Below are 115,343 nucleotides of genomic sequence, written 5' to 3'. Positions count from 1 at the left end.
CTAATCAACTCTGGAATTTCGCGATGAAAAAATTCCCGGAATACTGCATTCGCTGCTGCCGCAACTACAAAAAGAATAATAGCAATAAGACCGTTCCTGTTAAACTTATAATCAAATAGAAAGATGGGAATGCTAAAAAGCGCAACGATCAGAGACAATTCACTTTTGGTCAGCAAGAAATAAATAATCAATATTCCCAATGCAACCTTAAAAAATGTAAAAAAATACGAAGAAATATTTTCATTGTGCTTGGATAAAAAATTGAAGGACTTGATGTTTTTTATATTAAATTTAAAAGAATTCATCAAAAAAAAGTCGATTTAAATTCACTTGGCTCTTTTTACTTTTTCCTTTGCTCTGCTGCAATTATATTAAAACATCAACCCCAAAAAACTACCCCTCAACAATTTCAATAAAAACGGTCCATTAATTTTTGAAAGAATTTTATATTATCTATGGTGAATAGGCTCGGCAAAACTTGTTTCTCTGGTAATCCTAGAATTTGAAAAGTAGTCTTTTATGCTGGTATTCAAATTATAAGCACCAAGCCCTTCCTGATATTGAGCACCGACTTTTATGATTACGGAATCATTAAGTATTTTAACATCGTAGATCCGCTCGAGCATTCCATCATCGTGAACTAGAGTTGCAAATTTTTGTTTCGAGCGATTTCCCTCATTTTTAGGTGAAGATATAGTGAAGTAACGATTGTTTTGGTCAGCGATAATTAAATAGCTGAAATCATCGCAACCGGTCAAGCCATCATCATCAGAAGCACCCATTTCAAAATTCGTGACCGGAAAAATTAAAAAATCTTCCTTTTGATCATTTTGAAATGCAAACTTTCGATCCGCATCTATTTTATAAATATTTTGACCAAAAACAATAATCCATTTTCCTTTAAATTTGATCTTTACAAAATTAGATTTTAAACAATAATCCTTACTATTTCCAATGTTATAAATTTGTTTGCTCTTTGCTAAAATTTTCACTTTTGAAATTTCATTTACTTCAATTTGACCTGTTTCCACTAAATTTTCATCGAAAACAGACAACGTTCCTTTTAATAAAATTCCTTCTTTCGAATAACTTTCAAATACAATTTTTGAACTCGAAATTTCTTTTTGAGGATTTTTTATTGAATCAGTTTTTATTTTTGAAATCTCCGCCTTTGTATCATCCTTTTTATTTTCACAACTGATGATGAAGAGGAATAATAAAAGACTAAAAAAATTAATAAAACTTCTTTTTACCATTTTCATCCTATTTCAAAACATCGACCTCCAAAGAACTGTCCCCGAAAATTTTAATAAGCGCTTTTGTGTAATCTTCCTTCGTTGCAAAGTTTGGATTATCCATGAATTTTTGAGGATTTACTGTGAACAAAGGAAACCAGGTGCTCGAAATTTGAATCTGGATTTTATGTCCTTTTTTGAACGTGTGCATTACATCCTGCAATTTGAAATTCACCGCGGTTTTTTGATTTGGAACCAAAGCTTCCGGTTTTTCTCTTGAATTTCTGAATCGTGCAGGCATAATTTCGCTTCGAACCATTTGATGATAGTTTCCATAAAGCACACCGTCTTTTTTCTCTTTTGGTACAAAATCTTCCGGGTAAATATCGATCAGTTTTACCGCGAAATCTGCATCAGTAGAAGTTGATGCGATATTTAATTTCGCCATGATTTCTCCACCGAAAGTCATATCTTCAGTTAAAGCGTCTGTTGTAAAAGTAACGACATCTGGTCTTCCTTCAGAAAATCGTTGGTCTTCGCTCATGTAATTTCTTGGGGTAAATCCATTGAATTCTTTCAAGTTCACTGAACTCAAAACCGGGTTCGAAGGATCGCTGTAATATTCAGAAAAATCATCGGCAGCCGTATTTTTTAAAGTCCCATCAGCCAGATAAAAACTCACTTTCTTCGCGTTTTTTGGTGGATATTGCGCGAACTCCTTCCAAACATCAGTTCCTGTATCAAACATCACCGCTTCCGGAATTCCTGCATCAGTTTTTGTATCTCCTTTTAAATAATGATTAAAGAATTTAGTTTCCAGGTTTTTCTGGTAGTAAGTCGCGATACTGTCGCCGAAATAAATATCGTTATGAAATGCTTTTCCGGTTTCTCTTCCCCAGGCTCCGTGAGAAAAAGGTCCCATCACAATCGTGTTTTTTGCTTTCGGACTGGTTTTTTCAATCGTTTTATAAATATTTAAAGGTCCTGAAAGATCTTCAGCATCGAACCAACCACCAACAGTCATTACGGCATGTTTTACATTTTTTAGATGAGGTAATAAACTTCTCTTTTGCCAGAATTCATCATAGTTCGTGTGCTCCATAATTTCCGTCATGAAGAAATTATTTTTATAATATTTTTCGTAACCGTCTTTCAAAGTTCCCATATCTCTGTAGAATTTCAAACCGTCTTCTGAAGTAGGTTTGATGAAAGTGTCCATATACCAACCTTCTTTTTCAGCCTTCGTTTTCTGAATTCCAAACACAGGAAAAGTCCGGAAATATCCCAGCATAAATTTACCATTGTGCAGAAAGTCATCATTCCAAAAATCAGAAATTGGCGCTTGTGGAGAAGAGGCGACCAAACTTGGATGATCCGATAAAATTCCTGCAGCCGTATAAAATCCCGGATATGAAGTTCCGTACTGACCGACTTTTTTATTGTTGTTGTCTACATTTTTAATGAGCCAATCGATCGTGTCATATGTATCGGTACTTTCGTCCACATCTTTATTAGATTTGTGTTCTACTTGCGGCGTCATATTCGTCCAGCTTCCTTCGCTCATAAATCTGCCCCGAACATCCTGATAAACGAAAATATATTCATCCTGCATCAAATATTTATTCGGTCCCAAAGATTTTGGAAATTCAGTTTCTCCATAAGGTGCTATGCTGTAACAAGTCCTTTGCATTAAAAAAGGCAGTTTTTTATTTTTCGAAATATCCTTTGGAGTATAAATAGAAGTGAAGAGTTTCACGCCATCGCGCATGGTGATATAAACTTCTTTTTTGTTGTAATTTTCTTTTACAAAAGTATTGTCTGGTTTGTTTTGACCGAACGTAAAGATCATTAAGAAAACAAAAGTAATTTGAAAGTATTTTTTCATAGAAATAATTTTGAACGAATTTATAAAATAAAAAACAGAAATTTGAACTTAAAATTAGATTCATGGAATTATTTGAGAACATTGCTGATCCAACACTTAACCTTCTGCCACAAGATGGAACTGTGAATTATTACGGTAAAATTTTGGAGGAGGACAAAGCAAATCAATTTTACGATCATCTTTTTAAAACCGTTGAATGGCGCAATGATGAAGCCATAATTTTCGGTAAAAAAATCATTACAAAAAGAAAAGTGGCATGGTACGGCGATCAAACTTTCGAATACACCTATTCCAAAACAACAAAAAAAGCGCTTCCCTGGACGAAAGAACTTTTGCATCTTAAAATATTAACGGAAGAAAAAACAGGCGAAAAATATAATTCCTGTCTGCTGAATTTATACCATGATGGGAATGAAGGAATGGCTTATCACAGCGACGGCGAAAAGGATCTTAAAAATAATGGTGCGATCGCCTCTTTAAGTTTTGGTGCCGAAAGAAAATTTTCCTTCAAACATAAAACGACAAAAGAAAAAATAGATATCTACTTAGCAAACGGAAGTCTATTAGTAATGAAAGACCAAACCCAGAAGTTCTGGCTGCATCGCCTTCCACCCACAAAAAAGATCTTTACGCCGAGGATCAATTTAACCTTCCGAACGATTGAAATATCTTAAACATCAACGGAATTTGAATACGCCCTAAATAGGAGGAAATCGCACCAACTTCTTAAATTTTAAGAAAAGTTTATCATTTGTAAAGATCTAAGCGGAGATATTATTATTAAATTTGAGATTATAATTTTTAACATTAAACAAATTCAACTATGAAAAAAACAATTGCAATGGCTGCATTGGCACTTGCTGTGTCATTCGGTTCTATCTCCTGTAAAAAGAAAGTTTCAGATGCAGAGCTTCAAACTCAGGCTACAACGGTTGTAACATCTAATCCTAACGCGACGGTAGAAGTAAAAGACGGAACTGCCCATTTAAGTGGAACTTTCGCTGATCAGGCTGCTAAAGATAATATGATCGCCAGTTTAAAAGCGATTCCGGGAATTAAAGATGTTATGGATATGGCAACAATTGCCGCTCCCGTTGTCGTAGAAACTGCTTCTGCAGTGGATCCTGTGGTGCAGCAAAAAGTTACGGATGCTGTTAAAGATTTCCCTTCTGTAAAGGTAGAGGTTGTGAATGGTGAATTAACATTAACCGGAAACGTATCTTCAGCACAGGCAAGACAGATCAAAATGTCTGTTGATGCCTTAAACGCAGGGAAAGTAAATTATAATTACATCGTTAAATAATTAAAAATGAGTACATTACAAGATAAATATGCAGGAGTAATTTCTGCAGCACAATCTGCCGGAGTTTCAAATCTTCAGGTAAATGAGCAGGATGGGATTCTTTATGTTTCCGGACATGCTAATTCTACAGCCGCGAAAGATGCTGTTTGGAACGCTTTAGGATCGATCGATTCTACGTATTCTGCTTCCGATATTAATGTAGATGTTCAGGTGGCGGGTCTGGCTTCCGGAGCTTCTTTAAAAGTTGTTACCGAAGATTCTAATCTTAACATCAGACAAACGCCTTCTACAGACGGTGCTATTGTTGGTAAAGCGGCGAAAGGCGAATCTGTTACTTTAGTAGAGCAGACTTCCGATGACTGGTGGAAAGTAAAAACTGCCGATGGTGAAGAAGGTTACGCCTATTCAAGATATTTGCAGGCTTAATTTTACGTCTTAAATAATACAGAACCTCTGATTTTTCAGGGGTTTTTTTATGGGCCATCCCGACAAAAAACTTTCGTTTTCTGTCGGGACCGCGCTTTCCGTTGCAATCTTTTTGCCTTACGTTCCCAACGCTAAAAAGGATTTTCACTACAATCGCTTGTCCGGGATTGCGTTTTAAAACTTAATTATTGCATCAAGAAAAATTTCAAGGAAAATAATAAACAGTAGAATTCGGATATTTAGCGTTAAATAGTTTTAGGTCTAGCAAGTACAATTCCCGGCTAAGTGTTTCCTAAAAAAACATATATTTGTAAATCTTACAAAAATCTACATATGAAAGGTCAAAATAAACTGTTTATCTTCATCATCATTGCCTTAATTTTAGGCGTAATTATGGGTGGCGTCGTGCATCTTCAATATCCCGACAATTCTCAGGAATTTGCAAATAACATTAAACTTTTAGGTACCATATTTATTCGTTTGGTGCAAATGATCATTGCTCCTTTAGTTTTTACCACGCTGGTTGTAGGAATTGCAAAGATGAGCGATATGAAAATGATTGGTAGAGTAGGATCGAAAGCAATGCTTTGGTTTATTACCGCTTCTTTAGTTTCCCTGTTTATCGGATTAATTTTCGTGAACTGGTTAGAACCGGGACATGTAACGCAACTTCCAATTCAGGACGCTTCTTCTGCGGACGAATTGCTTAAAACATCAAAAGGATTTTCTTTAGAAGATTTTGTAAAACATATTATTCCAAAAAGTTTATTCGAAGCTTTTGCTACGAATGAGGTTCTTCAAATTGTAGTTTTCTCCATCATGTTCGGTGTTGCCTTAGCAAATATGGGCGAGGAATATACCAAACCGATCATTAAAGCTTTCGATATTTGTGCCCACGCTATTTTAAAAATGGTAGGTTATATTATGTGGTTCGCGCCCTTCGGAGTTTTAGGAGCAATCGCTGCAGTGGTCGCTACCAACGGTTTCGAAATTTTCAAAGTCTATGCGATCTATCTGCGTGATTTCTTCTTTGCCCTAGGTGTGTTATGGCTCGTACTCTGTATCGTTGGATACATGATTTTAGGAAACCGTTTATTCGAATTACTAAGAAGAATAAAAGAACCTTTATTGATCGCGTTTTCCACAACAAGTTCCGAAGCGGTTTTCCCGAAGCTGGTTGAAGAGCTGGAAAGATTTGGCTGTAATAATAGAATTGTCTCTTTTATTTTACCACTCGGATATTCCTTTAACCTCGACGGAAGTATGATGTACATGACTTTTGCTTCTATATTCATTGCCCAGATCTACGGAATCGACATGACGATCGGACAACAAATTACAATGCTTTTAGTCCTTATGTTAACCTCAAAAGGAATCGCCGGAGTTCCAAGAGCCAGTTTGGTTATTATCGTAGCAACCTGTACTATGTTCGGCATTCCACCCGAAGGAATTGCTCTGATCCTTCCGATCGATCATTTCTGTGATATGGGTAGAAGTATGACGAATGTTTTAGGAAATGCTTTAGCTACTTCTTCTGTTTCTAAATGGGAAGGTCAGCTGGAAAATCATGGCGGAGATATGTAACTTCTCTTCAAAATCAAATATTAAGCATAAAAAATCCCGCAATATCGCGGGATTTGTACTTTAAAAAGTCTATAGTTATTTCAGAGACTTCATTGCATCTTCAGAAGCTGTTAAATGTGCTTCTAAAGTTGGAACTATTTTCATAGCAAATGCTTTCAAATCACCTGTTCCTTCTGCTGCTTCTTTTTTGAATTCAGCGATATCTTTTTTGTGATCGCTCACCATCATATCGGTATACGCTTTATCGAAATCCATTCCTTTCTTCATTTTTAAATCATCAACCATTTTTTGCTGATCAGCATCCAGTTGAGTTGGTAGCATATATTTTGAAGTTGAAGCCCAGCTTTTAAGTTCATCATTCGCTTTCATATGATCTTCTTTGATCATTTTTCCTAAAGCTTTCACTTTTGCACTTGTCCCGTTCATTTCGGCATATTCACCCAACATCACTTCCATCATTCCGCCTTTTGCTGCTGCGTCTGTAAACATTTTGTCTTGATCGGTCAACATTGCAGCAGTTCCAGACATTGCAGTTGAGTCTGCTGGCATCATACTGGAATCGGTTGGAGCAACCATGTTTAAACTATCCGTAGAATTATCTACAACAGTTGTTTCGTTCTTTTTACAAGCTACCAAAGCAGCAACCATAAGAATGGTAAGAATTGATTTTTTCATAATAATAAAATTTTTAAGGTTGATTATAATTCTCAAAATGTTTGAGACAGAGTTAGTTGAGCAATTTTTTTGCCAAAAGAGACATTCAATACATTATTTGTCCTCCCTTGAAAACAGAATGCTTTAAATTGATCTCCATTTTTGAGCTTTATTATTTCCAATTATAAAATAAATTGTCTGCGAATTTCAACTACAACGGACTTTATCAAAATAATATCTTCCGGAAAAAATAAGCATCTTCTTTTACTGTTTTTAATCCAGTAAAAGATAATTTTTTTAGAAATGAAAAGAATACATGAACTTTATCAATAGCTTTTATTGATTCTAAATAGCAAAAGTTTCTGTAAATTTGCAGTTCAATTTATTATAAAGAATTATGTTGACGAAAGAAAAAGTTCAGGCCTTTTTAAAGGAGATAGAAGTTGATGATTTAGTACACAATTTTCAGGTGATGGGAAATGATGTTTATATAGATATGACCGCTCATTCACCCGCAATGCACGAAAAGAAAAAACTCGAAGCTGCGATGAAACAGGCTTTTGCCTCGGAATTTGGCGAAGAAGTGGTTTTAAAATTAAAAATTGCTTCACCGGAACCTTCAGAAGTTCAGATGAGTCAGATCAAAGGAAAACAAATCAAAGGAATCCAAAATATCATCGCCATTGCTTCCGGAAAAGGGGGCGTTGGTAAATCAACAGTTGCGGCAAATCTGGCGGTAACGTTGGCGAATATGGGCTTCAAGGTTGGCATTTTAGATGCTGATATTTATGGACCTTCAATCCCAACAATGTTTGATACGGTTGGCGAAAAACCGGTTTCCGTAGAAGTTGATGGCAAGAGTTTAATGAAGCCTGTAGAAAATTACGGAGTCAAAATGTTGTCGATCGGATATTTCTCCGGTGCAAATCAAGCCGTAGTTTGGCGTGGTCCAATGGCTTCGAAAGCACTAAATCAAATGATCCGCGACGCAGCTTGGGGAGAACTTGATTTCCTTTTAGTCGATCTGCCTCCGGGAACTGGTGATATTCATTTGTCTATCATTCAGGAAGTTCCGGTTACAGGAGCTGTAATTGTAAGTACGCCTCAACATATCGCGCTTGCCGATGTAAGAAAAGGAATTGCAATGTTCCAGATGGAAAGCATCAACATTCCTGTACTAGGTTTAATTGAAAATATGTCGTACTTTACTCCAGAAGAATTACCAGATAATAAATATTATATTTTCGGTAATCAAGGCGCACAATTTTTAGCAGAAGATCTTGGAATCCCTGTTTTAGGTGAAATTCCAATTATTCAGAGCATCCGTGAAGCTGGCGATGTTGGCAGACCCGCTGTTTTGCAAAAAGGTTCTCTAATCGAAGAGATCTACATTAAAACTGCCCAGAATATGATTGAGAGTCTGGTAGAAAGAAACAAATTACTTCCACCTACAGAAGCAGTTAAGATCACGACAATGGCAGGTTGCTCCTCGAAAAAATAGCTAAAAAAGACAAGTTGAAAAAAAATTATATTTCCAAACGATCAAGAATAGCAGAATACAACAATGAAAACAGACATAATGCACGAAGAAACCGTAACAAAAGTGATGGCTGCGCTGGAAAGTATTCGTCCGTTTTTGAATAAAGACGGCGGTGATATCGAGTTGATCGATGTGATAGACAATATTGTATCCGTTAAACTTCAGGGAAACTGTAATGGTTGTCCTATGAGTTTTTCTACCATGAAACTTGGAGTTGAAAATACCATCAAGCAATTCGCACCAGAAATTATAGGTGTTGTTGAGGTGGAATAAGAACAAAAAATCACCATCAAATAATATTAGCAATTCATTTTTTTGAATTGCTTTTTTTTACCTCGATCCTTATAAAGGCTGCTCTAAATTAAAATAGTGCGGCAAATAAGAAAAGTTTTAAATTTAAATTGATATTTTAGCGGATTAAATTTTACAGAATATGATTGCCATTGTTGACGGCGGCTCCACGAAATGTGACTGGGTTATCCTCGAAAGTTCCGGGAAGATCCATTTGAAAACCACGACTTTGGGATTCAATCCAAATATCATTAATCCTGATTTTATCCTGCAGGAAATTGACAGAAATCCAGAACTTTTCTTTCTGAAAAACCATATAGAAAAAGTTTTCTTTTACGGTTCAGGTTGTGGCACGCCCGATAATGCGGAAAAGGTGAAAAAAGAGTTTGTGAAAACTTTTCCTCACGCCGAGATTAACATTAAAGAAGATATGACTGCTGCTGCGTACGCTGCTTACAACGGCAAGCCGGCAATTGTTTGTATTTTGGGTACAGGTTCTAATTCCTGTTTTTTTGATGGAGAAAAAATTAGGATCGATTTACCCTCACTGGGTTTTCTGATCGGCGACGAAGGCAGTGGAAGCGCTTTGGGAAAACACCTTTTACGAAGGTTTTTCATGAAGAAATTACCGCAGGATTTAGAAAAGGATTTTAAGGATACTTACAATCTCACCATCGAAGAAGCTATTCGAAGCATGTATCACAATCCCAGAGCCAATGCGTATTTGGGAGAATTCAATAAATTTATTGCAGAACGGAAAAAGCATCCGTATTTTCAGAATATGGTTTTCGATGAATTGAAGAATTTCCTTGATTATCAGGTGCTTCCTTATCCTGAAGCCGGCGAAGTTGAAATTAATTTCATCGGATACATCGCTTTTATCTACGAAGATATTTTAAGATCCGCCGCGGCAGAACTCAATTTGAAAATTGGAAAAGTGGTGCAGAAACCCATCGAAAGTCTTGTAGATTATCACAAAAAATATATTTTGGATTAAAATTTAATTCAAAATAATCATCAGCAAAGTATAAAAGCTCATCCAGCTTTACACTTGCAAACAAAAAGAAAAATATGTCAAGTAAAACGAACAGAGACGAAAAAAACTTTAATCAGGCAGCACTCGATTATCATAGTGTTGAGCCAAAAGGTAAGATAGAAGTCATTCCATCAAAACCCCATTCTTCACAAAGAGACCTGTCTTTAGCGTATTCGCCGGGTGTAGCGATTCCATGTCTGGAAATTGAAAGAGATCCCAAATTAGCGTACGAATACACAGGAAAAGGAAATTTAGTGGCAGTAATTTCTAACGGAACAGCTGTTTTAGGATTAGGAAATATTGGTGCAGAAGCTTCCAAACCAGTAATGGAAGGAAAAGGACTTTTGTTCAAGATTTTTGCAGATATCAATGTTTTCGATATCGAAATTAACGAAACGGATCCTGATAAATTCATTCAGATCGTAAAAGGGATCGCGCCGACTTTTGGTGGAATCAACCTGGAAGATATTAAAGCACCCGAAGCATTCTATATTGAAAAGAAACTAAAAGAAGAGCTCAATATTCCTTTAATGCACGATGATCAGCACGGAACTGCAATTATTTCTGCAGCAGCGTTGATCAATGCTTTAGAAATTGCCGGTAAAAAAATTGATGAGGTAAAAGTGGTCGTTAATGGCGCCGGAGCTGCAGCAATCGCCTGTACAAAATTATATTTAGAGCTTGGATTAAAAAAAGAAAACGTTTTGATGTGCGATTCCAAAGGCATCATCAATCATAAAAGAGAAAATCTGACGCCGGAAAAACTCGATTTCATTGCCAATACCGACATGGAGACTTTAGCAGAAGCTTTGAAAGGTGCTGATGTTTTTATCGGACTTTCCAAAGCCGACGTGATGACTGCAGAAATGCTTTTGACAATGGCGGAAAATCCTGTCGTTTTTGGCTTAGCAAATCCAAATCCGGAAATTGAATACGAACTCGCGATGGAAACCCGCCCAGATACGATTATGGCAACAGGAAGAAGCGATTATCCTAATCAGGTCAACAACGTTCTCGGCTTTCCTTATATTTTCCGTGGTGCGCTCGATGTTCAGGCGACCGGAATTAACGAAGAGATGAAACTCGCAGCCGTGAAAGCAATTGCTGATCTGGCGAAAGAGCCCGTTCCGGAAGCTGTGATTCTGGCTTACAATCTTAAAAATTTAAATTTTAGCAGAGAATATTTTATACCGAAACCTTTCGATAACCGTTTGATCACCAAAGTTTCTATTGCAGTTGCAAAAGCAGCGATGGAAAGTGGGATCGCCGGAAAACCGATCGAAAATTTCGAAGATTACGAAAATGCTTTACTCGACAGAATGGGTCGTGACGAAAAATTGATCCGCATGATGCAGAACAGAGCGCGTTCTAATCCAAAAAGAGTCACTCTTGGAAATGCAGAGGAATATAATGTCCTGAAAGCTGCTCAAATCCTTTATGAAGAAGGAATCGCGCAACCGATCTTGTTAGGAGAGAAGAAATATGTTCTGGAGCAAATGAAGAAATTCGGTATCGAGATCGATGTTCCAATTGTTGATCCTATGGATGATGATCAGGAAGAAAACCGCGTTTTATACAGAGAAACGCTTTGGAAATTACGCCAGCGAAAAGGCATGAACGAGTATAAAGCTAAACGGTACGTGCGTCAGAGAGATTATTTTGGTCCTTTGATGTTGCATCATGGAGATACTGATGCTCTGATCGTCGGTTTCTCAAAAAATTATTCTTCTACTCTAAAACCTATTTTAAAGATCATTGAAAAGGAGAAAGGTGTAGAAAAAATTTCTTCCATGATGATGATCATGACCGGAAAGAAACCTTTGTTCTTTGCAGACACTTCTATCAACCAAAATCCCACTTCGGAAGATTTGGTAGAGATCGCAAGAATGTCGGAAATGACGGTGAAATCTTTCGCCATAGAACCCAGAATTGCCATGCTTTCCTTCGAGAATTTCTCCGGGATCTCCGAAACTTCCAAAAAAGTAGCGAAGGCAGTTTATATTCTTCATGAAAAATTTCCGAATATGATCGTTGATGGGGAAATTCAGCCGGATTTCGCTTTAAATGCTGATCATCTTTCCGATTATCCTTTCTCTAAACTAGGAACAACGCCAGCAAATGTATTTGTTTTTCCAAATTTAGAAAGTGCTAATATTTCCTATAAGATCATTCGCGGTTTAAAAGTAGCGCAGGTTGTAGGTCCAATTTTAATGGGTCTTAAAAAACCCGTTCACGTTGTACAAATGCGTGCAAGCGTTGATGAGATCGTGAATTTAGCAACGATCGCTGTTTTAGATGCACAGAGAAGAGAAAAGGATTAGTTTAAAATTAAAACTTAAATATTATTCAGCGATTCTTTTCTGATTGTAATGATGTTGCTCAAATACGCGAATCATAATCATAAATAAACGCACTATTTATTACAAAAACAGTCTGAAAAGACTGTTTTTTTTGTTCATTCAAATTATTAACTTTGGCACTTTCAAAAAAACACTAAAAATGATTTATTCACTCAAAGGAATCGTTCAGGAACTTAATCCAACTTCTGTCATCGTCGATGTAAGCGGAGTGGGTTATTTTGTAGGCATTAGTTTGCAGACTTCAGAAAAGTTGTTGCTGGGAAAACCTACGTTTCTAAATATCCAGCAGATTATTCGGGAAGACGCCCATTTGCTTTTCGGTTTTAACACAATTTTAGAAAAAGAAATGTTTAATCTGTTAATAAGTGTTAATGGAGTAGGACCTGTTTCTGCCATCATTATGCTCTCATCTTTGAGCTTAGAGGAGATTGCTTCCGGCATCCTTTCCAACAACAGTTTAATGCTCCAAAAGGTGAAAGGAATTGGCACAAAAACCGCCGAAAGAGTTATTGTAGATCTGCGGGATAAAGTGCAGAAATTCAAAGATTCTGAAGAAAATATTTCTACATTTGCAAATAATAAAATCAAAGAAGAATCGTTATCTGCTTTAGAAGTTTTGGGCATCCCAAAAAAGATGAGCGAGAAGATTGCGGACCGTATTTTAAAGCAAAATCCGGAGTTTTCTGTCGAAGAGTTAGTGAAGCAAATCTTAAAAAACATTTAACATTTGGAGAAGAATAATTTTTTTCAGCATAAATTTTTAGTTTTAATATTTCTGTGTTTTTCCGCTACGGGCATTTTTGCGCAGGTAATTCCACAAGACAGTACATCGGTAAGAGAAGATTATGCTCTTCCGGATCCTACCCGATATGAAGCGTTTTATGATGTTTCCAGCGGCATGTATTTCCTGTATCCCAAGATCGGAAATTTGGTAGTCGGCAATCCAGTTTCTATGACATCTGCCGAGTATAATCAGTATATGCTTAACAATCAGTTAAGTGCTTATTATAATGAAAAATCTTCAACTAATAATTTAGGATATCGCAGGGATCAAAGTGATGCGGTTAAAAAAGGATTGTTGCCCAGCGTCAATATAAAAAACAAACTTTTCGAATCGATCTTTGGTGGTAATAAAATTGAAATTATTCCCCAAGGTTTCGCCTCTTTCGATATTGGTGGACTTTATCAAAAAATCGATAATCCTTTAATTTTACCTCAAAACAGAACCAGTTTTGCCATTGATATTCAACAGAGAATTCAACTTGGATTACTCGGTAAAGTCGGGGAAAATTTACAACTGAAAGCCAACTACGACACTCAAAGCGGTTTCGCTTTCGAGAACAGAATGAACTTGGTTTGGCAGGCAAAAGGAACGTGGAAAGATTTGCAAAGCAAAGGTTTAGCAGATAAAACCACGGGTGGTGAAGATAAAATCATCAAAAGAGTAGAATTCGGAAATGTAAATATGCCGCTTTCTACGAGTTTAATTCGAGGTTCAGAATCTTTGTTCGGTTTAAAGACAGAATTCCAGCTCGGAAAAACAACGGGAACCTTGGTATTCTCTCAGCAACAGGGCGAATCCCGAAATATTATCGCTCAGGGTGGCGGTATAATGAACACCTTCAAATTAAATGCGATCGATTATGAAGATAATCAGCATTATTATATCGGACATTATTTCTTAGATAATTACGATAAAGCTTTACTGAATTACCCACAAATTAATTCCAGAATCAGCATTACCAGAATTGAAGCCTGGGTTTTAGATCAAGGCTCCGGGAATCTTCAGGATCAGAAAGGGATTTTAGGGATTCGTGATTTGGGTGAAGGACCTTCCGGATATCCAGATAATTCTCAAAATGGACTTTACCAGGGAATTGTAAATTTAGGAACTGGAATTCGGGATGTAAATACGACATACAATGCAATCAACGGACAGTCGTTCCCGAATGCAAATGGTTCACCTGAAACTTATACAGATGGCGAACAGTTTATCTTCAACAGGAAAGCACGGAAATTAAATCAAAACGAATTTACTTACAATCCGCAACTCGGTTACATCTCTCTTAATCAACGTTTGAATGATAATCAGCTTTTATCGGTTGCCTATACTTTTACTTTGAATGGAGACAATAAAGTGTATAAAGTCGGAGAATTTTCTGAAGAAAGTCCGGTCTTAATTACGAAATTGTTGAAATCTAATATTAAAACCACCACTACAACGCCGATGTGGGATTTGATGATGAAAAATATTTATTCATTAAATTCCAATCAGATCAATAGCGACGGTTTTTTACTGAATGTTTATTTACGTGATCCAACGAATGGGAAAGTAAATTACTTACCAAATACACCAGTTCAGGATATCAACCTGCTGAAATTATTCAACTGGGACCGGTTGAATATGAATAACGATTTACAACAAAACGGAACTACAACGGGAGATGGGATTTTCGACTTTGTGCCTGGAATTACGATCGATCCGGAAAATGGGAAGATCATCTTCACCAAAGCAAAACCTTTCGGCGCCTATTTACAGAACGTTTTAGGCAGCAGCGACCCGAAATTTGTATTTAATGAATTATACGATAAGTTTAAAAATGTAGCTTCAGAAAACAGATTGGCTTTAGGATATACGCTTGAAGGTCGTTTTAAAGGTTCTCAGGGAACCGGGATTTCTTTAGGAGCCATCAATGTTCCACAAGGTTCTGTGAAAGTAACTGCGAATGGCGTTCAACTTCAGGAAGGCATCGATTATACCGTAGATTATATGCTGGGTACGGTAAATATCATCAATGAAACTGTGAAACAGTCGGGTCAGGCGATTAATATTTCCCTGGAGAATCAACTAACATTCAATACGCAGCGAAAAAGATTTTTAGGTTTAAATTTAGAAAGACGATTCAATGAACATTTAACGATCGGCGGGACGGTTGTGAATTATGCGGAAACTCCTTTAACCCAGAAAGTAAATTTCGGGCAGGAAGCCGTAAATAATACAATGGCTGGCTTCAATATTTTATACAATAACGAATTGCCCTTCCTTACAAGATTAACTGATAAAATTCCACTGATTAATACAGAAGCACCTTCGAACTTGAGTTTTATGGCAGAAGGAGCTTATCTAATTCCGGGACAAAGTAATGGGATCGGAAACCAGTCTTATATTGATGATTTCGAGCAAACGACTTCGAAAATTTCTTTAAAAGAACCTGCCATGTGGAGTCTGGCTTCAAAACCAGAAAAAAATCCGGAACCTTATTTTGCCAACGCTAATTTAAATGATGATCTGGCGTTCGGAAACGGTAGAGGTCTAATGACCTGGTATAATATTGATCCAAGATTTTACGGGATTGGCGGTAAAGCGCCGAACGGAATTGATGCACTCGCAGTTTCTAATCATGCTTCCAGAAGAGTTCAGACGAAAGAACTATACAATTCCCGTGATTTCGTTGCCGGCGAACAGTTGTTCACCAACACGTTTGACATTAGTTATTTCCCTAATGAAAGAGGGCCTTACAACGTAAATCCAAACAGCGAATCCACTCAGGATCGATGGGCTGGTTTAATGCGGCCCATCTCCGTGTCCAATTTTATTAATTCGAATATCGAATATGTAGAATTCTGGATGATGGATCCTTATGCAGATGGGAATACTTTGGGAGCAAATCCTAAATTATTGCTTCAGTTAGGAAACGTGAGCGAAGATGTTTTAAAAGATGGAAAACTGCAGTATGAAAATGGTTTGCCAACACCAAACGTTCCTGCAAATACAACGACTACAAATTGGGGTGATCAACCAAACCAGTTTCCAATTCTATATGCTTTTTCTACGGAAAATGAAGAAAGAACTGCGCAGGATTTAGGATATGATGGTTTAGGTGCGGAAGGTGAAGCGGCGAAATTTGGTACAAACTTTATTAATCCTGTGAAAAATGTTGAGGATCCTGCCTCTGATGATTTTGTGTTCTACCTTTCTGATCAATTTCAGGGAACACAGGCTTCTTCTTTAACTGAACGATATAAATATTTCCGTGGTCCGGAAGGGAATTCTCAAAGCAATACGCTGGAAGTTGCTACTCAAACGCCGGATGCTGAAGATGTAAACAGAGATTACAATTTAGATCAAAATGAGAATTACACGCAATACACCATCAATCTTGATAAATCAAGCCTTGCTTTAGGTCAGAAGTTTATTGTTGATGAAAAGGAAGTTGATGTGAAATTCCAAAACGGACAAGCCGGGAAAAATAAGTGGTATTTATTCCGTGTCCCTGTTACTCAATTCGATCAGGGTGCAAATGAAGGAGGCGTAAAAGATCTCTCGATCTTGAATAACGTAAGGTTTGCAAGAATGCTTTTAACTGGTTTTGATCAGGCTTCAACAATTCGTTTTGGAACTTTGGATCTGGTTAGAAGTGACTGGAGAAAATACACCAAAGATATCGCGACAAACATTACAGATACCGAAGGAGTAAATCCTGTAGATAACCAGTTCGTTGACGTTGGAAGCGTGAATTTAGAAGAAAACGGATTAAGCCAGCCACCTTACGTTCTTCCTCCGGGGATCGAAAGACAGGTGTTGAGTGGAAACGCTGGTGCACAAAGACAAAATGAGGCTTCTCTTTATATCAAAACAGCGCCGATCGAAGCAAAAACTTCAAAAGGGGTTTTCAAAAATGTAGCTTTAGATATGCGTCGTTACAAAAATTTAGAACTTTTTGTACATGCTGAAGATGTAAGACAGGGCGCACAAAGCACCGGTATCGATAAGGATGCAAAATTCTTTATCCGTTTCGGAAGTGATGCTACCGATAATTATTACGAATACGAAACTTCTTTAAAATATACGCCAAGAAATGCAACCTCACCTTTGGAGATTTGGCCTTCTGAAAATACAGTGAATCTGGAAATTCAGAACTTTGTAGATGCAAAATTAAGAAGGGATCAAAATTCGGCGGTCGTGATCGATCAGCGAACCGAAGATCCGGAATATGCGACCCTGGATCCAGACAAAAAGATCTTTATTAGAGGTCGCCCTAGTTTAGGAAATGTAACGACCATTATGTTGGGTGTTCGAAATAAAGATGCAGTGAAGTCCAAAGATCTGGTTCTTTGGGTGAATGAGATCCGTCTTTCGGAAATTGAAAATAAAGGCGGTTATGCCGGAAACGCGAGTGTGAATTTCAACCTGGGTGATTTTGCTTTGGTTAACGCAAACGCTTCTGTATCTACTATTGGATTTGGTGGAATTACAGAAAAACCTGCCGAAAGATCCCAGTCTGCACTTTCTGCTTTCAGCATCAACACGACCGTAAATGTTGATAAATTTTTACCTGAAAAAATTGGGATGAAGATTCCTGTGAACTATTCTTACACTCAAACAATTGAAGATCCGAAGTATAATCCGTTGGATAACGATGTCACTTTCGATCAGGCTTCGAATAAAGAGGAACTGAAAACAGTTGCCAGAACTTACACGCAACAGAGAAGTTTAGGCGTTGTAAACATGCGCAAGGAGAGAATGAATCCGAACAGAAAACCTAAATTTTACGATATTGAAAATGTTTCGCTGACGACCGTTTACAACGACGATTATTACCGGGATGTTTACACCAAGAAAAATTACCGCCAATATTTGCGGGGTTACGCTGATTACAACTATTCTTTCAAACCTTTTGTTCTGCGTCCTTTCAATAAGTTAGTGAGCGACACGGCGAAATCTTACAAATATTTAAGATGGATCAAAGAGATTAATTTTAATCCGGTGCCGACAAGAGTTTCTTTCCGTACAGAGATTGACCGTAATTATAACGAACTGGAATTTAGAAATATTGAGGCGATCCTTAATGGAAATGGAGGTCAGGATTTTGATGTCATTAAAAACAGAAATTTCTACTTTGGCTGGCAATATGCGCTTGGATTCAACTTCACGAAATCTTTAAAACTGGAAATTAATTCAGCCATGCGAACGCTGAATGATAATTTGAATGTATATGATATGAACAGTAAATCCATCTTCGAAAACCCTTTACGGGCAGGAAGACCGGTTTTATACAATCACAGAGTTCAGCTTAATTATAAGTTCCCTTTTGAATATTTGCCTTATCTGGATTTTGTTAATGCAGAATTGGGTTACGGCTTTACCTATAACTGGAATGCGAGAAGTACCGTGCAAACCAATTTTGTAAATCCCGATACGAACCAATCTGAAAGTTTAGGAAACATTGGTCAAAACACCAATAATATTGTGGCAACGGCTGCAGTAGATGTTCCGAAATTCTTCAGCAAGTTTAAATATTTCCAAAAGATCAATACCACGATGCAGAAACGCAAACAGGAAATTGATTCCCTGAACAATGTATATAATCTGGCTTGGCAGAAAAAGGGCAAGAAGAAAAGTTTTAAAAGCTATAAATTCAAAAATAAACTGAGTCCAATTCAGGGAGTTGCATATGCTTTAACTTCCATTAAACAGATCGATGTTTCTTATAACGAAAACAACGGAACTGTTCTCCCGGGCTTGCTTTCTGCACCAAACTGGTATGGTTACGGACAAACTTTGGGCGGGCCAACTGCAGGTTTCCTTTTAGGTTCGCAGGCAGATATCCGCAGAACGATCATCGAAAATGGTTGGGTCTCTAGTTCCAATTATATGAACGATCCGTATTCCCAAATGAAGAATCAAAACTTTTTGGCGAATGTTCAGGTCGCTCCGATCAACGAATTCCGAATTGATATTAATTTCCTGAAAAATTACAACAGTAATTTTATACAGGGTGGTTACAATGTAGATGCAGATCCAACGAGAGACGGTTTCCAAAACTCCTTCGGTACTGATCTGATCAGCTATTCCAAAACAACGTGGACTTTTAATACTGCCTTTAAAGACGGAAAAAGTATTTACGATACGATGTACGAAAATGCGAAAGAGATCTTTGTACAATCCGGCGGTTCTTACAACGAAACTGACTTCAGAAATGGTCGTGGTTTAGCCGATGCTTACGTTTTAATACCGGCATTCCAGGCGGCCGTTGAAGGCAGATCTGTGAATGGAAGACTTTCGGATCCTAAAAAATCCGGCTTTCCGCTTCCAAACTGGAGAGTGACTTATTCCGGTCTGAAAAACATTCCATTGATCAACAGTCAGTTTTCTAAGTTTGATATTCTTCACGGTTATACTTCAACGTACACTGCGACGGGAATACAGTCGAGTGTTGACTTTTATAACAAAAATAACAATCCAACCGCACCTCAGTTCGATACCTTCGAGAATAAATTTAATCCTTACACCTTCTCTCAGGTTGGATATGTGGAAGCTTTTGCACCACTGATCGGGGCCGATGTTACGATGAGAAATAATATGCAGTTCCGTGCGCAGTACAATCGCGACAGATTGTTTATGCTCGGTTTGGTGAATCAAACATTAACAGAAGATGCCGGAAATGAATACATTGTTGGTTTCGGATATATTCTGAAAGACTTAAAAATGAAAATGAATTTCAAAGGAAAATCAACAACCATTAAAAGTGATTTAAATATTCGTGGCGATTTCTCTTTAAGAGATAGCCAGACCAGAATTACCAATATTCTGCAGAATGATTCGCAGATCACGGGCGGACAAAGAATGATGAGCTTTAAATTTTCTGCAGACTATAACATGTCACAGAATTTTAATCTTCGTTTTTTCTACGATCAACTTATGACGAAATATAAGATTTCTACCGCCTTTCCACTTTCTACGATCAGGGCAGGTTTAACGGCAACGTTTACTTTCGCTGGAAGCGGTGGTTTTTAAAAAAACACTTTAAATAATTTAATGATAAAGTCCCTCTCCTTTCTGGAGAGGGATTTTGGGTAAGGAGAATTAGGGTGAAGATTAAAATTAAATCGTTAATTTTGCGTCTTCATTAATTTATACTATGAATCAAGATATCGATAACGACGACGATGTGTTCACAGGAAAGGATCATACTCCTTTGCGGGAAGATGCTTTCGACAAATCTGCCGACGAAAAAATAGAAATCATCAAACACCATTTTCACCAGATCATGGAAACTTTGGGTCTGGATATGGAAGATGATTCCCTGAAAGATTCGCCAAAACGCGTTGCAAAAATGTATGTGAATGAGATCTTCGGCGGTTTGCTTCCCGAAAATAAACCCGGTATTTCTACCTTTTCAAATAAATACAAATACCGGCAAATGTTGGTAGAAAAAGATATAACGGTTTATTCTTTTTGCGAACATCATTTCCTGCCAATCATTGGGAAAGCGCATGTTGCTTACATCTCCAACGGCAGCGTTATTGGACTTTCGAAAATTAACAGGTTGGTTGATTACTACGCAAAACGTCCGCAAGTTCAGGAAAGGTTGACGATGCAGATCGTTGATGCTCTAAAATCTGCGCTTGGAACTACCGATGTTGCCTGTATTATTGATGCGAAACACTTATGTGTAAATTGTCGTGGAATAAAAGACACGTCAAGTTCAACCATTACAGCAGAGCTCAGCGGGATTTTCCGCACAAATCCAATTACCCGTCAGGAATTCCTTCATTATGTCGGAAGTCACGCGAAACTGGATTAAAAGTGTTGTTCTTAATGAGCGATTCTTTTCTTAATTTTTGTCACAATCTCAATATTATCAAATGCAACTCAAACTATATAACTCCCTTTCCGGCGAAAAAGAAATCTTCAAACCCATTCACGAAAACAGCGTTGGAATGTATGTTTGTGGACCCACCGTTTACAGCAATGTTCATCTGGGGAATGTGCGTACTTTTATGTCTTTCGATTTTATTTACAGAACGTTGATCCATTTGGGATACAAGGTTCGTTACGTTCGAAATATTACGGATGCCGGACATTTAACCGATGATGGCGACGTAAATAACGACCGTTTTGTAAAACAGTCCCGACTGGAAAAGTTAGAACCCATGGAGATCGTGCAAAAATACACGGTAGATTTTCACAAGGTTTTAGAAACTTTTAATCTTCTTCCCCCAACCATTGAGCCAACTGCGACCGGACATATTGTAGAGCAAATAGAATTGACTCAAAAATTAATCGATAAAGGTTTTGCCTACGAAAGTAATGGCTCTGTTTATTTTGATGTTTTGCATTACAACGATTTGGGTATGAATTACGGCGAACTTTCCCGCAGAAATGTAGAGGAGCTTTTTGCCAACACAAGAGATTTAGACGGTCAGTCTGAAAAGAAAAATCCACAGGATTTCGCGCTTTGGAAAGCCGCTTCAAACGCACATATTATGCGTTGGAATTCTCCCTGGGGCGAAGGTTTTCCCGGTTGGCATTTGGAATGTACCGCGATGTCGACCAAATATTTAGGAGAAAAATTCGATATTCACGGTGGTGGAATGGATCTGAAATTTCCGCACCACGAATGTGAAGTTGCTCAGGGAAAAGCCTGTAATGGGACCGAACCCGTAAATTACTGGCTTCATGCGAACATGTTGACCATGAATGGGCAGCGAATGAGTAAATCCACCGGAAATTATATTCTGCCGATGGAACTTGTTTCCGGAAGCAATGATTTTTTTGAGAAACCATTTCATTCTTCTATTGTGCGTTTCAATTTTATGCAGGCTCATTATAGAAGTGTTTTAGATATTTCTAATGAAGCCATGGTCGCAAGTGAAAAAGGATACCAGCGGTTGATGGAAGCGTTTAAATTACTTTCTAATACCGATTTTTCCACTGCTGAAGTTTCCAGTTTTGATGTAAAAGCCTGGAGAGAAAAATGCTATGCTGCGTTGACAGACGATTTCAATTCACCGATATTGATCGCGCATCTTTTCGAGGCCGTTAATTTTATCTTTAAATTAAAAGATGGAAAAGAAACTGTTTCTTCTGACGATTTGGCGGAATTACATAAACTCATGAGTGGTTTTATATTCGATGTGTTAGGTTTACAAAATGTCGAAGAAAATAATAATGAAAAACTTGATAAGACGTTACAGGTTTTAATTGAATTACGAAATCAAGCCCGTAAATCAAAAAATTTCGACCTTTCAGATCAGATCCGTGATCGTTTGCTCGCAGAAGGAATTGAGTTAAAAGATGGAAGAGAAGGAACGAGTTATTCGATTTCGTGAAAATTAAAGTAATCGCTAAATACGTGCTAAAAATTTAAAAGTAACACGTATTTAAAATTCATTTCTTAAATTAAAGAACCATGAGTACAAAATTAACTTTAACAATAGAAAAGTCAGTTATTGAAAAAGCAAAAAAGTATGCTCGTACCCGAGAGAGAAGCCTTTCTGACCTAATTGAAAACTATCTTAAAGCACTGACCAAAGAAGAACCAAAAGATCAGGAAGAATTAACACCAGTGGTTGTATCTCTGAAAGGTTCGTTTAAAATGCCAGACGATTTTGATTATAGAAAGGAATTGACGGAGCAGTTATCTGAAAAACATGTATAATGAATACAGTTTTAATTGATACGGACGTTATTCTTGATTTCTTTTTTGATAGAAAACCCTTACCCTTCTCAGAAGATGCGTCGCAAATCCTTAGTTTATGCGAGAATGGGACTGTAAAAGGTTACGTAACTTCGGTAATGATCAGCAATATTTACTATATTTTAAGAAAGTCTTCTAAACATTATAAAATTATTGAGAGTTTAAAAATGCTTATGAATATAGTTATGTCGCGATCATCGATAAGCAAACTGTTTTAAACGCTTTAAATTCAGATTTTAATGATTTTGAAGACGCTTTGCAAAACTTTTCGGCAATAAATGAAAGTAACATTGAACTTATTATCACAAGAAATTTAAAAGATTACAAAACAAGTAGTTTGGCAGTGATGACTCCCGAGAATTATCTTAAAACATTCAGATAAATTAGCAAAATAGCGTTGCACAAATATTCAACCTCTCATAAATAACTTTTATGAGAGGTTTTTTAATTTTATGAAAAATTAATTCCTCTGAATTAAGGATTTTCAGCATACCTAAAATTTATCTCTGCAATTATCTGTAAATCAGTAATTAAACCTAAAAAATTTACATTAAATTTAATACTGAAAATAGAAAATTTGATCATATTTTTCCTAAATTGCAAATTCAAACGGTAAACTTATGAAACTGTATTTTAGAATTAATTTCAGAACTAAAATGGGAGAGAAACTCCAGCTTTTAGTCATGGAAGAAGGAAGTGAAGATAAATACCACTTTTTAAATTATAACGAGAACGGAAACTGGGATGCAGAAGTCGACTTCTTTTCTAAATCCATCACCTATAAATACCAATTGGTGAACGACGGTGGAACTGTTCTGGATGAAGAATTTTCTGTTCACGAATTAAGTTTTTCCCACAACTACAAAGAATTCTGCATTTATGATGTCTGGAATAAAAAGAATTTCCCTGAAAATTATCTCAATAATAAGATTCTTAAAAATAAATTAAGCGGCTTTAAACCGGAGAAAATGTCGGTTTTGAAAAAGCATACGCATTTATTTCGTCTAGAAGCACCGATTTATCATCCCAACTGGAAAATCGTTTTGCTTGGAAATAGCGAAGCCTTAGGAAACTGGGAATATTTGAAAGCAGTGCAAATGGCGCAAACAGATTTTGGTATTTGGGAAGCTGCTCTCGAATTGCCTGCTGATCAACTTACTCAATACAAATACGGATTATTAAATACCGATTCGGGAGAAGTTTTTGATATTGAATATGGTGACAACCGCTGGGCCTTACCGAATCCCGAAAAGAATATTTTGCAGATAAAAGCGGATCATTTTTTCAAATTCAAATCTTTTGAAATGTATCACGCAGCTGGTGTTGCGATTCCGGTTTTTGCTTTAAGATCTGAAAGCGGTTTCGGCGTCGGTGAATTTCCAGATCTAAAAGTTTTAGCCGATTGGGCAAAACAAACCAACCTTTCAGTTTTGCAGATCTTGCCTATTAATGATACTACTGCAAATTATACCTGGACCGATTCTTATCCTTACGCCGCGATTTCGGTGTATGCACTTCATCCGCAGTATTTATCGATCGATCAATTAGAATATTCTTTGCCGAAAGATTTAGTAAAAGATTTCAATGCAAAAAAATTAGAACTCAACGATTTAAGTTTGATTGACTATGAGCAAATGATTTCCGGAAAATGGAAATACATAAAAGCAATTTTCGATCTTAATAAAGAGAAGATTTTGAAAGACCGCAATTTCAAGAAATTCATGAAAGATAATGAAGAGTGGCTTCTTCCATATTCCGCTTTTTGTGTACAGCGCGACAAGTACAAAACGCCGAATTTCAACGACTGGAAAACACACAAAAAATATATCGCCGGAAAGATTGCACCTTTTTTCAGTGTAAAAAGTAAAGATTATGATACGACTATACTTCATGCCTGGGTTCAGTATCAACTTCATTTACAATTGAAAGACGCGATCGATTATACACATCAGCTGGGAGTTTCTGTAAAAGGAGATCTTCCCATTGGAATTTATCGTTATTCCGTAGAAGCCTGGACGGAACCGGAACTTTTTGGAATGGATTTCCAGGCTGGAGCGCCACCCGATCAGTTTACCGATTTAGGACAGAACTGGGAATTTCCCACTTATAATTGGGAAGCCATGAAGAAAGATGGTTATCGCTGGTGGAAAAACCGTTTCAAAGCTTTAGAGCAGTATTTTGACGCGATGAGAATTGATCATATCCTCGGTTTTTTTAGGATCTGGAGAATGCCAATGAGCGCGACTCAAGGAATTTTAGGATATTTTTATCCCGCAATTCCGGTGCGATTGGAAGAATTCCAGGCCAGAAATATCCCTTTTAATGAAGATCGATATTGCAAACCTTTTATCAATGATCAAATTCTTTGGGACTATTTTGGAGATGAAAGAGATGCGATCCACAATCAGTTCATGAACAATCATTTTAATGGAATGTATTCCTTTAAAGAAGAATTTGATACGCAAAGAAAACTCTCGGATCATTTTAAGCAAACCCCGATCGGTTGGGCAGAAGAACAGTTAATTTCTTTGTGCGCAAATGTACTTTTCTTACCGGAAGAAACTGAAAACGGTGACATAGTTTATCATCCAAGGTTTAATATTAATAAAACCAAATCTTTCCAATATCTTTCTGACTGGGAACAGAAAGCAGTTTCTGATCTGTATGTAGATTACTTCTTCAAGCGGCAAGATGGACTTTGGTATCAGAAAGCCATGGAGAAACTGCCCGTGATTTTAAATTCAACCGACATGCTGATTTGTGGTGAAGATCTGGGATTGGTTCCGGATTCTGTTCCACAAGTAATGGATCGATTGGGAATCACAGCTTTGAAAGTTCAAAGAATGCCTTCCGAGAATATTCCTTGGTATAACCCGAAAAACGCAGGATATTTGAATGTGGTTACGGCAAGTTCCCACGACAGTTCAACGTTGCGCCAGTGGTGGCATGAAGACCGAACTTTAACTCAGGAATATTTTAACAAACAGCTTGGTCAATCGGGAACTGCACCCTGGAATTTAGAACCGCAACTCGCGGAGATCATTATGAAGCAACATCTTTATAATGATGCGATGTTGACGATTTTCCCAATTCAGGAATTTTTGGCCACAGATTTTGAATTAAGCAATGCAAATATCGATGAAGAAAGAATTAACAATCCCGCGGTTTTTCCACATTACTGGAGATATAGGATGCATTTAAATGTAGAAGATCTTTTAAAGAAGGACGATTTTAATCAAAAAATCAGCGGTTGGGTCAAAGATTCAAACAGAATTTAAAAAGAAATAAAAATATTTTTAGAATAATCTGTAAAAAATTATCAAATTTTAAGGTTTGATAATCAGTGATTTATCTTACTGAGAAGAGAAGTTGAAATTTTGGTTTTAACTTCTCTTTTTTTTTTGCATCAAATAAGGTAGCGAGGCTTGTAAAACCTTTGTTTAAAAGGACTTAACTGAATTCTATTTAAAATGGTGGCATGCTTTTCTAATAGTAAAATGTAATTAACAAAAGCAAATTTATATAAAATGAAAAAAATACTTTTTGGATTATCGGTGTTTTTATCAGCATTGATTTCCGCGCAGAATTATCCGGATTATTATCCGAGCAATACAAATAACAATACTAATAATGGTTATTATGGCGACGAAGAAGATTCCTTCTATTTTCCTGATGATTATTATTACGAATATCCTTCCGATTATTATACCAACGATTTTTATCAAAGTTCTTACAATGATTACAGAAGCAGTATTTACGATGTGAACTGGAACCGTTTATTTAGAACATACAGATTAGCACCGTGGCAGATTGATCAGATTATGAGGTTAAATGACAGCTATTCTTCTTACAATTCATGGAGTTCTTATTATAGATATAATCCAGACCGTTGGTATTACGACCGATTTTACGCTTTAGAAAGAATTTTGGGGCCACGGGTTTTTGTTATCTTCCAGAACAATTATTATAATGGATACAATCCTGTAGTTTACTATCAAAATTACAGAAGACAGCACTACGTTACCAATATTTACGTTGTCCCAAGATACCGAAACATTAATGTTAACAGATATAGAGTAGATAGAACGCAATATCATCAAACCAATCCAAGAACTGAAATAGGTTTCACAAATACTCCAAGAACGGGGAATGGAAACTGGCAAAATAATTCTTCGAACGGTGGTTTTAGAAATGATGCGGCATTGCCCAGCAGCTCCAATAATAATGGATTTAGAAATGATGCGAACTTGCCTAATAACAGTAATGGCGGTTTTCGGTCAGAAAATAAAGTACAGAATCAAAACCTACCACAGAACAGAAATAATGGAATAAGAAATAATTCCGGAATAAGAACAGAAACTACCGCGCCAAGAAATAATGGAAACATTAGAAATAATGACGCGGGAATAAGAAATACGAGTCCGCAGCAGAAAATAGATCGTAATTCAGGTTCTCAAAGGAAGCAGGCTCCAGCAACCAGAAGTATAAATTCTTCCGGACAGAGATTTACCTCTCAGTAATGTTAGTTTTATAGTTAATAATGAAGAAGAGCAGTTGTCAGAAACTGCTCTTTTTTTTCTAAAAATTGGAAGGTAAGTTGGTAGAATTTATGATGAACAGACTAAAAGTAAAAAGTAGAAATTTTACCATTAATTTATTTTAACAAAAATTTATAATTCCTCTGTTTAACTAAGGTGTAAATAATTTATCAAAACATCAAATAACAACAAAATAATAAAAATGAAAAATTTAATTTTAAGCACAGCTTTCTTAGCGATAGGAACATTTGCAATGGCTCAACAAAACAGAGCAAATATGCAACAAAAAGATCCCGCAAAAATGGAGCAGAAAAGAGCAGACAAGATGAAAATGATGCAGACCGAATTAAATCTTTCTACGACGCAAGTTGCACAGATCACAGAATTACAGAATAAAAAGATGGCAGAAAGAAAGCAGAATGCACCGCAAATGCAGGCGCAGAGAAAAGCCAGAATGGATATGATGAAATCTAAAAATGATCAATGGAATACAGAGATGAAACAGATTTTGACTCCAGATCAGTACCAAAAATGGGAAGCTAAAAAACACGATAAAATGCAGAACAGACATCATAAAATGCAAAATCATCAAATGATGAAAACATCTGCGAAAAACTAGTTCATAATTTTAATTTTTTTTAAGGTGAGCGGAAAATTTATTTTCCGCTTTTTTTGTACGCTAACTGCGAATTATATATATTTGGACAAAACAAATTTATGATATCGAACGGAATTGATGATTTTCTTAATAATCACATAGTAGAAAACCAATATGCCGACCGATATAATTTTTAATTAATAGTGATTCAGAAAGTGGAATCTTTTCCTTTGAAAAACAGCTATTTATTTTGCAACCATAATTACTAATTCTTTTTCCTTCAGGAATTGATGAATGAGTTTTCCATTTCAAATCCTGTCAATTAATCCATTCAATATGAAGCATTTTTATTCTCTTTTATTCTTAATTTTTTCTTTTTTATTTTCCGCTCAAAAGTACAGTGTTGCTGCGATTCCCGAAAATCTTCTCGAAAATGCAAATGCCGTCATCAGAGAACATTCTGAAGAATATGTTTTGAAGTCTGTTAATGATATGACCGTGAAGGAAACTCATGCCGTTACCATTTTAAGCGCGGCCGGAGATCGGTATTCAACTGTTTTCATCCCGTATAATCCTACAACCAAAGTCAGTAATATAAAAGTCGAACTCTTTGACGCCGCCGGAAAATTGACCACAACCTACAGTAAAAAAGACTTTTCTGATTATACCAACAATCCAAGCGCAGGTTTATATGTGGATGACCGCATTTTGGTGCTTCGAACGATCTCTTCAAAATATCCCTTCACCATTAAATCAACTTATGAGACTAATACTTCTAACACCATTTATTTGAGTCAGTTCTCGCCTTTTAATTCTTATCGGGTCGCTTTAGAAAAAAGCGATTTAAGCATCACCAACAATTCCGGAATTACGATCAGAAAAAAAATTAACAATAAACCCTTAGGCAGTGTTACAAATTCTGAAGATGGAAATGTGTGGAAATATTCCTACCAAAATATTGCAGCCTTAACCGAAGAAGATTTAGCGCCGAGTTTAGAATATATGATCCCCAGCGTAGAGTTTTCTCCCGAAAAATTTTCACTTGCCGGACGACAGGGCGATCTTACCGACTGGAACAGTTTTGGAAAATGGTATTACAGCCAACTGATCAATCCTGTTTCTGAAATTACACCGGAAATTGCTGCCGAAGTTGCTGCGCTTAATTTAAAAGGAACAACTTCTGAAAAAGTCAAAATCCTGTATCAATACATGCAGAACAAAACCCGTTATGTTCTTATCGCAATGGGAATCGGCGGTTGGCAACCTATGCCGGCTTCAGAGGTGAGCAAAAAAGGATATGGCGATTGTAAAGCTTTAACGAACTATATGCGGACATTGCTTTCTGCGGCAGGAATTCCATCTTATTTTGCCGTAATTTATAATGATGATTCCGTGATCAGTTTTGATAAAGATTTTCCCAAACTCGCAGGGAATCACGCTATTTTAATGGTTCCTACAGAAAAAGATCCGATATGGCTCGAAAATACCTCGCAGCGAATCGCTTTCAATCATCTTTCTTACACCTCACATAATAGGAATGTCTTAGCATTCAACGAAAATGGCGTTAAAATTATTGACACTCCGACCTACAAACCCGAAGAAAGTAAAGAAATTTTGGTTGCTAAAATAAAACTCGCAGAAGACGGAACAATAAGTTCTGAGGCAAATTTTGAATTCAGCGGTGGACAATACGATACCAATTTACGACTCTTCAGTTTGAAGAATGACGAAATTCAGGAAGCATTAAAAAACAGACATTACAATTTACAGATCGACCATGTGAATATTCAAAACTTAGTGAACAATAGAGATGACGCGAAGATCGGATATAATGTGAGTTTAAAAGCGAAAGGTTTTTCTAAAAAACTTGGCGACGATCTCTTTTTTCCAGTGATGCCTTTTTATCAATCGGTCATGCTTTCCACCAATAATGACCGGAAGCTTCCCTTCGAAACTACTTTTCCGTTTCAGGATGATTACGAAATTGAATTTTCAGCTCCCGATGGATATCATTTCGCAGATTTACCGGCGTCCTCCGATTTCGCAACAGAATTTGGCTCCTATTCTATCAATTATAAACTGAATGATAATAAATTGTTGGTGCACCGGATTTTAACCATCAAAAAAGGAATGTATCCGAAAGAAAAATTTCAGGAATATGTGGAATTTCGGAAAAAGACCGCTAACAAAGACAATACTAAAGTTTTAATATCAAAAATATAATGAAAAAAATTCTACTCTCTCTTTCCCTGCTTTTATTTGGCTTCATTCATTCTCAACATAAATTCATGGAGGTTCCTAAACTTTCAGAAGAAGATTTAAAAAGTACCAAATCCGCCAAAGATGCCGATGCACCCGCTGAAGTTTTGTATCGTTCGATTCATTTTCTTATTGATTACAATGGTTATTTAACACAAGAGATCGTGGAACGCGTAAAGATTTATAAGAAAGACAATGCCGATGAATATCTGGATCATAAGATCGGAGTGTACGATAATAAAAATGGATCGCGGGAAACTTTAAGCAACCTGAAAGCTTTTACTTCAAACTACGAGAATGGTAAAATAGTAACTACTAATGTAGAAAAGGATGAGAAGTATAAATCAAAAGAAGAGAAAAATTATACCATTACTAAATTTGCTTATGCCAATGTAAGAGATGGTTCCGTTGTAGAATATTCCTACACGCTTTTTAGTCCATTTTTAAGTTCTACACCCCGAGTTTTGATCGAAGATGAAATCCCGGTGAGATATGTGGAATTTGTTTTCGATACGCCAAAACCTTTGGCATATTCCATTAATTATAAAGGAAGTTTAACGCCAAATCACCGGAATACAGACACTAAAGTAATGTATGGAAACGATTATCAAACCTATCGTTTTGCTTACGAAGATGTGCCTGCTTTTAAAGATGAAAAATATGTGCTGAATAACGACAATTATAAAACCGGAATCAAGGCAGAATTAAATTCTACAATGATCAATGACGAATTTAAATCCTATTCGCTTTCCTGGAAAGATATTCAGAAAAGACTTTATGATCATGATGATTTTGGATTACAGTTAAAGAAACAGAATATTGTGAAGAATCTCCTTCCGGCAGAGATTTTAGCGCTACCAACAACAATGGAAAAAGCAGAAGCGATACTCACTTTCGTCCAGAAAAATTACACCTGGAATAAAGAAGATGATGTTTTTACAGATGAAGGAGTAAGAAATTTAATTTCTACGAAAGTTGGTAATACCGCAGAAATTAATCTGCTCCTTACCATGCTTCTGAGAAGTGCCGATATCGAGGCTAATCCAATCGTACTTTCTACCGTAAAAAGAGGAATGTTACTTGCGTACAATCCGTCTATTACACAACTTAATTATGTGTTGAGCACTTTTGAAGATAACAGCAAAGTCTATTTATTAGATGGAACTTCTAAAATGTCGAAAATCAATATGATCGCACCACGAGCCTTAAATTATTATGGAGTAGTGATGAAGAAAGATGACGCGAAACAAATGGATATCTTTTATCCGGACGTAAGTAAAACCTCTCTTAATATAGATGCTAAAATGAATGCAGATGGAACTTTCGAAGGTCATTTTGCAGATCGGGACACCAAATTATATGCAATGATGGTTAATGAATCTTATGTTGATGATAAAGATAAATATGCCCAGTCTTACAAAGATCTTTATAAATTTCCTTATTCAAATGTGAAACAGGGCGTTCAGGAAAATAATGATTTTGAGACGAGTTTCGATTTTTCGTCTGATACTTTTGCAGACGTAATTGGAAGTAAGCTGGTCTTTAATCCACTTTTGTTTTTGTATTCTCAAAGTCATAATTTCGATCAATCAGAACCAAGAAGAGCGCCACTCGAATTTTATTCCGCTTATGACCGTGTTAAAAAAGTGACGGTTACGATTCCTGACAATTACGTTTTCGATAATGTACCGAAATCTAAAAAATTCAGAACCGATGATAATGCTTTGCAGTACACTTATCTCGTGACACAGGCAGGTAATAAACTCACGGTGGAAACTACCGTTCAGGTTGATGATTCGGTTTTTCCAAAAGAATATTATCCCGCCTTCAAACAGATTTTCGATAACATTACAAAGCTGGAAGCACAAGTGGTAACCGCGGTTAAGAAATAATTGTACAACACAATATCAATAACTTAAAAATCCTGTCTCAGTATCGAGACAGGATTTTTTTAAACGTAAATGATCTTGGTCTCAATGACTTTCTTTCCTAATTTCTCCAGCACCGATTGGTATTCATTCAGCTGAAGCTGGTGTTTTTCTTTTTCTTCACCCGTTTTAAAATCGATAATAATAAAGCCATTTCCTGTATCGATCATTCGGTCTGGCCTGTAAATTTTTGAATCGCCGTTTTCGGAGATCATAATGTCTTTTTCGTTGATTACCTTCTGATCTTCAATAAAATATCGGGAATAATCGGCGTTTTTAATGATGCTGTAAAGGCGTTCACTCACCTCCAGTTTTTCTTCTGCCGTTAATGTTCCCTCCAGAAGATAAGATGCAAGCGTTTTTTCCACATCTTTTTCTGAATTAATGTGCGCTAAAATTTCGTGCGTAAAAATCCCAATTCGCACTTTCTCCACGCGGTTTTGGTAACTTTTAGAGGGAGTTGCTATTTTTATTGCTTCCAGATCTGCTTTCTTTTCCGTCTTAAAATTGATGGGTTTTGTAAGCAGTTCCGCCGTTTTTTCTTTTCGCTGCTTTTTCAAATGTTCCGCAGAAATCTCATACAAATCAAAAGAAGGTAAGTCTTCGCCCTGTTCATTTTTTGGAATTCCCGGTTCTAAAAAGTCATAGATCTCCAGATTATTTTTGGTTTTATTGGGCTTTTCAATATAAAAGAAGAGTTGTTCCACGGCTCGCGTCGTAGCAACGTATTGAAGACAGAAACGGTCTATTTTATTTTGATAGATATTTTCCTGATTGAATTTTTCCATCTCACTATCATAAACTTCCAGTTCTTTTGCGAACGCATTTACATTCACCGCCGACAATCCGTTTTCAGCATCAATATCTAACCAGTTGCTGAATTTTCCGTCTTTATGTGCATTTTGCATGGGTAAAAAAACAACCGGAAATTCCAGGCCTTTTGCTTTGTGAATCGTCATCAACTTCACCGCATCCAAATTATCAGACGCTTGAATTGTTTTCGCATTTCCTTCTTCATCCCAAAATCTTAGAAAATCTTTCAGCGTTGAACCTGTATTTTGGGAGTAGGCGTAAAGCATCTCCAGATAATTTAAAAGGAAATCGGTTTCTTTATTTTGTACAGAAAATTCCTGTAAATAATTTTCGATAAAATTATAAAGATTGAGCTGAAGCAAGTGTTTGTTTTTGAGCTGAATGCCATATTTTGCTTCTATGAAATCTTCCATTTCAGATTTATTGGCAAGCTCGAGAAGTTCCATCATATCGGCGGTAAAATCCTCAATATCAATTCGTCCCAGAACTTTTAAATAGTAAAGCATCTTCACCGGAAACTGAAAATTCTTTGGGTTTTGCTCCCAACGCAGATATTCCGTAAGTGCGCGTAAAGTTGAAGATAAATTCAAAGTAAGACCCGATTCCGAAATGGATTTTATAAATTCTTCTTTGCCTTGATAGTTGACTTTTAAACTCCCTAACAATTGCGAAAAACTGAAAATATCAAAATTCCCCCGACAAAGAATAGTCACATCCGAAAGTGAAAAACCATGATCAATACAGGATTGAAGATCGGTTCGCATTTTTTCGGCGACTTCTTCGTAAAAAACAGACTTGGTGGCATTCTCAATTAAATTAATGCGCACTCTTCCTTCCAGTTTCGATTCCGCAAGTTGTTGTGAACCTTTTCCAAAGATCTCTTTATGCTCTTCCAAAGTATGATCAGAAAAATAGAGGTAGAGTTTATTATTGAAATCCACAATATTTTTCGCACTTCGCCAGTTGCTTCCTAAATTTTCTAATTCAGCAAGAACTAGTGATATTTCTTTTTGATTGATGATATCGAGCATAAGTTTTGAATCACCGCCCCGAAATCGGTAAATGCTCTGTTTGGGATCGCCAACTAAAGTAAAACTCATTTCATTTGAGGAAATCGCGTGATCTCTCAAAGGAATAAAATTTTGCCACTGCAGAAAGGAAGTATCCTGAAATTCATCAAAGAAATAATGGGCGAACTTGGTTCCCACTTTCTCATAAATAAATGATGATGGTTCTTCGCGCAGATTTTCGTGGATGAGAATATTAAATTTGCTGAGCAAAACCAGGTCGTTTTCCGCTTCTATTTCCGCGAGTTTATCCTGAATATCTTTGTTAACTTTTAAAGGTAAAATCGCTTGAAGAATTTTTTCTTTTTTCTGAGAAAGAATATAGTTGATGATAATTTTCAGTCTGTTTTCCAGCAAATAATCCAGAATCTCTAAAATTTCGCTTTCTCTGTTCTTACTTGTGGCAGATGCTCCGGCTCTAAATTTATTAATGGCTGATTCCTCATTAGCAGGAAAAGGAAAATCTTTTCTCTCGGATTTGTAAAATTTCAGCGATTCGAAGAAGAACTTTGCAATGCTGTTGCTGTTTCCACCCGCGAAATCGCCTGTTTGCAGATTTTTTTCCTGAAAGAGTTGCACAGCGCTTTCGAGCAGTTCAATACTTTCGTTTTTTAGATTCTTTAGATCTTCGCGAAGATTGGTCTTTGATTTTTCATAAACTTCCCAGTCAAAATTCTTGTTTTCGTGAAGGCGGAAATAATGCTTATCCTGAACATATTCTTTCGCTGAATCGTATAAAGTTTTGTTGAGGTTGACGCGGTCGTTATTATCTAAACTGTAATTAACAAAATCCATAAATGCTCCGGAAACAGCATTGTTTTCCCCAATATCTTCCAGCATTTTATCCACCGCTTCCATAAGGAAAGGTTCTGGATTTATCTCGAGATTAAAGTTTTGGGCGAGACCCAATTCATAGGAAAAGCTGCGAACCAAACGCGCGTTAAACTTATCAATGGTCCCAATATTTAAAGTGGAGTAGTGGTGAAGCACATAATCCAAAATCTTTTTAGCCCGGTAATGAAGGTCGGGTAAAGAGATCGCAAACCCTTGATTTTTGAGCTTTATCTGAATGTTGATCAGATCCTGATTCGTTGCGTAAGAGTCTGCAGAAAAATCTTTTAACCATTCGATAATCCGCTGCTTCATTTCATTTGCTGCCTTATTGGTAAATGTTAGAGCCAGAATATTTCGGATCTTGTCGGGTTGCGAGGGATGTTTTAAACAAATCGCTAAGAGATTCTGTACCAGCGCATACGTTTTTCCGGAACCCGCTGAAGCATTGATGACGGTATAATTTTTTTGCATCGTAAGAATTAAATTGACTTTAAATGTACCAAATAATTTGTCATTTAGAAAAAAAAACTTACTTTTGCAATCCAAAATGAGATGTAAATTATGTTAATAATCCCAGTAAAAGATGGTGAATCCATCGACAGAGCCTTAAAAAAATATAAAAGGAAATTTGACAAAACAGGAACTATCAGAGCTCTTAGAAGTCGTCAACAATTCAACAAACCGTCTGTCGTTAAACGACAGTCCAATGTTAAAGCTGCTCACAAACAAAGACTTTTGAGCAAGGAAGAACAGGCGTAAGTCAAAATTTTCTTAGCAAAATACTTAAATCACTTTTCAAATAGTTATATTTGAAGAGTGATTTTTTGTTGATATATGATGATAGAAAGATTTTTGGAATATATTTCGGTAGAAAAGCGGTACTCTCCGCATACCTTAACGAGCTACAAAAAAGATTTGGAGGATTTTTCTGTTTTTCTTCTTAAAACAGAAGCGCACCAAAATTATCATCAGGTCGATAAAAAGATCGTTCGGAATTTTATGGTAGCACTTACCGAAAAAGAAATTTCTAAACGCTCCATTAACCGCAAACTCTCTTCTCTACGGAGTTTCTATTTATTTTTATTGAAAGTTGGCCAGGTCCAGGTCTCCCCTTTAGAAAATATTCAGTCCCTAAAATTTTACGCAGAAAAGCAAATTCCTTTTTCCGAAGAGGAAATGAATAATCAGCAGCTTGAGGAATTTCATCCAAAGAAAGGAAGTTTTTTAAAGGAATTAATTATCGATACGCTTTATCAGACAGGAATCCGGCGTGCAGAACTGGTGAATTTGCTTTTTGAAAATGTCGATTTCAGTAAAATGGAAATTAAAGTGATCGGAAAAGGCAACAAGGCGAGGATCATTCCGATCGCGGAAAAACTCGGGCTCGAATTTCAAAAATATTTGCTCGAAAGGAAGCCACTGAAAGAGTGGGAGATGTACTTTTTCATCAATGCTAAAGGCAAAAAACTGAATGATAAGTTTGTGTACTCTGCCGTTAATTCCTACCTTAGTCTTGTAACTTCGAAGAAGAAAAAGAGCCCCCATATTTTAAGACACAGTTTCGCAACGCACGTCTTAGAGCATGGGGCTGAAATTTCTAAAGTGAAGAAGTTAATGGGTCATTCGTCGCTGGCTTCCACACAAGTTTATACGAATGCCAATATTGAACAATTAAAAAAAGTTTTTAACAACGCTCATCCTCGAGCTAAAAAAAAGTAGATTTATGAAAATTTCAGTACAGTCAATGGGATTGACACCACACGCGCCGCTTGAAGAGCATATTGAAAAAAAATTAGGTAAACTTGAAAATTATTATGACAAGATCGTAGAATGCAAAGTTTTTCTAAAAGTAGAGAACAAATCTGATAAAGAAAATAAGACGGTAGAGATTTTATTGGCCGTTCCGGGTGATGATTTGGTCGTAAAAAAGACCACAGCGAGTTTTGAAGAGAGTTTAGATCTGTGTGCTGAAGTAGCTAAAAAGCTGTTAATCAAGAAAAAAGAATTGGCTTAGAAAAAAATATTAAAATATCTTTAAAATAACTTGCAGATTTCAAAAAAACTCACTTATATTTGCACTCGCAAAAAGAGATAAGTAGTTCTTTAAAATCTTTGCCTCCGTAGCTCAGCTGGCTAGAGCAGCTGATTTGTAATCAGCAGGTCGTGGGTTCGAGTCCCTCTGGAGGCTCATGTAAAAAATAAAAATTGGGGAGGTTCCAGAGTGGCCAAATGGATCAGACTGTAACTCTGCTGTCTTACGACTTCGTAGGTTCGAATCCTACTCTCCCCACATTTTTTATTATTATTAGTTTTTGCGAACTTGTAAATTTATTGTAGATTTGCAAACCGTTTACCAACAGTTTTTGGAAACAAAAATGCGGAAGTAGCTCAGTTGGTAGAGCGTCAGCCTTCCAAGCTGAATGTCGCGAGTTCGACCCTCGTCTTCCGCTCTCTAAAATCACAACCAACATACCGGCTTGTGATTTTTTTTTAATATTTTCGCCGACTTAGCTCAGGGGTAGAGCGTTTCCTTGGTAAGGAAGAGGTCGTGAGTTCAAATCTCATAGTTGGCTCTAATTTAATCTCTCTTTTTTGGGAGATTTTTTTGTTTTACAGTTATTCGTAAAATCACATTGAAATATCGGAAGAAGTTTTGTAAAAATTTGGCTGATTAAATGTTTTTTATTTCGTGTTTCCTGAAAGTTTAAAAAATTTGTGAATTATAATTTTTCTCTTATAATTAAGATGAAATGACCACTAGGATTTTTGCTCAATAACGTCGTCAATTTTTCTGCGTTTTTATAAACAGATATTTTTCCGTAAATTTGCAGTCCGGTATTTTTACCTTCGGAGCAGTTTTGCATCGTATAATATTTTGAGTGTTGAAATTTTTTGCTAAAAAAAGATTTTCAATATTCAAAAAATTACTATATTTGCACACTGAAAAATTAAATAATTAATTAATAAATAATTTATATCATGGCAAAGGAAACGTTTAATCGTAACAAACCACACTTGAACATTGGTACCATCGGTCACGTAGACCATGGTAAAACTACACTTACTGCTGCAATCAGCAAAGTATTATCTGACAAAGGATTCGGAACAGCAAGAGATTTCTCTTCTATCGATTCTGCACCAGAAGAAAAAGAAAGAGGTATTACAATCAATACTTCACACATCGAATATGAAACTGCAAACAGACACTATGCTCACGTAGACTGTCCAGGTCACGCCGATTATGTAAAAAACATGGTTACAGGTGCTGCTCAAATGGACGGAGCTATCTTGGTAGTTGCTGCAACAGACGGACCTATGCCTCAAACTAGAGAGCACATCCTTTTGTGTCGTCAGGTAAACGTACCTAGAATTGTTGTTTTTATGAACAAAGTTGATATGGTAGATGACGAAGAATTATTAGAGCTTGTTGAGCTTGAAGTAAGAGAACTTCTTTCTGCTTATGAATATGACGGTGATAACTCCCCAGTAATCCAGGGTTCTGCTTTAGGTGGACTTAACGGAGATGCTAAGTGGGTAGAAAAAATCGACGAATTAATGGAAGCTGTTGATGTTTGGATCGAACTTCCAACAAGAGATGTTGACAAACCTTTCTTAATGCCTATCGAAGATGTATTCTCTATTACAGGTCGTGGAACAGTTGCTACAGGAAGAATTGAAGCAGGTGTTATTAACACTGGAGATGGTGTAGATATCGTAGGTATGGGTGATGAAAAATTAACATCAACTGTAACAGGAGTAGAAATGTTCCGTAAGATCTTAGACAGAGGTGAAGCTGGAGATAACGTAGGAATTCTTTTAAGAGGTATTGAGAAAACTGATATCAAAAGAGGAATGGTTATCGTAAAATCCGGTTCTGTTAAACCACACAAACACTTCAAAGCTGAAGTTTATGTTCTTTCTAAAGAAGAAGGTGGTCGTCACACTCCATTCCACAACAAATACCGTCCACAGTTTTATGTAAGAACTACAGACGTTACAGGTGAGATCTTCTTACCAGAAGGTGTAGAAATGGTAATGCCAGGAGACAACTTAACTATTACTGTAGAATTGTTACAGCCAATCGCTCTTAACGTAGGTCTTAGATTTGCGATCAGAGAAGGAGGTAGAACAGTTGGAGCAGGTCAGGTAACTGAAATCTTAGATTAATTCTAAATTAAATATTAATGTTCCGTAGGGAAACTTACGGGACATTTTTTAATCTACGGGCATCGTCCAATGGTAGGATACCGGTCTCCAAAACCGTTGATCAGGGTTCGAGTCCTTGTGCCCGTGCAAAAAAAAGATAATGAGCTTAGTTGATTTTTTAAAAGGTTCTTACACCGAATTCAAAGATAAAGTAGAGTGGCCTAAGTGGCCGGATTTACAGTCGTCTACAATTGTAGTAACGATTGGAACCGTTATTTTGGCGTTGTTTGTCTTTGGGGTAGATTCTCTCTTTAGTAAATCAATTTCAAACTTCTTATCTATTTTTATCAACCTATTCAATTAAATTATTTTCCACAATGAGTGACACTAACTGGTATGTACTAAAATCCATCAGCGGACAGGAAAATAAGGTGAAAACCTATATTGAAAACGAAATGAAACACCATGGTCTGGAAGATTTCGTTACGCAGGTGGTTATTCCTATGGAAAAAGTAATCCAGATGAGAAACGGTAAGAAAGTTCCGAAAGAGAAACCTTATTACCCTGGTTACTTAATGGTAGAAGCTAGTTTGGTGGGAGAAGTTCCCCACATTATCAAAAATATTCCCGGAGTTATATCTTTCTTAAGTTTAACAAAAGGTGGTGATCCAGTTCCAATGCGTAAATCTGAAGTAAACAGAATGCTTGGTAGAATGGATGAACTATCAGAATTTGCTGTTGAAGCTAATATTCCGTTTGTTGTTGGTGAAAACATTAAAGTAATCGACGGACCTTTTAATGGTTTTAACGGTACAATTGAGAAATTATTCGAAGACAAAAAGAAAATAGAGGTTTCGGTGATGATTTTCGGAAGAAAGACCCCAATGGAACTCAGCTACATGCAGGTAGAAAAGGTTTAAATCTTACTATTACAATACAAAAAGAATCAATTTATTGGTTCTTTTTTTTCGTTTAAAAAATTAAATAAACTTGTTTTTAACAGGAAATTATTGAGGTTTTGAAGATGATTTCAACCTTAATTAAAAGGCAGTGAAATCGTAATTTTTTGTCGTGCTGCTGCCATTAGTTCTTCAGGATTTGTTCCTGATCCGTCTTTAAATCTTGAAAGCGTAAGAATATGGAGCTTCATAAAATTTCACTGGCAGTTGTTATACTTGCATTTCCTTCTTTGATGGTTTAATTCCACACGATCTTTGCCGTTTTTTTCCGACCAGCATTTGTTTTTCTTTGCGCTAACATTTTCCTATATCCATTTCAGTGAGTAATATAATCGGTAAAGATTAAAAAAATAATTTGATTAAGTTTTTTGTAAAATTGTATTTTCCCGAAACAAGTATTGTTAAAATTCTCCTTTAAATTCAGAAGGCGTTTTCCCAATGTATTTTTTGAAAATTTTATTAAAATACGGTACATTGTTGAAGCCACATTCATAGCAAGCTTCTGAAATACTTTTATCCTGCGAGATCAGCATACAGGCCTTATTAATTCTGTACCGATTCACAAATTCTGTGAAAGTCATTTTGGTGGCTTTTTTGAAAAAATTACAAAATGCGGGCAATGATAAATTCGCCAGATCTGCCATCTTTTTAATTTCTATTTCTTTCTGATAATTTCTTTCTACGAACGTAAACAAGGTTTGAAGTCTTCCTTTGTTCTTCGCAATGATCGAGTAAGGCATCACTTCCTCATTCAGCAATTCATAACTGCAGTTAGCAAGTTCTGCTAATATTTCCAGAAAAAAAAGATATCTTTTTGACCCTTCATAATTCTTCAGAAGAATCATTTTTGGCTTTATTTTATCTTTTGTCTCTTTACTAAATAGAACCCCGAATTTAGAAATGTTGATTAAGTTTTCAACTTTCCGAAGTTCTGTAATATTACTTAATGCATTCAGTAGAAAATCTTCTTTGATTTGAACCACAATTTCTTCGTGCGGATCATTTGCATTTAATCCAAAACCAGAATGCGGAACATTCGATCCGATAAGAACCAGATCGCCATCAATAAAATTGCTTTTGTGATAACCTACATGTCGGCTGCCGTTGCCGGAAAGTACACAAACCAATTCCACTTCCGGATGATAATGATATTCCCACGTCAAAGTAGAAATTGCTTCATTCAAATGTAAAATCCGAAAACAACTTCCATCATCTGGATTCACGATTTCGTAATGAACTTTCATTGTATTAATGTTTATATGCGGTGTAAATGTAAATAAAATATTAATATAGTATTAGTATTTGTTAGTAATGTTAAATTAATGTTAAGACCTCTTGCTGTAATTTAGTTAAATCAATTAAAAGGAATGAAAAACTTAGGAATTAAGATCGCTTTATTTATTAATTATTTCGTGTTTGCGGCATTGTTAAACAGTGTGGGTTTGCTCATTCAAAAGTCCCAGAATGTCTATGGAATCAACGAAACTCAGGCAAGTTTACTGGAACCTGCAAAAGATTTAACTATTGCGTTGGTCGCCTTTTTTATTGGGTCTTTTTTACCCAAATTCGGGTATAAAAAAGGAATGCTGATTAGTTACGCATTGGTCTTTTTTGGTTGCTTGGGCATGTTTTTGGGAAATTCTTTTCTGAGTGTGGTTTTACTTTTTGCCTGTACCGGTTTTTCTTTTGCCATTATTAAAGTTTCCGTTATGGCGTTAATTGGGACGGTGGTTTCTAATGATAATCAGCATAAAACCTTTATGAGTTACATCGAAAGTGTGTTTATGCTCGGAATTGTTTTCGCTTACATTATTTTTCCCATGTTTTACAGCGACACTGATCCAGATGCCTGGTTAAATGTTTATCTGGTTTTGGCAGGACTCATCGCAGTGGTTTTTTTCTTTATTTTATTTTCAAATTTCGATTTACCAAAAGCCGAAACTTTAAAAACGTTTAAAGAAGATTTTTTGCAGATGGTCACTTTATTAAAAAGACCACTCCTTATTTTATTCGCAATTTTCGCATTTATGTATGTGATGACGGAACAGGGAATTATGTCGTGGTTGCCAACTTTTAATCAAAAAATTCTTCATCTAAATGAAAAATTAGCCGGACAAATGGCGGTGATCTTAATGCTGTCCATTGCTTTCGGACGGTTTATTTCGGGTGTGATTGTGAAGAAAATTCATTGGTACGCATATCTGACGGTTTGCTTGATCGCTGCAGCATGTTTAATCATTTTTGTTTTACCAATGGCTTCAGATTTAGCGGTCACAGAAATTTCCAGTTTAGAAGATGTGCCTTTAGTTGGATTTGTGTTCCCTTTGATCGGACTTTTTTTAGCACCAATTTATCCTTTAATTAATTCAACTATTTTAAGTGCGACCGAAAAAGAACATCACGGCGCTGTTGCAGGTTTACTTACATTTTTTTCTGCATTTGGCGGAACTTTCGGTTCTGTCATCATCGGATATTTATTTCAGCAGATCGGTGGGAGCAAAGCATTTTATTTTTCGCTGATTCCGCTTACCATTCTGATTGTGGTGATTTATTTTATTAATAAAATCAATAAAAAATTAGGACATTCATGAAAACCAATTTATACATAGAAAATATTTTTAATTTATTTGAAGTTGTTCAAAAAAACGAAATTTTCAAGGATCAAAAGGTGATGGCCGATGCAATTCCGAAGAATAGTGTTGAGATGATTAATAAAAAATATCAACAGGAAATAAAAGATCCGGGTTTTGATTTGAAACAATTTGTTCTGGAACATTTTATTATTAATGAAACTGAAAAAATACAAATTGAAGAAAATTTGCCCATCGAAGCACATATTCATCAATTGTGGAAAGTTCTTTCCCGTGATGCGAAGGAAAATAGAGGTACTTTAATGCAGCTTCCGAAACCTTACATTGTTCCCGGCGGCAGATTTAATGAATTTTTTTATTGGGACAGTTATTTTATAATGTTGGGTTTGCAGGTTTCCGGGGAAAATGAAATGGCAAAAAATATTGTTGATAACTGTAGTTTTTTGATTCAAACTGTTGGTTTTGTGCCAAATGGAAACCGAACCTATTTTTTGAGCCGAACTCAGCCGCCTTTTTTTTCATTGATGGTTGAATTGCTCGCAGAAATTTTAAATGATAAAAAGGTATTTGCAGAATATGCTGATTCTCTAAAGAAAGAATATGAGTTTTGGATGAAAGGCTTGGAGAATTTAGATCAGAATAATCCTGATCAGAGAGTCGTAAATTTAAATGGTAATGATATTTTGAACCGTTATTATGATGCAGAAAACAAACCCAGACCCGAAAGTTATTTAATTGATATAAAAGATCAGGAAAGGTCTGGACAACCTGATTTTTATTCCAACATTCGGTCTGCCTGTGAATCGGGATGGGATTTTTCTAGTCGGTGGTTTTCAAACCAGAAAGATATTTCAACTATTGAAACTCAACATATTATTCCTGTTGATCTGAATTGCCTGCTTTTTCATCTGGAATCAACTTTAGCCAACGTTTATTCTGAGGATTACAGTAAGTCCCAATATTATAGTAAGCTTGCCCTACAAAGGAAAAATTTAATCAGGAGATATTTCTGGAACGAAGAAAAAGGAATGTATTTCGATTTTGATTTTAAAAATAATTCGCAGACAGATTCAGTAAATATTGCCACTATTTTTCCTTTGTATTTTGGACTTTCTAGCCAGGAGCAGGCAGAAAAAGTAGCGAAAAATTTAGAAAATATTTTCTTAAAAAATGGCGGTTTAATTACAACCAACATTGATTCAGGACAACAATGGGATTCGCCAAATTCCTGGGCACCATTTCAATGGATGGGTTTTGATGCCTTAAAAAATTACGGTCTAGATGATTTGGCCGAAAAAATTAAGAATAACTGGTGTAAAAATGTTGAACGTGTTTACGAAAATACGGGAAAAATAATGGAAAAATACAACGCCATCGACACCGAAAGTAAAGCTGGTGGAGGGGAATATCCGAATCAAGACGGTTTTGGTTGGACCAACGGCGTTTATCTTAAACTAAAACATAATTAATAAACTATAAATAATCAAACCAAATCAACATGAAAAAGATTACTCTTTTCTTAGTAGCAGGTGTAGCAACACTGTATTACCAGAATGTATTTGCACAGGAAGTTACACAGGATTCCACCAGAAGTGCAGCCATAGACCAAGTTGTGATTACGGGTTCATCCCGGCCAAAATCAAAGTTGGAATCTGCAACAGCAATTTCAACTTTTACGGCGAAAGAAATTCAAAAACAAAATCCAATTTCAACTGCCGCTTTGTTGCAAAGAGTTCCGGGTTTTGCGGTCGAAACTTCCGGTGGAGAAGTCGGAAATAACCTTTTCGCAAGAGGTATTCCTTCTGCAGGAGCGTATGAATTTGTGCAGGTTCAGGAAGATGGACTTCCGGTTTTCGAAGATGGCGCTTTGCAATTTGCCAATGCGGATAATTTTTTCCGGGTTGACAATTCCATCAGTCGGCTGGAAGCGCTGAGAGGAGGAACAGGATCTATTTTTGCCACAAATTCTCCGGGCGGTTTGATCAATTTTATTTCAAAAGAAGGAACGAACGTTTTTAGAGGGGTCGCAAAGTTAGAAACAGGCTCTTATGGCTTAATGAGAACGGATTTAAATGTTGGTGGTGCATTGATTGAGAATAAATTATTTTTTAATGTTGGCGGTTTTTATAGAATTGATAGTGGCATTAGAAAAACAGGTTTTAAAGCCAATAATGGTGGGCAAATTAAAATGAATTTAAAATATGTCTTTGATAAAGGATATGCGAAAGTGTACTACAAAAAATTAGATGATCGTAATACTTTTTATTTACCGATTCCATTAACGAATGATCTGGAGGAATTTCCGGGTTTTGATGCAAATTATGGAACGTACAGTTACCGTACAATCAGCAAATTAAATATTCCACAAGCTGGAGGAGGTTTTTTCAAAAGAGATCTTGAAGACGGAATTCACCCCAAAATGGATGTTTTTGGTGCAGAATTTAAATACGATCTGGGAAGTAATTTTAGTGTCATTAATAAAACAAGATATACCAATATCGATTTAAGTTATACAGGAATTTTCCCGGCTGGAGGACCAACTCTTGCGAATGATTTTGCAAGTGGCTACGGAATTGCCGCTGGGAATGCTCAGTATTCTTTAGTAGGTGGTGGACAGATCGTAAGTCCTCAATATGTTCAGAAATTAGGATTTTGGGCGATTAATAAACAGATGACCAATTTTGTAAATGATCTGCAGTTTAATTATAAATTAGAAAACGGTAATCTTACGGCAGGTTTTTATAAATCCAACTGGAAATCTAATCAATACTGGAACTGGAGTAATATTTTAGTCACTGCGACCGATCGTCCGGAATTGCTAAATTTGGTAGATCAATCGCTTACTCCAAATTCTGTTGGGTACTCAAAAACCTACAATGGCGTCACAGAAATGTCTTTCCTTTTAAGAGATTCTCAAACACAGGGAAGTTTAAATGCAATCTATTTAAATGTTGATTATAACATTACCAATCAATTAAGTTTTAATGGTGGAGCGCGTTACAGCCACGATTTTTACAAAGGTTACAGAGTAAATACAACCTCTGCTAACTTAAATAATTCTGGCTTAACAACCGATGGAACACATGGTTTTTTAACGACAACTGCCGATGATAATATGAGTGTATTGGGCAATCAATATACTTATTGGAGTTATAATGTGGATAAAGTGTCCTATACAGCCGCTTTAAATTATAAAATAAATACTCAAAATGCGGTATATGCGCGTTTTTCCCATGGTTTTAGATCGCCAAATGAAGAAGCGTATTACAATAATATCGATGATCTAACTGCTTTGAAACCGGCTTTGACCAATCAAATTGAATTGGGATATAAATATTATTCTCCTTCGTTTGATATTGGCGTAATTCCATTTTATTCTACGCTGAAAAATCTATCTTTTACCGATGTCTTCTCTGACGGATCTTCTGAAAATAAATTCGCAGATACCAATAATATCGGGGTAGAGATTGAAGGTTTTGCAAAACTTTTCAATAATATTTTGGAAATTACTTTTAACGGGACCATTCAAAGTCCGAAATATAAAAAATTTACCGGGACAAATGGCGACGGAAGCACTTTTGATTACGATAGTAATTTTGTAAGAAGGATTCCGAAATTATATTTTAATATTTCTCCGGCAGTGAATATCACCAAAGAATGGAGAACGTATGTAAGTTATAATTATTACGGAAAACGTTTTCAAAATGAAGCGAACGACGAGAATTTTTCTTTGCCACAATTTAGTGAGGTTGGTGCAGGAACATCATATCAATTAGGAAAAGTAAGATTTGCAGTTGATGCGACCAATGTTTTCAACACCATCGGAATTACAGAAGGCGATCCAAGATCTACCGATGCGGGAGGCTCTAATGTAAGAATGGCGCGACCAATTTTGGGAGCCGCTGTTAGAGGATCTATCACTTTGGATTTTTAAAAATTTCTTATTAAATTTTTTCAAAACCAGTCAATTTATTTGGCTGGTTTTTTTGAATCTCACTTTATTACAGGCAAAATAATCAACTTTCTTGGAGAAACTTTTTTTGAGATCGTTTCAAATTCCACTGGTTTATTATAAAAATGATAAAGTTCTTCTAAAAATCAACATCTTACATTTGTGTAATCAAAAAATATTCTTAATTTTGCAGTCCGAAATGTAAAGTAGTTAGATGAGATAACGCTTTGCAGATTTATAAATGCTTCCACATTCATAAATTTCTTAATTTTTAAAAAATCAAAATGGCTAAAAAAGTCTTTAAAATGGTTAAGCTCCAAGTAAAAGGAGGAGCAGCAAACCCATCTCCACCAGTAGGTCCAGCATTAGGTTCTGCAGGGGTGAATATTATGGAGTTTTGTAAGCAATTTAACGGAAGAACTCAAGACAAACCGGGACAAGTTTTACCTGTAGTAATTACAGTATACGAAGACAAATCATTTGAATTCGCAATTAAAACTCCTCCGGCTGCAATCCAACTTTTAGATGCCTCTAAGCAGAAAAAAGGTTCAGGAGAGCCAAACCGAATCAAAGTAGGTTCTGTATCTTGGGATCAGGTTAAAAAAATTGCCGAAGACAAAATGGTAGATCTTAATTGCTTTACATTAGATGGTGCTCTTACAATGGTTGCCGGAACTGCAAGATCTATGGGATTAAAAGTAACAGGAACTAAACCAACTAACGCTTAAAACTTATAGATATGGCAAAAGTAACAAAAAAGCAAAAAGAAGCTTTAAGCAAATTAGAAAAAAATAAAGTTTACACTCTAGACGAAGCTTCTGCTTTGGTAAAAGAAGTAAACACTGCAAAATTCGACGCTTCTGTTGATTTAGCAGTTAGATTAGGAGTTGATCCTAGAAAAGCCAACCAAATGGTAAGAGGCGTAGTTTCTCTTCCGCACGGTACTGGTAAAGATGTAAAAGTTTTGGCATTGGTAACTCCTGACAAAGAAGCGGAAGCTAAAGAAGCAGGTGCAGATTACGTAGGTCTTGACGAATATTTACAGAAAATTAAAGATGGTTGGACCGATGTTGATGTGATTGTAACAATGCCTGCAGTAATGGGTAAGTTAGGTCCATTAGGTAGAGTTTTAGGACCAAGAGGTTTAATGCCTAATCCAAAATCCGGTACCGTAACTATGGATATTGGTAAAGCAGTAGCTGAAGTAAAAGCAGGTAAAATTGATTTTAAAGTAGACAAGTACGGTATCATCCACGCAGGAATTGGTAAAGTATCTTTCGACGCTGCAAAAATTAAAGAAAATGCTGCTGAATTAATTCAGACTTTGATCAAATTGAAACCAACAGCATCCAAAGGTATTTATGTAAGAAGCATTTATTTGTCTTCTACCATGAGTCCAGGTATTGCAATTGATACTAAATCTGTAAACTAAAATCTGAAGAACAATGACAAAAGAAGATAAAGTATTAGTAATACAAGATATAAAAGGAATGTTACAGGACGCGAAAGTGGTTTACGTAGCAAATCTTGAAGGAATGAATGCTGCTGCAACTTCAGATTTCAGAAGACAGGCATTTAAGCAAAATATTACAATGAAAGTTGTAAAAAACACCTTGCTACAAAAAGCAATGGAACAAATGGAAGGTAATGTAGATTACTCAGAAATGTTCCCGTCTTTCAAAGGAAACACTGCTTTAATGATTTCTGAAACAGCGAACGCTCCCGCTAAGTTGATTCAGGGATTCAGAAAAAAAGCTGAAGTTCCATCTTTGAAATCTGCTTATTTGCAAGACACATTCTACGTAGGTGACGAAAATTTAGCAGCACTTGTTAACATTAAGTCCAGAGAAGAAATGATTGGTGAAATCATCACATTGCTTCAATCGCCACTTAGAAATGTACTTTCTGCGCTTCAAAACAAACCGGACACTACAGAAGCGAAAGCGGACGAAGCTGCTCCAGTTGCTGAAGAAGTGAAAACAGAAGAAACTCCAGCTGCAGAAACTGCTCCAGAAGCAAGTACTGAAGCTAAAGATGCACCAAGTGCAGAGTAATTAGACTCAAAACAAATCAAAATAAATCGTTCAACAATTAAAACATTATTAAAATGTCAGATTTAAAAAACTTAGCGGAAACGCTTGTAAACCTTACTGTAAAAGACGTAAACGAATTAGCTACTATCCTTAAGGATGAGTACGGAATCGAACCAGCTGCTGTAGCTGTTGCTGCCGGAGGTGGTGCAGGTGCTGAAGCGGTTGAAGAAAAAACAGAATTCGATGTAATCTTGAAAGCTGCAGGTGCTAGTAAATTAGCAGTTGTAAAATTAGTTAAAGATTTAACTGGTGCAGGTCTTAAAGAAGCTAAAGATATGGTAGATACAGCTCCGACTGCTATCAAAGAAGGCGTTTCTAAAGACGAAGCTGAAGCTTTGAAAAAACAATTAGAAGATGCAGGTGCTGAAGTAGAAATTAAATAATTTCTTATTCAAGCCTACGCTTAAATATAAAGCCGGTTCCCATTGGGAGCCGGCTTTTTTTGTTTAGCTCAATTTTATAAGATAAATACCAGAGATTTACTGGTTTCAAAATTTGATTTTTTATAAGTTTTTTTTGATGACTAAATAAGCGAAATATGCTTTCAAAGGAATAAGTTATTCCAGGTGTATGTGAACCCAACGCAAAGTATCTTTTGTAGTTTTTTTTGAAGATTTTATTCACAGATAATAGTCTAGTTCACACCTAATTATAATCTTTAAGTATTGCGAACGATTTTTATATTTTGAATTCTACATTTTTTTCTAAGGGTGTTTTGACCCTTTATACAATAGCCTGAATTTTTATAGAGTAATCTATCTTTTTTTTCTTATTTTTGCCACAGATTACTTCTGTGAAAAAGAAATCTAACACAACACAAACACAATTTTGAAAAAGAATTCATACACTGTACCTTTAGGGATACAGCATTTTAAGCCGTACACGCTGCGCTTAATTGCCGTTTTTCTATTATCACTATTTTGCAATACGCAAGTGAATGGTGCTGTTGTAGATAGCGCTATTGTTCAAAAAGATCCACAAGCCATTATTTATGTTTCCGCTGGTGCAGTAGTCGCTGGAACTTCTCAGTTTTCTAATGCTCGCATTGTCGAAATTCAAGGTGATTCCCCTTCCAAAAAAATTCTAAAAGAAAAATCAGCAGATACTGGACTTGCTAAGCAATTAGTCGCAAAGAAAGAAGCCAACGATCAATCCTTAAAATTACTGCAGGAAAAGATTAATAAGAAAGTTAAAAATTCTTTTTATTCATCTTCTCAAGATAATGAATCGCTAAAATTTGCAAAATCTAAACTCGATCTTTCTGCTGTAACCGCTGATACGTCTTCCTTTAAATTCTCCTACGCATTTGTGTCAAGTACACTTTTGCTGAACATATATCGCGCGCAGATTTTGAAGCAAAAATACTGTACCTCTCTGTCTTATTTACAGTTTGGTAAATTCAGAAGTTCATCTCTTCGGGCACCGCCAGTATTTCTTTAATATTTTTCGATTTCCAATTCCTGAGATAACACAATTGTTTTAAAATTGTGTAAAACTATTTCATTGAACTGAGTAAACCCAACTATTAAAACTAGCGTAAAAACTTGATATTCAAGTTATTACTCAACCATCTCCCCCATTAATTATTATCACAACACAAAATTATATAATGAAAAAACAAATGATTCAATTCAAAAAAACTGCCATTAAACTGGCATTTGGAACACTGCTAATGTTAGCTGCAGGCGCTTCCCAGATTAATGCACAAACCGTTGAAAGCTCAGCAAGAGGAGGCAAGAATGAGATACCTACCGAATTTCTTTCCGCTACTGAATTTACTGTAAATAAAACAGCAAACCCAGTCCTGGCATTTGACGCTGCAACACCTTATTTTGAGGAATTGAGCATCGTAGATGGAACTAATAAACCATTACAAAGTGTGATCGCTACAAATTTGACCGATGCTAACAATACAATCGTTAAGCGTGAATTTAATTTTTCCGCAGTAACGCCTGGAACTTATTTTGCAAAAGGGGTGCTCACCGGTACGCTCGTTTACTACCAAATTGAAGTAAATAATTAGTAACAAAAAAATTTTAAACACTTACAAATGAAACATCTATATTTTAAACTTAAAGACTACCAGGTCCGCTTTTCACTAAGCATGACGTTGGTGTTGCTTTTTAGCTCGTTAGGTTTTGCGCAGATCAACACCGTTCTAAATACCCAAATAAATGGTGAACTTACCGCTGTAGCGCGTGGTTCCCTTTCGTCCTCTTATAATATCACGTTACCTAAACCTGTTGGAGCTACTACAGTAAATAAAGTATTCATCTATTATGCTCACACGCTTCTTACGGGTTCGGAGTTAGGAGCAAATGCCATTACAGTTAATGGTGTTAATCCGAATTTAAGTACTTACACTGCCTCAGGTAGTTCTCTTGTGGGATATACCCGTTATGCCGAAGTGAGCACCACCGCAACCGCTTTTGTCAATACCTTAAATACGCTTACAGCCGGAACAACCACTGCAGTAACTATAAATGAGGGAATCAACTCGGCAAAAATTGATGGGGTAGGAATTTTAGTTTTATGGAATGTCCCATCAAAACCACTGGGTAGATTTGTTATCCAAATGGGTACATTAATTACCGGACCACTTCCAGCTTCTCAATCATTCACCGTAAACGCGATCAATAAAACATTGCCTGGCTTCAGTGCAACAATGGGAGTGGGAATTAGTTTTTCCACCGGGGACTTTAACGGGAATTATCAATTATCACAATTAAAGATCGGTGCGGCAACTCCTACTGCAATAGTTACGAGTAACGCCGGAGGTTATGATGATGGTGTGCTTGCGAATGGAGCTTTGATCACACTGGGTGGTTATGGAGACAGCCCGACGACGAATAATGCAGATGAACTGTACGATGTTGCTTCATTTTTAACAAATGGACAGACTCAGATTTCTTACAGCTTGTTAGATGTTGATAATGTTTATGATGATTATATTAATGTTGTCTATTTTACGAGTACTGGTATTAGCTCACCATGTTTGGCGGGAACTGTTGCACCTGCATTAAGTGCTACTGCAATAAGCAATATTTGCCCCGCTACTACAGCAGATTTAACTGTCATTACTGCGACTAACAAACCGGTAGGAACCACACTTACTTTTCATACAGGAGCCACCGCTACTACTGCAAATTTAATTTCAGGAACAGCAGTAACTGCCGGCACTTACTATGCGTCATTTTATGATTCTGTAGGAAATTGTTACAGTCCGACAACAATGATTACAGTAACCATTAATCCATGTTTCTGTTATAATCTGCCGAATACCACAGCCGCCGGTTCAGATACGCAACACGGTATTACTTTATTACAAAGAGCAGGTGGAGCAAGCACAGATTGGCCAATGGTTAGAAAGTCTGCACTCAGCGCTTTAGAATCCAATGCAAAAGGTTTTGTGATTTCAAGAATGACTACCATTCAGATTACCGGAATTATTTCTCCACAAGAGGGTATGATGGTTTACGACACTGATTTAAAATGTCTTAAATTAAATACAACTGGAACAAGTACGGGCTGGAGTTGTTTTAATACTCCTGCTTGTCCGTAATAAATAAAAAAAATAATTTCACAAAATTTACAAAATGAAAAATATATTCACGATCATACTACTGGCAGCGATCACGAGCATTAACGCTCAGGTCATTATCGGAGATGCCACAGGAACGGCCTCGACCAAAACTTCCGTGTTGTTAGAGTTTGCAGCAGGGCAAAATAAAGGACTAATTGTTCCTTATGTAAGAACACTTCCAACTGGATCAGCTTTGGTTGGCGGAGCAATTATCTTGGATGCGACAAATGCCACCACGGCAAGAATGAAATTTTATAACGGAACAACATGGGTGGACTTAAGTGGTCAAGATGCAAACGTTACTTCATCTTTAGCCAGTCAGCCTGCTACATCTGCCTTGGAAACTGGCGCCAAATCAATTATTGGAGCCAACAGTTCAAGTGCGAATGGCGTCTTGGTATTAGAATCGACAACTAAAGCGATGGTTTTACCCACTGTTATGGACGTCAATAATGTTTTAAGTCCCTCTCCAGGAATGATGGTTTATGTGAAAGGGGTAACTCCAAATTTTAACAAACGTTTAGCTGTTTTCAATGGCAACAAATGGAGTTTTTGGAAACCCTAGAATTCTAAAGTAATATTAAACCGGTTCATTAATGAGCCGGTTTTTTGTAAAAACGAGATAAAAATCAAAATTTTTAATTGAAAAAAGAGCCACTTCAATTTATTTTGAAGTGGCTCTTTCTATATTTAAAGTCAAATTAATTTTTCAAGAAATCAACCAGAATTTTATTCAGTTCTTCTGCATGCGTTACATTTAGACCATGGGGCGCATCTGCTATTATTTTGAAAACATTATTCGAAATTCCTTCCGCAGCTTGTTTTCCGGCCGTGTCAATAGGAACAATTTGATCTGCATCTCCGTGAACGATCAAAGTTCGCACGGTTACATTTTTCAACTCTGATCTAAAATCTGTTCCAGCCCAACTTTCTGCAGTTTTCACCGTGGCAAGTGGAGAAGCGTGGGAGGAAATACTCCAGTCGTAGTGCAATTGTTGATCACTCACAGAATGTTTCAACATTCCAAAATTGTAGAAGTTTTTATGAAATCCTGCCAGAAAAGTCACGCGGTCTTTTTTAACCTGATCCAGAATCCCCATCAGATCTTTTTCCGGAACGCCGGCTGGATTATCATCCGTCTGTTTCACAATTGGAATAATAGAAGAAATTAAAGCAATCTTATCTACATTTTCGGTACCGTATTTTGTAAGATATCGAACTACTTCACCGCCACCCATTGAGAATCCGAAAAGAATAACGTTCTTAAGTTCAAGTTCGGTGATGATTTCGTGCAAGTCTGCAGCCAGACCATCGTAATCGTAACCTTTGTTAGAAACTGAAGATTTTCCGAAACCTTTTCTGTCGTAAGCAATAACTCTGAAACCTGCTTCTACGAGTACAGGAATCTGTAATTCCCAGGACTTACTGCTCAGTGGCCAGCCGTGAATTAAGATGATTGGCTGCCCAGAGCCGAAGTCTTCATAATAAAATTGTTGATTGGTGTCACTTTTTGATTGAATGTATGGCATTTTTTGAATTTTTATTGTTAATATTACAATCAAGATTTACGCCACCAGATTTTTAAAATATTTCGAGGCAAAAACATTACCTTTATTTAGGCTAAGCAGTTCACTTATACGATTATTATTTCTATTATCCATAATATTATCGTACATTTGCAGTCCTGTTTGAAGCCAATTATCATATTATCTATTGAAAATCAATAACTTACTCTTTTATTCGTTTAAAAGGGTTTCGTCGTTTTCTCACTAGATCTTTATAGTTCTCTTCTTTCAGAAAAAATATTTTGCATTACCCCGTGAAAAGATATACCGGTGTTGCAGTTAGGGCTCAGATTAGAGACTAACAGATTGGAGATCAGAGATTTTACAATACTGGAAAAAAGGTAGGGCTTCAAACACCATTCTATATCTTTTGATTCAGAGCTTTAAATCTATTCTCTCTCGTCTATTCTCTTTTAATCTAAATCCTGATATTTTTTAAACAAAATATTTTTTAACCCTTCATTCTTTAAAATTTTTATGAGTAAATCTAAAGCAGTCGCTAAAACTCAGGGAACCGAAAGAATCAACTTTTCCGTAGCAAAAGGAAAAATTGAAACTCCTGACTTTTTGGACATTCAGATCCAATCTTTCAAAGATTTTTTCCAGTTGGATACCCTTCCGGAGCAGAGACTCAACGAATCTCTGTACAAAACCTTTCAAGAAAATTTCCCAATTACCGATTCCAGAAACAATTTTGTTCTAGAATTTTTGGATTATTTGGTAGATTCCCCACGATACTCGATCGACGAGTGTGTGGAAAGAGGATTGACGTATTCAGTTCCTCTAAAAGCCCGTCTTAAATTGTATTGTACTGACCCTGAACATGAAGACTTTCAGACCGTTGTACAGGACGTTTATTTAGGTCCGGTTCCTTATATGACACCTTCAGGTTCATTTATTATTAATGGGGCCGAACGTGTTATTGTAACTCAATTACACCGATCTCCGGGTGTGTTCTTTGGTCAGACTTATCACGCCAACGGAACTAAATTGTATTATTCCAGAATTATTCCTTTCAAAGGATCGTGGATGGAATTTACAACCGACATTAATAACGTAATGTATGCTTACATCGACCGTAAGAAAAAATTACCGTTAACGACTTTATTAAGAGCAATCGGATTCGAATCCGATAAAGATATCCTTCAGATTTTTGACCTTGCCGAAGAAGTGAAAGTTTCTAAAGCAGCGCTGAAAAAAGTAGAAGGCCGTACTTTGGCTGCGAGAGTTTTGAACACCTGGTTTGAAGATTTCGTGGATGAAGACACTGGTGAAGTAGTTTCTATTGAAAGAAACGAGATCATCTTAGATAGAGAGACCATTCTTGAAAAAGAACATTTAGATCTTATTCTTGAAGCAGGTGTGAAATCAATTTTGATCCACAAAGAAAATTCTAATGAATTCTCTATCATTCAGAACACGTTACAAAAAGATCCAACCAACTCCGAAAAAGAAGCGGTTGAATATATTTACCGTCAGTTGCGTAACGCAGATCCACCCGATGAAGAAACAGCAAGAGGAATTATCGAAAAATTATTCTTCTCTGAGCAACGTTATTCATTAGGAGAAGTTGGTCGTTACCGTTTGAACAAAAAATTAGGATTAAATATTCCTGAAAAAACGGAAGTTTTAACGAAAGAAGATATTATCTCTATCGTTAGACACCTGATCGAATTGGTTAACGCGAAAGCAGAAGTTGATGACATTGATCACTTGTCAAACCGTCGTATTAAAACGGTTGGTGAGCAATTATCTGGTCAGTTCAGTGTAGGACTTTCAAGAATTGCGAGAACAATTAGAGAAAGAATGAACGTTAGAGATAACGAGATTTTTACTCCGATCGACTTGGTCAACGCAAAAACATTAACCTCTGTAATTAATTCATTCTTTGGAACGAATCAATTGTCTCAGTTCATGGATCAAACCAATCCATTATCAGAAATCACGCACAAGCGTAGACTTTCTGCCCTGGGACCTGGTGGATTATCAAGAGAAAGAGCAGGTTTTGAGGTACGTGACGTTCACCATACGCACTACGGAAGAATTTGCCCGATAGAAACTCCAGAGGGACCAAACATTGGTTTGATCTCTTCTCTAGGGATTTATGCAAAAATTAACAGCTTAGGATTTATCGAAACGCCTTACAGAAAGGTAAACAACGGTAAAGTAGATCTTAAAACTGCTGCTATTTTCTTAAATGCTGAGGATGAAGAAGATAAAGTGATTGCACAGGCCAACGTTGAAATGAAAGAAGATGGTACTATTTCTACAGATAGAGTAATTGCCCGTTTAGATGGTGATTATCCAGTAGTTGAGCCACAACAGGTTGACTTAATTGATGTTGCGCCAAATCAGATTTCTGGTATTTCTGCTTCATTAATTCCATTCCTGGAACATGATGATGCGAACAGAGCCTTGATGGGATCGAATATGATGCGTCAGGCAGTTCCATTATTAAAACCGGAAGCTCCGATTGTTGGAACAGGTTTAGAAAAACAAGTTGCTTCAGATTCCCGTATTTTAATTAATGCGGAAGGAAACGGAACGGTAGAATATGTTGATGCGGTAAAAATTACCATTAAATATGAAAGAAGCGAAGACAGCGATCTTGTATCGTTTGATTCTGCGACTAAATCATATAAACTGACCAAATTCCGTAAGACCAATCAGGGAACAACCATTACTTTAAGACCAAACGTAAGAGTAGGTGACAAAGTAGTAAAAGGTCAGGTTCTTTGTGATGGTTATGCAACTGAAAATGGAGAATTGGCACTTGGACGTAACTTAGTTGTTGCCTTCATGCCTTGGAAAGGATACAACTTTGAGGATGCAATCGTTATTAACGAAAAAGTAGTTCGCGAAGACTGGTTTACTTCTATCCACGTTGATGAATATTCTCTGGAAGTTCGGGATACCAAATTAGGTATGGAAGAACTAACAGCAGATATTCCAAACGTTTCAGAAGAAGCAACCAAAGATTTAGATGAAAACGGAATGATCAGAATTGGAGCCGATGTAAAACCTGGCGACATTATGATTGGTAAGATTACTCCAAAAGGAGAATCAGATCCAACTCCGGAAGAAAAATTATTGAGAGCGATTTTTGGAGACAAAGCCGGAGACGTAAAAGATGCTTCATTAAAAGCAGATTCATCGTTGAGAGGAGTTGTCATCAACAAAAAATTATTCTCAAGAAATATCAAAGACAAAAAGAAAAGATCTGAAGAGAAATTGAAACTTGAAGAAATCGAAAACACGTACAAAGCGAAATTCGACGAATTAAGAAATTTACTTTTAGAAAAATTAGGAACACTTGTTAACGGTAAAACGTCTCAGGGTGTAAATAATGATCTTGATGAAGAAATCATCGGGAAAGGAGTGAAATTTACTACAAAATTACTTCAATCTGTTGAAGATTATGTAAATGTAAGTGGAGCAGACTGGACGGTTGATGCAGAAAGAAATGAGTTGATCAAGCAATTGATCCACAACTTCAAAATTAAGTCCAATGACTTGAACGGTGTTAAAAACCGTGAGAAGTTTGCAATCTCTATCGGAGATGAACTACCTGCAGGAATCATCAAACTGGCGAAAGTATATGTTGCTAAGAAACGTAAACTGAACGTTGGTGATAAAATGGCAGGTCGTCACGGTAACAAAGGAATTGTATCCAGAATTGTACGTGAAGAAGATATGCCGTTCCTTGAAGATGGAACTCCGGTTGATATCGTATTGAATCCACTGGGTGTACCTTCCCGTATGAATATTGGTCAGATCTATGAAACCGTTTTAGGATGGGCTGGTCAAAAACTAGGATTGAAATTTGCAACGCCGATTTTCGATGGTGCAAACATCGATCAGATCACAGAATATACGAAGCAAGCGGGTCTTCCGGAATTTGGTAGCACTTATCTTTATGATGGTGGTACCGGAGACAGATTCTCTCAACCAGCAACCGTTGGAATCATTTACATGTTGAAATTAGGTCACATGGTTGATGATAAAATGCACGCACGTTCAATTGGACCTTATTCATTGATTACGCAGCAACCTTTGGGTGGTAAAGCGCAGTTTGGTGGACAAAGATTTGGTGAGATGGAAGTTTGGGCATTGGAAGCATTTGGTGCTTCGAATATCCTTAGAGAAATCTTAACTGTGAAATCCGATGACGTGATTGGTAGAGCTAAAACTTACGAAGCAATTGCAAAAGGAGAAGCAATGCCTGAACCAGGTATTCCGGAATCCTTCAATGTATTGTTACATGAGTTGCAAGGACTTGGTCTTGATGTAAGACTTGAGGAATAGACTAGAGACTATTAGACATGAGACAAGAGATTTTAAAGTCTCTTAATCTCCACTCTCTCTATCTTTTAATCTAAATAAAATCAAATGTCAAATAAAAATAAAACAAGTAATTTTACTAAAATTACGATCGGTCTTGCTTCTCCGGAGAATATCCTACAGGATTCCCGTGGTGAAGTTCTAAAGCCCGAAACAATTAATTACCGTACGCACAAGCCGGAAAGAGATGGTCTTTTCTGCGAGAAAATTTTCGGTCCTGTGAAGGATTACGAATGTGCATGTGGGAAATACAAAAGAATCCGATACAAAGGAATCGTTTGTGACCGTTGTGGAGTAGAAGTTACTGAGAAAAAAGTGCGTAGAGAAAGAATCGGACATATTGGTTTGGTTGTTCCTGTAGCTCACATTTGGTACTTCCGTTCTTTACCGAACAAAATTGGTTACATGTTAGGATTGCCTTCTAAGAAACTCGACATGATCATTTATTATGAAAGATATGTCGTGATTCAGCAAGGTATCGCAAAAAGAGCCGATGGTGCTGATTTCGATGATAAAGAATTTTTAACAGAAGAAGAATATCTTGATATTTTAGAAACACTTCCTGCTGAAAATCAGTATCTTGATGATTCCGATCCGAATAAATTCATCGCCAAAATGGGTGCTGAAGCGGTTGAGCAATTATTAAGCAGAATCGATCTTGACGCATTGTCTTTCGACTTACGTCACAAAGCACACAACGAATCTTCTAAACAAAGAAGAACTGAAGCATTAAAAAGACTAAACGTTGTAGAAGCAATCAGAGGTGCTAATACGAGAATGGTGAACCGTCCGGAATGGATGATTATGCGTGTTCTTCCAGTAATTCCACCAGAATTGAGACCATTGGTTCCACTGGATGGAGGTCGATTCGCAACTTCAGATTTAAATGATCTTTACCGTCGTGTAATCATCAGAAACAACCGTTTGAAAAGACTTTTGGAAATTAAAGCTCCTGAAGTAATTCTTCGTAACGAAAAAAGAATGTTGCAGGAATCTGTAGATTCATTATTCGATAACACAAGAAAATCATCAGCGGTAAAATCTGAATCAAACAGACCATTGAAATCACTTTCAGATTCATTGAAAGGGAAGCAAGGTCGTTTCCGTCAGAATTTACTTGGAAAACGTGTGGATTATTCAGCGCGTTCCGTAATTGTTGTAGGACCAAACTTGAAATTGCACGAATGTGGAATTCCAAAAGACATGGCTGCAGAATTATACAAACCGTTTATCATTAGAAAACTAATTGAAAGAGGAATTGTAAAAACTGTAAAATCTGCAAAAAGAATCATCGACAGAAAAGAACCTGTTGTTTATGATATCTTAGAAGGTATTATGAAAGGTCACCCTGTACTTTTGAACAGAGCACCTACTTTGCACAGATTAGGAATCCAGGCATTCCAGCCAAAAATGATCGAAGGAAAAGCAATTCAACTTCACCCATTGGTAACCACTGCATTTAATGCGGATTTTGATGGGGATCAAATGGCGGTGCATTTACCTTTAGGACCGGAAGCTATTTTGGAAGCACAATTGCTAATGTTAGGTTCTCAGAATATCTTGAATCCTGCAAATGGATCACCGATTACCGTTCCTTCTCAGGATATGGTTTTGGGTCTTTATTTCATGACCAAAGAGTTAGCTTCAACAGAAGACAAGAAAGTATTAGGTGAAGGCTTAACTTTCTATTCTCCGGAAGAAGTAGAGATCGCTTATGCTGAAGGAATGGTAGCATTGAACGCAAAAGTGAGATGTAGATTGCCGATCAAAACAGAAGAAGGAATCGTTACTCAACTAACGGAAACGGTTGTAGGTAGAATTTTATTCAACCAGATCGTACCGAAAGAATCCGGTTACGTTAATGAACTTTTAACCAAGAAATCATTAAGAAACGTAATTGGACGCGTTTTAGCGGATACCGATTTCCCAACAACTGTACGTTTCCTGGATGACATGAAGGACTTAGGTTATTCAAATGCATTTAAAGGAGGATTATCATTTAGTTTAGGTGATATTGCGATTCCTGAAGAGAAAAAAGGAATGATCGCAAGTGCAGTAGAAAATGTAGATGAGATTAAGGCCAATTATAACATGGGTCTTATCACAGATACAGAAAGATATAACCAGGTAATTGACGTTTGGACCAATACCAACGCAGGGTTAACCGAGATGATCATGAGCAGAATGAAAACCGATCAAGGTGGGTTCAATTCAGTTTATATGATGCTTGATTCCGGAGCAAGGGGTTCCAAAGAGCAGATTCGTCAGCTTTCAGGAATGCGTGGATTGATGGCGAAACCTCAAAAAGCGGGTTCTACAGGAGCTGAGATTATTGAAAATCCAATTGTAGCCAACTTTAAGGAAGGTTTATCAATTTTGGAATACTTTATCTCTACTCACGGTGCTCGTAAAGGTCTTGCGGATACCGCTCTAAAAACTGCCGATGCTGGTTATTTGACCAGAAGATTGGTAGATGTTGCACAGGATGTGATCATTACTGAAAACGATTGTGGAACTTTAAGAGGTACTGAAATTACGCCATTGAAGAAAAATGACGAGATCGTTGAAAGAATCTCTGAGCGTATTTTAGGTAGAGTTTCTCTTCACAATATTTATGACCCGGAAACGGATGAAATTATTGTTGAAGCAGATCAGTTGATTAACGAAGCATTGGCTAAATTAGTTGAAGCAGCAGGAATCGATATGGTGGAAGCTCGTTCACCACTTGTTTGCGAAGCGAAAAAAGGAATCTGTGCGAAATGTTACGGACGTAACTTAGCAACAGGTAAACCAATTCACATGGGTGAAGCAGTAGGAGTTATCGCAGCACAATCTATTGGGGAACCGGGAACTCAGTTAACATTGAGAACTTTCCACCAGGGGGGAACTGCAAGTAATATTACCGAAAACCCATCAATCGTTGCAAGACGAGATGGTATCGTAGAAATGGATGAGGTAAGAACCGTAACTTCAGAAAACGAAGAAGGTAAAAAAGCCGAGATCTTAGTTTCACGTTCCACAGAGTTTCGTTTGGTTGCAGACAATGCAGCAAGAACGCCTTTGATGGTTGCGAATGTACCTTATGGTTCTGAGCTATTAGTGAAACCAGGTGATAAAGTGAAAAAAGGAGATACCATTGCGAAATGGGATCCGTATAATGCGGTAATTATTGCAGAATCTGCTGGTAAAGTAGAGTATGAAGATATTATCCAGGGGATTTCATTCCAGTTGGAAATTGATGAGCAGACAGGTTTCGAAGAGAAAGTAATTTCTGAATCCAGAAACAAGAAAGCTGTACCAACGCTGAAAGTTGTTGATTCCAAAGGAGTTGAGCAAAAAGCGTATAACCTTCCAGTCGGAGCCCACCTTATGGTAAACGACGGGGAGAAAATTAAGTCCGGTAAAGTAATGATCAAGATTCCACGTAAATCTGCAAAATCTGGAGATATTACAGGGGGTCTACCAAGAGTTACCGAATTGTTCGAAGCGAGAAATCCTTCAAACCCAGCAGTAGTAACAGAAATTGATGGTGTTGTATCTTACGGAAAAATCAAAAGAGGAAACCGTGAGCTGATCGTTGAAGCAAAAACTGGAGAGATCTCTAAGTATTTGGTGAAACTATCTAACCAGATTTTAGTACAGGAAAATGACTTCGTAAGAGCAGGTTCCCCACTTTCTGACGGATCAACTACACCAGATGATATCTTGAAAATCAAAGGACCAACTGCCGTACAGGAATATTTGGTAAATGAAATTCAGGAGGTTTACAGACTTCAAGGGGTGAAAATTGATGATAAGCATTTTGAGATTATTGTTCGTCAGATGATGACCAAAGTTTCAATTGTTGATGGTGGAGACACTCACTTCTTAGAAGGAGCTTTAGAGCACAAATATGATTTCTTATTAGAAAATAACAGAGTGTTCGGCTTGAAAGTAGTTGTAGAAGCAGGTGATTCGAAAGATTTCAAACCTGGTCAAATGATTACCACGAAAGAATTAAGAGACGAAAATTCTAAACTGAAGCGTGAAGATCAGGCGTTAGTAGAAGTTCGCGAAGCATTATCTGCAACGGCAACACCGGTATTGCAAGGTATTACAAGAGCGGCACTACAAACCAAATCTTTCATGTCGGCAGCATCGTTCCAGGAAACGACCAAAGTTTTGAACGAAGCAGCAGTTTCAGGAAAAGTCGATTACTTAAGTGGTCTTAAAGAAAACGTAATTGTAGGGCACAGAATTCCTGCAGGAACGGGTCTTAAAGATTACCAGAACGTAATCGTCGGTTCTAAAAAAGAATTCGAAGACATTAACTAAAAAGACTTTAAGATAATAGACCGATAGATGATAGATGAAATAGTTCTATTATCTATTCGTCTATCATCTTTTATCTAAATCTAAAATTTATAATTTTAAAATATTCCAAAAAATGGACAACAATCAAAACCAAAATCAAGATCCAAACAACATCAACATTAACCTTAACGAAATGATTGCCCAGGGAGTTTATTGCAACCTAGCTCTTGTAAATCATTCTCCATCAGAATTCGTTGTAGATTTCATCCAAATGATGCCGGGAGTTCAGCAAGCTAATGTAAGATCAAGAGTAATTCTTGCTCCATTACACGCAAAAAGAGTCTTAACAGCTCTTCAGCAGAACATCACGAACTACGAACAACAATTTGGAGAGATCAAAGAAGTTGAGCCATTCATATTAGGACAAAATAACGTACAGGCATAATTTACCTTTTCAATATAAGAATCCCGATTCATTCATTTGAATCGGGATTTTTTTATGCGGTGTTTTAGAAATACGGAGCAAAAAAGTTTTGGCTATTTTCGAAAACTCCACCCGCTGTCCGCTCTATCTTTTTCTGTCTGCCTTTCGCCAGACAAAAAAAGGATGCCGCTTCCATCGTGGCTAGAATTTCGGGAAGTTTTCTGTTTTACAATGTTAAATTTCGAAATTCTCCATTCTTCAAAATTAGTAATTGTTAAATAAAATTTTATAATCTTAGTTTTCTAATTGTTGTTTTAGGGTGTAAATCAAAAAAACCTCACTTTTTGAAAGTAAGGTTTAAGATTTTCAGAGTTTGTTTCTTACTTTTATGTTTGCAAGTTTTTTCTCTGTAATTACTTCTAAGCAACAAGACCTTTGATCTTACGATTTAGAAGGAGTTTTCGTCATCATTTGTGTTACTGCAAAAATAAGACAAATAACTTTACGATAATTGTACAATTCTGTACAATAATTTCAATTTATCGCTATATTTGTTAGTCATTTTAGATTATGTATAGAGAGATCAGCATTGTGCATCAACTTAAAGAAAGTGTCATAAATCAATTTGGAAAACAGATCGTTACTGCGACAGATTGTATTGACTTAGCACGGTTACTTACGCAAAACTTCAATGTTAACATCAGTTCGCAGACTTTGCGACGGTTTTTTGGATTAATAAAATCAGGTTCTGCGTCCAGTAAGTTTACTTTAGATCTTCTCAGCAAATTCTGCGGTTACAAAGATTTCAAAGACTTTGGACAGTCTTACAGCAATTCCGAAATCGAAATATTCTTTTCAGATACCGAAAATAATGATCAAAATTATTGGCGTAAAAGTGAACAATTGTGCAGACAGATCACTTTTTCTTCAGAACTGCTGGTCACAACGCATCGTCGACTCATGTCGTTGCCAATGGCCAGAAAATATTTTATTGAAAATCATCCTTTGCGGGATATGATCGGTACGGTATATTCACAGTATTTTTCAGCTTATCTGAAATTCAGTAAAAGCAACGAAGCCAAAATATTTGCATACGGATTTCTTTTTAAAAGCGCCTTCCTTCTGGAGAACCGGGAGTTGATGGATTTGTACATCAAAAAAATTAAGGATACAGAAATTATTAATGATGTTTACTTAATTCCCGCGGGTTTAAAATACGGCGTTCAATTACTGCACGCTGACTTAACGGGTAACGATTCTCTTTTCAGAAAGTATTTTACAGAAATGAAAAAGGTGAGATTAAATTATATAAAGGCTTCAGAACAGTCCGTTTGTAGTTTCGAATATACTGTTTTAGAATCGCTCATTTTTACGAATCGCACGAAAGAAATGAAATTTCTCATCGAAAATAATACCTTTCAAAAAGATCTGGACCACGATTATATTCCCTCAGAAAGAAAGAAAACGCATGATGAAGTATGGAATATTCTCTGTGCTGCAGCTTATCAAAAAATGGGTGACAATGCCAACACGGAATGGTATCTGAATCGCGTAAATCTGGTGAATTTAGGAATTGGCTGGGAAAAGTATTATTCCATGATGTATTATTTTGTCCAGTTACAACGAACAGAAAAACAAGAACAAGCTATTATTGTTTTAAAATTGCGAGCTTTGATTGACGAAACGTATTTCAGTTATTACGAGACGATCTTAAATGAGTATTTAAAAAATTCAGATAATCAAGAGCAAAAGTCGATCAAAAGTACGGCACATAAAAAAATTACAACGTCTGCAAAAAATATGTTAAAAGCATAATTAGTCAAAATCAATTATACTTTCAAACAATTATCAATTAATACTTCTAAATTTATCATCGAATAGTTCAAGAATCAAACAAATTTACAGAATATGACAGCAATTTGGAACGGAAAAACAATCGCAGATAGCAGCAATACAATTGTGGTAGAAAACAATCATTATTTCCCCGAAGACAGTATCGACAAAGATTACTTTATTCTAACGAATCACCATACATCATGTCCATGGAAAGGTCAGGCTTCTTACTACAATATTGAAGTAGACGGGAAAAAGAATGAGAACGCCGCCTGGTTTTATCCAAGTCCAAAAGATGCCGCGATGAATATTAAGAATTATGTCGCTTTCTGGAAAGGAGTTGAAGTAAAAGAATAAGTTGTTATTATAATTTTCGCCCTAAATATAGAAATCCCGATTCACTAGTTTGAATCGGGATCATTTTTACTTGAAAAATCTTTTCGTATGAAGGATTTTAAGTACAGTAATCACATTTTCATCCACTACATAATGGATTCCGAACGAAAATATATCTGTGAAAGCGATTCGAACTTCCTTATATCGATTCTGATAATGCAGAGGATTTACCTTTATTAAATCTACAGTCCTCCAATATTCGGTATGGAATTTTTCAGCTAAACTATCTGATATCTTTTCATAATAGGCAATTCCCTCCAAAAAATCGGTTAAAGAACCTTCCTCAAATTTTATACTATATTTCATTTCCGAGCGCTTGATTTGCGAAAATCATCTTCAGAAATATACTGCGATTCACCACTGTAATGTTGCTTTAGTTTTGCATCAATCATCAATTTATATTCATTGGTGAGTTCAAAATCCTTGGCTTTTTCTTTTAGAATATACTCTAAATAATTCTTAAGCTTTCGGCCTTCCTTTTCTGCCTGAATTTGCAAAATAGCAATCGTTTGATCATCCAAACTTATTTCTTTTCTATTTTTTGTAGGTGTCATTTATCTAAAGTTTCGATAAATATACGTATAACTTACGAAAAGATGTTTTTTAATCTCAATTTATCTTTTGAAAGTTGATTTTTTAGTTATCACGATTTAAGTCTGACCTAATTTTATGAAAGATTTAAAGTCTATTCTCTTTCATCTATTCTCTTTCCTCTACTCAAAAACCTATTTCTTATAATTAAAATGATTCAGCAACAAACGGATCTCATTAAATTCAAATTCATTTGGCAAAACTCTTTTCCAGTCGTTTAAATTTTCGTGTTGATTTTTTTTGAATTCCTTTTCGAAGGTTTTGATTTTGTCTTTATCGAAAATTCTTTTGACATCAAGCAAACCCTGTTCGGCAAACTTGGCCAAATGTCCGTAAATCGTTTCCGTGACCAAACCTCTTTCCTTCGCAATTTCCGGAATTGTTTTTCCATCTTCGAATAACTGAAACGTCAAAATATGGGACGGAATTTTAGCAATTTTTGAAGTAACCGGAACATCGATGGTTTTGTCGAAAAGTGGAGTTTCTAAAAGGTGAACGGTTTTAAGATCATTCAGATAGTCTTCCAGATCATCCAGAAAAACCCGGAAATCTTCGTTGTATTGTTTGAGACCTTTTACACCTTTGCTTTCGGCATAAAACTCTTTTAGTGGACTGAAAACTTTTTCATTAATATTACTGAAAAAGAAATTGACAGCGCCTTTTGCTTTGGTTTCAATTTCAGTCCATTCTTCTTTGCCCTCGATGAATTTATGTGTTTTCTGCTGAATGATCTTCTCAAATTTTTCAAAGATCTGCCCAAATTTTGTAACGTCAGGTTTTAAATTTCCATAAACGAATTTGGCTTTGTCCTGATCCAGAAATTTACTGAACTTCGCACTGTTGTACCATATTTCCAAAGAAGCAGAAATCCATTTACAATCGAGTCGGCTTGCAATTTTCTTGATGCTGTAATCATATTTTTCGGTATTAAGAATTTCTTCAACGCGATCATTGGCGTGCGTTTCATCCTGAAATTTTGAAACTCTTTTATCGGAAAAAATAACAGCCGGCGTAATTTTAGACTTTAAAACAATTCCTTCCAAAGTTCTGCATCGTGAAAGTGCGACATAAACCTGTCCGGAAGCGAAAGATTTCCCGGCATCAATAATGAGACGGTCAAAAGTTAAACCCTGCGATTTATGAATCGTAACCGCCCAGGCTAAACGGATCGGGAATTGTTTGAAACTCCCCAAAACTTCTTCCTGAATACTTTTGTCATCGCCCAAAGAATATCGCTTTTGATCCCAGGTTTCTTTTTTAAGCTGGAAAAGTTCATCTTCACCATCAATGATTACTGAAATTTCTTTCTCGCCAACTTCAATGACTTCAGCTAGTTTTCCATTAAAATATCTTTTTTCTCCGCTTGCATCATTTCGCAGAAACATAATTTGACAACCTTGTTTCAACTCTAAAACTTCCTCGTTTGGATATTGATTTTCGTTAAAGTTTCCTGTGATTTCAGCTTTATAAAAATAGGACTTTCCTTTAAGCTCTTTTAATTTCTTCAAATTAATTTCGTCCGCCATTTTGTTGTGCGAAGTCAGATAAACATAAGGTTCATCGGTCGGTTCAAAATCTGGAATATATCTCTCGTTCAGCGTTTCAAAGTCAATATCTGAAACTGCACCGTCTCTGATTTCATTCAAGATCTCTAGAAATTTTTCATCTTTCTGGCGATAAACCGTCGTTAATTCTAAAGTGATCAAAGGCAATTCCTTTAAAGCATAACTGTCGAAAAAGAAGGGTGAACCGTAATATTGTTTTAAGACATATTCGTCTCGGACAACCGGTGGCAACTGATACAGATCTCCGATAAACAACATTTGAACGCCACCAAATTTCTGCTGATTTCTTCTTACCGAACGCAAAGAAAAATCCATCATATCCAACACATCGGCACGAAGCATAGAAACTTCATCGATTATGATAATTTCGATTTCCCGAAGCAATTTTAGTTTGTCTTTTCGGTATTTAAAATGATGCATCAGATCAGCGATATTATTCGCAGTGTTGCTGTCAACTCTGTCTGTCGTTGGTAGAAAAGTTCTCAACGGAAGACCGAACATCGAATGAATCGTAACGCCGCCTGCATTGATCGCTGCGATTCCGGTTGGAGCAACAACGATATGTTTCTTGTTGGTTTTGCTTACAAAATCATTCAGAAAAGTCGTTTTCCCGGTTCCGGCTTTCCCGGTGAGAAAAATACTGCGGTTCGTATGTTCGGCTAAGTTGAAGAGAGATTCGTTCATCGGTCAAATTTAAGAAAATTGGGTTGAATGAACCTAAGGTGTTTTCATCCTAATTTGTGTTGTTTTCTTAAATACAATTTAGAAATACAATTTAAGAAAGACAGATTTTAATACGATTCAGACCACGTAAATTTACTTTTTACAATGTTCGAGGTTTCCTTTTTCAGAAATTCTAAATAGGCAGCAGAAACAAGTGTTTGCTTTTTACCTTTCAACCAGATCAAACTCCACGTAGTTTTAATGGGCAATTCTTTGATGGGAATAATTTGTAATTCTTTGTTTTGCAATTCATTTTTAATCCCGATCAATGGCATAATTGAATATCCCAAACCTGCTAATAAAGATTGTTTCACAGCTTCGTTAGATGACAATTCCATTCTTTTGAGAACTGAAATATTATTTTCGGCAAAAAATTTCTCCATCGTTTGTCGCGTTCCCGAACCTTTCTCCCGAAAAATAAGCGGAAGATTTTCGAAGATTTCTTTTGTAGAACTTCCTTTTTTAAATTCTAAATCGCTGCTTCCAACTAAGTATAATTTATTTTGAAGCAGATCTAATTTTTCAATATTTTGAGTTGTTGGTAAAATAGAAACAAGCGCAAAATCGACCGAATTATTTTCCAGACTTTCTAAAACCTGATATTTATTGGTGACATTCATGTTCAGTTCAATGCCGGTGTGCTCCTTCATGAATTCCGACAGAAAATAAGGCATCACATATTTTCCGGTCGAGACCACCGAGATTTTTAGTTTACCTGTCAATCGACCTTTATACGCTAAAGTCTTGTAATTAATGGCGTGAACTTGATTGATGATATTTTCTGCAGCTTCTGCAATTTCTTTTCCAAAATCGGTGATATAAAGTTTTCTCCCCACAACTTCAGTTAGAGGAATATCAAACTGATCCTGAAAATTTTTGAGTTGGATGGAAACTGCTGGTTGAGTTAAAAAAAGTTCTTCCGAAGCTTTGCTAACGCTTTCGGTCTGCACGACTTTTAGAAAGATGCGAAGTTGATTTAAAGTGTAATTCATAAAAATTATTTATGGATAGTATTACAAATATAAATAAAAATATATGGTTTAGAAGCTTCAAATTTGCGTGATCAAAAAAAATAAAATGACAAGAATTACAGTAGCAAAAGGAGACGGCATTGGACCTGAAATTATGGATGCGACTTTGAAAATGATCATGGCAGCAGGAGCGCAGATCGAAATTGATGAAATTCCAGTTGGTGAAAAAGTATATCTCGCCGGAAATAACAACGGAATTGCCGCCAAATCCTGGGACACGATCAGAAGAAACAAAGTTTTTTTGAAAGCGCCCATCACGACTCCTCAAGGTGGCGGTTATAAAAGTTTGAATGTAACCACCAGAAAATTTCTGGGATTGTATTCTAACGTGCGACCTTGCATGAGTTTGTATCCTTTTGTGGAAACGAAACATCACAATATGGATATTGTCATTATCCGTGAAAATGAAGAAGATTTATATGGTGGAATCGAGCACCAGCAAACTGACGAGGTGGTGCAATGTCTAAAATTAATCAGTCGTCCCGGTTGTGAAAAAATTGTGCGATATGCTTTTGAATATGCTAAAGTTTACGACAGAAAAAAAGTGACTTGCTTCACCAAAGACAATATCATGAAGCAAACCGATGGTTTATTCCACAAAGTTTTTGATGAGATCGCTTTAGAATATCCGGAGATTGAAAACGAACACTGGATCGTCGATATTGGTGCGGCAAAAATGGCAGATACGCCGGAAATTTTCGATGTAATTGTTACTTTAAATTTGTACGGAGATGTGATCTCAGATATCGCAGCACAAATCGCAGGTTCCGTTGGTTTGGCAGGTTCTGCAAATATCGGAGAAGAATGCGCGATGTTTGAAGCAATTCATGGTTCTGCGCCAAGACGTGCCGGACAAAATATGGCGAATCCTTCAGGTTTGCTGCAAGGTTCAATCATGATGCTAAATCATATCGGACAAACTGAAGTTGCAGAAAAAGTTCAAAATGCCTGGTTGAAAACGATAGAAGATGGAATTCATACTTATGATATTTTTAAAGAAGGTGTCAGCAAAGAAAAAGTAGGAACAATCGAGTTCGCAGATGCGGTCATCAAAAATTTGGGTCTTGAACCTTCTGTTTTAAAAGCAGTGAAATTTGTAAAAGATGCCGTCCTCAATCTACCGAAATATGTGAAGAAACCTGCAATGAATAAACAATTGGTCGGCGTTGATTTATTTGTGGACTGGAGAGGAACTGATCCGAATGAATTAGCAGAAAAATTACAAAAAATCAATACGGAAAATAAACATCTAACCATGATCACCAACCGTGGAATCAAGGTTTGGCCAGATGGTTTTTCGGAAACATTTTGTACTGATCACTGGAGATGTCGTTACAAAGCTCAACCAGGAAAAACCCTTTATAAAAATAATATCATCACCTTGTTAGCCAAAGCTTTAGATGCTAAAATTGATGTGGTGAAGACAGAAAATCTATACGAGTTTGATGGCAAAGCCGCTTATTCTTTAGGTCAAGGGCAGTAAATTAAAGATCATATTTACATTTTATAATAATTGAGAATGAATAAAGTCCGATCCTGTATTGGACTTTATTTTTAAGTATTCTCTTATGGAATTTCATCTGTTTCATTTCAACAAAAACGTTTAAAAACATTCAATGGGAAATCATCAAAACTTCACTTTAATAGATGGCGAATTCGGTCCGAAAGACAGCCGGGAACTGCTCTTGAGTGTTTTCAAAAGTAAAATTCATTTTCACCAGATGAAAAATTTCAGCGCTCAGGAATGTTTCGGAAAAGAAGATCAGGCAGCGTTAAATAAAATCGAGAAATTGAAAGAGGCCTTGGAAGAGGTTTCAAAATTGGTCGATTTAGCAACAAGAGAGGGAAAGGTTTTAGAAATAAAATCACAGGTCTCTTTGCGGTTTATCAATGAAAATTGATCCTAATAATAAAGCCATTTTTTAACGATTAAAAAAATAAAAAGAATGATGATTTCTAAAGTGATTCACAAAGCTGTTGTGATTTTAGAAATTGATAAAAAATTAAAATTGCAGGATCTTCTGCCAAAGATCGATTTTAGATATAATTTCTTAGCGAAAGAATTCAATTATGCCAAGGTAATTTCTGATCCTACGCCTTTTGAAAATAATTATCAATTCGGATTAAAAGTAGAAATCCCTATTTTCTATACGCAAGGAAGAGTCAATTATAAGATCGCGAAACTAAAAATTGAAGAACTAAAATTAGATCAATTTCAAAAAGAAAGAAGTATTGAGGTAAAAATCACATACTATTTCAATCAATTTACAACGCTAAAAACGCAAATTGCCTTACGATCGCAAAATTCAGCGGATTATAAAACCTTGGTTAAGGTTGAGGAAACGAAATTTTAAAATGGAAAAAGTTCCCTTTTCTTGATCAACCGCCGCGAACCGAAAGCCATTCAAGCAGAAGAGAAATTAATTGACATCAAAACCAAACTCTTTAAATCCATTTATTTATTAAAATGGAGTGCCGGACTTTTAAGGTAATAAAATATTTTACTGAAGCCTACTTTCCTCTATATTAATAGGCGTGTCTATTGGCAAAAAGATCTTATTTTTGTACAACATCAAAAAAAATATAGAAATGAGAAATTTGATCATCATCGCTGTAGCGGTTTTTTCTCTATCAGCTTGCAAATCAAAGAATTCGGTCGAAGATGCTGAAAATTTACCGAAAGACATTGCTTTAAAACCAGAAAATAATCTCTCTCAGCAACAGGATAGAGAGCAGTTGAGTGCAATCATCAAACAAATTGATTCTTTGGCACAGTCAGAAACTTGCGCTGATCCTGCCGACTGGGCTTTCACCGCGATCGGATCAAAACCTTGTGGTGGCCCAAGTTCCTATATCGCTTATCCGAAAAAATTAGAAAGAGAAATTCTGCCGAAAGTCGAAATATTTACAACAATGCAGACATCATTTAACAAAAAGTATCAAATGATCTCCGATTGTGCAATGGTGATGCCACCTGCAGGAATAAAATGCGAAGAAGGAAAAGCCATTTTGATGGGTGGAGGTTCATCTGGATCTGAAGTTCAATAGTTTTTAAATAGAAGGTTCAGTTTCGTTTTTAGCTTCAGCATCCGTCGCTAATTTTTTGGCGTTCCATTTCGCGTGAGAGGACAAAGCAATACTGTGTCCCATTGTTTTGGCGTAAATTTTTGTAAACTCTGCGCCAAAAAACACGATCTGACAAGTGTAATTAACCCACATCATAAGAAGAATAATAGTTCCCGCAGCTCCGAAAATTGTTGTTGGTTTTGACAGTTCAAAATAATATCCGAGCAAAAATTTACCGATACTGAATAAAACTGCCGTTACAATTGCACCTACCCAAACAGAACGCCACTCGATCTCTACATCGGGAAGAACTTTAAACATCAATGCAAAAAGAGCAGTTACCACCAGGAAACTTACTACCACGTTCAGAATCTGTGCAATAATAAAAGTTTCGAGACCGAAATTTGCCGTGATCCAGTTGTTGGCTAATCCCAAAACTGAAGATAATATAAGACTCACTAAAAGTAAAAAAGCAATGATTAAGATCATTCCTAAAGAATTGGCGCGGTCTACAATATATTTTAGAAGCGCTTTTTTGGGTTCCGATTCTACTTCCCAAAGATCATTTAGGGTTCGCTGCATATGGAAAAACAAGGTAGTTGCTCCAAACAGTAAAGTAAGTACGCCCACAATTTTCATCCAGAAATTTTGATGATCCCAAACACCGCTTAAAATCATGGATTGCAAGCTTTCGGCAATCGCTTTTCCCGCAATTCCACTTGCCTGATCCGTGATTTCTCCTCGTACTGCTTCGTCACCGAAAAATAATCCGGCAACCCAAATAACGATGATCAACAAACCGGGTAAGGAAAAAATGGCGTAATAAGCCATACCTGCAGAATCTTTCGACGCGGCAGAATTATTCCAGTCTGTAAAAGTGTCTTTCAGAATTTTCCAGGCAAGTTTTAGATGTTTCATTTCAAGCAGTCTATTTAGTAAGAAATTTCAGAGATTAATTTTTCAATCAAGATGTATATCTGTTAATGTCAAAGAATTCTCCATGTTGTAAATATTTTAGTTTTTGCAAATTTTCAAATGTCAAACTTGCTTATACAACACTTTTCCGCAAGCCGGATTATACAGGAGATGCATTGCGTAAATTTTGTTGAGGTTCAATTCTAACATCAGCTACTCCAATCATTTTCTGAATGTTCCCATCAAAAAGAAAAGTAACATTAAAAATATTTTTCGAAAAACCTTTGGTGGAATTTATTTGATGTAGAAAACTCTCCAGACCTTTTGCAGTTGGGTGATTGACAATTAATCTTTCGGATGTGATTTCAGAAAATGCAACCATTCTTTTAAAGGAATGATCTATTGGGAAAAAACTATTTATACCAACCCGAATATTTCACATAATTATTTGCAATTCGGTTCACTTCACCTTCCAAAAGTTCAGCGGAAATATCTTTAATTTTTCGTGCTGGAATTCCGGCCCAAACTTCACCGGACTTAACATGAGTTCCCTGAATAACAACGGAGCCGGCTCCAACGATTGAATTACTCTCGACCAAACAGTCATCCATCACAATAGCTCCCATTCCGATCAACACATTATCGTGAATGGTGCAGCCATGAACAATAGCGTTATGACCAATTGATACATTATCGCCAATCTCTAACGGGAATTTTTCGAAGGTACAGTGCAACATTGCGTTGTCCTGAACGTTCACTTTATCGCCCATTTTAATAAAATTTACGTCGCCACGGATCACCGCATTGTACCAGATACTGCATTCTTTGCCCATTGTAACATCGCCGATAATGGTTGCTGTTTCTGCTAAAAAAGTATCTTCGCCGATTTGCGGTGTTTTTCCTAAAAGTTCTTTAACTAATGCCATGTTATTTTTTATTTTGATGAGGTATTAATTTGATGATTTAAACGTCACAAATCAATACATAAAATTTCTAATTAATTTTGGATAATTTCTTTCAATTTGATTTAATAGTACTTATTGATAAGGTCTAAAACATCACCGATAAAATCTAAATTGTTATCCGTATTTTTGTACTCAAATTTAAGGAAATAAAATGAGACAAATTATTATAGAGCCTACTGAAAACCCAAAAGTGATGAAGTTTGTAGCAGATTACAACTTGATCCCGGGTTCTTTGGAATTAGACAGGACTTCGGATATTTCAGAAATTCCGATGGCTCAGCAACTTTTCAATTATCCCTTCATCGAGAGAATATTTATTACCGCTAATTTTATCGCTGTAGCAAAGCAGGATACTGTGGAGTGGGAACATGTTGTGGAAAGTTTAAAAAATATTATTGAAGATGAACTTTTAAATAATCCCAGAATCTATCTTCAGCAAAAGAAAGAATTATATCAGATTTACGCAGAGATGACGCCAAATCCAATGGTGATGAAGTTTGTTTCTACAACTGCACTGCTGGATGGTTTTGTTGAGGTTAAAAATAAAGAAGAAGCTGCTGCGATTCCATTAGCTAAAGCGATTTTCGACCAGTTCGACTTTACAAAAGAAGTTTTTATTTCTGATAATTTTGTGGCGGTTACCAAAAATGTTTCCGTAGAATGGCACGAAGTAATGGTTGTTCTAAAAGATTTTATTGCTGAGTATTTACAAAATGGTGGTAAAGTCTCGAATGAGAAGCCGCACAAGCATGAAAGTCCGGTTGAAAATATGATCAATCGGGAATATACTGAAACAGAACAGAAAATTTCTGACATTTTAAAAGAATATGTCGCTCCGGCTGTAGAAGCCGATGGTGGTAAAATTTCTTTAATGGAATATGTTCCGGAAACTAAAACAGCAAAAATGTTATTGCAGGGCGCTTGCTCAGGTTGTCCAAGTTCCACGGCTACTTTAAAAGGAGGTATCGAAAATCTTTTGAAACAGTTCGTTCCTGAATTGGTAGAGAAAGTGGAAGCGGTAAATGGTTAAAAAAATGAGTAATAAGTAATGGGCAATATATAATTGCTCATTACGCATTACCAATTACTTATATATATGAAAGGAATTTTATTAGTGAACCTCGGTTCGCCAAGATCTACAAAAGTAGCGGATGTAAAAGAGTATCTGGATGAGTTTTTAATGGATGAAAAGGTGATTGATTTTCGCTGGTTTTTTCGTGCTTTATTGGTTCGTGGAATTATTTTGAATACGCGCCCGAAGAAATCTGCGGCAGCTTACCAAACAGTTTGGACGGATGAAGGTTCGCCTTTAATTTTCATCACCGAAAGAATTAAGAAAAAGCTGGAGAAAATTGTTGATGTTCCTGTAGAAATTGGAATGCGTTACGCAGAACCAAGCATAGAAACTGGAATGCGAAAACTGACAGAACAGGGCGTTACCGAAATTGTTTTGTTCCCACTATATCCGCAATATGCGATGAGTACAACGGAAACGGTGATTGAAAAAGCCGAGGAAGTTCGTAAAAAACATTTCCCCGATATTAAAATTAATTACATTCAGCCTTTTTATAACCGCGAGATTTATACCGATTGTTTAGCAGAAAGTATTCGCGAGAAATTGCCGGAAAATTTCGATGCTTTACAATTTTCGTATCACGGCGTTCCGGAACGACATATCTACAAAACCGATCCTACAAATACCTGTAATTTAAACGATTGCTGTTCCAGAGATGACAATCCAAGTCATCAGTTTTGCTACAGACATCAATGTTTTAAAGTGACGGAGAAGGTGATCGAGAAGTTAGGATTACCGAAAGAAAAAGTGATGGTTACGTTCCAGTCCAGATTGGGAAATGACAAATGGATGGAACCTTATACCGATGAAACTTTAGAAGGTTTAGGCAAAAAAGGAATTAAAAATCTGGCAATTGTTTGTCCGGCTTTTGTGTCTGATTGTCTGGAAACTTTAGAAGAAATTTCTGTTGAAGGCAAGGAGCAGTTTGAACATGGCGGTGGAGAAAACTTCCATTATATTCCGTGTTTGAATGATGAAGACCGTTGGATCGAAGTGGTGAAAACTTTATGCGAAGAGAAGTTGCACGAGTTTTATTTGGTTTAAAACTTATAATTTAATGCAGTTCCGTTACGCAAGACATACTATGAATTTAGAGAAATTAACAAATTTCTATACCTCAGTTCTTAATTTTGAAGTGCTGGGAAAATTTAAAGATCACGCCGGTTATGCCGGTGTTTTTCTTGGAATAAAATACGAAAACTGGCATCTGGAGTTTACCCAAAATGGGGACAAGATTCAGTCTAAACCAGATGAAGATGATGCTTTGGTTTTTTATCCGAAAACAAAAATATCTTATGATGAAATTTTGATAAAGGTGAAGAAATTAGATATTCCACTCATAGAAACTAAAAATCCGTACTGGAAAAATCACGGTATTTGTTTTCAGGATCCAGACTCTTACACAATTATTATTTCTGCCGAAAGAATAGCGCTATAATTTTGGTCTACAATTTTTGCAGGTCTTAGTTATAAATAAATTTTATTTAAAAACGAGATTAACTTGCCCAGATCGGAGCGGTATCCTTTTGCGATGAAGAATGAAGAAAAAAAGACCTGCCTGTCGGCAGACAGGTAGAGTGAGAAGCGGGATCAGCTTCTGAAAAAATCTACCGAACCGGTGTTCGAAATTCTCCGTATCCGATCAATCCGTCGTAATTTCTACCGAAAGGCTGGTAATAGAGAAATGCCTGATATAAATTTTCTGTCTGCCAGAAACTTCCGTTTATTTCTCCGAAATTTAGAGTGTAGTCTGTATTTTTAGTCGCGAGAATATAATTATAGAAACCTTGCTTCAGATAAATTTTTGCAATGTATTTTTTGGTCTTCTCATCGTAAGTCATTTGATTTATCTTGCTTGGAATAAACTCATTAAATCCTCCCAAAACAAAAATTTCCTGATCCGTTTTTTCGGAATCTAAGGCGAAATAAACCCAGGAATAATCGGCTTCTTTGTCGGCAGTACGTTCGATTCCCAAGTCATTTCTACGGAAATAATAAGCGCCATTTACATCGGGCTGAAATTGATAATTTAAAGGAAAAGCCCAAACGGGATAAAGATAGGTGTAATTAACGCCTTCCACCGTTTCCGCTCCTGAAACCATATCAAAAGGTTGGTTCATATTTTTATTATCGAAATAATAAAACTCGTTATTACCGGGAAATGACAAGTTGAGTTGCTGAAAAAGCAGCTTGTTTCCAAGGGTTGAGCTGGGCTTTTGATTATTAATTGCTACGTTCCAATTGTTGTTCTGCACCACGTTTAAAGTGGCAGAATTTGCGTTTTGCAGTAACATAGAATTAGTTCCGACGGCCTGAACTTGAATTCGTTGATTGATGCTCGGATTTTTTGCATCTGTCGTTCTGCTGATATTTACGCCCAACGTTGCGCCATCTTCTACAACACAAAATCTTTTAGTAAATAAAGGTTTACTGGGAGAATCTAAATAAACAACGATCTCGAAATTGCCAGAGATTTTGGGTTGAATTTTAGTGTTCGGGAAGGTTAACGTATAGTTCGTGTATGGTTGCAAAGTGTTGAAGGAATATTGAAACTCATCGATCAGCGCATTTAAACTTCCGTTTGCGTATTCGGTGAAAAACAAGCCGTCATCTTGCCAGTTTCGGTCGAAATGCTTCAGTGTATATCGATAAACTGTACTTGAATTTGAAAGATCGTCGAACTTTAAGATTAGTTGCTCATTGAAGCGGATAACTGCTGTTTCATCATTAGTTTGAGGATTAAAAAGCTGAACGCTTCGAATGTCTTGTCCGAATAGCGCTGTACTGAAAAAAAGAAGTAAAAGTGTTAGATATTTCATTAATACGAAGATAACGAAATTTGAGCTATTTTCTTGCTGCCGAAAAGGCTTTTACATCTAAAGTCGTATTTTTGCGAGATCAAATTAAAATATAAAATCAATTATGATCACTATACAATCCTTCGCATTCAATCCTTTCTCAGAAAATACGTACGTCGTTTTTAATGAAAATAAAAATGCTTTTATTATTGATCCCGGAAATTTTAGCGAAGAAGAAACAAAAATATTGAATCAATTTATTGCAGATCATGACTTGAAGATTAAAAATATTTTGCTAACTCACGCTCATATTGATCATGTTTTAGGACTGCAGAACGCTTCCGATGAATATAAAGTCCCGGTTTTAATGCACGAGATCGAAAAGGAAATTCTGGATCGAAATCCGATGGATGCACAGCGATTTGGTTTTTTCTTTAAACCTTTTAACGGCGAGATCAATTACTTAAATGAAAATGAAGTAGTCAAACTGGATGAAGATGAATTCAAAATTTTACACGTTCCCGGACATTCACCTGGTCATGTTGCGTTTTACAATGAAGCAGAAAAACTAATGATTTCGGGCGATGTTTTGTTTGAAGGAAGTATTGGCAGAACAGATCTCTATAAAGGAGATTCTGAACAATTACTAAAAAGTATTAAAGAAAAACTGTTTGTTTTGCACGACGACACCAAGGTTTACAACGGTCATGGAAATCCTACGACGATCGGATTTGAGAAAGAACACAATCCATTTTTTTAGAGAATAGGAAGTTGATCTAAATACAGAGCCAGGTAAAAATATGTATTTTACCTGGCTCTTTTTATTTCTATATAGCTCTTCTTAAGATTTCCACTTGATTCCACAACCCATGCTTGGTCGCTGGATTTCATCTTGAGGTTCACCTGCGAGTAAATTTTCGAAAGCAATGATCAGATCTTCGCCCGTGATCTCTTTTGTATTTCCGGGTCTGGAATCATCCATTTGTCCGCGGTAGATAAGATCCAGCTTGTCGTCGAAAAGGAAAAAATCTGGCGTGCACGCTGCATTGTAAGCTTTAGCGATTGCCTGACTTTCGTCGTATAAATAGGGAAAATCAAATTTTCGTTCCACTTGAAATTCCGCCATTTTATCAGATGCATCTGCCGGATATTTATCCGCATCATTTGCATTGATGGCGATGAATTCAATTCCCTGATCCTGGTAATCCTCGTATAACTCGGAGAGTTTATCGATGATGTGAAGCACAAAAGGGCAGTGATTACACATGAAAATAATAAGGGTGGCTTTTTTGCCTTTTAAATCGTTTAGAGATTCTAACTCGTTGCTGTGCGAAGGATTCGGAAGCTCAAAAAATGGAGCTTTGGTGCCGAGTTCGATCATATTGGAATTCGTATTTGCCATTGTAGTATTTTTAAATTAAAGTCTTGAGCAAAGATAAGGATTCTTCTACCGAATTTTCAAAATTTACCCAGTTGATATTTTCTTCTTTTCGGTACCAGGTTAATTGTCGTTTTGCAAATCTGCGGGAGTTTTTTTTAATTTCCTCCACTGCAAAATCTAAATTCCAGTCGCCATCAAAATATTTGAAAAGTTCTGTGTAGCCCACCGTTCTTAAGGACAATTGGTTTCGGAAGGGAGTTAGCGATTTTACTTCTTCCACCAAACCGTCGGCTAACATTTGATCAACGCGCTGGTTGATTCTTTCATAGATGATTTCCCGCGGCGCCTGAAGACCAATTCGAATAACTTCAAAATGCCTCTCTTTCACTTGTTCCGCAATATTCTCAGTGTAAGTTTTGCCGGTTTGCCAAATGATATCAATTGCGCGAAAAAGCCGGCGGGGATTATCCTGATCTACATTTTCAAAATAGTGCGGATCTAAGGTTACCAGGATTTTCTGTAAACTTTCGATCCCTTCTTCAATGAAAATTTTTTCCAGCTTCTGCTGATTTTCTTCATCAGCTTCGGGTAAATCGTTGAGGCCCTGGAGAATTGCTTTTTCGTACATCATGCTGCCTCCAACCAGAACAACAACCTCTTTTGTCTGGAATAATTCTTCTATTTTTCGAAGAGCATCTTTTTCGAATTGTCCGATGGAATAATAATTTTCTACGGATAAATTCCCGATGAAATGATGAGGAATCTGCGCTAATTCTTCTGAAGATGGAGTTGCAGTACCTATTTTCATTTCTCTGAAAAACTGGCGGGAATCGCAGGAAATAATTTCGGTGTCGAAATATTTTGCGATTTCGATGGCGAGTTTTGTTTTGCCGATTCCGGTGGTCCCTACGATGGAGATGAGTTTTTTCACGGCGCTAATTTCCTCATTTTTTTTGAATTACAGCGAACGGTATCAACACTGAAATTTACAAAGATTCTCTTTTTTATATTTGAAAAAATGAAGATTTTATAAACGATATCCTTCTTTTTTAATGATTAAATATCGAAATAGATTTTAATATCAGGTATTCATAAAAATTTGAATATATTTGGCTCAAATAAACATTAAAAATAGGAAAAAAAATGAAAAAACAAGGTGTATCGAGCGCTTTCGTCGCAGCTTCTTGGGTCGCTCTCGGAGCTGGTGTAATTGGATTTATTGTAGGTTTGGCAAGAGCTGAAATGGAACTGAATGAAAAGGGATATTATTTCACCGTTCTCCTCTACGGATTATTTGCGGTAGTCTCTTTGCAGAAAGCAGTTCGCGACCGCTTAGAAAACATAAAAGTGACCGATATTTATTATGGAATCTGCTGGTTTGCAACCTTATCATCTATCGTTTTGTTAACCATCGGATTATTTAATGCAACGATTTTGCCGAGTGAAAAGGGTTTTTATGCTTTTGCATTTTTACTGGCACTCTTTGGCGCGATCGCGGTTCAGAAAAATACGAGAGATAATTTAGCAGAGGGTTAATTCTTTTTACCTTACTCATGAGCCAGTTCTGCGACGTTTAATTGGGATAGAGAATTGACTGATATTCTAGCCCCGATCGCAGAGCGGGAACTTAATTTCGAAGAAAAAACTTCGCTCATTGCTCCAAAAAAAACCATTCAATTTCTTGAATGGTTTTAATTTTTAAATGTTAACCGACGATTTCGGCTTCTATTGCGTTATTCTCGGGCTTTAAGGAAACTTCCCAAGCGACAAATTTCTCGGCCTCGGCAATCAACATTGGCATCGCAAAAGCGAGTAGTGCCAGATCATCTAAAACGCCAATTACAGGGATCCAGTCGGGGATCAGATCTAAAGGCGAGATCAGGTAAACCAAAACTAGAGCTGGAAGGACCACGTTTTTAAATTCGGGTTTGTATCCGTTTTTTGCCATAATCGATTTCACCATTCGTATGATTACCGGAATCTTTCGAATAAATCCTTTGTGCTTGAATGCTTCTTTAGCAAGTGCTATTTTTGATAGTTTCATTTTACTGTGTTTAAGTTAAAAACACTCTACAATTCGCAAATTCTGTACCACGATTTCGTAACATTTTGTTAATTATCTGGTAAACGTGTCGATAAACTGGTTCACAGACTCGCTGTTCCAGTCCTTTGAAGCGTCTTCTTTCAGGAGGATTCTGCCATTTTTATCCAATAAAAAAGTCGTGGGAAAAGCCTTCGGCAAAACATTGGTAGAAATCGGGCTTTTTGCGATATAAACCGGTACCGTGTAATTGTTGTCTTTCAAAAACTGAAGAACTTTCGGTTCCTCATCCTGCATTGCGATAAGCACAAAATCAATCTTATCTTTTTTGCCGTCGTACAATTTCTGAATGGTCGGCCATTCTTCACGACACGGTGGACACCAGGTTCCCCAGAAATTAAGAAATATAAGTTTGTTCCCTTTAAGGCTTTTTAAATTGATATCGGGAACATTCAGGCCTTTAAGTTCAATATCCAGATCGGCATCGTTCAAAGTAACCGCATTTTCGATGGCTGCGATGGGAAAAAAGAGGTCTTTAAGTTTCAATCTTACTTGTGGGAAAATAAAAAGTACCGCAATAAATGCGATGACGAGCATATTGAGAATGTTTTTTTTCAGGAAATTCATTTAGATTAAATTTATGATTTCTTGGATGGCGTCTTTGCCGCGGTTTTTTGCATAGTAAACCTGCAGATCGTTGTAAAACTCTTCTCTTGGATACGTTTCTTCATTTTCTTTGAATTTTTTCAGCAGATCATTGCCATATTGAGGCCGTGGTCCCCAAATATTTTTTACAGAAAAGTCTTCGTCTAAAATAAGGATTTTAGGGATCGACTGTGTTCCATTCGTTAAATACTGATCGATCAAGGTATGATCGTAATCTCTTAAAAATATACGTACTTCAGTTCCCGCTGCCGCGAAAAATTTAGAAACTGCAGGCACAGTTGCACTTGCATCGCCGCACCAAGGTTCCGAGATCATTAGAATTCTGCCTTTAAAGTTCTTGTCTTTAATTTTTGAGAGTTGGTCAGAATCAACTTTGTACGTTTTTAAAGTTCGTTCCATCCGGTGAAGTCCCAACTCATAATATTCCTGATGTTCATCGGTTTTATCGGGATTATTTTGAGCGCGTTCTTCCGCAACTTTAAGATACTCTTCGAAAGTCAGGGCGTTTTCCCAGTATTTTTTATTCATTTCTTTTTTATTGATCTGTTCTTCAATTGTTGATTTCATTCTTTTAGATTTTATACAAATTTCGACAAAAACCATTTAGGGTAAGGTGATTTAGATCACCAATCGAATTTTCGAAGCTTATTTATTAAAAATAAATCGGCGAGAACAAATGCCGCTAGATTTTCAACGATCGGAACTGCTCTTGGCAGAACACAGGGGTCATGTCGGCCTTTTCCTTCTACTATGATCGGATCGCCGTCTTTATCAAAACTTTCTTGCGGACGTAAAATTGTTGCAACGGGTTTAAAAGCTACGCGAAAATAAATATCCATGCCGTTGGATATTCCGCCTTGAATTCCGCCGGAGAGATTTGTTTTCGTCGTGAAATCTTCATTAAATAAATCGTTGTGATCTTTGCCGGTCATTTTTGCGCCACAAAATCCACTCCCGTATTCGAAACCTTTACACGCATTAATGTTGAGCATGGCTTTCCCTAACTCTGCCTGCAATTTCCCAAATACAGGTTCACCGATTCCAATAGGAAGGTTTTTGATGACACAAGTGATCGTTCCGCCAATGGTATTTCCTTCTTTTTTGACCTCTTTAATTTTGGAGATCATTCTTTCTGCAGTTTCTGCATCCGGACAGCGAACATCGTTGGAATCTATTTTTGAAAAATCCAGATCCTGGTATGGTTTCTCGCAGAAAATTTCGCCCACAGAAGAAACGTAAGCGTCGATTTCTATATTTTCGGGAAGAATTTGTTTGGCTAAACTTCCGGCGACGACCCAATTGACGGTTTCGCGAGCAGAAGATTTTCCGCCGCCGCGGTAGTCGCGGATTCCAAATTTTTGGTCGTACGTAAAATCTGCGTGACTCGGTCTGTATTGTTGCGCGATATGATCGTAATCTTTTGATTTTTGATTTTCATTTTCGATAAGAAAGCCAATGGGAGTTCCAGTTGTTTTTCCCTCAAAAATTCCGGAAAGAAACTTTACAGTGTCGCTTTCTTTTCTTTGGGTAACAATGGCAGATTGCCCGGGCTTTCTGCGATCGAGTTGATGTTGAACTTCATTTAGATCCACATTTAAACCCGCTGGAAAATTGGTGATAATTCCACCATAAGCAAGTCCGTGGCTTTCGCCAAACGTTGAAAGGGAGAGAAAATTTCCTAAATTGAACATAGTACAAAGTTAGTTAAAAGGTGCGAGATTCGAGTTGTGAGTTTCGGGATTCGAGGGTTTTAGAAATTGAAATTTTCTGCTATTTTCTTCGAAAACTTTATTTTTGGTTTTCATTTATAATTAGCTGAATTTCTCGTTTTTCATTGTCAGTGATCTTGCGCCAGATAAATCCTTCTTTCAATGTGTTCCCTTTTAGTTGTGGAAATATTCCGGCGTCTAGATCTTCCTGTATATATGCTGGCGAAATGGCTGGCAAAGGCGTATCAAAACTAAAAGGATAATTTTCTACAACATTGAATTTTAAATTTCCAATTTGGTGGGTTTTAAATTTCTTCAATTCAAAATAAGAAGGTTTATAAAACTGATTTTTATTGAAGCCGGTCATGAAATTCCCAAGTTTAAAACTCGGTAAAAATTTTGTAACCATTGAAGGATATGATATAAATCCCGCGAAGAAGATCGAAGTAACAGAGAAAATGATTAAAGCTGATTTCTTTGAAATCAATTCATAAAAAAGAATCAGGAATATCACAAAGAAGACCTCCGCAAAAAACCGATATTGAGCAGAGAAAAGGAGCACTAAAATACTTTTTATAAATATTGAAATAAAGAGCAACCAAATAATTGTCGATTTTTTCTTCAGCGAATAAATAAAGAATACGATCAAACTCAATATAAATAACACATGGATTTTTCCTTTTATTCCACTTAAAAATAGCCAGTTTTTTATATAATCCACCGTAGAAAATTCTTGAATTGAAGGATATTCATATTGCATATCATAGGTTTTCATGATCGCTATCTCCGAAGAATTTTGCAATAGGTGAGCATTAGGAATCCACGGTAATCCTAAATCAAGAAACTGAACAGGAAAAACAGGAAATCCAAATGTCCAGATGTTTTTAAAAATGAAAAGAAATAAAATAATTCCACCAAAAACGCTGAATTTTATATTGCTCTTTAAAATGATTAAACAATAGAGAAATGTAAAGAGTGGCAACCAGATCATGGTCGGTTTAATCGCAAATACAAAAATTGAAACTGCAAAAAGCAGTGTTGCGTTTTTGTTCGACCTTAAAATTTCATTTAAAATAATTAAAGAAAAAACGATCACAGGCAAATCGGGACTTGGTGATTGAGACAACAAAAATAAAACAGGCACGAAAAGAAGATGAATCCAGGACTTTTTCTCCATAATGTAAATAACATAAACGAATAAAACCAGCACATTAATCCTCAAAAATGGGTCGGTAAAATTGGAAAATCCTGCCTGAAAGATATGCCATACCGACATTTGTCCCAATAATAAATCGAGATTCGAAATGCCTTGAACCAACCCAACTTCCGAAAGCCATTTTATTGTTGGAATATAATATCCGAAATGGTCCAGTATAAAAGGATAAAACGAACCGAAAAATAGAATGATAAATGAAAGAATAGGGAAAATAAATTTGTTTGCACTGATGAAATTCCAGAATTCTTTGTAAATTTTAAAGTAGAAGAAAGAAGCCACGCCGATCACTAGAGTGATAATTTCAACAAATATATTCAGCGGTAGAAAGAAGGCAATAATCGTATAAAGAAGCGAAACGGTAATAACTCCACTTAGTAAAAGCGATGAAACTCCGGAGAAGATCTGTCCAAAAAAATGTTGGAAAATTCTGCCGAATCCTGCCAAAACAGGTAGCAAAATTAAGAGCATGCATAAAATGAAAACCATAAAAAAAGATTGCTTAAAAATAAGCAATCTTTTCTTTATATATAATTAGATCTTTTAGTTTCTAGGTTGAACTCTACCATCTTTACGGTCTCCAGCTCTACCAATCGTATAACCAGTTGCACCACCTACAACACCACCAACTACGGCACCTAATCCACGGTTTTTCTTAGAGATTATCGCACCTGCTGCGGCACCACCAACTGTTCCAATGATTGTTCCTTTGGCGGCTTTACTCATCCCTCTTCTCTGAGTCGTTCCTTGTGAAGTTCCGGCCGATGATCCGTTATTTGATCCTGAACTCGCAACAGTACGCGGCGTATTATTTACGTAAACTGTTCTTGTTTCTCTTATTACCTGAGGTTTCGCTGCTGCTTTAGCTTGAGAAACTTCCGCGATACTATCTGCTTTTTTCTGAGTTTCGTAAGCCATTTTTTCTTTTTCGATGGCTAATTTTTGTTTTTCAATTTCCAGTTGTCTGGATTGAAATTCCATTTTCTGCTGATCTAAAGATTTTTCAGCAACGGAATTGTCTTTAGTACATGCGGTAAGCAAAAGTACAGACATTGCTCCCGTTAAAAAAAAACTCTTAATCATTCGTGTCTTATCGTTAAGGGGTAATATTTGGGTTGTCGCTTTCATAATTTCAAATTTTAAGAAGATTGTTTAGAATAGTAACAATTAGTATTCTTGGTTAGTGTATAGCCAAAAAGGAAACCATTGTTGTGTTAACGAAATGTTAAAATAATTAAAATGCAGTAAAAAAGAAGCAAGTACCTGATGTTCAGATACTTGCTTTCTGGAGGTTCCTAGCGAACCCGAACAATGCAACACGGGATTTTTCAAAACATCCACAAACACAATTCAACATCCCTTTATCAATAGGGTTTAAGAACGATTTTATTTCCTTTTCTAATGTTAACGAATTGCACCAAATTGCATATTATTGCAAAATGGTTGACACAAATGTTGACACACATCAAATTTTTTGTATCTTTGATTTGTTCAAAAACTTATACAATGGCAACCACAAAATTTTATCTCCGATCAAAAGGAAATGATTGTAATATTCAAATGCAATTTTCAATTTCCCGGAAAATAAAAATGAGAACCTCCACAGGATTGATAATAAATTCTAAAGAATGGAGTACAGAGACCAATTTCCCAAAACAAGGAAAAAACAAAAACACGAACACGAAACTCAAAGAACTTGAAGCCGAAATATTAAAAGAGTACAACACCGATTTTGCAAACGGAGTTACATTTTCCAATGACTGGTTAAAAAGTAAAATCAATAAATATTTTGATCGTGAGACACCAATACAGGATGATGATAATTTATTTTCTGTATATCTCAAAAATAATATCGAGTTGAGAAAAATTGACTCACGAACGAAGAAAACAACCGATCAAAAATTTATTCAGTTGCAAACGAAATTCACGGATTTTGAGAAAACGAAAAAAAAGAAATATTTGATTTCGGAAATTGATAAAAAATTTATGTTGGTATTTAGGAGCCATTTAATTGATAAATTCAAAGTAATGGAATCCACAGCAAACCGAACTTTAAAGAATCTTAAAACGGTCTTACTGGATGCAAGGGACAACGGCAAAACAATCAACCATCAAATAAATAATTTCAGTATTGACACGGTTCCCTCAACCAAAGTATTTTTAAATTTTGATGAGATTAAAAAAATAAAAGAATCTACCATCATAGGAAATGATTTGATACACGCCAAAGATTGGTTAATTATTGGATGCTACACCGGTCAAAGAGTTTCCGATTTGTTGAGAATGACAAAAGAGATGGTATTCACAAAAACAGACTCAAACGGAGAGCGTTTTCAGTTTATCGAACTCACGCAACAAAAGACAGGCAAAGAGGTTACAATCCCACTACACGATGAGGTTTTGAAAATCATCAACAAATATGATGGAAATTTCCCTCCAACATTTGGAGAGACTGGAGACTCAAAGTTTACTTTGTTCAACCGATATATTAAAAAGGTTTGCGAGATTTCAAAGATTAATGACATCGTGAAAGGCAAAGTTTATGACAACATAGAAAAACGCAATGAGATAAAGGAAACGGATAAATGGAGACTCACCTCATCGCATATTTGCCGACGTTCATTTGCTACTAATTTCTACGGAGATAAACGATTTACAACGCCCCAAATAATGGCAATCACTGGTCACGGTTCGGAGAGTGTTTTTTTAGGATATATTGGAAAATCCTCATCCGATCACGCAATGACAACCGCGAAAACATTTAAGGAAATTGAGAGCCAAAAAATTGCAAATTAACAACCGATTAACAACCAATAACGATTTAAAAATATTAAGATTATGGAAACAATGATTTCAACAAAAACGCCAAACTTCAAAGAATTACAAAAGAAATTCAGTGAGGATAAAATACTAGAAATTGAAAACTTTTTAAAAATAGTTAAGAGATATAATTCTGAATTAATGGAGTCTTGTCACAATCATTCGGAGATCGCAAAGAATGAAAACGGAGAGAGAGATTTGGAAACAATCAAAGGAATTTATAAAAGATTTGCCGACGACACTCAAAACAAAACCTTTGAACTTTTTGCCGTATTGGATGTAATTACCGAAAAATTACAACCCTTATTTGATGTGAGTGGAGAGTTTTATGAAGTTGAACAATATCTCAAACAGGAACTCACGGAAAAAAAGTAAATTTGATTTGTTCAAAAATGTAAAGTTATGGAGTTACCAAATTATCAAAGTTTAAAAGATTTTGAAGAAAATTTAACAGATGGATATGCGAGTTTTCAAAATGAAATAACTTTTATACAGTATTTGAAAAATTGTAAAATTCACTTTGATAATATATTTCAAGAATTTTTTAGTACTGGTCAAAAACTAGATTTGTGGAGCGAGGATTTTGACGAAATTTCTCACGCAGAAAATACTGTAAATTATGTTAGAATTGAAAAAAATAATATTTATGACAGTATTAAAAATGAGATTAAATTCGACATCAATAGAAAACATTACGACCAATATATTTCAATTTGGAACAGAGATTTAACACTGCAGGAAATAGTTTCCGAAACAGTTGAAATAGATTCTTTGTACAATGATTTAGCGGATGAGTTTTCAGATATTATTGATAAAGAAATTGAACGTGAAAGGATCCAAATTTTAAGAGGAACGCCACCACCTCCACAGGACGAACCCGAACCGCTAACAGCAAAACAACAACAAAAGGTCGGTTTATTAATTCGGTCGGGAATAGTGGATTTTTTGAGAGAAAAGAATCCTGAAATATCAAAGAATCAAATTTCTGGTTTTATCGAATTACTCACAGCCGAACCAATGAAGAAAACTTCAATTAATACTCATTTGGTTGATAATACGGACAACGTTAAACATCCGTTTTACTCACGTAATAGTTTAGATGAGATTGATTTAAAACTCAAACAATTCGGAATCTCTCCACAGTCCGACAAATAACACAGCGCACCAATAAGGTGCGTTTTTCAATTCTATACAATCCCATTTTTCAAAGTTTGGAATTTTTCTAGTTGTTCCAAATTTTTTCCAAACATTCCTTTGTTGTCATAATAATTAAACAAAAAAAATTATGACATCAATTCAATTTATCGGAACCACTCCGAACGCATTGATTAGCGAAATTAAAAACGCAATCATCCCTCAACTCAAATTAGAGTTATCAAAGGAATTTCAACCCAAAGAACCGACAAAGTATTTAACACGTGCGGAGGTTTGCGAAATGCTACAAATTGACCTCTCCACACTCCACAGATGGAGAAAATCAAAAATCATCACAGCGTATGGAATAGAAAACCGTGTCTATTTTAAACGAAATGAAATTGAGAACCTCATCACAGACAATCAATTAATTTAATACTTCAAAAAAATGGCAACCACTCACACACCCGACCATTATCCAATGTATTACACACTCGATGAGGTTAAAAAATCATTCAGACAATACAAACTATCAAATTATAAAAAGATTGCATTTTCCGAACTCATACGAACTGAAAAAAATAACGGTTACAACTCAACCACAGGCGCGGAAAACCTTTTGAAAATTAGAGACACCACCAACTGGAGTAAATGTACAATCACAGGATTAAGAACAACCGAAACGCCTAATTTCTATTATGCAGATTTACCAATAAAGGGAAAAAAATCATTGTTCGTGTGTTACATTCCTGCAGATTGGGAAACAATATACATTCGTATTTGTCCGCAATTTTACCCTTTTATTCCGGGCGACAGAAAAACGATGATAAAAGAAATTATCAAAGTAATGATAAACGATTTACAACCGAGCTAAAAACAAAAAAAGAGAGGATTAAAAACCCTCTCTAATTTGTTCAAAAATGCAATGATTTGGCAACCATCACAGGACAAAGATAAAGAAAATGATTGATAATAGTAAACTTAATTGTACGGATCAACAACTCATTAAACGGTTGAGAAATTTCCCGAATATGAAACCGTACTCAACCAACAACACAACCGATGGTTTTGAGGTATTTGGTAAACATTTGAGAATGGATTTCCGCAAAAGTTTTGAAAATGGTCAATTTGTCGGATACCATAACGTGTACGTGTCAATTTCACCTCATTATCACTTCAATAGGTATAAACACAACGGAAATGATTTAACGCCCGAAAACGCCCGAAAATCAATTATTGATACATTCACCTATCTAGGGATAAACAGATCCGAATTTGATTTGTTCAAAGTGGTTAATTTGGAGTTTGGTTTGAATATCATCCCGACAACCGACATAAAGAAAATTATAAACGGAATTTCATTTTATAAAAAAACACCTTTTATAATTGATGATGATAAAATCCCATTCTTTAAAATAACGGATGCAACGAAACAAAAAAATATAAAGGCGTACGCAAAAGGAATCCATTGTCACGGAAATTTAAACTCTCCTGAAATTCATATAAATACTTTTCGATTTGAGGTAAAACATAAAAAATCGTTTGCAATCAGAAAACACGGCATCAACACTCTAAATGATTTGTTCAAAGATGAGGTTTTCACACGATTAGCGCACACCCTTTTAAAAGAATGGCAACAAACTCATTATCAATTTGGAGCCGAATTTCTTAACCTATACGCGCGAGGATTTGAAGTATATCAAACAACATTCAACCGCCAAAGATTGGGAAACCATCATTGAAGATAAAAACCGAAATAAATTCCAAAGAGAAAAACAAAAATACTTTAATACACTTACAGGAAATGATAACCTACGAGATGAGATTTTCAACCTATTGAATGAGAAAATATTGTCATTTGGGATTGGTGCATTTGTACCACAGGAACGACAACACGCCCGAACCTCATCAAATACCATCACAACAAAGGAAACCAAAGATTTACCAATTACCAAAGAGGTGCAAATTTACCCTCACGCGCACGTGGTAAAGTGTAAAACTGCACCAACAACGGAACAACCTCGCAAATGTTTAATGACAAATATTAATATCACGATGCAAAAAGATGAGAGTAAATTTATATTTATCACTGGTTTGAATTATTACAGAGAACACGATCCGAAATTGTATGAAAAAGTATTGAGAGATTTTTGGAGTTTAGAATGTAGGAACAAAAAAGATGATGACCTCCACAAAATTATTTCTCACAATGTACGGAACCGATACAATAACAACCGATATAGGATTGATAAAAATATTTTGCGTGGTCAACTACCATTATTTTAATTTCATCCGATAAATAAACGGTCGGAAAACGGTCAATCAAAAAAGAACCTCCCTAAATTATGGAGGTTTTTCTCTTTAAAGTATACTTCAATATGTTGCAAAGATTTTGATTAATAACAACCCTAAAAACACTCAACAACCACTCTAATCAAACGACGAACAAACGACCGAAAACGGCAGACAAACGGTTGAAAACAATTGGGAAAACAACTGGAGAAATTTAATATCTCCCTATCTGTACGCGCGTGTTAATTCACTAACATTATTAAATTAACAGGCGAATAACAGGCGAACCGAAAACCTTACAAAACCTAACATTGAAAAAGTTGTTTTTGGGACTCATTACGCGTGCGCGAAAACTTAGTAAAACTTAACATTTGAAAAATTGTTTTTAACACTATAAAAAAAATGAACGAATTACGAACACTGTATGTAAGGGATTAAAAATGTTTCGGTATATTTCGGTAAAACAGCAAAAGTAAAACAATACGCGCGCGTACGTGCCGGAAACTAGATGATTTTTTGGAAGTCATAACGTGTGCAAAGGTTTTAACACGGTCACATATCAATTGAAAGGTTTTTCTACGGTCAATAGATGATTTGAAACTTAACGAACCTTACAGCATAAAAAGAAAGGAAACCAACACGCGACACTCGTCTCTAATAATTTGATATAATTCCTAGTTTTTGGAGTCCATAAGGAATAAAAAAAAGTGACCATTTTAAGAATGAAATAAGAAAGTGCATTTTTACACATTTACGAAAAACAGCCGATCACATTCCAACGAATCCGACACCCTAAAAAAGGATGATTATATTTTAAAATCAAATGGTTGACACAAATGTTGACACACTTAAAAAAAGAAAATCCCTAAAAACTTAATTAACAGTCAAGTAGGGATTATCTGTGAGGTTCCTAGCGGATTCGAACCGCTGTAGATGGTGTTGCAGACCACTGCCTAACCACTCGGCCAAAGAACCATTTGGGTTTGCAAATATAGGATTTTTTATTTTTGGGCAAAAATTTATTTAAAGATTTTCTTTTGTACCCAGCTTTTCCATTTCGCTTTCAAGCTTTTTTGAATTTTCGAAATTCTTTAAACGTACAACTGCGGTGTTCGAGAAGTTGTCGTGCCATCCTTTACTTCCTATAAACGTGAATTGATCAAAAGGTACTGCTCTAATAAAATTTCTTTTCAGTAAGTCAATGACTGTGAGGTTGCTATCGTCAACTTTTACCACTTTCGTTCCAGTGATTAATTTACCAAGGCTTCTGCCTTTTGTTGCGGTTTCCAGTAAAAACATGATAAATGCATACATCAAAAGGGTTAAAATTCGATCTGCCAGTGGATCCATATTTTCCAGATCATTGGCAGTTTCCTCGATGTCTATGCCCAATAAAAAGTATTTAAGCAAGCCGAAAATGGCCAGTAAGATCCACATAATGACAACGGCGAATAAAAAATCAACCACATAATTGATAAATCGATATACCTTTTCCGCTTTATTTCGTTCTACAATTCGTAAAGTTCTGGCCATATTTAATATTTAAAGTGATCTTTCCATTCTTAAATTCCCTGCACAAAAAGTTTTAATTGAGCTTCGGTATCAATTACCGCTGTAATTCCCAAAGGATTGAGTAAAATTTTTGATGGCGTTAATTTAAATACTTTTCCCTGCATCTTTAAACCTTTGTAATATTCTTTATTAAAGGTTTCTTCGATGCTTTTCTTTGATGAATCTTCCAGTTCCGAGGTAGGAATGCCGTATTCTTCTTCGATCATGTCCACGATCTTCTTTCGAAATAAAAGCGTCGCGGTTTTTTGCAAAATATTTTTCGTCTTTAATTTGAAATGGGTGTCACTCAATACAATTTTTCTTTTTATCGCATCGTAAACCGGAATTCCTGAAATATAAGAGGTTCCTTCCACCGTTCCTTCTGTCTTTGCTTCGATCATAATTTTATCGTCTTCGCTGGAAACATTGATCGCTGTAATTTTGATTTTAGATTTGCCATCCCGAAAATCAAATTCTTTTCCGAGAAATGTTTTCTCCGCAATAGCGGTTGCTTCGGTAAAAGGAATGTTTGCCGTTGTTTGCAAAAGGAATTTTGGAGGTAAGTTCTGCACCGAATTAAAGTTAGCAATCGTTCTTATTAAAGGCGAAGCTACGGGTTTTTGTCCGGAGAACGTTTCAGAATAGGTGTCAATTCCAATATTGGCTTCAATTTGATTTCCATAAAAAATTAGAGGGGTAATATTGATTGAGACAGGTGTGATCTTTAACCAAGTATTATATTCCTCAGAAACATTAAAGGGCTGCGAAAACTGATTCCAGGCCATGATCGCATATTGCTGAAAGTTAAGTTGTGCAAGCATCATGTCATCGATGGTTTTTGAAAAATCAACCTGTTGTTTTCGCAAACTGGATTCTACAAGAGACGTGATCGGGATTTTTATTTTCCCATAATCTAAAACTGGTTTTGTCACCCATTTAAATCCCATCGGTATTGTTCTGGTCGTCATTCGCCAGTTGTTATTAAAGGTGAGTTCGGTATTAAAATACATGACCGTTTCAAACGTCGTGCTTTGATAATTATAAAAACCGAAACTTCCAATCCCTTTTTCTGCCCATATTTTTAAAGGAACTTCGATGAGTAAATTTTGCTTCGTTCCACCAACCAAACGAATTGGACGGGTTTTCCAGACTTTGACTTTAAACTGATCGTTGTTATTATCGGTGTAAGAATCGTCCTGGAATACCAAATTTCCGACAGATGCGTTGATCATATTTCCAATCTCTGCCAGCGGAATTTTCACAGGCATCGAAATAGAGGATTTAATTTTCGGGAAATTATATTCATCCTCCGAAATCATCGTGGTTTCCTGGGAATAAATTTTCGAAATTAAAAGAAGAAAGATGATTACTATAATATTGCGCATGTTTTATTTTCTAGATAACGCAAATTTGCGTAAATTTTGAATAATAGATATAAATTAATTGCATCATCTGTTTTTGATTGCCTGCAAAGTTTTATGATTTTAGGTAAAGGCGTAATTTTGCAGAATTATTAACGATTTTCGTACCTTATAACAATGAAAAATTTAGAAATATCTGTGCTGGATCTAGCGCCAGTCAAACAAAATAAAACCATTCACGATACTTTTAACGACAGTTTAGAATTGGCGAGAAAGGCCGAAAAATTAAACTACAAAAGATTTTGGCTTGCCGAGCATCACAACATGGCAAGTATCGCAAGTTCTGCAACTTCAGTATTGGTAGGCTTTATCGCGAACGGAACAGAAAAGATTCGAGTCGGTTCGGGTGGGATTATGTTGCCGAATCACAGTTCTCTCGTGATCGCAGAGCAATTTGGAACTCTGGAAAGTTTATTCCCCGGAAGAATTGATCTCGGAGTTGGACGAGCGCCCGGAACTGATGGCATCACCGCAAAGGCGCTCGGTAGAAATCCCATGAATATTAATCAACACTTTCCGCAACAGATTCAGCAGTTGCAACAGTATTTTTCTGTAGAAAACTCAAGAAGCGCCGTGCGGGCTATTCCCGGAGAAGGTTGCGATATTCCGATCTATATTTTAGGATCGAGTACCGATAGTGCGTGGCTTTCGGCTAAAATGGGTTTGCCTTACGCGTTCGCGGGACATTTCGCTCCAGATATGATGGAAGTTGCGTTCGAAATATACCGCACCAACTATGAGCCAAGTGAAAAATTCCCGAAACCCTACATTATTGCTTGCGTTAATGGAATTGCAGCAGAAACGGATGAGGAAGCTAAAAAATTATCCACCACGCTTTATCAGGCTTTTATTAATATTATTCGCGACGACAGAAAACCTTATTCGCCACCAGTTGACGATATTGAGGCAGTATGGAATCCCATGGAAAAAGCCCACGTTTTGAAAATGTTACGTTACAGTTTTATTGGAAGTCAAAAAACCGTTAAAAGTAAAATACAGCAGTTTCAGGAAATGTTTAATGTCGATGAACTCATGATTACTTCTCACATTTATGAGCAGGAATCACGACTGAAATCTTATGAAATCTTGAGAAATGCGGTAAATGAACTGAACTTGGTGTCTGAAAAACAAAATGTCGATTAAATAAATAATCTTGCGTCCTCTCGTCTTCAGACGAGACCCAAATTAGAATTGTCGGTTGCGCTAAATCTCAGTACCTTTGCAAAAATCTAAAAGTAAAATGTCAGATATACAATTGAATACGATTCCTGAAGCGATTGAGGATCTAAAAAATGGAAAAATAATCATCGTTGTTGATGATGAAAACCGGGAAAACGAAGGAGATTTTCTTTCTGCGGCTGAATTAACGACGCCGGAAATTATCAATTTTATGACGATCCATGGTCGTGGGTTAATTTGTACGCCACTCCCGGAAAAAAGATGTGATGAATTGGGACTTGATATTATGGTGACGAGAAGCAGCGATCCGAAAGAAACTGCTTTTACGGTTTCTGTAGATTTGTTGGGAGCAGGAGTTTCTACAGGAATTTCGGCGAGCGATCGAAGCATGACAATTTTGGCTTTGATGGATGATAAAACGAAACCTGCAGATTTTATGCGTCCCGGACATATTTTCCCCCTACGTGCAAAGAAAGGCGGTGTTTTAAAAAGAGCCGGACATACCGAAGCAGCGATCGATCTCACCAAATTGGCAGGCTTGAAAGAAGGCGGTGTTATTTGTGAAATTATGAATGATGACGGTTCAATGTCGAGACTCCCGGAACTGGTCGTGCTGGCAAAAAAGCATGATCTTAAAATTATTTCTATTGAAGATCTGATTCAGTATCAGTTAAGAAAAGGCGATTTGATCGAACGTTTAGAAGAAAGAAAAGTAAAAACCCATTACGGCGAATTCGACTTTTTTGCCTTTAAAGAAACGAGTACGGATCAAATACATTTCGCTTTAACCAAAGGAACCTGGTCTCAAAATGAGCCGGTTTTAGTTCGTGTTCAGGCTTCTAATTCTTATTTCGATGTATTGAGCAGATTGTCTACAGGCGAAACTCCGTTGCTGGAAAAAGTAACCAAGATGATCAATGACGAAGGTAAAGGCGCCTTGATTTTTATCAATAATGTTTCCAGCGCTGAGAACACGATGCGAAAATTACAGCAGTTTTTAGATTTTCAGGATGGTCAGGAAAAACGACCAACTTTAGCTTCTAACTTTCATGATTATGGAATTGGAACGCAGATCTTAAAGAATTTAGGAATTAATAAATTTCGAGTGATCACTCAAAACGTTAATCAAAAACCGCTTGTTGCTGGTTATGATGTTGAAGTGACGGAAATGGTAGCTTTGTAAAAGAGCCAAGGAAAAAGTTAAAAGAGCCAGGTTGAAGTGGTTCCTTATAAAATAGAAAATCCCGGATCACTAACTTGAACCGGGATTTTTTGTTTCATTTCTTGAAGTTTGAATGGGTGAAGCGTAATATATAAACTGCTCTGCTCATTCAACGAGATCAATTATTTCTCAGTTTTCTTTCGGTTCTGAAATTTTTTGATCCAATTGTAAAAAATCAAAAATCCAAAAACAAAGATGGAAAATCTGGATAATAAATCGCCGGCTTTCGTGTAGAACGTGATTTTATCGTAGAGATTGACTTTCGCAAAAAGGGTTGTTTTATCACCGTAAAAAGTATCGGCAACAACATCACCTTTTGCATTAATATGTGCGGAAATTCCACTGTTTGCAGATCTTGCGATTTCTCGTCGTGTTTCAATGGCACGCATTCTTGCATACGCCATGAGTTGTTTGTGACCCTGCGTTTCGCCCCACCAGGAATCATTGGTCATAATTCCGAGGAAATTCGCACCCTTTTTAACATATTCAGTGACGAATTCTCCATAGATACTTTCGTAGCAAACTATTGGCGCCAATTTTCCCTTATTGAAAGGATTGCCGAAAACTTTCCTTTCCTGATCTCCTGCCAAAGATGCAGTTGTACCGCCCAGATTAATCATCGCATTTCCAAGAATTGGTTTTAAAACATTGATGTAAGGGAAAATTTCTACGCCTGGAACCAGTTTTCCTTTGTGATAAACTTCAACTATCTGGTTCGGAATAATTTGAACCGCCGAGTTGTAACTATCCACAAAAATTCCTTCGGAAGTTTGATAAGAAGTTGGCGTTTTATCTTTTGCATTCGGATAAAACCGGTGAGATGAAATTCCGGTAGCAAAAACTGATTTAGGGTGTTTTGCTAAGAATCCTTTGACTCCATTTAAGAGTTCGCTCTGTTCAAAACCACTTTCAGAGATGGATCCAAATCCTGGTAATGAAGTTTCCGGACCGATATAATAATCGATCTGTCCTGTTGAATTGTCTTCGGCTAATTTTAGCAGATCATTTAAAATCGTTAAACTGTCTTTCGAATATTTCTCGGTGTAAGGATTGAGTTCCGGTTGCAGCATTAATACGTTGACGGTGCCAATCGGTTTTTCATCAAAGTTTTTATACTTAATTAAGGAAATAAGCATGGGAACAACGATTAAAACGACAAGAACGGAGGAGTTAATACTGAGCGATTTCCGCTTTCTGCCGGCTTCCCAAATTCTTAAAGTATAAAAAGCATAAACATTAATAATCAGGATCCAGAAACTCCCACCCGTTGCGCCTAAAGTATCGTACCACTGAACGACTTTCGGATAATCGGCAAAGGTGTTTCCTAGATTTAACCAGGGCCAGCTCAATTCCCAGCTGAGGTTAATTTTTTCAAATACCATCCAGATCGCGACAAAGAAAACGAGTCCGAAATAAGTTCCCTGCGCTTTTTTGTAGAGATGGTAAAATTGAAAAATAGTGGAGTAGAAGAAGGAAGTTAACAGAACGGGAATAACAACGGCCATCATAGAGTGCGTGCCGTCGGGGTTTTTGGCCCCGTACAACCAACCTGTAGTGACGATATTCCAGATTAAAAAACAAAGGAAAGTCAGACCGAAAATAGCACGTCCTTTATTTTTGATTTTAGAAAATTTGGTAATGTCATGTTCCATGATGAGAAGCGGAACAAGGGCGAAAAATATAAAAAAGGGAATGCCGTAAGTTGGCCAGGAAATACTCAGCAGCGTAGCAGAGAGTAAAGTGAGAATAATATATTTCATAGAAATTTTGAACTTGGTTTGAAACCGTAAAGTTAAGCAATTGTTCAATTTTCTAAATAAGATTTTAAAGTATTTATCATTCTGACGAAGGAAGGATCTCACTTCGCTTATTTGGATTTTTAAATAAATGGATTTTAACCATTAAAAGATAACTTTCTTACGAATCTAAATATTTAAAAAAAATCAGGATAAATCTTTTAAACCATTAAGAGATTAAGATCTTTTAATTAAGAGGATTAAGAAGCGTTGATAGATATATTCCCAGAAAAATTTAATTTTCTAAATTTCTTAATGATCTTAATGTTAAAAAAAATCAGGATAAATCTTTTAAACCATTAAGAGATTAAGATTTTCTTTCTTATTATTTTCATTAAGAAAATCTAAAGATTTTTTAATTAAGGGCATTAAGGTTTTTATCGACAATAGTGGTAACACTTAATTTTCTCAATTTCTTAAAGATGTTAATGTTGAAAAATTAAGACTGGAATTCAATTTCTACACTTACACCATCCATTTCGCCGGGCATTGGCGGATTGGTTTTGGTGATCTTAATTTTGATAAAAGAAATTTGCGGAAATTTTACAGAAATTTGCTTCATGATTCTTCCCGCAACATGTTCCATTAATTTAGACGGGATCTTCATTTCAGCATGAATGATATCGTTGAGTTCTGCGTAGTTAATGGTGTCAGTTAAGTCATCGGTTCCGACGGCTTTCCAAAGGTCAGCGTGAACTTCTACATTTAAAATATAGTAGGTTCCGATAATGGTTTCCTCCGGGAGAACGCCGTGATAAGCGTAAATTTTTAGGTTTTCTAAGAATATTTTTGAAGTCATTGGTTTTGAGTTAAATCGTTTATCAGCGGAAAATCACATCGAGCTGTTTAAAAATTTGGTAAGATTTAAACTTCGATAAAATGAATAAATCTCGTATTACCTAAAAATTATATTGTTTAAAACTATCTCGCAATAGGGATTGCAGTGGAAATCCTTTTTTTTTGAAGGGAAAAGCGAAGGCAAAAAAGATTGCAACGAAAAGCCCGGCTTTTTTTGTTTTGGGAAAACCCTTTCAGCCTTCGGAAGGCTGAAAGGGTTTTGCGCTGGCCAAAAAAGATTGCCCAACAATTTCTAAAATTTTTATTTAACCATTGTCGAAAGTTCCAGCATTTTTTCGATAGGCTTCAAGGCTTTCAAACGTAATTCTTCGTCCATGGTGATTTCGGGTAACTCATATTTCATGCAGAGATAGAGCTTTTCCAGCGTGTTTCTTTTCATATAAAAACATTCCGAACAATTACACGACTCGTCGAAAACCAAGGCGGGAATAAGCGTTTTATGTGGTGCACGCTTTCTCATCTCATGCAGAATTCCTTCTTCTGTAGCAACAATAAATTCTGGAGCGTCATCTTTTTCCACAAAATTTAAGAGGGCAGAAGTGGAACCTACGAAATGGGCAAGATCCAAAACGGGCGTTTCACTTTCGGGATGTGCGATGAGTTTTGCGTGCGGGTGATCGGCCAATTGCTGGGCGATTCTTTCCATAGAAAAAGCTTCGTGCACGATACAGCTTCCGTCCCAAAGGATCATGTCCCGGCCTGTTTTCTTCATGAGATAAGCACCTAAATTCTTATCGGGCGCGAAAATGATCGGTCGGTCTTCGGGCAAAGAACGAATGATGGTTTCCGCGTTAGAACTCGTGACAATAATATCAGATTCAGCCTTAGTTTCTGCATTACAATTGATGTAAGTGGCAATTAAAGCGTTTGGATATTTCTCCCGCATCGCGCGTAAACCTTCGCCACTGCAACCATCTGCAAGGGAACATCCAGCCTGTGTATCGGGAAGAACGACTTTTTTGGTCGGATTTAAGATTTTTGCGGCTTCTGCCATAAAGTGAACGCCACAAAAAGCGATCATATCAGCATCGGTATCTTTTGCCGCTCGGGCCAATTGCAGTGAATCGCCTAAATAATCCGCAATATCCTGAATGGCCGGAGGTTGATAATAATGCGCCAAAATAACGGCATTTTTCTCTTTCTTTAAATCTAAAATTGCCTGTACCAAAGCTTCTCCTTCGGGAATGATGAGGTCATCGATCTTTAAAAATCCTCTTACCGGAAGATTGGTCTTTGCCTTATTTAAATTTTCTGTGCTCATTGTTTAAAAATATTGAGGATTCGGATGTATAAATGTATAATTAAAATCTTGAATTAAACGGTCGGAGGAAATAATTCGCTGCGTATTTTGATTTGAATTGGAGACTGGTTCTTCTGTGTTCAGCTGGAGAATTTCTGCAATCGTCGGATGTTCAGGTGCAACAACATTGTACGTCTCAGCTTCCTTATCGGAATGAATAACGAGTTCTACGATTGGCAATATATCTTCGTAATGAATGTAATTTGCTTTCTTTTGAGGATTCTCCGGCTGTCGGTTTCTAAATATATTTTTTAAAGCCCGTTCATCTCCCATTAAACCACCGAAACGGAGAATTGTTGTTTGCGGATATTTTTCCCGGACTAAATTTTCGGCGCGGAGAATATCCGGACGTAAATTTTCGGTATCATTTTCCGTAAAAGTTCTGTTTTCTGTAGGATAAACTCCCGTAGAACTGAAAAGAATTGTTTTAGGAAATTTAATGTTCAGATTTTGGAAACCTTGCAGCCAACCTTCGCGGGAAATTGGCATGCTGAAAATAGCAACATCAATATTATTTAAAAAATCGAAATTTTGAGTGGTATTGAAGTCGAGCAAGTGAACTTCGGAAGCGACTTCTTCTAAAGCACCAATTTTCTCTGGCGAAGTGGTGGTTACAAGAACGTGATGGTTTTTAGACTTCAGGTATTTGGCTAATCTTATTCCAACCCAACCGCAACCGATAATGGCTATTTTCATGATTTTAGGAAATTTTCAATGATGATTGAGATCGCAGTTTTTGCATGGTTCAAATCGTTATTCACCACGATTTCATCAAACTCTTCTTTAAAAGTCATTTCGTGCGCCGCTTTTTGAACGCGGGTTTTGATGGTTTCCAGATCGTCGGTTCCGCGGGCGATTAATCGCAGTTCCAATTCTGCAACCGAGGGTGGCATAATGAAAACGGAAAGAGCCTGTTCCCCGAAATATTTTTTTAGGGAGATTCCGCCTTTTACATCAACATCAAAAATGACCACTTTTCCACTTTCCCAGATTCGTTCAACCTCTGATTTTAAAGTGCCGTAATATTTATCTTCGTATACCTCTTCAAATTCTACAAAGGCATCTTCCCCGATTTTTACGCGAAAATCTTCGGGCGAAATAAAGTGATAATCAATTGCATGAATTTCTGTTCCACGCAAAGCTCTCGTAGTACACGAAATTGAAAACTGAAGCTGCGAAAATGTTTCCAGACAATATTTTACTAAAGTCGTTTTTCCGCTTCCGGATGGTGCTGAGAATATGATGACTTTGTTCATAGATCGTTGTTGGGTGATGGATGATGGATGTTTGAAGATGGAAGAAAGATCTAGTTTTAAAGTCTTTTATCTATCTGTCTATTATCTTCTTGTCTTATAAAACGTTTAAGGTTTGTTCTTTAATTTTTTCCAGATCATCTTTCATCATCACCACGAGTTTTTGTATTTCTGCGTGATTGGCTTTAGAGCCTAAAGTATTGATCTCTCTGCCAATTTCCTGGGAAATAAAACCGAGTTTTTTACCATTGAAATCTTCCGTTCTCATAACCTCATTATAATATTTTAAATGTTGGGTCAGTCGAACTTTTTCTTCTGCGATATCCAGTTTTTCAGTGTAATACGCCATTTCCTGATAAAACCTTGTTTCATCGATCTGATCAAATTCGTTGAGAGATTTGCGGTAGCGGTCTTTCACTCCTGCCATTCTCACTTCTTCGTAAGGTTCAACCTGTTCCAGATAATTCTCGATTTTTCTGATGTTTCTTTCCAGTTCTTCCTGTAAAATTTCGCCTTCCGTTCTGCGGAAATTATTGAATTTTGAAATTGCTTCGTTCAAAATTTCGATCAGGAAAATCCATTCGTTTTCATTTAAATCGTCTGGTCGCGAAGAAATCGCTTCGGGCATTCTGATGGCCATTTTCAGATATTCAAAGTCTGGACCGTCGCCCGAAATTTTCTTAAGTTCCGCAATGTAGGCTTTCACCAAATCGTGATTAATATTCACATCGTTGGTGTCATCTAAAGTTTCAACATTAATGTAGCAGTCAACTTTTCCACGCAAAAGGCGGTCGTTGAGAACTTTTCTAATGTCGAATTCTTTTTCTTTATATCGTAGCGGCATTTTGATGTTGAGGTCAAAAGATTTGCTGTTGAGCGATTTTAGGTCGATGGTAATTTTTTTTCCTTCAAAAACACCTTCGCTTCTTCCGAAGCCGGTCATGGATAGAATCATGTATTTTCTTTAAGAGACAAAGGTAAATATTTCAAAACTTTCAGGAACAGTCTAAAAAAATAAATCTCTTAACCCTAAAAAATGAATGGAACGCGGGGGAAGGTTTTGGAGTAGAAATGAAGCAATTCAAAAAATTAAAAAAAATAAATCTTTCATTCTTTGAAATTTTTGGGATATTTCAAATAAATTATCAGACTGAATGCTTAGAACTTTTAAGCTTTTTAAAAGATCAAACCGCATCTTTCCCTTAAAAATTGAAGATGGAAAAATTAGGAACGATTTCAGAAAAGATAATTTTATATATTTGCAGTTATAATAAAGATTTAGAAATATGCTTAAATCGCTTTTCCACTGGAAAGTCTTAGTCAATGTACTGTTGGCGGCTGTCGTTTTTACAGGGTTACTTTGGTTAACTTTTCGCTGGTTAGAGATTCATACGAATCACGGCAAAGAAATCGCCGTGCCGAATGTGATGAATAAATCAGTTCACGATGCCATTAAAATTCTCGATGATTCCGGTCTGGAATATGAAGTCGACAGTTTTAAATACGATCCTAAATACCGTCCGTTTCAGGTTTTACAGATTTATCCTTCGCCAGGTTCCCGCGTAAAAGACGGCAGAACCATTATTATGAAGGTAAATCCAAGAACATATGCGCAAGTTTCCGTTCCAGATATTTTAGACCGATACAAAGGTTTAGCGTTTCGCCAGTTAGAACAGGTTGGCTTAAAGATCGGCGACACGATCTTTGAACCGAGTATTCAGAGAGATGCCGTTATTAGAATGATGTACAATGGTGCGACTTTAAAACCCGGATCTCTTTTACCAAGATTTACTACGATCGATCTGGTGATCGGTGCAGGACCGAAAAGAAACATTGCGGTTCCGAATTTAGTCGGATTAACCGTGCAGGAAGCAAAGGCGGTTATCGCTCAAAATTTATTCGAATTCGGTTTGGTGGAGCACGAAGACGGCGGTACTGAAGAATCCGATATCGTTTATTATCAGGATCCGGCTCCGTACGATGTTCGTGATCAGGGAATGCAGATCGATATTTGGTCCAGCAAGAAAACGCCCGCTGAAATGGGTGGAAAAATCTCGCAGTTAAATTCCATTTACCGAATTAGAGTCGATACTTCAACCACTTACCGGAATTATGAAGAACCCGTTTATCGCGAACCAGCGCCGAGCAGACCTGAGCGATCATTAGAAACACCAGTTGTTCCGCCAAGAAGAGAAACGGTACAGCCGGAAGTTAAAAAGCAGGAAACACCAAAAACTCCGGCAGACCAAAAACCAAAAATCGTTGAGATCAAGCCGAAAACAACGGCCACTAATTCTACCCCTCCGAAAACTGTCCCTACAAAACCTGTAGAAAAGCCTAAAGCTAAAAAGGTAATTGTTGAGTAGTTTTTACTAAATATTAAAATAATAAAGCTTCAACGGAAATGTTGAAGCTTTATCTTTCAAAAGATAAAATGATAGAAGACCGCGACCAATTTCCCGATGAAGAAGAAGTAGATAACGAATCGAATGAGTCGGAATCTGAAGGGCTTTACGAGCATCTTTCCTTAAAGGTAGATCCTGGACAGGATAAATTGCGCATCGATAAATTTCTTGTTAATTTTCGTCAAAACTCTTCCCGAAATAAAATTTCTCAAACCTGCCGTGCGGGAAATGTTGTTGTAAACGGAGTTGCAGTAAAACAAAATTACCGCGTAAAACCCGGCGACGAAATTTCGGTCTTGCTCACCAAACCACCGCGGGAAAATATTATTATTCCACAAGATATTCCAATAAATATCGTTTATGAAGATGACGATGTAGTTATTGTGGATAAAGCAGCCGGAATGGTAGTTCATCCTGGTCACGGCAATTACGATGGAACACTCATTAACGCTCTGGCTTTTCATTTCGAAAAAAATGGACAGAAATCAGATCTGGACCGCGTTGGTCTGGTTCATAGAATCGATAAAGATACGTCTGGATTACTGGTTATCGCGAAAAATGAATATGCTTTGAGTTTTTTAGCCAAACAATTTTTTGACCGGACAACGAAAAGATTATACTGGGCATTTGTCTGGGGAAATATGGAAGATGACGCAGGAACAATCACCGGAAATATCGGCAGACACCTGAAAAACAGAATGCAAATGGCGGTTTTTGAAGATGGCAGTTTAGGCAAGCATGCCGTGACTCATTATAAAGTTCTGGAACGCTTCAGATATATCACCTGGGTAGAATGTAAACTGGAAACCGGACGAACGCATCAGATCCGGGCTCACTTTAAACATATTGGTCACACTTTATTTAATGATGAACGGTATGAAGGCAATCAGATTTTAAAAGGCATTAATATGCCGAAATATAAACAGTTTGTGAAGAATGTTTTCGAGGTTTTGCCTCGCCACGCACTTCACGCACACACTCTAGGATTTATTCATCCTACAACAAAAAAAGAAATGTATTTCGAAAGTCCAATGCCTCAAGATATGGATGAAGCTATAAAAAAATGGCGGAATTATTTAGAATCTTGATTACATAAAACTTTTTTTATATTTGCTGAAAATTCACGCAGAACTAATTATGAGAAAAATATATACGTTATTTTTCGTGGTTGTTTTCTTAGGAAGCTACAAAAGCCAGGAAACACTGCCATATTATCAACAGTATTTGTTGGAAGGTGATTTCCTTTTCAATCCCGCCCTTTATGGTAAGACCGATGATGTGGTTCTGAATTTAAACTATCAGAAACAGTTTTCACAGTTCGACCAGTCGCCCAATGTGCAGTCTATTGGGATGCACGCGAATATTTTTGATAGAGTAGGAGCAGGTTTAACTTTTTTCCGGGATCAGAACGGACCGATTTCAGCGAACGGAATTGGCGCCGGAGCTTCTTATTTTATTCCTATTGATGACGATGGCGAGCGAAAAAGTCAGTTTTCCTTTGGAACGAATGTCAATTTTTATAATCTAAATATTGATTTAGCAATGCTGAATCCTCAAGATCCGGGCGATCCAACGCTTGCTTCCGATACCAATTCTCTGTTTTTAGTGTACGCGAATCTGGGAATGGCAGTTACTTACCGTGGTTTTTTCGGCGGTGTTTCTGTAAACGATATTGCCTTAACCAACGATATTCCGATTGTTAACGGCATCGAACCCGAGCCAACCAAATTTATCATTAACTCCGGATACGATTTTTATCTGAATGAGCAAATGTACGTTTCGCCCTCGATCGCAATGAATTTTAATACTAATTCTTCCAGAATTACAGATTTTAATTTAATGGCGACCGTTTTAGGGGAAGAAAATTCTTTTTCTGCAGGTGCAAGTTTGCGAACATCCAAAAATAAATTTGGCAGTCAGAATTTAGGAGTTTCACCTGTTATTAAAGCGACGGTGAGCAATTTCTTTTTCGGTGCAACTTATAATTTCGGATTGTCGGATATTCAGCAATATGCCGGAAGCAGTTTTATGTTAAGTGTTGGTTATAATATCGAAAACTTCATTAATACAAGAGGGTATCGCTATTAGTTATGGGTGTTTAATGATGGATGTTTGATGTCTACAGCAATTTAGACAGTAAATTTTATTTTTAATTCCAAGTCGATCTTTTTTAGAAATTAAATTCCAAATCTTGAACCTTGAAACTCGAAACCCGAATCTCAAACCTCGAATTTCCCAACGCGCACCAAAAAACTGACTCTTTTTAGTTTTTACCTGGCTCTTTCCAACAATGATTTATCTCCATATTCCTTTCTGCAAGCAAAAATGCAGTTACTGTAATTTCCATTTTTCTACTTCTTTAAATTACAAAGAAGACATGATTGCGGCCATTAAGAAGGAAATTTTTCTGCGTAAAGATGAAATGGAGACCAAAAATTTAAAATCACTTTATTTCGGCGGAGGAACGCCTTCAATTCTTAAAGTTGATGAACTGCAATCCATCGTTGATGAAGTCCTGAAATATTTTTCCTTTGATCCTGATATCGAAATTACGCTCGAAGCCAACCCGGATGATCTGAATAAAAATTTTTTAAAGGAATTATCAAAAACACCGTTTAACCGTTTGTCTATAGGAACGCAAAGTTTTTTTGAGGCAGATCTAAAACTGATGAACCGTGCTCATACTTCCGGTGAAGCGGAAAGTTCCATCAAACGCGCTCAGGATTTCGGTTTTGAAAACATCAGCATCGATCTAATTTATGGTTCCCCAACTTCTGATCTGGAAATCTGGAAGCAAAATTTAAATAAAACCATAGAACTGGAAGTTCCGCATGTTTCTTCCTATGCCTTAACGATCGAGCCAAAAACCGCTTTAAATACGTGGATTTCCCAGGGAAAAATTGCCGCGCCGAAAGAAGCCGCGCAACATAAAGAATTCTTTTACATGACCGATTTTTTGAAAGATCGCGGATTTGATCATTACGAAATTTCTAATTTTGGAAAACCCGGTTTTCATTCCAAACACAATTCTGCCTACTGGAAATATCAGGAATATTTAGGGATCGGACCATCTGCACATTCCTATAACGGCCGTAACGAAAGGAGTTGGAATATTGCGAATAATCAATTGTACATCAATTCGTTAAATCAAAATAAATTACCAAAAGAGACGGAGATTCTATCGGAGAAAGATCAGTTCAATGAAATGTTAATGATTGGATTAAGAACTGTTTGGGGCGTTGATCTAATTTCTATAAAGGAAAAATTCAGTGCAGAACTTTTAGAATATTTTCAAAAACAAATTCAAACAAAGCTGGAAGATGGAATTCTTACCATTGAAAATAATCATCTGAAAATTCCTGAAAAACACTGGTTTCTGGCGGATGGAATTGCGTCGGATCTATTTGTGGTTGGCAATTATTAGAAAATATTTTCTATTAAAATTGATGAATTTTAGTTTCCAGATTAACGATTAAGATTTTATTTTGAAATCAAAGTGATTAAGAATTGTGATATAAAAGGCGGTTTATTGAGCTTTAGCTATATTTGAACAACTTACTACATATTTAATTTGTCTCCTTTATAGTTGAAATTTAAACACAAATGAACTAATGCTTTTCATAAATACCATAAATTATGCTATTCTGGAATAAGTGAAATTTGTTATTGACAATTGATTATTGACCAATTTAGACTTGGCTCTTTTAACTTTTTACCTGGCTCTTTTACTTCTTTGGCTCCAAAATCACTATTTTTGCATAAACTTAATTCCCTTGAAAACTAAGAAAACCGATTTCAGCCATCTTTCCTCCAAACAACCCATAGGAATATTTGATTCCGGCGTGGGCGGCTTAACGGTTGCAAAGGAAATTAAAAGATTGCTTCCTCACGAAGATCTGGTGTATTTTGGCGATACGAAACACCTTCCATACGGAGAAAAATCACGGGAAGCTATTGTTGGTTATTCGACTAAAATAACAAGTTTTCTGCTGGAAAAAAATTGTAAAGCGATTGTGATAGCCTGCAATTCGGCGACTGCAAATGCCTTGAAAGAAGTTTTAGAATTGGTCGATCATAAAGTTCCCGTTATCGATGTTATTAATCCGGTGGCAGAAAAAGTTTCCTACGAAATTCACAATAATGTAGGGGTCATCGCGACTAAAGCCACGGTGAATTCCGGATTGTATAAAAAGTCTATCCGAAAACACAACAAGTTTATTAAGGTTGACGAACTCGCGACGCCACTTCTGGTTCCCGCCATCGAAGAAGGTTTCAGAAATCACCCGATCACCCATTCAATCATTTATAATTACTTAAGCAACAGTAAATTAAAAAATATCGAAACGCTTATTTTAGGTTGTACGCATTATCCGCTTTTGTTAAATGAGATCAAGCAGTTTTACGGAAACCGCGTTCGCGTTATTGATTCGCCAAGTATTGTTGCCAATCAGCTGAAAATGATTTTGGAAAAACATCATCTTTTGAATGAAGACAATCCAAAACCCAGCTATCACTTTTTTCTGTCGGATATCACAAAGAATTTCGAGAAGATCTCTAAAAAATTCTTCGGAAAAAGTATTGATCTGGAATTAAAGGTGCTTTAGAAATCTGTCAATTATACAGTTGGTGTTTCCTCTTCTATTACTGGAATCTCAAGCGTTTCAGCTTCGTTAGGTTTGAAGAAGGAGAAACTTACATTTCCATATTTACGCGTGTCGGTTAAATTCGGGTGCTGCAGTTTCGTACGGCTTTGATGTTCTAAGATAAAGACGCCATTTTCTTTTAAATAATTGTTGTTTAAAACCAAAGAAATCAATTCCTGATATTTTTTCTCTTCCGTTTCAAATGGAGGATCTGCGACAATAATTTCGTAGGTTTTGCGGTTTCTATTTTTCTTCAGATATTCGTAAACATCGGCACGCATCACATTAATTTGTGGTCCCATTTCCAGTTCGGTTGCCGTCGTATTAATAAATCCGGAATGTTTGGAATTCATTTCTACCGAGGTTACATCTTTACAGTCTCTGGACGCAAATTCCAAAGTGATCGATCCAATTCCCGCAAACAGATCGAGCACCGAAATAGAGGAAAAATTGAAGCGAAAGCGGTTTTCAATAATGCTGAACAAAGCTTCTTTTGCAAAATCAGTCGTAGGTCTAACGTCGAAATTTTTTGGAGCGGAAATTCTTTTGGCTTTCCATTGGCCACTTATTATTCTATACATGGAGGTGTTTGGTATTGGTTTCTGGGTGTTTGATGTCCGGTGTCCGGTGTTTAATGCTTTTTTTTAATTTAATTTATTTCTAAAAGCAATGATGTGGTTGATTATTTTGTATGATTCATTATACAATTCTATAAACTTTTCTTCCGAAATGTAATTTCTATATTTTGCCTTATATAAACAAGTTACAACTTCTGCAATTGAACGAGTAGAATATCCTAAAAATCTACGAAACTCTGGATTACTCTGTAAAATACTACCTTCGGAAATATTTAAGGCAAATGAATCAGAAGCTCTTCTGATCTGTGAAATGAGATTAAAAACCTCATCTTTCGGAACTGCGATGAGCAATGGTAAATTTTCTCTGCGAAACTCATAGAGTCTTGCCAAATAATTAATTTTTCAAACTTGAAACTCATCTTTTATTTTCAAATAAATGTAAGAAATCAAATTGATTTTGATAAATTATTTAATTCTTACCAACCACCAACCACCAACCACCAACCGTCAACCGTCAAGCACCGATCATCCATCATCTAACATTTAAAACAAAATTTTTCTTCGGGATATTATCATAAACGATTTTCAGGTTCTTCACAAATTTCTTTAATTCTGAAATAAAAGTTTCATTTTCCGTGGTTTCACCGTAAACAAAAAATTGAGTTTCATTTATTCCAAAACCGATTTTACTCAAAGTAAACATCACGAAATATAAAAAATCTACTTCCGAAGTGACATCTAAGTTATTGTAAAGAATCACTTTTTTATGATCAAAAGCAAAAAACTCACACTGCTGATGATACAAATTAATATGAATTTCCTTTTGATTTTTTACTGAGATACTATTCAAAAATTGTTCGCCGGAAAAATTGAACTTCGTCGGAAGTTTTAAATCTTTAATTTGCTGATAAGTAGATCTTGGAAAAGTATAATAAAACTGAACGCCAAATTTCTTATTCACCGAGAGCATTAATTCTTCATTTTCCTTATCCACAGGTGCGTTAAAAGCAACTAATTCGTAGCCGAGATCATGTTCTGAAAAACCTTCGGGCATTAAAGTGAAATGATTCAGCGCCGAAATAACGTTGATCTCTTTGAAGTTTTTCTGTGTTAAGATCTCCGTAAGTTTCTCATTAATAAATTGTTCCGGCGAATCTTCGGTCACAAAATAAGAATTTTCCTCAGAAACCGTTTTGTTTCTTGAAATCTGATATTGAATGCCGTCTTTGGTAAAAAGTAATTTGAGTTGTTCCATGCTTTACGGGAGCAAATTTATTAAAATTAATCGGCTTTTAAAATTTTCTTCATTTTGAAGATTGATGTCCTATATCAGAAACAATTTTTGGGTCAAACCGGATTTCCTTAGAGAAGTTTAGTTCAAAAACTTTTTCAAAATTCCTATTCCTTCTCGAAACCCGCATTCCGCAACTCGAATCCCAAACCTCATCTCAAATAAACCAGTACGGTGCCTGATTGATGGTGCAGTATTTCTTTATTATGGAACTCCAGATCGGTCTGACTTTCTAAAACATCGTAAACCATCTGCTGTAAAACACCGTCTCCGATTCCATGGATGATTTCGAGCTTTTTTAAATTGTTTTTTCTGCAGAATTCTAAGGTGTTAAGAAGTTTTTCTTTTTGTAGAAAAAGCCGTTCAAAAGAATCATAATCCCGGGAATTCTTTACCAGAAGATCAAAATGCAGATCTAAGAGGAACGGTCTTTTGTCGTGCTTTTTAGAAACAGGTTTGGAAGGTTCTGGCTTTTGAACAGTCCGCATTTGATCGTAGATCTCGGCTTCCTGCAGAACCAACTCCGAAGAATCGTATTCATAATGAAATCCATGTTCATCTTCGATGACCACTTTTTGTCCTATCACCGAAATGATTTTGCCCTTCAATCGGTCATCGATCACGGCAACGGAATCGCCTGGTTTCATCGTCTGTTATTCATTATATGGCGAAATTAAGAAAATTTATTTTCTGAACGAGTAAGTTTAATTTTTTTGAAGAATAAATTTACTTGTGATAATGGTGTTAGCATTTGCGTTTAAGCTCAAACCGCAAAAGATGCAAAAGCAAAGTTTCTTTCTGAGTGAATCAAAGTATGCAAAAGCGTGAAAAACATCTCTTTACAACGATATTCAGGTATTGGTAGTGCTATTCGTGAAAAAATTTGTGCAATTTGTGTTTAAGCTCAAACCGCAAAAGATGCAAAAGCGAATTGTCTTTCTGAGCTAATCAAAGTATGCAAAAGTTTGAAAAACATTTATTTACAACGATATTCAAATATTGGTAGTGCTATTCGTGAAATCATTTGTGCAATTTGTGTTTAAGTTGAAACCGCAAAAGATGCAAAAGCGAAGTGTCTTTCTGAGTGAATCAAAGTATGCAAAAGCTTGAAAAACATTTCTTTACATCGATATTCAGGTATTGGTAGTGCTATTCGTGAAAATATTTGTGCAATTTGTGTTTAAGCTCAAACCGCAAAAGATGCAAAAGCGATGTGTCTTTTTGAGGGAATTAAAGGGTGCAAAAGCTTGAAAAACATTTCTTTACATCGATATACAATTATTGATAGTGCTATTCGTGAAATCATTTGTGCAATTTGTGTTTAAGCTCAAACCGCAAAAGATGCAAAAGAGATATGACTTTTTGAGGGAATTAAAGGGTGCAAAAGCTTGAAAAACATCTATTTACATCGATATTCAATTATTGATAGTGCTATTTGTGAAAACATTTGTGCAATTTGTGTTTAAGTTGAAACCGCAAAAGATGCAAAAGCGATGTGTCTTTTTGAGCTAATCAAAGGGTGCAAAAGCTTAAAAACATTTATTTACAACAATATTCAGGTATTGGTAGTGCCATTCGTGAAAATATTTGTGCAATTTGTGTTTAAACTCAAACCACAAAGTATGCAAAAGCGATGTAAATATTGAATAATTCAAAGTAGACAAAAGCTTGAAAATAATCAATTTCAGAAATAAATCACAGCGCTCATATTTCTTATTTTACACTTTATGATTAAAAATGATACTTGTATTAATTTCCGCAATATTTCTAAATTTAGAAATTTCAAAGCCCTCTTTAATAGTCCCGAAAAATTCCATAAATTTGGCTTCTTATTAACCGGAATTAAAATCATCAATTATACAATATGGATCCAATTTTTGACCTTATCGAACAGGAAAGACAAAGACAGACACACGGCATCGAACTCATCGCTTCGGAAAATTTTGTTTCGGAAAATGTGATGAAAGCAGTTGGCAGTGTTTTGACGAATAAATATGCAGAAGGTTATCCCGGAAAAAGATATTATGGCGGCTGCGAAGTCGTGGATGAAGTAGAAATTTTAGCCATCGAAAGAGCTAAGGAACTTTTCGGTGTCGGTTATGCCAATGTGCAACCGCACTCCGGTTCACAGGCAAATGCGGCTATATTTTTAGCGGTTTTAAAACCAGGCGACAAAATTTTAGGTCTGGATCTATCGATGGGTGGTCATTTAACACACGGTTCTTTCGTTAACTTTTCGGGGATCCAGTACAACGCAAATTTTTATGGTGTTGATCGCGAAAGTGGTTTGATCGATTACGAGGCGATGCGCCAAAAAGCTTTGGAAGTAAAACCTAAAATGTTGATTGCCGGATATTCAGCTTATTCAAGAGATTTGGATTTTAAAAAATTCCGCGAAGTTGCCGATGAAGTTGGCGCTACTCTTTGGGCAGATATTGCACATCCTGCAGGATTAATTGCAAAAGGATTATTAAGTTCTCCATTTGAGCATTGTCATGTTGTAAGCACCACGACGCATAAAACATTGCGTGGACCGCGTGGCGGAATGATCATGATGGGCAAAGATTTCGAAAATACTTACGGACATAAAACACCGAAAGGCGAAATTAAAATGATGAGTCAGGTTTTAGACAGTGCCGTTTTCCCTGGAATTCAGGGTGGTCCGCTGGAGCATGTTATCGCGGGTAAAGCCGTTGCATTTGCAGAAGCGATCGATCATAAATTTGAAATCTATGCGAAACAGGTCGTAGCCAATGCCCGCGCTTTAGCAAAAGCCATGATCACTCAGGGATTCGATATTGTAAGTGGCGGAACTGATAATCATTTGATGCTGGTTGATCTTCGAAATAAAAATGTAAACGGAAAAGAAACCGAAAAAGCTTTAGTAAAAGCCGATATTACGTGTAACAAAAATATGGTACCGTTTGATGACAAGTCAGCGTTTACCACGTCTGGAATTCGTTTGGGAACTGCGGCAATTACGACGAGAGGTTTGAAGGAAGCAGATATGGAAGTTCTTGCAGGACTAATTAATGACGTTGTAATGAATATTAATGATGACAATAAGATCGCAGACGTTCGTACAAAAGTAAATCAGATGATGGAGGGAAAAGCGTTGTTTCAATATTAGGTTTCGATAAAGATAAGGAGAGTGGTTCTGGGTAACATTTATTTTTACAATAAACACTTCTCGATACGCTTCGCTACTCGAAGTGACGCAAATCGAAAGTTGGCGCTTCATTCAACTACACTATAAACTTAACCTAGAATCATTAGCTATGTTCATAATAAAAACTTCTCGTTACGCTTTGCTACTCGAAGTGACGCAGGTCGAAATGTAAAAATCAGTCGCTAGATTAAAACGTCAGTTCGAGTGATTTTGCAAGGCAAAATTGTATCGAGAACTTTTTGATAAGCTGATTATTAGGTTTAAAATAATAACTTCTCGATACGCTTCGCTACTCGAAGTGACGAAGGTCGAAATGTAAAAAGTAGTCGCTGGATTAAATCGTCAGTTCGAGTGATTTTGCAAGGCAAAATTGTATCGAGAACCTTTTGATAAGCTGATTAATGGCTTTAAAATAAAAACTTCTCGATACGCTTTGCTACTCGAAGTGACGAAGGTCGAAATGTAAAATCAGTGGATAGATTAAAACGGCAGTTCGAGTGATTTTGCAAGGCAAAATTGTATCGAGAACCTTTTGATAAGTTGATAATGGATTAAAAACAAATTACAATGGATTTCTCGTACGTCTATATTTTAAAATGTTCCGACAACACTTTTTATACTGGCGTCACAACAAATCTGGAACAGAGAGTACAGGAACATCAGCAGGGAAAGCACGGCGATTCTTATACTGCAGCTAGATTACCTGTAGAGCTGGTCTATTTCTGTACTTTCCCTGATATTAATATCGCGATAGAATATGAAAAAAAGATTAAAAAGTGGTCTAGAGCTAAGAAATTGGCGCTCATTGAAAGCCGATACGCAGACCTTCCTGATTTAGCGAAAAAGGTTTTTAAGAAATAATAATTACACTTTGTATGTTATCTAAAAAATTTTATCATTAAAGCTCCTCGATACGCTTCGCTACTCGAAGTGACGCAAATTCAGTTGTTTTATGCATTTTTATTATAAATTTACCAATCGTTCATTGATAAAAGCTTCTCGATACGCTTCGCTACTCGAAGTGACGAATGTCGAAAGTTGGCGCTTCAGTAAACTGCACTAATAAATTAACGCAGAATCATCAGCTATGTTTATAATAAAAACTTCTCGATACGCTTCGCTACTCGAAGTGACGCAGGTCGAAAGTAGTGCTTCATTGAACTTGGCTACTCGAAGTGACTAAGGTCGAAATGTAAAAATCAGTCGCTAGATCAAAACGTCAGTTCGAGTGATTTTGCAAGGCAAAATTTTATCGAGAACTTTTTGATAAGCTGATTAATGGGTTTTAAATAATAACTTCTCGATACGCTTCGCTACTCGAAGTGACGCAGGTCGAAAGTAGTGCTTCATTGAACTTGGCTACTCGAAGTGACGCAGGTCGAAATGTAAAAAGCAGTCGCTAGATCAAAACGTCAGTTCGAGTGATTTTGCAAGGCAAAATTGTATCGAGAATTTTTTGATAAGCTGATTAATGGGTTTAAAATAATAACTTCTCGATACGCTTCGCTACTCGAAGTAACGCAGGTCGAAAGTGGTGCTTCACTGAACTTGGCTACTCGAAGTGACGCAGGTCGAAATGTAAAAATCAGTCGCTAGATCAAAACGTCAGTTCGAGTGATTTTGCAAGGCAAAATTGTATCGAGAATTTTTTGATAAGCTGATTAATGGGTTTAAAATAATA

At 36.4% G+C, this 115,343-nt stretch carries 101 protein-coding genes and 6 tRNA genes (1 of these 107 running past the window's edge); 71 read left to right on the top strand and 36 right to left on the bottom strand.

What is annotated here, in order from left to right; all coding sequences use genetic code 11:
• From ACZ9HT_RS00535 to ACZ9HT_RS00525, 3 genes are all read right to left on the bottom strand, one after another.
• A protein-coding gene (locus tag ACZ9HT_RS00535; protein WP_476038479.1) for a hypothetical protein crosses the window boundary here: on the bottom strand, positions 1-191 show its 5' portion. The gene continues 58 nt to the left of window position 1, outside the view; 191 of the gene's 249 nt are visible here — the first part of the coding sequence; the start codon lies at positions 189-191; the stop codon falls past the left edge of the window.
• Between the two features lie 258 nt (positions 192-449).
• A complete protein-coding gene (locus ACZ9HT_RS00530; protein ID WP_476038478.1) occupies positions 450-1,256 on the bottom strand; it encodes a hypothetical protein in 807 nt (268 codons plus the stop codon).
• Between the two features lie 7 nt (positions 1,257-1,263).
• On the bottom strand, positions 1,264-3,120 hold the full coding sequence (locus ACZ9HT_RS00525) for a CocE/NonD family hydrolase (RefSeq protein WP_476038477.1): 1,857 nt from the start codon (positions 3,118-3,120) through the stop codon (positions 1,264-1,266).
• 62 nt (positions 3,121-3,182) lie between these two features.
• Here ACZ9HT_RS00525 and ACZ9HT_RS00520 point away from each other — a divergent pair, with 62 nt between their 5' ends.
• From ACZ9HT_RS00520 to ACZ9HT_RS00505, 4 genes are all read left to right on the top strand, one after another.
• Positions 3,183-3,794, top strand: coding sequence for an alpha-ketoglutarate-dependent dioxygenase AlkB family protein (locus ACZ9HT_RS00520; RefSeq protein ID WP_476038476.1), 612 nt, complete (start codon positions 3,183-3,185; stop codon positions 3,792-3,794).
• Between the two features lie 149 nt (positions 3,795-3,943).
• On the top strand, positions 3,944-4,423 hold the full coding sequence (locus tag ACZ9HT_RS00515; protein WP_476038475.1) for a BON domain-containing protein: 480 nt from the start codon (positions 3,944-3,946) through the stop codon (positions 4,421-4,423).
• A 6-nt stretch (positions 4,424-4,429) separates the two neighbouring features.
• Complete coding sequence (locus ACZ9HT_RS00510; RefSeq protein ID WP_476038474.1) at positions 4,430-4,849, top strand: SH3 domain-containing protein; 420 nt, start codon at positions 4,430-4,432, stop codon at positions 4,847-4,849.
• A 333-nt stretch (positions 4,850-5,182) separates the two neighbouring features.
• The gene (locus ACZ9HT_RS00505; protein WP_476038473.1) at positions 5,183-6,433 is read left to right on the top strand and encodes a dicarboxylate/amino acid:cation symporter; all 1,251 of its coding nucleotides are present in this window, start codon (positions 5,183-5,185) and stop codon (positions 6,431-6,433) included.
• Positions 6,434-6,508: 75 nt separating this feature from the next.
• Here ACZ9HT_RS00505 and ACZ9HT_RS00500 read toward each other — a convergent pair whose 3' ends face one another.
• Positions 6,509-7,108 carry a DUF4142 domain-containing protein gene (locus ACZ9HT_RS00500; RefSeq protein WP_476038472.1) on the bottom strand — a complete coding sequence of 200 codons (600 nt, stop codon included), beginning with the start codon at positions 7,106-7,108 and terminating at the stop codon, positions 6,509-6,511.
• Between the two features lie 376 nt (positions 7,109-7,484).
• On the opposite strand from ACZ9HT_RS00500, the gene ACZ9HT_RS00495 reads away from it, so the two are divergent.
• The 15 genes from ACZ9HT_RS00495 to ACZ9HT_RS00425 all read left to right on the top strand — a co-directional run bounded on the left by ACZ9HT_RS00495 (position 7,485) and on the right by ACZ9HT_RS00425 (position 32,085).
• Positions 7,485-8,588: an Mrp/NBP35 family ATP-binding protein gene (locus ACZ9HT_RS00495; protein ID WP_476038471.1), complete on the top strand. Its 1,104-nt coding sequence runs from the start codon at positions 7,485-7,487 to the stop codon at positions 8,586-8,588.
• A 63-nt stretch (positions 8,589-8,651) separates the two neighbouring features.
• Positions 8,652-8,900 (top strand): NifU family protein, encoded by a 249-nt coding sequence (locus ACZ9HT_RS00490; RefSeq protein ID WP_476038470.1) that lies wholly within the window; start codon positions 8,652-8,654, stop codon positions 8,898-8,900.
• A gap of 160 nt (positions 8,901-9,060) precedes the next feature.
• Complete coding sequence (locus ACZ9HT_RS00485; protein ID WP_476038469.1) at positions 9,061-9,915, top strand: BadF/BadG/BcrA/BcrD ATPase family protein; 855 nt, start codon at positions 9,061-9,063, stop codon at positions 9,913-9,915.
• Between the two features lie 74 nt (positions 9,916-9,989).
• Entirely contained in the window at positions 9,990-12,275 is a 2,286-nt protein-coding gene (locus ACZ9HT_RS00480) for an NADP-dependent malic enzyme (protein WP_476038468.1), read from the top strand.
• 178 nt (positions 12,276-12,453) lie between these two features.
• A complete protein-coding gene (gene ruvA, locus ACZ9HT_RS00475) occupies positions 12,454-13,038 on the top strand; it encodes a Holliday junction branch migration protein RuvA (protein WP_476038467.1) in 585 nt (194 codons plus the stop codon).
• Between the two features lie 3 nt (positions 13,039-13,041).
• Positions 13,042-20,112 (top strand): T9SS outer membrane translocon Sov/SprA, encoded by a 7,071-nt coding sequence (gene sov, locus ACZ9HT_RS00470; RefSeq protein WP_476038466.1) that lies wholly within the window; start codon positions 13,042-13,044, stop codon positions 20,110-20,112.
• Between the two features lie 124 nt (positions 20,113-20,236).
• Entirely contained in the window at positions 20,237-20,902 is a 666-nt protein-coding gene (gene folE / locus ACZ9HT_RS00465) for a GTP cyclohydrolase I FolE (RefSeq protein ID WP_476038465.1), read from the top strand.
• Between the two features lie 61 nt (positions 20,903-20,963).
• Positions 20,964-22,430 (top strand): cysteine--tRNA ligase, encoded by a 1,467-nt coding sequence (cysS, locus tag ACZ9HT_RS00460; RefSeq protein ID WP_476038464.1) that lies wholly within the window; start codon positions 20,964-20,966, stop codon positions 22,428-22,430.
• Between the two features lie 80 nt (positions 22,431-22,510).
• A complete protein-coding gene (locus ACZ9HT_RS00455; RefSeq protein WP_476038463.1) occupies positions 22,511-22,759 on the top strand; it encodes a DUF6364 family protein in 249 nt (82 codons plus the stop codon).
• Complete coding sequence (locus tag ACZ9HT_RS00450) at positions 22,759-23,016, top strand: type II toxin-antitoxin system VapC family toxin (RefSeq protein ID WP_476038462.1); 258 nt, start codon at positions 22,759-22,761, stop codon at positions 23,014-23,016. Before ACZ9HT_RS00455 ends, ACZ9HT_RS00450 begins: the two co-directional genes overlap by 1 nt.
• Before the next feature lie 402 nt (positions 23,017-23,418).
• Entirely contained in the window at positions 23,419-26,076 is a 2,658-nt protein-coding gene (locus tag ACZ9HT_RS00445; RefSeq protein ID WP_476038461.1) for a 4-alpha-glucanotransferase, read from the top strand.
• 249 nt (positions 26,077-26,325) lie between these two features.
• Positions 26,326-27,318 carry a hypothetical protein gene (locus tag ACZ9HT_RS00440; protein WP_476038460.1) on the top strand — a complete coding sequence of 331 codons (993 nt, stop codon included), beginning with the start codon at positions 26,326-26,328 and terminating at the stop codon, positions 27,316-27,318.
• A 220-nt stretch (positions 27,319-27,538) separates the two neighbouring features.
• Positions 27,539-27,955, top strand: coding sequence for a hypothetical protein (locus tag ACZ9HT_RS00435; RefSeq protein WP_476038459.1), 417 nt, complete (start codon positions 27,539-27,541; stop codon positions 27,953-27,955).
• Between the two features lie 315 nt (positions 27,956-28,270).
• Complete coding sequence (locus tag ACZ9HT_RS00430; protein ID WP_476038458.1) at positions 28,271-30,157, top strand: DUF3857 domain-containing protein; 1,887 nt, start codon at positions 28,271-28,273, stop codon at positions 30,155-30,157.
• Complete coding sequence (locus ACZ9HT_RS00425; RefSeq protein ID WP_476038457.1) at positions 30,157-32,085, top strand: transglutaminase family protein; 1,929 nt, start codon at positions 30,157-30,159, stop codon at positions 32,083-32,085. The genes ACZ9HT_RS00430 and ACZ9HT_RS00425 overlap by 1 nt, the downstream gene beginning before the upstream one ends.
• A gap of 59 nt (positions 32,086-32,144) precedes the next feature.
• Here the strand turns inward: ACZ9HT_RS00425 and ACZ9HT_RS00420 are convergent, their stop codons facing one another.
• Positions 32,145-35,306 (bottom strand): UvrD-helicase domain-containing protein, encoded by a 3,162-nt coding sequence (locus ACZ9HT_RS00420; RefSeq protein WP_476038456.1) that lies wholly within the window; start codon positions 35,304-35,306, stop codon positions 32,145-32,147.
• Positions 35,307-35,396: 90 nt separating this feature from the next.
• On the opposite strand from ACZ9HT_RS00420, the gene rpsU reads away from it, so the two are divergent.
• The 11 genes from rpsU (at position 35,397) to nusG (ending at position 39,901) form a co-directional block, all read left to right on the top strand.
• Positions 35,397-35,594 carry a 30S ribosomal protein S21 gene (gene rpsU, locus ACZ9HT_RS00415; RefSeq protein WP_476038455.1) on the top strand — a complete coding sequence of 66 codons (198 nt, stop codon included), beginning with the start codon at positions 35,397-35,399 and terminating at the stop codon, positions 35,592-35,594.
• 78 nt (positions 35,595-35,672) lie between these two features.
• The gene (locus ACZ9HT_RS00410; protein WP_476039190.1) at positions 35,673-36,554 is read left to right on the top strand and encodes a tyrosine-type recombinase/integrase; all 882 of its coding nucleotides are present in this window, start codon (positions 35,673-35,675) and stop codon (positions 36,552-36,554) included.
• A 4-nt stretch (positions 36,555-36,558) separates the two neighbouring features.
• The gene (locus tag ACZ9HT_RS00405) at positions 36,559-36,849 is read left to right on the top strand and encodes an HPF/RaiA family ribosome-associated protein (protein WP_476038454.1); all 291 of its coding nucleotides are present in this window, start codon (positions 36,559-36,561) and stop codon (positions 36,847-36,849) included.
• Positions 36,850-36,949: 100 nt separating this feature from the next.
• A tRNA-Thr gene (locus tag ACZ9HT_RS00400) sits at positions 36,950-37,023 on the top strand.
• 19 nt (positions 37,024-37,042) lie between these two features.
• A tRNA-Tyr gene (locus ACZ9HT_RS00395) sits at positions 37,043-37,125 on the top strand.
• A gap of 87 nt (positions 37,126-37,212) precedes the next feature.
• A tRNA-Gly gene (locus ACZ9HT_RS00390) sits at positions 37,213-37,285 on the top strand.
• A gap of 51 nt (positions 37,286-37,336) precedes the next feature.
• Positions 37,337-37,408, top strand: a tRNA-Thr gene (locus ACZ9HT_RS00385).
• 406 nt (positions 37,409-37,814) lie between these two features.
• Positions 37,815-39,002, top strand: a complete 1,188-nt coding sequence (tuf, locus tag ACZ9HT_RS00380) for an elongation factor Tu (RefSeq protein WP_476038453.1) — start codon at positions 37,815-37,817, stop codon at positions 39,000-39,002.
• Positions 39,003-39,057: 55 nt separating this feature from the next.
• Positions 39,058-39,128 (top strand) — tRNA-Trp (locus ACZ9HT_RS00375).
• Between the two features lie 13 nt (positions 39,129-39,141).
• Positions 39,142-39,345, top strand: a complete 204-nt coding sequence (gene secE, locus ACZ9HT_RS00370; protein ID WP_235141196.1) for a preprotein translocase subunit SecE — start codon at positions 39,142-39,144, stop codon at positions 39,343-39,345.
• Between the two features lie 13 nt (positions 39,346-39,358).
• Positions 39,359-39,901, top strand: coding sequence for a transcription termination/antitermination protein NusG (gene nusG / locus ACZ9HT_RS00365; RefSeq protein WP_476038452.1), 543 nt, complete (start codon positions 39,359-39,361; stop codon positions 39,899-39,901).
• Positions 39,902-40,341: 440 nt separating this feature from the next.
• On the opposite strand, the gene ACZ9HT_RS00360 is transcribed toward nusG, so the two are convergent.
• Positions 40,342-41,184, bottom strand: coding sequence for an AraC family transcriptional regulator (locus ACZ9HT_RS00360; RefSeq protein ID WP_476038451.1), 843 nt, complete (start codon positions 41,182-41,184; stop codon positions 40,342-40,344).
• A 123-nt stretch (positions 41,185-41,307) separates the two neighbouring features.
• On the opposite strand from ACZ9HT_RS00360, the gene ACZ9HT_RS00355 reads away from it, so the two are divergent.
• The 11 genes from ACZ9HT_RS00355 (at position 41,308) to ACZ9HT_RS00305 (ending at position 52,724) form a co-directional block, all read left to right on the top strand.
• Complete coding sequence (locus ACZ9HT_RS00355; protein WP_476038450.1) at positions 41,308-42,531, top strand: MFS transporter; 1,224 nt, start codon at positions 41,308-41,310, stop codon at positions 42,529-42,531.
• A complete protein-coding gene (locus tag ACZ9HT_RS00350; protein ID WP_476038449.1) occupies positions 42,528-44,000 on the top strand; it encodes a trehalase family glycosidase in 1,473 nt (490 codons plus the stop codon). Before ACZ9HT_RS00355 ends, ACZ9HT_RS00350 begins: the two co-directional genes overlap by 4 nt.
• Before the next feature lie 29 nt (positions 44,001-44,029).
• Positions 44,030-46,465 carry a TonB-dependent receptor gene (locus ACZ9HT_RS00345; RefSeq protein ID WP_476038448.1) on the top strand — a complete coding sequence of 812 codons (2,436 nt, stop codon included), beginning with the start codon at positions 44,030-44,032 and terminating at the stop codon, positions 46,463-46,465.
• Between the two features lie 302 nt (positions 46,466-46,767).
• Positions 46,768-47,211 carry a 50S ribosomal protein L11 gene (rplK, locus tag ACZ9HT_RS00340; protein WP_476038447.1) on the top strand — a complete coding sequence of 148 codons (444 nt, stop codon included), beginning with the start codon at positions 46,768-46,770 and terminating at the stop codon, positions 47,209-47,211.
• An 11-nt stretch (positions 47,212-47,222) separates the two neighbouring features.
• Entirely contained in the window at positions 47,223-47,915 is a 693-nt protein-coding gene (gene rplA / locus ACZ9HT_RS00335; RefSeq protein WP_476038446.1) for a 50S ribosomal protein L1, read from the top strand.
• Positions 47,916-47,928: 13 nt separating this feature from the next.
• Positions 47,929-48,537: a 50S ribosomal protein L10 gene (rplJ, locus tag ACZ9HT_RS00330; RefSeq protein ID WP_476038445.1), complete on the top strand. Its 609-nt coding sequence runs from the start codon at positions 47,929-47,931 to the stop codon at positions 48,535-48,537.
• A 53-nt stretch (positions 48,538-48,590) separates the two neighbouring features.
• Positions 48,591-48,959 carry a 50S ribosomal protein L7/L12 gene (gene rplL / locus ACZ9HT_RS00325; protein WP_476038444.1) on the top strand — a complete coding sequence of 123 codons (369 nt, stop codon included), beginning with the start codon at positions 48,591-48,593 and terminating at the stop codon, positions 48,957-48,959.
• Positions 48,960-49,404: 445 nt separating this feature from the next.
• Positions 49,405-50,016, top strand: coding sequence for a hypothetical protein (locus ACZ9HT_RS00320; protein WP_476038443.1), 612 nt, complete (start codon positions 49,405-49,407; stop codon positions 50,014-50,016).
• Positions 50,017-50,197: 181 nt separating this feature from the next.
• On the top strand, positions 50,198-50,599 hold the full coding sequence (locus ACZ9HT_RS00315) for a hypothetical protein (RefSeq protein WP_476038442.1): 402 nt from the start codon (positions 50,198-50,200) through the stop codon (positions 50,597-50,599).
• A gap of 27 nt (positions 50,600-50,626) precedes the next feature.
• Positions 50,627-52,138: a hypothetical protein gene (locus ACZ9HT_RS00310; protein WP_476038441.1), complete on the top strand. Its 1,512-nt coding sequence runs from the start codon at positions 50,627-50,629 to the stop codon at positions 52,136-52,138.
• A gap of 34 nt (positions 52,139-52,172) precedes the next feature.
• On the top strand, positions 52,173-52,724 hold the full coding sequence (locus tag ACZ9HT_RS00305) for a hypothetical protein (RefSeq protein WP_476038440.1): 552 nt from the start codon (positions 52,173-52,175) through the stop codon (positions 52,722-52,724).
• 136 nt (positions 52,725-52,860) lie between these two features.
• Here ACZ9HT_RS00305 and ACZ9HT_RS00300 read toward each other — a convergent pair whose 3' ends face one another.
• A complete protein-coding gene (locus tag ACZ9HT_RS00300) occupies positions 52,861-53,688 on the bottom strand; it encodes an alpha/beta fold hydrolase (protein WP_476038439.1) in 828 nt (275 codons plus the stop codon).
• 513 nt (positions 53,689-54,201) lie between these two features.
• Between ACZ9HT_RS00300 and rpoB the strand changes: the two genes are divergently transcribed.
• The 5 genes from rpoB to ACZ9HT_RS00275 all read left to right on the top strand — a co-directional run bounded on the left by rpoB (position 54,202) and on the right by ACZ9HT_RS00275 (position 64,972).
• Entirely contained in the window at positions 54,202-58,029 is a 3,828-nt protein-coding gene (rpoB, locus tag ACZ9HT_RS00295; RefSeq protein ID WP_476038438.1) for a DNA-directed RNA polymerase subunit beta, read from the top strand.
• Between the two features lie 84 nt (positions 58,030-58,113).
• Complete coding sequence (gene rpoC / locus ACZ9HT_RS00290; protein ID WP_476038437.1) at positions 58,114-62,379, top strand: DNA-directed RNA polymerase subunit beta'; 4,266 nt, start codon at positions 58,114-58,116, stop codon at positions 62,377-62,379.
• Between the two features lie 112 nt (positions 62,380-62,491).
• Positions 62,492-62,803: a DUF3467 domain-containing protein gene (locus ACZ9HT_RS00285; RefSeq protein WP_476038436.1), complete on the top strand. Its 312-nt coding sequence runs from the start codon at positions 62,492-62,494 to the stop codon at positions 62,801-62,803.
• A gap of 549 nt (positions 62,804-63,352) precedes the next feature.
• Positions 63,353-64,597 (top strand): hypothetical protein, encoded by a 1,245-nt coding sequence (locus ACZ9HT_RS00280; RefSeq protein WP_476038435.1) that lies wholly within the window; start codon positions 63,353-63,355, stop codon positions 64,595-64,597.
• Positions 64,598-64,690: 93 nt separating this feature from the next.
• The gene (locus ACZ9HT_RS00275; RefSeq protein ID WP_476038434.1) at positions 64,691-64,972 is read left to right on the top strand and encodes a DUF427 domain-containing protein; all 282 of its coding nucleotides are present in this window, start codon (positions 64,691-64,693) and stop codon (positions 64,970-64,972) included.
• A 66-nt stretch (positions 64,973-65,038) separates the two neighbouring features.
• Here ACZ9HT_RS00275 and ACZ9HT_RS00270 read toward each other — a convergent pair whose 3' ends face one another.
• From ACZ9HT_RS00270 to ACZ9HT_RS00255, 4 genes are all read right to left on the bottom strand, one after another.
• Complete coding sequence (locus tag ACZ9HT_RS00270; protein ID WP_476038433.1) at positions 65,039-65,317, bottom strand: type II toxin-antitoxin system RelE/ParE family toxin; 279 nt, start codon at positions 65,315-65,317, stop codon at positions 65,039-65,041.
• Positions 65,314-65,565 carry a hypothetical protein gene (locus tag ACZ9HT_RS00265; protein ID WP_476038432.1) on the bottom strand — a complete coding sequence of 84 codons (252 nt, stop codon included), beginning with the start codon at positions 65,563-65,565 and terminating at the stop codon, positions 65,314-65,316. The genes ACZ9HT_RS00270 and ACZ9HT_RS00265 overlap by 4 nt, the downstream gene beginning before the upstream one ends.
• A gap of 171 nt (positions 65,566-65,736) precedes the next feature.
• Positions 65,737-67,851 (bottom strand): helix-turn-helix domain-containing protein, encoded by a 2,115-nt coding sequence (locus tag ACZ9HT_RS00260; RefSeq protein ID WP_476038431.1) that lies wholly within the window; start codon positions 67,849-67,851, stop codon positions 65,737-65,739.
• A gap of 107 nt (positions 67,852-67,958) precedes the next feature.
• Positions 67,959-68,882 (bottom strand): LysR family transcriptional regulator, encoded by a 924-nt coding sequence (locus ACZ9HT_RS00255; protein ID WP_476038430.1) that lies wholly within the window; start codon positions 68,880-68,882, stop codon positions 67,959-67,961.
• An 85-nt stretch (positions 68,883-68,967) separates the two neighbouring features.
• On the opposite strand from ACZ9HT_RS00255, the gene ACZ9HT_RS00250 reads away from it, so the two are divergent.
• From ACZ9HT_RS00250 to ACZ9HT_RS00235, 4 genes are all read left to right on the top strand, one after another.
• Positions 68,968-70,404: an NADP-dependent isocitrate dehydrogenase gene (locus tag ACZ9HT_RS00250; protein WP_476038429.1), complete on the top strand. Its 1,437-nt coding sequence runs from the start codon at positions 68,968-68,970 to the stop codon at positions 70,402-70,404.
• A 133-nt stretch (positions 70,405-70,537) separates the two neighbouring features.
• A complete protein-coding gene (locus ACZ9HT_RS00245; RefSeq protein WP_476038428.1) occupies positions 70,538-70,822 on the top strand; it encodes a hypothetical protein in 285 nt (94 codons plus the stop codon).
• Positions 70,823-70,867: 45 nt separating this feature from the next.
• Entirely contained in the window at positions 70,868-71,275 is a 408-nt protein-coding gene (locus tag ACZ9HT_RS00240; protein WP_476038427.1) for a TolC family protein, read from the top strand.
• A gap of 235 nt (positions 71,276-71,510) precedes the next feature.
• A complete protein-coding gene (locus tag ACZ9HT_RS00235) occupies positions 71,511-71,969 on the top strand; it encodes a hypothetical protein (RefSeq protein ID WP_476038426.1) in 459 nt (152 codons plus the stop codon).
• A gap of 3 nt (positions 71,970-71,972) precedes the next feature.
• Here ACZ9HT_RS00235 and ACZ9HT_RS00230 read toward each other — a convergent pair whose 3' ends face one another.
• From ACZ9HT_RS00230 to ACZ9HT_RS00220, 3 genes are all read right to left on the bottom strand, one after another.
• Positions 71,973-72,905 carry a YihY/virulence factor BrkB family protein gene (locus tag ACZ9HT_RS00230; RefSeq protein WP_476038425.1) on the bottom strand — a complete coding sequence of 311 codons (933 nt, stop codon included), beginning with the start codon at positions 72,903-72,905 and terminating at the stop codon, positions 71,973-71,975.
• Between the two features lie 157 nt (positions 72,906-73,062).
• Complete coding sequence (locus ACZ9HT_RS00225; protein WP_476038424.1) at positions 73,063-73,284, bottom strand: hypothetical protein; 222 nt, start codon at positions 73,282-73,284, stop codon at positions 73,063-73,065.
• Positions 73,285-73,315: 31 nt separating this feature from the next.
• Positions 73,316-73,828: a gamma carbonic anhydrase family protein gene (locus ACZ9HT_RS00220; RefSeq protein WP_476038423.1), complete on the bottom strand. Its 513-nt coding sequence runs from the start codon at positions 73,826-73,828 to the stop codon at positions 73,316-73,318.
• Positions 73,829-74,018: 190 nt separating this feature from the next.
• Here ACZ9HT_RS00220 and ACZ9HT_RS00215 point away from each other — a divergent pair, with 190 nt between their 5' ends.
• The 3 genes from ACZ9HT_RS00215 (at position 74,019) to ACZ9HT_RS00205 (ending at position 76,380) form a co-directional block, all read left to right on the top strand.
• Positions 74,019-74,897, top strand: coding sequence for a NifU family protein (locus tag ACZ9HT_RS00215; protein WP_476038422.1), 879 nt, complete (start codon positions 74,019-74,021; stop codon positions 74,895-74,897).
• A 66-nt stretch (positions 74,898-74,963) separates the two neighbouring features.
• Positions 74,964-75,986 (top strand): ferrochelatase, encoded by a 1,023-nt coding sequence (hemH, locus tag ACZ9HT_RS00210; RefSeq protein WP_476038421.1) that lies wholly within the window; start codon positions 74,964-74,966, stop codon positions 75,984-75,986.
• Positions 75,987-75,999: 13 nt separating this feature from the next.
• Positions 76,000-76,380: a VOC family protein gene (locus ACZ9HT_RS00205; protein ID WP_476038420.1), complete on the top strand. Its 381-nt coding sequence runs from the start codon at positions 76,000-76,002 to the stop codon at positions 76,378-76,380.
• A gap of 169 nt (positions 76,381-76,549) precedes the next feature.
• On the opposite strand, the gene ACZ9HT_RS00200 is transcribed toward ACZ9HT_RS00205, so the two are convergent.
• Positions 76,550-77,761, bottom strand: coding sequence for a type IX secretion system plug protein (locus ACZ9HT_RS00200; RefSeq protein WP_476038419.1), 1,212 nt, complete (start codon positions 77,759-77,761; stop codon positions 76,550-76,552).
• A 103-nt stretch (positions 77,762-77,864) separates the two neighbouring features.
• On the opposite strand from ACZ9HT_RS00200, the gene ACZ9HT_RS00195 reads away from it, so the two are divergent.
• Positions 77,865-78,500 carry an MBL fold metallo-hydrolase gene (locus ACZ9HT_RS00195; RefSeq protein ID WP_476038418.1) on the top strand — a complete coding sequence of 212 codons (636 nt, stop codon included), beginning with the start codon at positions 77,865-77,867 and terminating at the stop codon, positions 78,498-78,500.
• An 81-nt stretch (positions 78,501-78,581) separates the two neighbouring features.
• Here the strand turns inward: ACZ9HT_RS00195 and ACZ9HT_RS00190 are convergent, their stop codons facing one another.
• Both ACZ9HT_RS00190 and miaA read right to left on the bottom strand, forming a co-directional pair.
• A complete protein-coding gene (locus tag ACZ9HT_RS00190; RefSeq protein ID WP_476038417.1) occupies positions 78,582-79,142 on the bottom strand; it encodes a thioredoxin family protein in 561 nt (186 codons plus the stop codon).
• 10 nt (positions 79,143-79,152) lie between these two features.
• Positions 79,153-80,052 carry a tRNA (adenosine(37)-N6)-dimethylallyltransferase MiaA gene (gene miaA, locus ACZ9HT_RS00185; protein WP_476038416.1) on the bottom strand — a complete coding sequence of 300 codons (900 nt, stop codon included), beginning with the start codon at positions 80,050-80,052 and terminating at the stop codon, positions 79,153-79,155.
• Between the two features lie 212 nt (positions 80,053-80,264).
• On the opposite strand from miaA, the gene yiaA reads away from it, so the two are divergent.
• Positions 80,265-80,657: an inner membrane protein YiaA gene (gene yiaA, locus ACZ9HT_RS00180; RefSeq protein WP_476038415.1), complete on the top strand. Its 393-nt coding sequence runs from the start codon at positions 80,265-80,267 to the stop codon at positions 80,655-80,657.
• Between the two features lie 169 nt (positions 80,658-80,826).
• Here the strand turns inward: yiaA and ACZ9HT_RS00175 are convergent, their stop codons facing one another.
• The 6 genes from ACZ9HT_RS00175 to ACZ9HT_RS00150 form a co-directional block, all read right to left on the bottom strand.
• The gene (locus tag ACZ9HT_RS00175; RefSeq protein ID WP_476038414.1) at positions 80,827-81,165 is read right to left on the bottom strand and encodes a YkvA family protein; all 339 of its coding nucleotides are present in this window, start codon (positions 81,163-81,165) and stop codon (positions 80,827-80,829) included.
• 72 nt (positions 81,166-81,237) lie between these two features.
• Positions 81,238-81,789: a TlpA family protein disulfide reductase gene (locus ACZ9HT_RS00170; protein ID WP_476038413.1), complete on the bottom strand. Its 552-nt coding sequence runs from the start codon at positions 81,787-81,789 to the stop codon at positions 81,238-81,240.
• A complete protein-coding gene (locus ACZ9HT_RS00165; protein ID WP_476038412.1) occupies positions 81,790-82,395 on the bottom strand; it encodes a thioredoxin family protein in 606 nt (201 codons plus the stop codon).
• 56 nt (positions 82,396-82,451) lie between these two features.
• Complete coding sequence (aroC, locus tag ACZ9HT_RS00160) at positions 82,452-83,519, bottom strand: chorismate synthase (RefSeq protein ID WP_476038411.1); 1,068 nt, start codon at positions 83,517-83,519, stop codon at positions 82,452-82,454.
• Positions 83,520-83,616: 97 nt separating this feature from the next.
• Positions 83,617-85,239 carry an LIC_10190 family membrane protein gene (locus ACZ9HT_RS00155; RefSeq protein ID WP_476038410.1) on the bottom strand — a complete coding sequence of 541 codons (1,623 nt, stop codon included), beginning with the start codon at positions 85,237-85,239 and terminating at the stop codon, positions 83,617-83,619.
• Positions 85,240-85,293: 54 nt separating this feature from the next.
• Entirely contained in the window at positions 85,294-85,878 is a 585-nt protein-coding gene (locus ACZ9HT_RS00150; protein ID WP_476038409.1) for a YMGG-like glycine zipper-containing protein, read from the bottom strand.
• A 378-nt stretch (positions 85,879-86,256) separates the two neighbouring features.
• Between ACZ9HT_RS00150 and ACZ9HT_RS00145 the strand changes: the two genes are divergently transcribed.
• The 7 genes from ACZ9HT_RS00145 (at position 86,257) to ACZ9HT_RS00115 (ending at position 90,990) form a co-directional block, all read left to right on the top strand.
• Positions 86,257-87,546 carry a tyrosine-type recombinase/integrase gene (locus ACZ9HT_RS00145; RefSeq protein ID WP_476038408.1) on the top strand — a complete coding sequence of 430 codons (1,290 nt, stop codon included), beginning with the start codon at positions 86,257-86,259 and terminating at the stop codon, positions 87,544-87,546.
• A 42-nt stretch (positions 87,547-87,588) separates the two neighbouring features.
• Positions 87,589-87,945: a hypothetical protein gene (locus ACZ9HT_RS00140; RefSeq protein WP_476038407.1), complete on the top strand. Its 357-nt coding sequence runs from the start codon at positions 87,589-87,591 to the stop codon at positions 87,943-87,945.
• A gap of 27 nt (positions 87,946-87,972) precedes the next feature.
• The gene (locus tag ACZ9HT_RS00135) at positions 87,973-88,725 is read left to right on the top strand and encodes a hypothetical protein (protein ID WP_476038406.1); all 753 of its coding nucleotides are present in this window, start codon (positions 87,973-87,975) and stop codon (positions 88,723-88,725) included.
• A 130-nt stretch (positions 88,726-88,855) separates the two neighbouring features.
• A complete protein-coding gene (locus tag ACZ9HT_RS00130) occupies positions 88,856-89,140 on the top strand; it encodes a helix-turn-helix domain-containing protein (protein WP_476038405.1) in 285 nt (94 codons plus the stop codon).
• A 12-nt stretch (positions 89,141-89,152) separates the two neighbouring features.
• Positions 89,153-89,578: a hypothetical protein gene (locus tag ACZ9HT_RS00125; protein ID WP_476038404.1), complete on the top strand. Its 426-nt coding sequence runs from the start codon at positions 89,153-89,155 to the stop codon at positions 89,576-89,578.
• Positions 89,579-89,666: 88 nt separating this feature from the next.
• A complete protein-coding gene (locus ACZ9HT_RS00120; protein ID WP_476038403.1) occupies positions 89,667-90,446 on the top strand; it encodes a hypothetical protein in 780 nt (259 codons plus the stop codon).
• Entirely contained in the window at positions 90,394-90,990 is a 597-nt protein-coding gene (locus ACZ9HT_RS00115; RefSeq protein WP_476038402.1) for a hypothetical protein, read from the top strand. The genes ACZ9HT_RS00120 and ACZ9HT_RS00115 overlap by 53 nt, the downstream gene beginning before the upstream one ends.
• A 910-nt stretch (positions 90,991-91,900) precedes the next feature.
• Here ACZ9HT_RS00115 and ACZ9HT_RS00110 read toward each other — a convergent pair.
• The 3 genes from ACZ9HT_RS00110 to ACZ9HT_RS00100 all read right to left on the bottom strand — a co-directional run bounded on the left by ACZ9HT_RS00110 (position 91,901) and on the right by ACZ9HT_RS00100 (position 93,932).
• Positions 91,901-91,971, bottom strand: a tRNA-Cys gene (locus ACZ9HT_RS00110).
• A 48-nt stretch (positions 91,972-92,019) separates the two neighbouring features.
• Positions 92,020-92,529: an RDD family protein gene (locus tag ACZ9HT_RS00105; protein WP_476038401.1), complete on the bottom strand. Its 510-nt coding sequence runs from the start codon at positions 92,527-92,529 to the stop codon at positions 92,020-92,022.
• Between the two features lie 29 nt (positions 92,530-92,558).
• The gene (locus ACZ9HT_RS00100; RefSeq protein ID WP_476038400.1) at positions 92,559-93,932 is read right to left on the bottom strand and encodes a DUF4403 family protein; all 1,374 of its coding nucleotides are present in this window, start codon (positions 93,930-93,932) and stop codon (positions 92,559-92,561) included.
• Between the two features lie 153 nt (positions 93,933-94,085).
• On the opposite strand from ACZ9HT_RS00100, the gene ACZ9HT_RS00095 reads away from it, so the two are divergent.
• Both ACZ9HT_RS00095 and ribB read left to right on the top strand, forming a co-directional pair.
• Entirely contained in the window at positions 94,086-95,111 is a 1,026-nt protein-coding gene (locus ACZ9HT_RS00095; RefSeq protein WP_476038399.1) for an LLM class flavin-dependent oxidoreductase, read from the top strand.
• A 97-nt stretch (positions 95,112-95,208) separates the two neighbouring features.
• A complete protein-coding gene (ribB, locus tag ACZ9HT_RS00090; RefSeq protein WP_476038398.1) occupies positions 95,209-96,330 on the top strand; it encodes a 3,4-dihydroxy-2-butanone-4-phosphate synthase in 1,122 nt (373 codons plus the stop codon).
• 161 nt (positions 96,331-96,491) lie between these two features.
• On the opposite strand, the gene lnt is transcribed toward ribB, so the two are convergent.
• The 6 genes from lnt to ACZ9HT_RS00060 all read right to left on the bottom strand — a co-directional run bounded on the left by lnt (position 96,492) and on the right by ACZ9HT_RS00060 (position 102,531).
• On the bottom strand, positions 96,492-98,129 hold the full coding sequence (gene lnt / locus ACZ9HT_RS00085; protein ID WP_476038397.1) for an apolipoprotein N-acyltransferase: 1,638 nt from the start codon (positions 98,127-98,129) through the stop codon (positions 96,492-96,494).
• A 475-nt stretch (positions 98,130-98,604) separates the two neighbouring features.
• Positions 98,605-98,964, bottom strand: a complete 360-nt coding sequence (gene folB, locus ACZ9HT_RS00080) for a dihydroneopterin aldolase (protein ID WP_476038396.1) — start codon at positions 98,962-98,964, stop codon at positions 98,605-98,607.
• A gap of 300 nt (positions 98,965-99,264) precedes the next feature.
• Positions 99,265-100,284, bottom strand: a complete 1,020-nt coding sequence (gene nadA, locus ACZ9HT_RS00075; protein WP_476038395.1) for a quinolinate synthase NadA — start codon at positions 100,282-100,284, stop codon at positions 99,265-99,267.
• A gap of 3 nt (positions 100,285-100,287) precedes the next feature.
• Positions 100,288-101,019 (bottom strand): NAD(P)-binding domain-containing protein, encoded by a 732-nt coding sequence (locus ACZ9HT_RS00070; RefSeq protein ID WP_476038394.1) that lies wholly within the window; start codon positions 101,017-101,019, stop codon positions 100,288-100,290.
• Positions 101,016-101,579 carry a guanylate kinase gene (gmk, locus tag ACZ9HT_RS00065; protein WP_476038393.1) on the bottom strand — a complete coding sequence of 188 codons (564 nt, stop codon included), beginning with the start codon at positions 101,577-101,579 and terminating at the stop codon, positions 101,016-101,018. Before gmk ends, ACZ9HT_RS00070 begins: the two co-directional genes overlap by 4 nt.
• Positions 101,580-101,673: 94 nt before the next feature.
• Complete coding sequence (locus tag ACZ9HT_RS00060) at positions 101,674-102,531, bottom strand: YicC/YloC family endoribonuclease (protein WP_476038392.1); 858 nt, start codon at positions 102,529-102,531, stop codon at positions 101,674-101,676.
• Positions 102,532-102,862: 331 nt separating this feature from the next.
• Between ACZ9HT_RS00060 and ACZ9HT_RS00055 the strand changes: the two genes are divergently transcribed.
• The 5 genes from ACZ9HT_RS00055 (at position 102,863) to murI (ending at position 108,585) form a co-directional block, all read left to right on the top strand.
• Entirely contained in the window at positions 102,863-103,942 is a 1,080-nt protein-coding gene (locus tag ACZ9HT_RS00055; protein ID WP_476038391.1) for a PASTA domain-containing protein, read from the top strand.
• A 68-nt stretch (positions 103,943-104,010) separates the two neighbouring features.
• Positions 104,011-105,069, top strand: a complete 1,059-nt coding sequence (locus ACZ9HT_RS00050; RefSeq protein WP_476039189.1) for an RluA family pseudouridine synthase — start codon at positions 104,011-104,013, stop codon at positions 105,067-105,069.
• 49 nt (positions 105,070-105,118) lie between these two features.
• Positions 105,119-106,069, top strand: coding sequence for a PorP/SprF family type IX secretion system membrane protein (locus ACZ9HT_RS00045; protein ID WP_476038390.1), 951 nt, complete (start codon positions 105,119-105,121; stop codon positions 106,067-106,069).
• A gap of 202 nt (positions 106,070-106,271) precedes the next feature.
• Positions 106,272-107,405 carry a radical SAM family heme chaperone HemW gene (gene hemW, locus ACZ9HT_RS00040; RefSeq protein WP_476038389.1) on the top strand — a complete coding sequence of 378 codons (1,134 nt, stop codon included), beginning with the start codon at positions 106,272-106,274 and terminating at the stop codon, positions 107,403-107,405.
• A 349-nt stretch (positions 107,406-107,754) separates the two neighbouring features.
• Positions 107,755-108,585, top strand: coding sequence for a glutamate racemase (gene murI / locus ACZ9HT_RS00035; protein ID WP_476038388.1), 831 nt, complete (start codon positions 107,755-107,757; stop codon positions 108,583-108,585).
• Positions 108,586-108,596: 11 nt separating this feature from the next.
• Here the strand turns inward: murI and ACZ9HT_RS00030 are convergent, their stop codons facing one another.
• The 4 genes from ACZ9HT_RS00030 to ACZ9HT_RS00015 all read right to left on the bottom strand — a co-directional run bounded on the left by ACZ9HT_RS00030 (position 108,597) and on the right by ACZ9HT_RS00015 (position 111,140).
• The gene (locus ACZ9HT_RS00030; protein ID WP_476038387.1) at positions 108,597-109,205 is read right to left on the bottom strand and encodes an RsmD family RNA methyltransferase; all 609 of its coding nucleotides are present in this window, start codon (positions 109,203-109,205) and stop codon (positions 108,597-108,599) included.
• Between the two features lie 63 nt (positions 109,206-109,268).
• Positions 109,269-109,592, bottom strand: coding sequence for a four helix bundle protein (locus ACZ9HT_RS00025; RefSeq protein WP_476038386.1), 324 nt, complete (start codon positions 109,590-109,592; stop codon positions 109,269-109,271).
• 142 nt (positions 109,593-109,734) lie between these two features.
• Positions 109,735-110,457, bottom strand: coding sequence for a DUF3822 family protein (locus ACZ9HT_RS00020; RefSeq protein WP_476038385.1), 723 nt, complete (start codon positions 110,455-110,457; stop codon positions 109,735-109,737).
• Between the two features lie 188 nt (positions 110,458-110,645).
• Complete coding sequence (locus ACZ9HT_RS00015) at positions 110,646-111,140, bottom strand: Smr/MutS family protein (RefSeq protein WP_476038384.1); 495 nt, start codon at positions 111,138-111,140, stop codon at positions 110,646-110,648.
• Positions 111,141-112,357: 1,217 nt separating this feature from the next.
• Here ACZ9HT_RS00015 and glyA point away from each other — a divergent pair.
• Complete coding sequence (gene glyA / locus ACZ9HT_RS00010) at positions 112,358-113,623, top strand: serine hydroxymethyltransferase (protein ID WP_476038382.1); 1,266 nt, start codon at positions 112,358-112,360, stop codon at positions 113,621-113,623.
• A 606-nt stretch (positions 113,624-114,229) separates the two neighbouring features.
• Entirely contained in the window at positions 114,230-114,523 is a 294-nt protein-coding gene (locus ACZ9HT_RS00005) for a GIY-YIG nuclease family protein (protein WP_476038381.1), read from the top strand.
• Positions 114,524-115,343 lie beyond the last annotated feature (820 nt).

This window comes from Chryseobacterium sp. UYP7, from assembly GCF_056279225.1.
The sequence above is the reverse complement of the archived record's forward strand: the minus strand, read 5'-3'. Positions and strand labels throughout refer to the sequence as shown.

What these genes read in the sequence shown, in the direction of transcription:
- ACZ9HT_RS00480 (WP_476038468.1), top strand. Translation starts at nt 9,990, where the DNA reads ATGTCAAGTAAAACGAACAGAGACGAAAAAAACTTTAATCAGGCAGCA.
- ACZ9HT_RS00155 (WP_476038410.1), bottom strand. Translation starts at nt 85,239, where the DNA reads ATGGTTTTCATTTTATGCATGCTCTTAATTTTGCTACCTGTTTTGGCA.
- ACZ9HT_RS00430 (WP_476038458.1), top strand. Translation starts at nt 28,271, where the DNA reads ATGAAGCATTTTTATTCTCTTTTATTCTTAATTTTTTCTTTTTTATTT.
- yiaA (WP_476038415.1), top strand. Translation starts at nt 80,265, where the DNA reads ATGAAAAAACAAGGTGTATCGAGCGCTTTCGTCGCAGCTTCTTGGGTC.
- ACZ9HT_RS00190 (WP_476038417.1), bottom strand. Translation starts at nt 79,142, where the DNA reads ATGGCAAATACGAATTCCAATATGATCGAACTCGGCACCAAAGCTCCA.
- ACZ9HT_RS00105 (WP_476038401.1), bottom strand. Translation starts at nt 92,529, where the DNA reads ATGGCCAGAACTTTACGAATTGTAGAACGAAATAAAGCGGAAAAGGTA.
- tuf (WP_476038453.1), top strand. Translation starts at nt 37,815, where the DNA reads ATGGCAAAGGAAACGTTTAATCGTAACAAACCACACTTGAACATTGGT.
- ACZ9HT_RS00270 (WP_476038433.1), bottom strand. Translation starts at nt 65,317, where the DNA reads ATGAAATATAGTATAAAATTTGAGGAAGGTTCTTTAACCGATTTTTTG.
- ACZ9HT_RS00225 (WP_476038424.1), bottom strand. Translation starts at nt 73,284, where the DNA reads ATGGTTGCATTTTCTGAAATCACATCCGAAAGATTAATTGTCAATCAC.
- ACZ9HT_RS00250 (WP_476038429.1), top strand. Translation starts at nt 68,968, where the DNA reads ATGACAAGAATTACAGTAGCAAAAGGAGACGGCATTGGACCTGAAATT.
- ACZ9HT_RS00045 (WP_476038390.1), top strand. Translation starts at nt 105,119, where the DNA reads ATGAGAAAAATATATACGTTATTTTTCGTGGTTGTTTTCTTAGGAAGC.
- rpoB (WP_476038438.1), top strand. Translation starts at nt 54,202, where the DNA reads ATGAGTAAATCTAAAGCAGTCGCTAAAACTCAGGGAACCGAAAGAATC.
- ACZ9HT_RS00510 (WP_476038474.1), top strand. Translation starts at nt 4,430, where the DNA reads ATGAGTACATTACAAGATAAATATGCAGGAGTAATTTCTGCAGCACAA.
- aroC (WP_476038411.1), bottom strand. Translation starts at nt 83,519, where the DNA reads ATGTTCAATTTAGGAAATTTTCTCTCCCTTTCAACGTTTGGCGAAAGC.
- ACZ9HT_RS00530 (WP_476038478.1), bottom strand. Translation starts at nt 1,256, where the DNA reads ATGGTAAAAAGAAGTTTTATTAATTTTTTTAGTCTTTTATTATTCCTC.
- rpoC (WP_476038437.1), top strand. Translation starts at nt 58,114, where the DNA reads ATGTCAAATAAAAATAAAACAAGTAATTTTACTAAAATTACGATCGGT.
- ACZ9HT_RS00020 (WP_476038385.1), bottom strand. Translation starts at nt 110,457, where the DNA reads ATGGAACAACTCAAATTACTTTTTACCAAAGACGGCATTCAATATCAG.
- folB (WP_476038396.1), bottom strand. Translation starts at nt 98,964, where the DNA reads ATGACTTCAAAAATATTCTTAGAAAACCTAAAAATTTACGCTTATCAC.
- ACZ9HT_RS00275 (WP_476038434.1), top strand. Translation starts at nt 64,691, where the DNA reads ATGACAGCAATTTGGAACGGAAAAACAATCGCAGATAGCAGCAATACA.
- ACZ9HT_RS00280 (WP_476038435.1), top strand. Translation starts at nt 63,353, where the DNA reads ATGTATAGAGAGATCAGCATTGTGCATCAACTTAAAGAAAGTGTCATA.
- ACZ9HT_RS00050 (WP_476039189.1), top strand. Translation starts at nt 104,011, where the DNA reads ATGATAGAAGACCGCGACCAATTTCCCGATGAAGAAGAAGTAGATAAC.
- ACZ9HT_RS00315 (WP_476038442.1), top strand. Translation starts at nt 50,198, where the DNA reads ATGATTCAATTCAAAAAAACTGCCATTAAACTGGCATTTGGAACACTG.
- ACZ9HT_RS00055 (WP_476038391.1), top strand. Translation starts at nt 102,863, where the DNA reads ATGCTTAAATCGCTTTTCCACTGGAAAGTCTTAGTCAATGTACTGTTG.
- ACZ9HT_RS00410 (WP_476039190.1), top strand. Translation starts at nt 35,673, where the DNA reads ATGATAGAAAGATTTTTGGAATATATTTCGGTAGAAAAGCGGTACTCT.
- ACZ9HT_RS00445 (WP_476038461.1), top strand. Translation starts at nt 23,419, where the DNA reads ATGAAACTGTATTTTAGAATTAATTTCAGAACTAAAATGGGAGAGAAA.
- ACZ9HT_RS00130 (WP_476038405.1), top strand. Translation starts at nt 88,856, where the DNA reads ATGACATCAATTCAATTTATCGGAACCACTCCGAACGCATTGATTAGC.
- ACZ9HT_RS00505 (WP_476038473.1), top strand. Translation starts at nt 5,183, where the DNA reads ATGAAAGGTCAAAATAAACTGTTTATCTTCATCATCATTGCCTTAATT.
- ACZ9HT_RS00355 (WP_476038450.1), top strand. Translation starts at nt 41,308, where the DNA reads ATGAAAAACTTAGGAATTAAGATCGCTTTATTTATTAATTATTTCGTG.
- ACZ9HT_RS00005 (WP_476038381.1), top strand. Translation starts at nt 114,230, where the DNA reads ATGGATTTCTCGTACGTCTATATTTTAAAATGTTCCGACAACACTTTT.
- nadA (WP_476038395.1), bottom strand. Translation starts at nt 100,284, where the DNA reads ATGAGCACAGAAAATTTAAATAAGGCAAAGACCAATCTTCCGGTAAGA.
- ACZ9HT_RS00245 (WP_476038428.1), top strand. Translation starts at nt 70,538, where the DNA reads ATGGGAAATCATCAAAACTTCACTTTAATAGATGGCGAATTCGGTCCG.
- hemW (WP_476038389.1), top strand. Translation starts at nt 106,272, where the DNA reads ATGATTTATCTCCATATTCCTTTCTGCAAGCAAAAATGCAGTTACTGT.
- rplA (WP_476038446.1), top strand. Translation starts at nt 47,223, where the DNA reads ATGGCAAAAGTAACAAAAAAGCAAAAAGAAGCTTTAAGCAAATTAGAA.
- ACZ9HT_RS00205 (WP_476038420.1), top strand. Translation starts at nt 76,000, where the DNA reads ATGCAGTTCCGTTACGCAAGACATACTATGAATTTAGAGAAATTAACA.
- ACZ9HT_RS00230 (WP_476038425.1), bottom strand. Translation starts at nt 72,905, where the DNA reads ATGAAACATCTAAAACTTGCCTGGAAAATTCTGAAAGACACTTTTACA.
- rplK (WP_476038447.1), top strand. Translation starts at nt 46,768, where the DNA reads ATGGCTAAAAAAGTCTTTAAAATGGTTAAGCTCCAAGTAAAAGGAGGA.
- secE (WP_235141196.1), top strand. Translation starts at nt 39,142, where the DNA reads ATGAGCTTAGTTGATTTTTTAAAAGGTTCTTACACCGAATTCAAAGAT.
- ACZ9HT_RS00405 (WP_476038454.1), top strand. Translation starts at nt 36,559, where the DNA reads ATGAAAATTTCAGTACAGTCAATGGGATTGACACCACACGCGCCGCTT.
- ACZ9HT_RS00195 (WP_476038418.1), top strand. Translation starts at nt 77,865, where the DNA reads ATGATCACTATACAATCCTTCGCATTCAATCCTTTCTCAGAAAATACG.
- ACZ9HT_RS00215 (WP_476038422.1), top strand. Translation starts at nt 74,019, where the DNA reads ATGAGACAAATTATTATAGAGCCTACTGAAAACCCAAAAGTGATGAAG.
- folE (WP_476038465.1), top strand. Translation starts at nt 20,237, where the DNA reads ATGAATCAAGATATCGATAACGACGACGATGTGTTCACAGGAAAGGAT.
- ACZ9HT_RS00525 (WP_476038477.1), bottom strand. Translation starts at nt 3,120, where the DNA reads ATGAAAAAATACTTTCAAATTACTTTTGTTTTCTTAATGATCTTTACG.
- ACZ9HT_RS00125 (WP_476038404.1), top strand. Translation starts at nt 89,153, where the DNA reads ATGGCAACCACTCACACACCCGACCATTATCCAATGTATTACACACTC.
- ACZ9HT_RS00095 (WP_476038399.1), top strand. Translation starts at nt 94,086, where the DNA reads ATGAAAAATTTAGAAATATCTGTGCTGGATCTAGCGCCAGTCAAACAA.
- ACZ9HT_RS00260 (WP_476038431.1), bottom strand. Translation starts at nt 67,851, where the DNA reads ATGAACGAATCTCTCTTCAACTTAGCCGAACATACGAACCGCAGTATT.
- ACZ9HT_RS00175 (WP_476038414.1), bottom strand. Translation starts at nt 81,165, where the DNA reads ATGAAACTATCAAAAATAGCACTTGCTAAAGAAGCATTCAAGCACAAA.
- ACZ9HT_RS00145 (WP_476038408.1), top strand. Translation starts at nt 86,257, where the DNA reads ATGGCAACCACAAAATTTTATCTCCGATCAAAAGGAAATGATTGTAAT.
- ACZ9HT_RS00485 (WP_476038469.1), top strand. Translation starts at nt 9,061, where the DNA reads ATGATTGCCATTGTTGACGGCGGCTCCACGAAATGTGACTGGGTTATC.
- ACZ9HT_RS00440 (WP_476038460.1), top strand. Translation starts at nt 26,326, where the DNA reads ATGAAAAAAATACTTTTTGGATTATCGGTGTTTTTATCAGCATTGATT.
- glyA (WP_476038382.1), top strand. Translation starts at nt 112,358, where the DNA reads ATGGATCCAATTTTTGACCTTATCGAACAGGAAAGACAAAGACAGACA.
- ACZ9HT_RS00360 (WP_476038451.1), bottom strand. Translation starts at nt 41,184, where the DNA reads ATGAAAGTTCATTACGAAATCGTGAATCCAGATGATGGAAGTTGTTTT.
- cysS (WP_476038464.1), top strand. Translation starts at nt 20,964, where the DNA reads ATGCAACTCAAACTATATAACTCCCTTTCCGGCGAAAAAGAAATCTTC.
- ACZ9HT_RS00015 (WP_476038384.1), bottom strand. Translation starts at nt 111,140, where the DNA reads ATGAAACCAGGCGATTCCGTTGCCGTGATCGATGACCGATTGAAGGGC.
- ACZ9HT_RS00220 (WP_476038423.1), bottom strand. Translation starts at nt 73,828, where the DNA reads ATGGCATTAGTTAAAGAACTTTTAGGAAAAACACCGCAAATCGGCGAA.
- ACZ9HT_RS00100 (WP_476038400.1), bottom strand. Translation starts at nt 93,932, where the DNA reads ATGCGCAATATTATAGTAATCATCTTTCTTCTTTTAATTTCGAAAATT.
- hemH (WP_476038421.1), top strand. Translation starts at nt 74,964, where the DNA reads ATGAAAGGAATTTTATTAGTGAACCTCGGTTCGCCAAGATCTACAAAA.
- ACZ9HT_RS00265 (WP_476038432.1), bottom strand. Translation starts at nt 65,565, where the DNA reads ATGACACCTACAAAAAATAGAAAAGAAATAAGTTTGGATGATCAAACG.
- ACZ9HT_RS00305 (WP_476038440.1), top strand. Translation starts at nt 52,173, where the DNA reads ATGAAAAATATATTCACGATCATACTACTGGCAGCGATCACGAGCATT.
- ACZ9HT_RS00030 (WP_476038387.1), bottom strand. Translation starts at nt 109,205, where the DNA reads ATGTATAGAATAATAAGTGGCCAATGGAAAGCCAAAAGAATTTCCGCT.
- ACZ9HT_RS00350 (WP_476038449.1), top strand. Translation starts at nt 42,528, where the DNA reads ATGAAAACCAATTTATACATAGAAAATATTTTTAATTTATTTGAAGTT.
- ACZ9HT_RS00435 (WP_476038459.1), top strand. Translation starts at nt 27,539, where the DNA reads ATGAAAAATTTAATTTTAAGCACAGCTTTCTTAGCGATAGGAACATTT.
- ACZ9HT_RS00165 (WP_476038412.1), bottom strand. Translation starts at nt 82,395, where the DNA reads ATGAAATCAACAATTGAAGAACAGATCAATAAAAAAGAAATGAATAAA.
- ACZ9HT_RS00450 (WP_476038462.1), top strand. Translation starts at nt 22,759, where the DNA reads ATGAATACAGTTTTAATTGATACGGACGTTATTCTTGATTTCTTTTTT.
- ACZ9HT_RS00345 (WP_476038448.1), top strand. Translation starts at nt 44,030, where the DNA reads ATGAAAAAGATTACTCTTTTCTTAGTAGCAGGTGTAGCAACACTGTAT.
- rplJ (WP_476038445.1), top strand. Translation starts at nt 47,929, where the DNA reads ATGACAAAAGAAGATAAAGTATTAGTAATACAAGATATAAAAGGAATG.
- ACZ9HT_RS00455 (WP_476038463.1), top strand. Translation starts at nt 22,511, where the DNA reads ATGAGTACAAAATTAACTTTAACAATAGAAAAGTCAGTTATTGAAAAA.
- ACZ9HT_RS00515 (WP_476038475.1), top strand. Translation starts at nt 3,944, where the DNA reads ATGAAAAAAACAATTGCAATGGCTGCATTGGCACTTGCTGTGTCATTC.
- ACZ9HT_RS00495 (WP_476038471.1), top strand. Translation starts at nt 7,485, where the DNA reads ATGTTGACGAAAGAAAAAGTTCAGGCCTTTTTAAAGGAGATAGAAGTT.
- ACZ9HT_RS00070 (WP_476038394.1), bottom strand. Translation starts at nt 101,019, where the DNA reads ATGAAAATAGCCATTATCGGTTGCGGTTGGGTTGGAATAAGATTAGCC.
- ACZ9HT_RS00170 (WP_476038413.1), bottom strand. Translation starts at nt 81,789, where the DNA reads ATGAATTTCCTGAAAAAAAACATTCTCAATATGCTCGTCATCGCATTT.
- ACZ9HT_RS00500 (WP_476038472.1), bottom strand. Translation starts at nt 7,108, where the DNA reads ATGAAAAAATCAATTCTTACCATTCTTATGGTTGCTGCTTTGGTAGCT.
- ACZ9HT_RS00135 (WP_476038406.1), top strand. Translation starts at nt 87,973, where the DNA reads ATGGAGTTACCAAATTATCAAAGTTTAAAAGATTTTGAAGAAAATTTA.
- ACZ9HT_RS00425 (WP_476038457.1), top strand. Translation starts at nt 30,157, where the DNA reads ATGAAAAAAATTCTACTCTCTCTTTCCCTGCTTTTATTTGGCTTCATT.
- ACZ9HT_RS00490 (WP_476038470.1), top strand. Translation starts at nt 8,652, where the DNA reads ATGAAAACAGACATAATGCACGAAGAAACCGTAACAAAAGTGATGGCT.
- gmk (WP_476038393.1), bottom strand. Translation starts at nt 101,579, where the DNA reads ATGAACAAAGTCATCATATTCTCAGCACCATCCGGAAGCGGAAAAACG.
- ACZ9HT_RS00140 (WP_476038407.1), top strand. Translation starts at nt 87,589, where the DNA reads ATGGAAACAATGATTTCAACAAAAACGCCAAACTTCAAAGAATTACAA.
- ruvA (WP_476038467.1), top strand. Translation starts at nt 12,454, where the DNA reads ATGATTTATTCACTCAAAGGAATCGTTCAGGAACTTAATCCAACTTCT.
- ACZ9HT_RS00520 (WP_476038476.1), top strand. Translation starts at nt 3,183, where the DNA reads ATGGAATTATTTGAGAACATTGCTGATCCAACACTTAACCTTCTGCCA.
- ACZ9HT_RS00060 (WP_476038392.1), bottom strand. Translation starts at nt 102,531, where the DNA reads ATGATTCTATCCATGACCGGCTTCGGAAGAAGCGAAGGTGTTTTTGAA.
- lnt (WP_476038397.1), bottom strand. Translation starts at nt 98,129, where the DNA reads ATGAAATATATTATTCTCACTTTACTCTCTGCTACGCTGCTGAGTATT.
- ACZ9HT_RS00420 (WP_476038456.1), bottom strand. Translation starts at nt 35,306, where the DNA reads ATGCAAAAAAATTATACCGTCATCAATGCTTCAGCGGGTTCCGGAAAA.
- ribB (WP_476038398.1), top strand. Translation starts at nt 95,209, where the DNA reads ATGTCAGATATACAATTGAATACGATTCCTGAAGCGATTGAGGATCTA.
- ACZ9HT_RS00285 (WP_476038436.1), top strand. Translation starts at nt 62,492, where the DNA reads ATGGACAACAATCAAAACCAAAATCAAGATCCAAACAACATCAACATT.
- ACZ9HT_RS00120 (WP_476038403.1), top strand. Translation starts at nt 89,667, where the DNA reads ATGATTGATAATAGTAAACTTAATTGTACGGATCAACAACTCATTAAA.
- ACZ9HT_RS00300 (WP_476038439.1), bottom strand. Translation starts at nt 53,688, where the DNA reads ATGCCATACATTCAATCAAAAAGTGACACCAATCAACAATTTTATTAT.
- ACZ9HT_RS00310 (WP_476038441.1), top strand. Translation starts at nt 50,627, where the DNA reads ATGAAACATCTATATTTTAAACTTAAAGACTACCAGGTCCGCTTTTCA.
- ACZ9HT_RS00200 (WP_476038419.1), bottom strand. Translation starts at nt 77,761, where the DNA reads ATGAAATATCTAACACTTTTACTTCTTTTTTTCAGTACAGCGCTATTC.
- rplL (WP_476038444.1), top strand. Translation starts at nt 48,591, where the DNA reads ATGTCAGATTTAAAAAACTTAGCGGAAACGCTTGTAAACCTTACTGTA.
- ACZ9HT_RS00235 (WP_476038426.1), top strand. Translation starts at nt 71,511, where the DNA reads ATGAGAAATTTGATCATCATCGCTGTAGCGGTTTTTTCTCTATCAGCT.
- rpsU (WP_476038455.1), top strand. Translation starts at nt 35,397, where the DNA reads ATGTTAATAATCCCAGTAAAAGATGGTGAATCCATCGACAGAGCCTTA.
- ACZ9HT_RS00240 (WP_476038427.1), top strand. Translation starts at nt 70,868, where the DNA reads ATGATGATTTCTAAAGTGATTCACAAAGCTGTTGTGATTTTAGAAATT.
- ACZ9HT_RS00150 (WP_476038409.1), bottom strand. Translation starts at nt 85,878, where the DNA reads ATGAAAGCGACAACCCAAATATTACCCCTTAACGATAAGACACGAATG.
- ACZ9HT_RS00255 (WP_476038430.1), bottom strand. Translation starts at nt 68,882, where the DNA reads ATGAATTACACTTTAAATCAACTTCGCATCTTTCTAAAAGTCGTGCAG.
- nusG (WP_476038452.1), top strand. Translation starts at nt 39,359, where the DNA reads ATGAGTGACACTAACTGGTATGTACTAAAATCCATCAGCGGACAGGAA.